Source organism: Streptomyces sp. bgisy027 (assembly GCF_057710365.1).
Window position 1 is genome coordinate 171816 of record NZ_JBYIVZ010000003.1, and the last position, 111731, is coordinate 283546.

General features: G+C 70.4%; 102 protein-coding genes, 2 tRNA genes, 1 pseudogene and 1 riboswitch (2 of these 106 cut by a window edge). Of the genes and pseudogenes, 42 read left to right on the top strand and 63 right to left on the bottom strand.

All coding sequences use genetic code 11. The features are described 5' to 3' along the window. A protein-coding gene (locus AC3ETA_RS04490; RefSeq protein WP_432191491.1) for a multifunctional oxoglutarate decarboxylase/oxoglutarate dehydrogenase thiamine pyrophosphate-binding subunit/dihydrolipoyllysine-residue succinyltransferase subunit crosses the window boundary here: on the top strand, nt 1–922 show its final stretch. The gene continues 2870 nt to the left of window position 1, outside the view; the window shows 922 of its 3792 coding nt (coding positions 2871–3792); its start codon lies off the left edge, out of view; its stop codon occupies nt 920–922. Between the two features lie 72 nt (nt 923–994). Here AC3ETA_RS04490 and AC3ETA_RS04495 read toward each other — a convergent pair whose 3' ends face one another. From AC3ETA_RS04495 to AC3ETA_RS04510, 4 genes are read right to left on the bottom strand one after another with little or no spacing between them, the layout of a single operon-like run. Further along, on the bottom strand, nt 995–5215 hold the full coding sequence (locus AC3ETA_RS04495) for an SAV_2336 N-terminal domain-related protein (protein WP_432191492.1): 4221 nt from the start codon (nt 5213–5215) through the stop codon (nt 995–997). Next, nucleotides 5215–6243 carry an AAA family ATPase gene (locus AC3ETA_RS04500; protein WP_432191493.1) on the bottom strand — a complete coding sequence of 343 codons (1029 nt, stop codon included), beginning with the start codon at nt 6241–6243 and terminating at the stop codon, nt 5215–5217. Before AC3ETA_RS04500 ends, AC3ETA_RS04495 begins: the two co-directional genes overlap by 1 nt. A gap of 20 nt (nt 6244–6263) precedes the next feature. Further along, on the bottom strand, nt 6264–8192 hold the full coding sequence (locus AC3ETA_RS04505; protein WP_432191494.1) for a VMAP-C domain-containing protein: 1929 nt from the start codon (nt 8190–8192) through the stop codon (nt 6264–6266). Next, nucleotides 8189–8548 carry a CU044_2847 family protein gene (locus AC3ETA_RS04510; protein WP_432191495.1) on the bottom strand — a complete coding sequence of 120 codons (360 nt, stop codon included), beginning with the start codon at nt 8546–8548 and terminating at the stop codon, nt 8189–8191. Before AC3ETA_RS04510 ends, AC3ETA_RS04505 begins: the two co-directional genes overlap by 4 nt. 190 nt (nt 8549–8738) lie before the next feature. On the opposite strand from AC3ETA_RS04510, the gene AC3ETA_RS04515 reads away from it, so the two are divergent. Next, a complete protein-coding gene (locus tag AC3ETA_RS04515; protein ID WP_003997970.1) occupies nt 8739–8921 on the top strand; it encodes a DUF6104 family protein in 183 nt (60 codons plus the stop codon). Between the two features lie 61 nt (nt 8922–8982). On the opposite strand, the gene AC3ETA_RS04520 is transcribed toward AC3ETA_RS04515, so the two are convergent. After that, entirely contained in the window at nt 8983–9828 is an 846-nt protein-coding gene (locus AC3ETA_RS04520; RefSeq protein WP_432191496.1) for a hypothetical protein, read from the bottom strand. A gap of 249 nt (nt 9829–10077) precedes the next feature. Here AC3ETA_RS04520 and AC3ETA_RS04525 point away from each other — a divergent pair, with 249 nt between their 5' ends. Together AC3ETA_RS04525 and AC3ETA_RS04530 are read left to right on the top strand one after the other, a co-directional pair. Next, the gene (locus AC3ETA_RS04525) at nt 10078–11055 is read left to right on the top strand and encodes a DUF4097 family beta strand repeat-containing protein (RefSeq protein WP_432191497.1); all 978 of its coding nucleotides are present in this window, start codon (nt 10078–10080) and stop codon (nt 11053–11055) included. Between the two features lies 1 nt (nt 11056). Then, a complete protein-coding gene (locus AC3ETA_RS04530; RefSeq protein WP_432191498.1) occupies nt 11057–12118 on the top strand; it encodes a PadR family transcriptional regulator in 1062 nt (353 codons plus the stop codon). A 190-nt stretch (nt 12119–12308) separates the two neighbouring features. Here the strand turns inward: AC3ETA_RS04530 and AC3ETA_RS04535 are convergent, their stop codons facing one another. The 4 genes from AC3ETA_RS04535 to AC3ETA_RS04550 all read right to left on the bottom strand — a co-directional run bounded on the left by AC3ETA_RS04535 (nt 12309) and on the right by AC3ETA_RS04550 (nt 15558). Further along, entirely contained in the window at nt 12309–12890 is a 582-nt protein-coding gene (locus AC3ETA_RS04535) for a Clp protease N-terminal domain-containing protein (RefSeq protein WP_432191499.1), read from the bottom strand. Beyond that, nucleotides 12890–13099, bottom strand: a complete 210-nt coding sequence (locus AC3ETA_RS04540; protein WP_030952466.1) for a helix-turn-helix domain-containing protein — start codon at nt 13097–13099, stop codon at nt 12890–12892. Before AC3ETA_RS04540 ends, AC3ETA_RS04535 begins: the two co-directional genes overlap by 1 nt. A 109-nt stretch (nt 13100–13208) precedes the next feature. Further along, the gene (locus tag AC3ETA_RS04545) at nt 13209–14171 is read right to left on the bottom strand and encodes a zinc-binding dehydrogenase (protein WP_432191500.1); all 963 of its coding nucleotides are present in this window, start codon (nt 14169–14171) and stop codon (nt 13209–13211) included. A 163-nt stretch (nt 14172–14334) separates the two neighbouring features. After that, nucleotides 14335–15558 (bottom strand): NAD(P)-dependent malic enzyme, encoded by a 1224-nt coding sequence (locus tag AC3ETA_RS04550; RefSeq protein WP_432191501.1) that lies wholly within the window; start codon nt 15556–15558, stop codon nt 14335–14337. 665 nt (nt 15559–16223) lie between these two features. Between AC3ETA_RS04550 and AC3ETA_RS04555 the strand changes: the two genes are divergently transcribed. From AC3ETA_RS04555 to AC3ETA_RS04565, 3 genes are read left to right on the top strand one after another with little or no spacing between them, the layout of a single operon-like run. Next, complete coding sequence (locus AC3ETA_RS04555) at nt 16224–17186, top strand: ABC transporter substrate-binding protein (RefSeq protein ID WP_432191502.1); 963 nt, start codon at nt 16224–16226, stop codon at nt 17184–17186. Between the two features lie 35 nt (nt 17187–17221). Beyond that, nucleotides 17222–18166 (top strand): amino acid ABC transporter permease, encoded by a 945-nt coding sequence (locus AC3ETA_RS04560; RefSeq protein WP_432191503.1) that lies wholly within the window; start codon nt 17222–17224, stop codon nt 18164–18166. Beyond that, the gene (locus AC3ETA_RS04565) at nt 18163–18924 is read left to right on the top strand and encodes an amino acid ABC transporter ATP-binding protein (protein WP_432191504.1); all 762 of its coding nucleotides are present in this window, start codon (nt 18163–18165) and stop codon (nt 18922–18924) included. Before AC3ETA_RS04560 ends, AC3ETA_RS04565 begins: the two co-directional genes overlap by 4 nt. Before the next feature lie 70 nt (nt 18925–18994). Here AC3ETA_RS04565 and AC3ETA_RS04570 read toward each other — a convergent pair whose 3' ends face one another. From AC3ETA_RS04570 to AC3ETA_RS04620, 11 genes are all read right to left on the bottom strand, one after another. Continuing rightward, nucleotides 18995–20194, bottom strand: a complete 1200-nt coding sequence (locus AC3ETA_RS04570; RefSeq protein ID WP_432191505.1) for an ABC transporter permease — start codon at nt 20192–20194, stop codon at nt 18995–18997. Nucleotides 20195–20229: 35 nt separating this feature from the next. Next, nucleotides 20230–20940 carry an ABC transporter ATP-binding protein gene (locus tag AC3ETA_RS04575; RefSeq protein ID WP_432191506.1) on the bottom strand — a complete coding sequence of 237 codons (711 nt, stop codon included), beginning with the start codon at nt 20938–20940 and terminating at the stop codon, nt 20230–20232. Further along, nucleotides 20937–22136 carry a peptidoglycan-binding protein gene (locus AC3ETA_RS04580; protein ID WP_432191507.1) on the bottom strand — a complete coding sequence of 400 codons (1200 nt, stop codon included), beginning with the start codon at nt 22134–22136 and terminating at the stop codon, nt 20937–20939. Before AC3ETA_RS04580 ends, AC3ETA_RS04575 begins: the two co-directional genes overlap by 4 nt. A gap of 104 nt (nt 22137–22240) precedes the next feature. Further along, entirely contained in the window at nt 22241–23155 is a 915-nt protein-coding gene (locus AC3ETA_RS04585) for a hypothetical protein (protein ID WP_432191508.1), read from the bottom strand. Between the two features lie 77 nt (nt 23156–23232). Beyond that, complete coding sequence (locus AC3ETA_RS04590) at nt 23233–23706, bottom strand: hypothetical protein (protein WP_432191509.1); 474 nt, start codon at nt 23704–23706, stop codon at nt 23233–23235. Between the two features lie 26 nt (nt 23707–23732). Beyond that, the gene (locus AC3ETA_RS04595) at nt 23733–24461 is read right to left on the bottom strand and encodes a hypothetical protein (protein ID WP_432191510.1); all 729 of its coding nucleotides are present in this window, start codon (nt 24459–24461) and stop codon (nt 23733–23735) included. An 18-nt stretch (nt 24462–24479) separates the two neighbouring features. After that, nucleotides 24480–24803, bottom strand: a complete 324-nt coding sequence (locus tag AC3ETA_RS04600) for a hypothetical protein (RefSeq protein WP_432191511.1) — start codon at nt 24801–24803, stop codon at nt 24480–24482. A gap of 29 nt (nt 24804–24832) precedes the next feature. After that, nucleotides 24833–27088, bottom strand: a complete 2256-nt coding sequence (locus AC3ETA_RS04605; RefSeq protein ID WP_432191512.1) for a glycoside hydrolase domain-containing protein — start codon at nt 27086–27088, stop codon at nt 24833–24835. Between the two features lie 507 nt (nt 27089–27595). Next, on the bottom strand, nt 27596–28306 hold the full coding sequence (locus AC3ETA_RS04610) for a hypothetical protein (RefSeq protein WP_432191513.1): 711 nt from the start codon (nt 28304–28306) through the stop codon (nt 27596–27598). Further along, complete coding sequence (locus AC3ETA_RS04615; RefSeq protein WP_432191514.1) at nt 28303–28791, bottom strand: SigE family RNA polymerase sigma factor; 489 nt, start codon at nt 28789–28791, stop codon at nt 28303–28305. Before AC3ETA_RS04615 ends, AC3ETA_RS04610 begins: the two co-directional genes overlap by 4 nt. Before the next feature lie 147 nt (nt 28792–28938). Further along, nucleotides 28939–29709, bottom strand: coding sequence for a class I SAM-dependent methyltransferase (locus AC3ETA_RS04620; RefSeq protein ID WP_432191515.1), 771 nt, complete (start codon nt 29707–29709; stop codon nt 28939–28941). Between the two features lie 99 nt (nt 29710–29808). On the opposite strand from AC3ETA_RS04620, the gene AC3ETA_RS04625 reads away from it, so the two are divergent. Next, entirely contained in the window at nt 29809–30438 is a 630-nt protein-coding gene (locus tag AC3ETA_RS04625) for a CGNR zinc finger domain-containing protein (protein WP_432191516.1), read from the top strand. On the opposite strand, the gene sodX is transcribed toward AC3ETA_RS04625, so the two are convergent. Further along, a complete protein-coding gene (gene sodX, locus AC3ETA_RS04630) occupies nt 30342–30776 on the bottom strand; it encodes a nickel-type superoxide dismutase maturation protease (RefSeq protein ID WP_432191607.1) in 435 nt (144 codons plus the stop codon). The two genes, AC3ETA_RS04625 and sodX, sit on opposite strands and share 97 nt — an antisense overlap. Nucleotides 30777–30921: 145 nt before the next feature. Here sodX and sodN point away from each other — a divergent pair, with 145 nt between their 5' ends. The 4 genes from sodN to AC3ETA_RS04650 all read left to right on the top strand — a co-directional run bounded on the left by sodN (nt 30922) and on the right by AC3ETA_RS04650 (nt 34757). Then, a complete protein-coding gene (gene sodN / locus AC3ETA_RS04635; protein ID WP_007491258.1) occupies nt 30922–31317 on the top strand; it encodes a superoxide dismutase, Ni in 396 nt (131 codons plus the stop codon). A gap of 379 nt (nt 31318–31696) precedes the next feature. Then, nucleotides 31697–31960 (top strand): hypothetical protein, encoded by a 264-nt coding sequence (locus tag AC3ETA_RS04640; protein WP_432191517.1) that lies wholly within the window; start codon nt 31697–31699, stop codon nt 31958–31960. Nucleotides 31961–32511: 551 nt separating this feature from the next. Next, on the top strand, nt 32512–34011 hold the full coding sequence (locus AC3ETA_RS04645; protein WP_432191518.1) for a glycosyltransferase family 39 protein: 1500 nt from the start codon (nt 32512–32514) through the stop codon (nt 34009–34011). Then, nucleotides 34008–34757: a VOC family protein gene (locus tag AC3ETA_RS04650; RefSeq protein ID WP_432191519.1), complete on the top strand. Its 750-nt coding sequence runs from the start codon at nt 34008–34010 to the stop codon at nt 34755–34757. The genes AC3ETA_RS04645 and AC3ETA_RS04650 overlap by 4 nt, the downstream gene beginning before the upstream one ends. A 25-nt stretch (nt 34758–34782) precedes the next feature. Here AC3ETA_RS04650 and AC3ETA_RS04655 read toward each other — a convergent pair whose 3' ends face one another. The 5 genes from AC3ETA_RS04655 to AC3ETA_RS04675 form a co-directional block, all read right to left on the bottom strand. Beyond that, nucleotides 34783–35115 carry a DUF952 domain-containing protein gene (locus AC3ETA_RS04655; RefSeq protein WP_432191520.1) on the bottom strand — a complete coding sequence of 111 codons (333 nt, stop codon included), beginning with the start codon at nt 35113–35115 and terminating at the stop codon, nt 34783–34785. A 9-nt stretch (nt 35116–35124) separates the two neighbouring features. Further along, nucleotides 35125–36351, bottom strand: coding sequence for an RNA polymerase sigma factor (locus AC3ETA_RS04660; RefSeq protein ID WP_432191521.1), 1227 nt, complete (start codon nt 36349–36351; stop codon nt 35125–35127). 22 nt (nt 36352–36373) lie between these two features. Further along, a complete protein-coding gene (locus tag AC3ETA_RS04665) occupies nt 36374–36790 on the bottom strand; it encodes a YciI family protein (protein ID WP_432191522.1) in 417 nt (138 codons plus the stop codon). Nucleotides 36791–36884: 94 nt separating this feature from the next. Beyond that, the gene (locus tag AC3ETA_RS04670) at nt 36885–37109 is read right to left on the bottom strand and encodes a hypothetical protein (RefSeq protein WP_432191523.1); all 225 of its coding nucleotides are present in this window, start codon (nt 37107–37109) and stop codon (nt 36885–36887) included. 26 nt (nt 37110–37135) lie between these two features. After that, the gene (locus AC3ETA_RS04675) at nt 37136–37720 is read right to left on the bottom strand and encodes a dihydrofolate reductase family protein (RefSeq protein ID WP_432191524.1); all 585 of its coding nucleotides are present in this window, start codon (nt 37718–37720) and stop codon (nt 37136–37138) included. Between the two features lie 125 nt (nt 37721–37845). Between AC3ETA_RS04675 and AC3ETA_RS04680 the strand changes: the two genes are divergently transcribed. After that, nucleotides 37846–38436 (top strand): TetR/AcrR family transcriptional regulator, encoded by a 591-nt coding sequence (locus AC3ETA_RS04680; protein WP_432191525.1) that lies wholly within the window; start codon nt 37846–37848, stop codon nt 38434–38436. A gap of 161 nt (nt 38437–38597) precedes the next feature. Here the strand turns inward: AC3ETA_RS04680 and AC3ETA_RS04685 are convergent, their stop codons facing one another. The 3 genes from AC3ETA_RS04685 to AC3ETA_RS04695 form a co-directional block, all read right to left on the bottom strand. Then, entirely contained in the window at nt 38598–39191 is a 594-nt protein-coding gene (locus AC3ETA_RS04685) for a GNAT family N-acetyltransferase (protein WP_432191526.1), read from the bottom strand. Nucleotides 39192–39551: 360 nt separating this feature from the next. After that, on the bottom strand, nt 39552–40691 hold the full coding sequence (locus tag AC3ETA_RS04690) for a family 2 encapsulin nanocompartment cargo protein polyprenyl transferase (protein WP_432191527.1): 1140 nt from the start codon (nt 40689–40691) through the stop codon (nt 39552–39554). 141 nt (nt 40692–40832) lie between these two features. Further along, nucleotides 40833–42239 (bottom strand): family 2B encapsulin nanocompartment shell protein, encoded by a 1407-nt coding sequence (locus tag AC3ETA_RS04695; protein WP_432191528.1) that lies wholly within the window; start codon nt 42237–42239, stop codon nt 40833–40835. A 294-nt stretch (nt 42240–42533) separates the two neighbouring features. Here AC3ETA_RS04695 and AC3ETA_RS04700 point away from each other — a divergent pair, with 294 nt between their 5' ends. Next, nucleotides 42534–43124 (top strand): N-acetylmuramoyl-L-alanine amidase, encoded by a 591-nt coding sequence (locus AC3ETA_RS04700; RefSeq protein WP_432191529.1) that lies wholly within the window; start codon nt 42534–42536, stop codon nt 43122–43124. Between the two features lie 86 nt (nt 43125–43210). Beyond that, nucleotides 43211–44125, top strand: coding sequence for a 1-aminocyclopropane-1-carboxylate deaminase/D-cysteine desulfhydrase (locus AC3ETA_RS04705; protein ID WP_432191530.1), 915 nt, complete (start codon nt 43211–43213; stop codon nt 44123–44125). Between the two features lie 7 nt (nt 44126–44132). Here AC3ETA_RS04705 and AC3ETA_RS04710 read toward each other — a convergent pair whose 3' ends face one another. Then, the gene (locus AC3ETA_RS04710) at nt 44133–45728 is read right to left on the bottom strand and encodes a Na+/H+ antiporter (RefSeq protein ID WP_432191531.1); all 1596 of its coding nucleotides are present in this window, start codon (nt 45726–45728) and stop codon (nt 44133–44135) included. Nucleotides 45729–45938: 210 nt separating this feature from the next. Here AC3ETA_RS04710 and AC3ETA_RS04715 point away from each other — a divergent pair, with 210 nt between their 5' ends. The 3 genes from AC3ETA_RS04715 (at nt 45939) to AC3ETA_RS04725 (ending at nt 48061) form a co-directional block, all read left to right on the top strand. Continuing rightward, the gene (locus AC3ETA_RS04715) at nt 45939–46199 is read left to right on the top strand and encodes a UBP-type zinc finger domain-containing protein (protein ID WP_381460732.1); all 261 of its coding nucleotides are present in this window, start codon (nt 45939–45941) and stop codon (nt 46197–46199) included. Between the two features lie 270 nt (nt 46200–46469). Continuing rightward, nucleotides 46470–46883: an ATP-binding protein gene (locus AC3ETA_RS04720; RefSeq protein WP_003992877.1), complete on the top strand. Its 414-nt coding sequence runs from the start codon at nt 46470–46472 to the stop codon at nt 46881–46883. 17 nt (nt 46884–46900) lie between these two features. Beyond that, a complete protein-coding gene (locus tag AC3ETA_RS04725; protein ID WP_432191532.1) occupies nt 46901–48061 on the top strand; it encodes an RNA polymerase sigma factor SigF in 1161 nt (386 codons plus the stop codon). Nucleotides 48062–48089: 28 nt separating this feature from the next. On the opposite strand, the gene AC3ETA_RS04730 is transcribed toward AC3ETA_RS04725, so the two are convergent. Beyond that, nucleotides 48090–48536, bottom strand: a complete 447-nt coding sequence (locus AC3ETA_RS04730; RefSeq protein WP_432191533.1) for a hypothetical protein — start codon at nt 48534–48536, stop codon at nt 48090–48092. Between the two features lie 156 nt (nt 48537–48692). Between AC3ETA_RS04730 and AC3ETA_RS04735 the strand changes: the two genes are divergently transcribed. Together AC3ETA_RS04735 and AC3ETA_RS04740 are read left to right on the top strand one after the other, a co-directional pair. Beyond that, nucleotides 48693–49661 (top strand): diacylglycerol/lipid kinase family protein, encoded by a 969-nt coding sequence (locus AC3ETA_RS04735; RefSeq protein WP_432191534.1) that lies wholly within the window; start codon nt 48693–48695, stop codon nt 49659–49661. Nucleotides 49662–49980: 319 nt separating this feature from the next. Next, complete coding sequence (locus tag AC3ETA_RS04740; protein WP_006142322.1) at nt 49981–50238, top strand: WhiB family transcriptional regulator; 258 nt, start codon at nt 49981–49983, stop codon at nt 50236–50238. Between the two features lie 181 nt (nt 50239–50419). Here the strand turns inward: AC3ETA_RS04740 and AC3ETA_RS04745 are convergent, their stop codons facing one another. The 3 genes and pseudogenes from AC3ETA_RS04745 to AC3ETA_RS04755 form a co-directional block, all read right to left on the bottom strand. Continuing rightward, on the bottom strand, nt 50420–51886 hold the full coding sequence (locus AC3ETA_RS04745) for a sensor histidine kinase (protein WP_432191608.1): 1467 nt from the start codon (nt 51884–51886) through the stop codon (nt 50420–50422). Between the two features lie 423 nt (nt 51887–52309). Beyond that, a pseudogene (locus AC3ETA_RS04750) lies at nt 52310–52528 on the bottom strand (TetR/AcrR family transcriptional regulator); the annotation flags it as partial. Nucleotides 52529–52910: 382 nt separating this feature from the next. Next, nucleotides 52911–53999 (bottom strand): SIS domain-containing protein, encoded by a 1089-nt coding sequence (locus AC3ETA_RS04755; RefSeq protein ID WP_432191535.1) that lies wholly within the window; start codon nt 53997–53999, stop codon nt 52911–52913. A gap of 335 nt (nt 54000–54334) precedes the next feature. Here AC3ETA_RS04755 and nagB point away from each other — a divergent pair, with 335 nt between their 5' ends. After that, nucleotides 54335–55120 carry a glucosamine-6-phosphate deaminase gene (nagB, locus tag AC3ETA_RS04760; RefSeq protein WP_432191536.1) on the top strand — a complete coding sequence of 262 codons (786 nt, stop codon included), beginning with the start codon at nt 54335–54337 and terminating at the stop codon, nt 55118–55120. Nucleotides 55121–55493: 373 nt separating this feature from the next. Here nagB and AC3ETA_RS04765 read toward each other — a convergent pair whose 3' ends face one another. The 4 genes from AC3ETA_RS04765 to AC3ETA_RS04780 all read right to left on the bottom strand — a co-directional run bounded on the left by AC3ETA_RS04765 (nt 55494) and on the right by AC3ETA_RS04780 (nt 60169). Then, nucleotides 55494–56978 (bottom strand): glycoside hydrolase family 3 protein, encoded by a 1485-nt coding sequence (locus tag AC3ETA_RS04765; protein WP_432191537.1) that lies wholly within the window; start codon nt 56976–56978, stop codon nt 55494–55496. Between the two features lie 9 nt (nt 56979–56987). Then, nucleotides 56988–57818 (bottom strand): carbohydrate ABC transporter permease, encoded by an 831-nt coding sequence (locus AC3ETA_RS04770; protein WP_432191538.1) that lies wholly within the window; start codon nt 57816–57818, stop codon nt 56988–56990. Beyond that, on the bottom strand, nt 57815–58813 hold the full coding sequence (locus tag AC3ETA_RS04775) for a carbohydrate ABC transporter permease (RefSeq protein WP_432191539.1): 999 nt from the start codon (nt 58811–58813) through the stop codon (nt 57815–57817). The genes AC3ETA_RS04770 and AC3ETA_RS04775 overlap by 4 nt, the downstream gene beginning before the upstream one ends. Nucleotides 58814–58891: 78 nt before the next feature. After that, on the bottom strand, nt 58892–60169 hold the full coding sequence (locus AC3ETA_RS04780) for an extracellular solute-binding protein (RefSeq protein ID WP_432191540.1): 1278 nt from the start codon (nt 60167–60169) through the stop codon (nt 58892–58894). Nucleotides 60170–60490: 321 nt separating this feature from the next. Between AC3ETA_RS04780 and AC3ETA_RS04785 the strand changes: the two genes are divergently transcribed. The 5 genes from AC3ETA_RS04785 to mctP all read left to right on the top strand — a co-directional run bounded on the left by AC3ETA_RS04785 (nt 60491) and on the right by mctP (nt 65682). Continuing rightward, nucleotides 60491–61255 carry a GntR family transcriptional regulator gene (locus AC3ETA_RS04785; RefSeq protein ID WP_031479454.1) on the top strand — a complete coding sequence of 255 codons (765 nt, stop codon included), beginning with the start codon at nt 60491–60493 and terminating at the stop codon, nt 61253–61255. 88 nt (nt 61256–61343) lie between these two features. After that, nucleotides 61344–63482, top strand: a complete 2139-nt coding sequence (locus AC3ETA_RS04790) for a carbon starvation CstA family protein (RefSeq protein WP_432191541.1) — start codon at nt 61344–61346, stop codon at nt 63480–63482. After that, nucleotides 63454–63651, top strand: a complete 198-nt coding sequence (locus AC3ETA_RS04795; RefSeq protein WP_432191542.1) for a CstA-like transporter-associated (seleno)protein — start codon at nt 63454–63456, stop codon at nt 63649–63651. Before AC3ETA_RS04790 ends, AC3ETA_RS04795 begins: the two co-directional genes overlap by 29 nt. A gap of 139 nt (nt 63652–63790) precedes the next feature. Continuing rightward, nucleotides 63791–64057, top strand: coding sequence for a DUF3311 domain-containing protein (locus AC3ETA_RS04800; RefSeq protein WP_432191543.1), 267 nt, complete (start codon nt 63791–63793; stop codon nt 64055–64057). Continuing rightward, nucleotides 64054–65682, top strand: coding sequence for a monocarboxylate uptake permease MctP (mctP, locus tag AC3ETA_RS04805; protein ID WP_432191544.1), 1629 nt, complete (start codon nt 64054–64056; stop codon nt 65680–65682). The genes AC3ETA_RS04800 and mctP overlap by 4 nt, the downstream gene beginning before the upstream one ends. Nucleotides 65683–65719: 37 nt before the next feature. On the opposite strand, the gene AC3ETA_RS04810 is transcribed toward mctP, so the two are convergent. After that, nucleotides 65720–69337 carry an NACHT domain-containing protein gene (locus AC3ETA_RS04810; RefSeq protein WP_432191545.1) on the bottom strand — a complete coding sequence of 1206 codons (3618 nt, stop codon included), beginning with the start codon at nt 69335–69337 and terminating at the stop codon, nt 65720–65722. A 156-nt stretch (nt 69338–69493) separates the two neighbouring features. Here AC3ETA_RS04810 and AC3ETA_RS04815 point away from each other — a divergent pair, with 156 nt between their 5' ends. The 3 genes from AC3ETA_RS04815 (at nt 69494) to AC3ETA_RS04825 (ending at nt 73763) form a co-directional block, all read left to right on the top strand. Beyond that, the gene (locus tag AC3ETA_RS04815; protein WP_432191546.1) at nt 69494–70000 is read left to right on the top strand and encodes a GNAT family N-acetyltransferase; all 507 of its coding nucleotides are present in this window, start codon (nt 69494–69496) and stop codon (nt 69998–70000) included. A gap of 52 nt (nt 70001–70052) precedes the next feature. Next, nucleotides 70053–70189: riboswitch (cobalamin riboswitch) on the top strand. A 125-nt stretch (nt 70190–70314) separates the two neighbouring features. Continuing rightward, nucleotides 70315–72750 (top strand): ribonucleoside-diphosphate reductase subunit alpha, encoded by a 2436-nt coding sequence (locus tag AC3ETA_RS04820; protein WP_432191547.1) that lies wholly within the window; start codon nt 70315–70317, stop codon nt 72748–72750. After that, the gene (locus AC3ETA_RS04825; RefSeq protein WP_432191548.1) at nt 72750–73763 is read left to right on the top strand and encodes a ribonucleotide-diphosphate reductase subunit beta; all 1014 of its coding nucleotides are present in this window, start codon (nt 72750–72752) and stop codon (nt 73761–73763) included. The genes AC3ETA_RS04820 and AC3ETA_RS04825 overlap by 1 nt, the downstream gene beginning before the upstream one ends. Here the strand turns inward: AC3ETA_RS04825 and AC3ETA_RS04830 are convergent. Further along, the gene (locus AC3ETA_RS04830) at nt 73676–73915 is read right to left on the bottom strand and encodes a hypothetical protein (RefSeq protein WP_432191549.1); all 240 of its coding nucleotides are present in this window, start codon (nt 73913–73915) and stop codon (nt 73676–73678) included. The two genes, AC3ETA_RS04825 and AC3ETA_RS04830, sit on opposite strands and share 88 nt — an antisense overlap. Nucleotides 73916–74007: 92 nt before the next feature. On the opposite strand from AC3ETA_RS04830, the gene AC3ETA_RS04835 reads away from it, so the two are divergent. Beyond that, nucleotides 74008–74973: a helix-turn-helix domain-containing protein gene (locus tag AC3ETA_RS04835; RefSeq protein WP_432191550.1), complete on the top strand. Its 966-nt coding sequence runs from the start codon at nt 74008–74010 to the stop codon at nt 74971–74973. Here the strand turns inward: AC3ETA_RS04835 and AC3ETA_RS04840 are convergent. The 12 genes from AC3ETA_RS04840 to AC3ETA_RS04895 all read right to left on the bottom strand — a co-directional run bounded on the left by AC3ETA_RS04840 (nt 74909) and on the right by AC3ETA_RS04895 (nt 86471). Beyond that, entirely contained in the window at nt 74909–76336 is a 1428-nt protein-coding gene (locus AC3ETA_RS04840; protein WP_432191551.1) for a bifunctional albaflavenone monooxygenase/terpene synthase, read from the bottom strand. The two genes, AC3ETA_RS04835 and AC3ETA_RS04840, sit on opposite strands and share 65 nt — an antisense overlap. Next, complete coding sequence (gene cyc1, locus AC3ETA_RS04845; RefSeq protein WP_432191552.1) at nt 76333–77418, bottom strand: epi-isozizaene synthase; 1086 nt, start codon at nt 77416–77418, stop codon at nt 76333–76335. Before cyc1 ends, AC3ETA_RS04840 begins: the two co-directional genes overlap by 4 nt. Nucleotides 77419–77716: 298 nt before the next feature. Then, the gene (gene def, locus AC3ETA_RS04850) at nt 77717–78367 is read right to left on the bottom strand and encodes a peptide deformylase (protein ID WP_432191553.1); all 651 of its coding nucleotides are present in this window, start codon (nt 78365–78367) and stop codon (nt 77717–77719) included. A gap of 143 nt (nt 78368–78510) precedes the next feature. After that, complete coding sequence (locus AC3ETA_RS04855; RefSeq protein WP_432191554.1) at nt 78511–79491, bottom strand: tetratricopeptide repeat protein; 981 nt, start codon at nt 79489–79491, stop codon at nt 78511–78513. A 109-nt stretch (nt 79492–79600) separates the two neighbouring features. Beyond that, nucleotides 79601–80842, bottom strand: coding sequence for an HD-GYP domain-containing protein (locus AC3ETA_RS04860; protein ID WP_432191555.1), 1242 nt, complete (start codon nt 80840–80842; stop codon nt 79601–79603). Further along, the gene (locus tag AC3ETA_RS04865) at nt 80839–82128 is read right to left on the bottom strand and encodes an HD-GYP domain-containing protein (protein WP_432191556.1); all 1290 of its coding nucleotides are present in this window, start codon (nt 82126–82128) and stop codon (nt 80839–80841) included. Before AC3ETA_RS04865 ends, AC3ETA_RS04860 begins: the two co-directional genes overlap by 4 nt. 108 nt (nt 82129–82236) lie before the next feature. Further along, a complete protein-coding gene (rsrA, locus tag AC3ETA_RS04870) occupies nt 82237–82539 on the bottom strand; it encodes a mycothiol system anti-sigma-R factor (protein ID WP_030961237.1) in 303 nt (100 codons plus the stop codon). Continuing rightward, nucleotides 82536–83231 carry an RNA polymerase sigma factor SigR gene (sigR, locus tag AC3ETA_RS04875; RefSeq protein WP_432191609.1) on the bottom strand — a complete coding sequence of 232 codons (696 nt, stop codon included), beginning with the start codon at nt 83229–83231 and terminating at the stop codon, nt 82536–82538. Before sigR ends, rsrA begins: the two co-directional genes overlap by 4 nt. A gap of 257 nt (nt 83232–83488) precedes the next feature. Then, nucleotides 83489–84118 carry an alpha/beta hydrolase family protein gene (locus tag AC3ETA_RS04880; RefSeq protein WP_432191610.1) on the bottom strand — a complete coding sequence of 210 codons (630 nt, stop codon included), beginning with the start codon at nt 84116–84118 and terminating at the stop codon, nt 83489–83491. A 19-nt stretch (nt 84119–84137) separates the two neighbouring features. After that, the gene (locus AC3ETA_RS04885) at nt 84138–84953 is read right to left on the bottom strand and encodes an SOS response-associated peptidase (protein WP_432191557.1); all 816 of its coding nucleotides are present in this window, start codon (nt 84951–84953) and stop codon (nt 84138–84140) included. Between the two features lie 74 nt (nt 84954–85027). After that, nucleotides 85028–85783, bottom strand: a complete 756-nt coding sequence (locus AC3ETA_RS04890; RefSeq protein WP_432191558.1) for a dienelactone hydrolase family protein — start codon at nt 85781–85783, stop codon at nt 85028–85030. A 46-nt stretch (nt 85784–85829) separates the two neighbouring features. Continuing rightward, a complete protein-coding gene (locus AC3ETA_RS04895; protein WP_432191559.1) occupies nt 85830–86471 on the bottom strand; it encodes a hypothetical protein in 642 nt (213 codons plus the stop codon). Nucleotides 86472–86709: 238 nt separating this feature from the next. Between AC3ETA_RS04895 and AC3ETA_RS04900 the strand changes: the two genes are divergently transcribed. The 5 genes from AC3ETA_RS04900 (at nt 86710) to AC3ETA_RS04920 (ending at nt 93498) form a co-directional block, all read left to right on the top strand. Beyond that, nucleotides 86710–89724 (top strand): helix-turn-helix transcriptional regulator, encoded by a 3015-nt coding sequence (locus AC3ETA_RS04900; RefSeq protein WP_432191560.1) that lies wholly within the window; start codon nt 86710–86712, stop codon nt 89722–89724. Between the two features lie 154 nt (nt 89725–89878). After that, nucleotides 89879–90601 (top strand): M50 family metallopeptidase, encoded by a 723-nt coding sequence (locus AC3ETA_RS04905; protein WP_432191561.1) that lies wholly within the window; start codon nt 89879–89881, stop codon nt 90599–90601. A gap of 110 nt (nt 90602–90711) precedes the next feature. Further along, on the top strand, nt 90712–92031 hold the full coding sequence (gene aroA, locus AC3ETA_RS04910) for a 3-phosphoshikimate 1-carboxyvinyltransferase (protein WP_107903017.1): 1320 nt from the start codon (nt 90712–90714) through the stop codon (nt 92029–92031). A gap of 10 nt (nt 92032–92041) precedes the next feature. Next, entirely contained in the window at nt 92042–93052 is a 1011-nt protein-coding gene (gene rsgA / locus AC3ETA_RS04915) for a ribosome small subunit-dependent GTPase A (protein WP_432191562.1), read from the top strand. 122 nt (nt 93053–93174) lie between these two features. Then, entirely contained in the window at nt 93175–93498 is a 324-nt protein-coding gene (locus AC3ETA_RS04920) for a DMT family transporter (RefSeq protein WP_030949867.1), read from the top strand. Between the two features lie 49 nt (nt 93499–93547). On the opposite strand, the gene AC3ETA_RS04925 is transcribed toward AC3ETA_RS04920, so the two are convergent. After that, the gene (locus AC3ETA_RS04925) at nt 93548–94159 is read right to left on the bottom strand and encodes a TetR/AcrR family transcriptional regulator (RefSeq protein ID WP_432191563.1); all 612 of its coding nucleotides are present in this window, start codon (nt 94157–94159) and stop codon (nt 93548–93550) included. Between the two features lie 396 nt (nt 94160–94555). Between AC3ETA_RS04925 and hisN the strand changes: the two genes are divergently transcribed. Continuing rightward, entirely contained in the window at nt 94556–95356 is an 801-nt protein-coding gene (gene hisN, locus AC3ETA_RS04930) for a histidinol-phosphatase (protein ID WP_432191564.1), read from the top strand. 93 nt (nt 95357–95449) lie between these two features. Here hisN and AC3ETA_RS04935 read toward each other — a convergent pair whose 3' ends face one another. After that, nucleotides 95450–96436, bottom strand: coding sequence for a hypothetical protein (locus tag AC3ETA_RS04935; protein WP_432191565.1), 987 nt, complete (start codon nt 96434–96436; stop codon nt 95450–95452). Nucleotides 96437–97014: 578 nt separating this feature from the next. On the opposite strand from AC3ETA_RS04935, the gene AC3ETA_RS04940 reads away from it, so the two are divergent. Beyond that, complete coding sequence (locus AC3ETA_RS04940) at nt 97015–97407, top strand: CBS domain-containing protein (protein ID WP_432191566.1); 393 nt, start codon at nt 97015–97017, stop codon at nt 97405–97407. Between the two features lie 70 nt (nt 97408–97477). Here AC3ETA_RS04940 and AC3ETA_RS04945 read toward each other — a convergent pair whose 3' ends face one another. Then, nucleotides 97478–98932 carry a catalase gene (locus AC3ETA_RS04945; RefSeq protein ID WP_432191567.1) on the bottom strand — a complete coding sequence of 485 codons (1455 nt, stop codon included), beginning with the start codon at nt 98930–98932 and terminating at the stop codon, nt 97478–97480. 151 nt (nt 98933–99083) lie between these two features. Between AC3ETA_RS04945 and AC3ETA_RS04950 the strand changes: the two genes are divergently transcribed. The 4 genes from AC3ETA_RS04950 to AC3ETA_RS04965 all read left to right on the top strand — a co-directional run bounded on the left by AC3ETA_RS04950 (nt 99084) and on the right by AC3ETA_RS04965 (nt 102445). After that, complete coding sequence (locus tag AC3ETA_RS04950; protein WP_432191568.1) at nt 99084–99500, top strand: Fur family transcriptional regulator; 417 nt, start codon at nt 99084–99086, stop codon at nt 99498–99500. A gap of 175 nt (nt 99501–99675) precedes the next feature. Then, nucleotides 99676–100443: an ABC transporter ATP-binding protein gene (locus AC3ETA_RS04955; protein WP_432191569.1), complete on the top strand. Its 768-nt coding sequence runs from the start codon at nt 99676–99678 to the stop codon at nt 100441–100443. Next, nucleotides 100440–101303 carry an ABC transporter permease gene (locus AC3ETA_RS04960; protein ID WP_432191570.1) on the top strand — a complete coding sequence of 288 codons (864 nt, stop codon included), beginning with the start codon at nt 100440–100442 and terminating at the stop codon, nt 101301–101303. The genes AC3ETA_RS04955 and AC3ETA_RS04960 overlap by 4 nt, the downstream gene beginning before the upstream one ends. Beyond that, on the top strand, nt 101300–102445 hold the full coding sequence (locus AC3ETA_RS04965) for an ABC transporter substrate-binding protein (RefSeq protein WP_432191571.1): 1146 nt from the start codon (nt 101300–101302) through the stop codon (nt 102443–102445). Before AC3ETA_RS04960 ends, AC3ETA_RS04965 begins: the two co-directional genes overlap by 4 nt. A 64-nt stretch (nt 102446–102509) precedes the next feature. On the opposite strand, the gene AC3ETA_RS04970 is transcribed toward AC3ETA_RS04965, so the two are convergent. The 4 genes from AC3ETA_RS04970 to AC3ETA_RS04985 form a co-directional block, all read right to left on the bottom strand. Next, nucleotides 102510–102583, bottom strand: a tRNA-Met gene (locus tag AC3ETA_RS04970). Between the two features lie 169 nt (nt 102584–102752). Next, the gene (locus AC3ETA_RS04975) at nt 102753–104693 is read right to left on the bottom strand and encodes a sel1 repeat family protein (protein ID WP_432191572.1); all 1941 of its coding nucleotides are present in this window, start codon (nt 104691–104693) and stop codon (nt 102753–102755) included. A gap of 227 nt (nt 104694–104920) precedes the next feature. Then, nucleotides 104921–104994 (bottom strand) — tRNA-Met (locus AC3ETA_RS04980). Nucleotides 104995–105052: 58 nt separating this feature from the next. Then, nucleotides 105053–108010 carry a UPF0182 family membrane protein gene (locus AC3ETA_RS04985; RefSeq protein ID WP_432191611.1) on the bottom strand — a complete coding sequence of 986 codons (2958 nt, stop codon included), beginning with the start codon at nt 108008–108010 and terminating at the stop codon, nt 105053–105055. 166 nt (nt 108011–108176) lie between these two features. Between AC3ETA_RS04985 and AC3ETA_RS04990 the strand changes: the two genes are divergently transcribed. Continuing rightward, nucleotides 108177–108719: a PPA1309 family protein gene (locus AC3ETA_RS04990; protein WP_381460846.1), complete on the top strand. Its 543-nt coding sequence runs from the start codon at nt 108177–108179 to the stop codon at nt 108717–108719. Nucleotides 108720–108793: 74 nt separating this feature from the next. Here the strand turns inward: AC3ETA_RS04990 and AC3ETA_RS04995 are convergent, their stop codons facing one another. From AC3ETA_RS04995 to AC3ETA_RS05010, 4 genes are all read right to left on the bottom strand, one after another. After that, a complete protein-coding gene (locus AC3ETA_RS04995) occupies nt 108794–109891 on the bottom strand; it encodes a YlbL family protein (RefSeq protein WP_432191573.1) in 1098 nt (365 codons plus the stop codon). Nucleotides 109892–109967: 76 nt separating this feature from the next. Continuing rightward, nucleotides 109968–110132 (bottom strand): hypothetical protein, encoded by a 165-nt coding sequence (locus AC3ETA_RS05000; RefSeq protein ID WP_432191574.1) that lies wholly within the window; start codon nt 110130–110132, stop codon nt 109968–109970. 140 nt (nt 110133–110272) lie between these two features. Continuing rightward, on the bottom strand, nt 110273–110734 hold the full coding sequence (locus AC3ETA_RS05005; RefSeq protein WP_432191575.1) for a molybdenum cofactor biosynthesis protein MoaE: 462 nt from the start codon (nt 110732–110734) through the stop codon (nt 110273–110275). 119 nt (nt 110735–110853) lie between these two features. After that, nucleotides 110854–111731, bottom strand: partial view of an SDR family oxidoreductase gene (locus AC3ETA_RS05010; protein WP_432191576.1) — the 3' portion only. Its footprint extends 244 nt past the window's final position; only the last 878 of its 1122 coding nucleotides appear in the window; its start codon lies beyond the right edge, outside the window; it ends in the stop codon at nt 110854–110856.

Sequence of the window (111731 nt, forward strand, 5' to 3'; positions counted from 1 at the left end):
CGAGACGGGCGACGAGCACACCCCGCTCCAGTACCTCGCCGAGGACCAGGCCCGCTACAACGTCTACAACTCCCTGCTCTCCGAGTACGCGGTCATGGGCTTCGAGTACGGCTACTCGCTGGCCCGCCCCGACGCGCTCGTGATGTGGGAGGCGCAGTTCGGCGACTTCGTCAACGGCGCGCAGACGGTGGTCGACGAGTACATCTCGGCGGCGGAGCAGAAGTGGGGCCAGACGTCCGGCGTCACCCTACTGCTCCCCCACGGGTACGAGGGCCAGGGCCCGGACCACTCCTCGGCCCGCGTCGAGCGCTTCCTCCAGCTGTGCGCCCAGAACAACATGACGGTCGCGATGCCGACCCTGCCGTCGAACTACTTCCACCTCCTGCGGTGGCAGGTGCACAACCCGCACCACAAGCCGCTGGTGGTCTTCACCCCGAAGTCGATGCTGCGCCTCAAGGCCGCCGCGTCGAAGACGGAGGAGTTCACGTCGGGTCAGTTCCGCCCCGTCATCGGCGACGCGTCGGCGGACCCGGCCGCGGTCCGCAAGGTCGTCTTCGTCGCGGGCAAGCTGTACTACGACCTGGAGGCCGAGCGGGTCAAGCGCGGCATCACGGACACGGCGATCATCCGCATCGAGCGCCTGTACCCACTGCCGGGTGCCGAGCTCCAGGCCGAGATCGCCAAGTACCCGAACGCCGAGAAGTACCTGTGGGCCCAGGAGGAGCCGGCGAACCAGGGTGCCTGGCCGTTCATCGCGCTCAACCTGATCGACCACCTGGACCTGGCGGTCGGCGCCGACGTCCCGCACGGCGAGCGCCTGCGGCGCATCTCCCGCCCGCACGGCTCGTCCCCGGCGGTCGGCTCGGCCAAGCGCCACCAGGCGGAGCAGGAGCAGCTGGTGCGCGAGGTGTTCGAGGCGTAAGCCACTGAGACACCGGTCGATCGACGAGTCGGCCCCATCACCTCGGCTGAGGCGATGGGGCCGATTCCGTTGCTACGGCGCATGCGGATACTGAGCCGGCGGAAGCAGGTCAGGTGGGTCGAAGAGCAGCCTGACGTGCTGCGCCCACGGGGCATTACCCCGCCGCAACTGCCGCACTTCTTCGAGGAGTTGGATCGGCTCAACGCTGTTCGACAACAACTCGGCCGCACCTCGGTAGAAGTCGGCACAGCGAGCGTGATCCCCCTCGGACGTCCAGAGCGCGAGGGGATATCCGGAGGCCACGACGGCGTCGAACACCCTGTTCTTCGGTAAGTCGTGCAGGCAGAAGTAGGGCACAGTTGTCACCGGCGCGTCCATGATGCTGTCGTAGAACAGCTCCGTGCGGTAACTCACGCCCTCGGTCAGTGCCAGCCCGTCGATGGTGCCTCGGCGGACGCCCTGCCATCTCCTGCGCCACGCACGATCGAATATCTCGTCGCGGCTCCCACTACGAACCGCGATCCCCCGCTCCAGACCGACAGCCCCCCGCGAGTCGGCTGTTCCCAGGAGCCACCGCTCCACGGGAAGATCGATCAGGTCGCTGGGCAGTGAATACAGCAGTGGTACCCGTCGTTCAGGGCTGTCCACGCGCCTGAATGCCGCTGCCAGAGGCTCGGCCACGGCTCGCCCCAGGGCCTCGGCGGAGACACCATGGTCGTCCTCGGCGAGCGGGATTGCATCGTGCCCCTGCAGCACCTTCACAGCCCATGCGTAGCGATGGTTCCAGGCCCTGCGTTCGACCTCCAGCAACACATACAACCCGTCGGAGTGCCGGCCGGGGCCGTGTCTCTCCCTCAGGACCGAGAGAATCTCTTCCCTCATGTGCGTTGCAAGCGTCTCGGCCGCCCGCTCCACCCACGAGCGCACCTCTGCGGTCGCCCCGCGATCCCCGATCTCGACACAGACCCTCGCCGCATACAGGGCCACCGCCCTGAGACCGCCCCCCTCTTCCACCACCAGCCCCACACCGTCACGCCAACAGAACGGAAGGGCCTGCGAATCCCGCCCGCCGGTGGATCCGGCGAGGAAGCGCACCTGCTCGGGTCCGTCGGGCAGGGGCAACTCCGCCAGAAGTCCGTACAGTTCGACTCGCCATTCTGGGGTGAAGTCGCTGTACAGCCAGGATCCCCTGAGGAGTTGCTCCTGTACGACGGTCCAGGATCCTTCCGGCCTCTGGAACCGGCGCCAGTGGTAGCGGTCATGGTCCGTGACGAGTTCGAGCCATGCCGGCCCGACACGGAGCGACGAGATGGGCACGACTTTGACCGGACCGCCCCCGCTCGGCGCGCGGACCACCCCGACGACACACCCGCGCTGAGGATCGATCACCGGACCACCCAGGACGCTGGGCGGGATCTGCCTGCCGCCCACTGCCAGGGTGGCCCCCTCCAGAGCCAGTACCTCGCGGCTCATGCCCAGGTCCGGTGTTTCGGGGGCCCCGTAGACGAACACCTCACTCGCGGGGACGGTCGACTGGTCCCCCAGCCACATGCATTCCGCGTCCCGGATCTCATGCTCTACCCGCACGACTGCCAGTTCGCGTCCTGTGCGGATCCACAGCACTTGGTGCCGCTCTCCATCAGCGGTGGTGACGACGGCGGATGCCTGGCCCGGCGAGGACGATTTCACGGTCTCGGCCGACGTCACGATCAGCGTCGGCGTGACCAGGAATCCGCTGCCGGTCATGGCGCTGCCGTCCTGCCTCACATCGTCGAGATGTACAAGGCTGCGGCGGACCAGGTCCCCGGTGAGACCATCGACCTCCTCGCTGCCGAGAGCGTCGACCCTCATGGAGACGGCCAGTGAGCTCCAGGCCTCGTTCCTCGACGTGATCAGAATGTGGAGGGAGTCCCGGGGAGGCACGATGGCTGCACTGCCCTCGGTGTCGTCCCAGTTGTCGAAGACGATCAGCCACGGGAGACCAGGGTTCTTCTGGCGAAGCGCGTTGAGCACGTGTTCGACCTGGGCGGCGGACAAGGTGTCGCCTTCGATCCACCACACGCGTTCATACGCGTTGCGGTGTCGATGCGCGAACTCCGCGGCTACCTGGGTCTTGCCGATACCTCGCTCGCCGAGCAGCACGCAGACCATCGGACCGGTGTCGCCGTAGACGTCCCTCAGCCGGTCCAGTAGCTCCTCCCTCCCGGTCACCCGGGGGTTGCGCAGGGGCACACCGTCCAGGAGCGACCGGTCGGGGAAGGCCGGGAGACCGCCGGTGCCGTACCAACGGGGAGGAAGGTCGAAGCCCAGGCGGACGAGGAACCGGATACGGGTCTCTCGCTCGGTCATGCCGCTCAGGTCCGTGGCCCGAAACAGCGCGGCCACGGGTGGCAGTACCGCGTCGCCCACCTTGAACGAGATGACCCTGTCGCCCGCCATGCCGACGAAGCGCTCCAGTTGTTCCGGCGTTTCGTGGACCTGCGAGGTGGCGTGCTGAAAGAGCAGCCAGTCGCTGAGCAGCAGCACCACCCGCCGGTCCGTCTGCAACGCGTCGTCCAGCAGCGCCCGCAGCGAGCCACCCCGCCACGGCATGGCCGCCCCCCGAAATCCGCACTCCCTCAGCACATGCACCAGCCACGCCGCCCACGCCTGGTCGAATTCGGCGTACACGAAGACGAACGACTCTCCTGGGCCCGGCCCCCGGGAGGCCGTCCGTGAGCGGCGGTATCGCCGCACCACCGCATCCGAGACCTCCGCGAACGGCCGTAGTTCGTCAGCGACTTCACCTGCTTCCCGGCCCTCCACGAACCCGGTGAGCCGTTGCAGCGCAAGAGCGGGAAAGTTCTGGGCCCGGCGCCCGAAGTGCCGTTCCACGTAGGCTCCGCAATGCTTGAGGACAAGCGCGGCCTCACCCATGGGCAGGGCCCGCAACAACTCCTCGCGCACGCCGGGCCGGAACTCGTACCACTCCTCTCGCGTCCCCTGCCGCAGCAGGCCGCCGAGCAGTACCTCCGCGAGGACGGACGGGCCGCTCTCGGGCAGCACGACCCGCTGGACCAGGTGCATCACCTCCAGGTACAGGGGGACGGCGGACAGTGCGCGGACCAGGCTCTGGGCGGCGGGGGAGGCGGACGCGCGGAACTCCGCGACGAGTTCACCGGCATCGAAGGGGTCCGGGCTCAGTGCCGAGTGCGGGAGCGACGGGGCGGCTGCGACCCATGCGGCCGCCGCTGGGAGGGACAGCCCGGTCCGCCCGGACATCAGCCGGGCCCAGGTGACGAAGCCGGCGCGGGTCGGGCCGAGCACGGGGACCGGCAGCGCACCAGGCGGCCGTTCGCCGTCTGCCGGGGTGAATTCCAGTCGGGCGCCCAGGCCTTCGCCCCGACGCAGGGTGCCGGGCAGGGCCGGAAGGTCGGTCTCGTGCCACATGCGCTGCGGTAGCGGCTGGACCAGCGCGACGGGCGCGGCGTGCGCCCAATCGTGCAGCAGGCGTTGCATCCTCGTGTCCTGCCAGAGTGGTCCAGCGCAGTCGCTGAGCAAGAGTGTCACCTGCCGCCCGGTGGGGTCCCGCAGCTGTTCCACGGGGACGAGCGCGCGGGCGGCACGGCCGGGGCCGGCCAGCAGCGTGTCGCCGGGGCCGGGGTGGACGTAGTGCACGCCGACCTCACGGAAGGCGCCGAGGCTCGCGCACAGGTGGTGGAGCTCATCGAGCGTCCGGTCCCAGACGGGGGTGGAGCTGGAGACGTCCATGAGCAGCTGAAGCCTGGCTTCCCGCCGAACCTCCGGACGCAGTACGGGTAACAACAGTCCTGTCTCCGCCGCCTGTTCAGCGGTGGCCTGCTCGTCGAAGTGGTTGTCGGGGGTACGAATGGGCGGCCGGTAGTGGCGCAGGGGTCGTAGGGCGCGCAGCAACGGCAGGGAGCCCGGAAGAGTGGCAGCCGCCGGGGCTCTCACGCGCAGAGGCAAGGTGTCGGCGGCGGGCCGCTGCAGTTCAGGCGTGTCTGCGTACAGGTGGGCAGGGAGAGGGGACGGGCCTTCCGGGGGCGTCGCGGGATCCGGTGGGGGCGCCGGTCCGGACGGTGTGGTGGTGGGCGGGCCAGGAGCGCGCGGGGCCGGGGCGGGGCCGTCAGCCGGCTCCCGCGCGGGCATGGCCTCAGCGTCACGCTCCGCGGGCGTGAGGTACCGCGCCAGCCACAACGACTCGGCCACCTCGCGCGGGGCCGGTTCGGCACCGAGCAAGCGCAGTCGCCGCAGCAGCTCGGCCAGGGGATCCGCAGCCTCCGGGGAGGTCATCAGCGGGCTCCGTGCTCGCCTTGGTCGAGTGGGCGCATCAGCAGTTCGGAGAGGCGCTGCCGGTCGGGTTCGTTCTCCCGGACCGCGTGCTGGGTCAGATAGACGGCGTTGAGCAATTGGTCGGCGGCGCGCAGGGCGCCCGGATGTGACTGGAGGAACTGGCGGACCAGGGCATCGTTGCGGGCGCTGTCGGCGGTGCCGAAGTGGGCACGCACCATCGCGGTCAGGCGTTCGGTGCCCCAATCGTCGTCCTTGGGGGACGGCAGGTCGAGGTGGAGGCAGCGCCGCAGCAGCGGGGCAGGGAAGTCGCGTTCGCCGTTGCTGGTCATCACCACGACCGGAAAGGCCCGGCAGCGGACCCGGCCGTAGGCGACGTGGGCACGCTGCCCGTCGTCGTTGAGCACCTCCACCTCGTCCTGGGAGCCGGCAAGGCGTTCCAGCTCGGAAATGCCGAACTCCCCCTCCTCCAGGACGTTCAGGAGGTCGTTCGGCAGGTCGATGTCGCTCTTGTCGAGTTCGTCGACAAGCAGGACGCGGGGGCGGTCGTAGGCCAGGAGCGCGGTGCCGAGCGGACCGAGCCGCAGGTAGCGGCCGATGTCTCCGGTGTGGTCCGGGCCACCCTGGCGGGCAAGTTGGGTGTCCTGGAGGCGGGCGATGGCATCGTAGGCGTAGAGGCCGTCACGCAGAGTCGTACGACTGACGATGGGCCAGTGCAGGACCCGACCGAGTCCGAGTTCGTGAGCAAGGGCGTGGGCAAGGGTGGATTTGCCGGAACCCGGGTCACCGGTGACCAGGAGGGGGCGACGCAGGTAGAGCGCGGCATTGATCAGTTCCAGTTCGTGCGGCCTCCAGACGGTGGCGGCGGCCTTGCCGAGCCTGCGCGCCGACTCGGTGCCCAGGTTCGGCGGGGCGGGCGCGAGACGGCCGCCGTCGAAGTCACGCCAGGGCGGGGGCGGCGGGAGGCGGTCGATCCCGTCATGGGGCTCGCCGGTTCCGCGATAGACGAACCAGTCGGTCGTGGTGGTCACTGTGGCCTCCGGGCGAGCGATCAGGGGGAGCGGAGTCGGCGGGTACGTTCGGGCAGCGGGCGGCGCGGGTCGTCATACATCAGGGCGAGTGGGTCCGCCCAGTTGGCCTCGCTCTCCTCCTCGCTGATGCGCTCACGCAGGAGCCGCAGTTCTTCGGGCAGGGCGGTGGCGCGGCCTGTGTCGCGCAGCAGCCGCTCGGCGTGCCGGTGCAGGTCGTGGCAGTACGGTGTGCAGCCGTAGGTGTGGTGGGCCTCGCGGCTCCACAGGGCAAGTCCATAGCCTTGGGTGATCACTTCGCGCAGGAAGGCGGCGCTGTCGGCGGCCGTGCGGCACAGGACGGGTACCACGCCGGAAGGCGCGTCGCGCAGGGCAGCCCGTTCTGGTCCGGTCCCGCTCAGCGGCAGGGCTTTGAGACTCTGCGCACCGTCCCCGTGCCAGCGACGCTGCCAGGCTTCCGCGTGCGGACCGCGCCGTGCACAGCGCAGCACGACCTGGCGGTGCACGCCGAAGAGCCGCTCGCCGGGCTGTGGTCTGCTGCTGCGGGCGCGCAACTGACAGCGCCAGAGGTGGACGTCGAGATCGAAGTGCTCGACGGGCAGGACCACTTCGAGCCTTGCCCGGCGCACGTCGGTATCGAGGAACTCGAACGCCTCCCGAAGCGGTTCACTCAGTACGTACGGCAGCACCTGCAGCGCATCCCCGTCATCCGTGGCGCTCTGTGGGCCCGGAGCCGGGTGCTCTGCGTCGTCCTGCCAGGTCCACACCCGCCAGTGGAAGCGGTCGCGGGGGTGGTGCATGTCGGGGCGTAGCTCAAGGAGTACCACCGGTCCGGTGCCGCCCGCCTCATCCGCTCCGCCGGTGGGAGCAGGGAGCACCGTGGGCTTGGCCAGGTCCAGGAGCGCCCGGTGGCTGCCAGGCAGTCGCTCGGCCCGCTGTTTCACCCAGCCGAGCAGGGCCGCAGCGGATGCCGGGCGCCGGGATTTGCACAGCAGGCCGACGAGCAGCAGGTAGTGCAGGAACGCGAGGTCGTCGCCCTCAGCCGCCTCGTACAGCCAGCCATGCCCGTCGCGCCAGTCCCGCGGCGGCACTGTCCCGGGCCACAGCGGGTTGCGTTCACGGAGGACCTTGCCCACCTGTGCGACCAGTTCGTCCGTGGATGCGGGCGGCGGCAGCTCGGCGAGCAGCGCGGAGGCGGTCGCGCTGTCACGTGCCGACCACCGCTCGTTCGCGCCGCACAGCTGCTCCTGAGCAGCCACCCAGGAGGTGCTGGACGAGGCCGCATGTTCCTCGTGCCACTGGTCGTGAGCGCGAATCAACGCCCGGTACGGGTCGGCGCCCAAGCTGTCCTCGTCCCCGACCGGTGCCGCTGCCTCGAAACGGCGCAGTGCGGTCGTGGCGACCGCGAGCCCGCCTGGCCGGTTCGTCCAGCGCGCCTTGATCAGCCCCGACACGACCCCCCGGTCGCGGTCCAGGACGGGGCCACCGGAAGTGCCGGGCGGGATGACGGGACCTCCGAGGGCGAGCCCGAAGGAACCGTGCAGTGCTTCGACCTCGCAATGACCGCTCCACTCCTGCGGTGCCGCTCCAGCGCGCGGGACGTAATGGCCGTACGCCGTCAGACTGTTGAGCGTGTCGATACGGTCGGTGAGCCGGACGCAGTACGAGGGTCGTGGCCCGTCGAACAGGCGTAACAGCATCAGGTCGTCCTCGGGGTCGGCTCCGGCATCCACCTGGTAAGCGGCCCTGGCCCGTGCCTCGCCGTGGGTACCGACGACCCTGAGTGACCCCGCCTGCTCAGCCGTACCGTGCGCGAGCAGGACGTGCGCGCAGGTCAGCACCCATTCAGGGGTGATGAAGAAGCCGCTGCCCCACTGAGCGCCGGAGTCGTCGTCGGGGCCTATCCAGACGGTGGCACGGGTGGCCAGGGTGTCCAGCTTCGACGTGCTCATGGAGTGGCTGGGTCTCCGCCCAGGTTCCATGTCAGAGTGATCTCGATCGCCGCCTTGGCCTCGCCGTCGGCCAGGATCGCCAGCGCCTTACCGGGCTTCACGGCCAGCTCGATCCCGAAGGTGGCACTCACCTCGTCCGGGGCGACGGCTTTCGCCGCGCCCAGGACCGCGGTACCGACACCGCGGACGAGTTCGTTCAGCTGCTCCACCCGGGTCGCGAGTCGGTCGAGGGCACCGACGTTCTTGTGCGGGAAGGGATCGTCGTCCGGCGGGAGCTCCTCCAGCTCCAGCACACTGACCCTGGCGAGCACCGTCTGACCGTCGGCAAGCTCGATCTTCTGAACGCCACGTTCCATGTCGTCTCTCCACCCCTACGGGCAACTCCCCCGTGCCCCCGGCAGGATGGCATTCTTGAGGTGCCCGGAAACATTCTGCTCCCCCGAACGCTTCTGGAGTGGGAAAACGGAGTGCTACGGCAGCCGACCCCAGCCGCATAACCTGGAGGTCCACGACCCGACGTCCCAGGACCTCTCCAGGAGAACACCCGTGTACTTCACCGACCGAGGCATCGAAGAACTCGAGAAGCGGCGCGGCGAGGAGGAGATCACCTTCGAGTGGCTCGCCGAGCAGCTGCGCACGTTCGTCGACCTGAACCCGGACTTCGAGGTGCCGGTGGAGCGGCTGGCGACGTGGCTGGCGCGGCTGGACGACGAGGACGACGACGTGTAGCGACGCGGTTCTCCGCTCGGGCGCCCCGATTCGGGGCGTCCTTTTGTTGTCGTGCGGTCCCTCAGTCCAGCGGCCGCACCAAGCTGTACGCCAGCCCCAGCGCGCCGTCGACCAGCAGTACCGCGCCCGCCGCGGCCCAGCCGGCGCTGCGGTGCCGTAGTGCCCAGACCGTCAGGGGCAGGCCCACCACGACCTGGGACAGGGCCAGGGGGCGGGATTTGGGACCGCCTGCCCAGGGGAGCCAGGGGCCGAGACGGCTGCCTTCCACGGCGTCGAGTTCCGCGCGCAAGGCGTCGCGCCAGCCCGACCACTCGATCAGGCGGATGTGCGGCTGCTCGCGGGCGGCGGCCTGGAGGGCGTCGGTGCCCTCGCCGGGGACGAGGCCGTCGGGCAGGGTGACGCCCGCGTGCGTGAGGACGCCGATCAGGCCACGCATGCGTGCCCGTGCGTCGGCCGCGGAGTCGGGGCGGGTCAGCCCGTCGAGGGACTGCACGTCCAGGACCGGGTCGAGACCGAGGCGGGCGGCGAAGGTGTGCATGGCCTCGTCCTCGCCTGCCGGGGTGCCGTTGGCGAGCCAGATGTAGCCGACGGGGCGGCGGAAGCCCGAGGCGAGGGTGTAGCCGGCGCGGTCGGCGTCCCACCACAGGGCGAGGACGGGCCAGGGCGCGCCGACGGCGAGGGCGGTGGCCCAGCCGGTGAGGACGCGGTCGACGGGCTCGTCGCCGTCCAGCCAGGGCCCGCCCTCGGGCACGAGCACGCTCCATTCGTCGCCTGCCGGGGTGAGCAGCATGTCCTCGCGCAGCAGCCGGGCGACCGGGGCGACGGACTCGGGCCCGGCGCGGCAGATCAGCAGGGCGCCGGGGGTGGGGCGGGCCTGGCCGGTGGACCGGGGCTGTTCCGTCGACATGACAACACGCTAGGCCGCTTTGTCCACCTCGCGTGATTTGTGATCACCAGAACGAGTGTCTTGACTTTCGACGTCCGCGATATATCGTGTTTCTTGGAAGACGCGATATGGCGCGTGTCGTGAATCGTTGTGTGGCGTAGATCGTCGTGTGGCGTGAACCGTCGTGTGCCGTGGTTCGCCGTCTCCGTCTTGTCTTCGTGTCAGATCCGGCCCGTGCGGCCGTGTCCGGTCGCCCAGGAGGTCCGCACCATGTCCGAGTGGTCCGTAGCAGAGCCCAGGAAGCTCACCTTCGACGAGCCGGTGAGCGAGCTCCACGTACGCATCGTCAACGGAACGGTGAACGTCGTGGGGACGGACGAAGGTTCCGCCCGTCTGGAGGTCTCCGAGATCGAGGGGCCGCCCCTGGTGGTGACCCAGCGGGACGGTGCCCTGACGGTGGCCTACGAGGACCTGCCCTGGAAGGGTTTCCTCAAGTGGCTCGACCGCAAGGGCTGGCGCCGCAGCGCGGTGGTCTCCCTGGCGGTGCCGGCCGACACCCGCGTCGAGGTGGGCGTGGTGGGCGCCGGAGCCGTGGTCTCCGGGATCCGCGGCCCGTCGGTCGTCAAGGGCGTCACCGGTGACACGACCCTCGTCGGCCTGTCCGGCCAGGTCCGCGCGGACACCGTCTCGGGGAACCTGGAGGCGCAGGCGGTCACCGGCGACCTCCGCTTCAACTCCGTCTCCGGCGACCTCACGGTCGTCGAGGGGTCCGGATCCGCCGTGAAGGCCGACTCGGTGAGCGGCTCCATGATCATCGACCTGGACCCGGGCGGCCCGACCGACGTCCGGCTGACCAGCGTCTCCGGCGAGATCGCCATCCGTCTGCCGGCCCCGGCGGACGCCGACGTCGAGGCCAACACCGCCAGCGGCACGATCTCCAACGCCTTCGAGGGCCTGCGGGTGCACGGCCAGTGGGGCGCCCACAAGATCACCGGCCGCCTGGGCGACGGCAGCGGCAAGCTCCGGGCGACGACGGTCTCCGGCTCGATCGCCCTGCTGCGCCGCCCGCCGCGCGAGGAGGAGCCATGGGAGGCCGAGGCCCGGGAGGACCCGGAAACCGCCGCGGACACGACGGCCGGCCCGGTGAACGGCACGCAGCACGGCTCGGGGGACAATTCCGTCTCCGGCGGGGGCGACGAGGAAACCGGCGCCCCGGCCGACGGCACGACCGACAAGAAGGTGCTCTGACATGCCTCCCGTCTTCGCCCACGGCCGCCTCCGTCTCTATCTGCTGAAGCTGCTGGACGAGGCCCCGCGCCACGGCTACGAGGTGATCCGCCTCCTTGAGGAGCGCTTCCAGGGGCTGTACGCACCGTCGGCCGGCACGGTCTACCCCCGGCTGGCCAAGCTGGAGGCCGAGGGGCTCGTCACCCACACCACCGAGGGCGGCCGCAAGGTGTACGCCATCACGGACGCGGGCCGCGCCGAGCTGGCCGACCGCAGCGGCGAGTTGGCCGACCTGGAGCTGGAGATCAGGGAGTCGGTCGCCGAACTGGCCGCCGAGATCCAGGCCGATGTCCGGGGTGCGGCGGGCGACCTGCGGCGCGAGGTGCGGGCGGCGGCCTCCGAGGCCCGAAGGGGGAACGGCGCCAAGGCGGAGACGCCCTTCGGTGACTTCTCCGACTTCACGGACAAGGAGGCGTGGCGCGCCGCCAAGGAGGAGATGCGCCGGGCCAAGCAGGAGTGGAAGGAGCAGGCCCGCCGCGCCAAGGACGAGAGCCGGCGTGCCCGCGACGAGGCCCAGCGCGCCCGGCGCCAGGCCAAGGAGGCGCAGGACCGCGCCCGGGCCCAGGCCCAGGAGGAGGTCCAGCGCATCGCCCGCCGGGTCCAGGAGCACGTGCAGGACCACTTCGCACGGGGCGACTGGCCGACGGGCGTACGGGAGGGCCTGACGGAACTGGCCAAGGAGTTCGGCGACTTCGGCAAGGACTACGGCAGGGAGTTCGGCAAGGAGTTCGGCTTCGGCCGGCAGGGCGGCCCGCAGGGCGCCCCCAAGTCGGCACAGCAGCGCCCCGAGTACTCCGAGACCCCCGAGGACTTCCCCGCCGACTACGAGCCCGCCTGGGCCCATGAGCCGCCCGGCGACGACCCGGCCCGCGACCTGGACCGCCTGCTCGACCGCTTCCGTGACGACATCCGTGACGCGGCACGGGACCACGGCGTGACCGGAGACCAACTCCGAGACGCCCGCCGCCACTTGTCGACGGCGGCGGCCCACATCGGAGCGTTGCTGCGCACGCCCAAGCCGTGACACCGACGCCGGGCGGCGCGACTGCGGGAGCCGGTGCGGGTGCGTGGGCCGGTGCGGGTGCGTAGGGGCTGGTCGAGCAGTTCCCCGCGCCCCTAAAGGAGGGCCCGCTGCACGCCCTCAAGGGGCGCGGTGAACTGCGCGACCAGCCACCCACAACCCGCACCCGCCCGCAAACCGCACCGCCCGTCACTCACCCGGCCTTGGCCTCTCCCCCGCCATAAAGCACCCGCGTCACCGTCTCGTACGTCACCCCGTGATCGGCGAGCACCTCGGCCGGCACCCCGGGGCGGCTCGTGAGGGCCAGGAGGATGTGTTCGTCGCCGATGTGCCGGTCCCGGCGGGACGTGGCCACCCGCAGGGCGCGTACCAGAACGTCCTTCGCGTCCCGGCCGAACGGCCGATGCCTCGACCGCGCCCCCTTGCCCGCCCCGGCCCCGGCCCTCGCCCGGTCCCCGGACATCGCCCCGACCCCGTGCACTTCCTCCACCCGGGCCACGATCTCCCCGACATCGATCCCCAGCCCGGCGAGCGCCTCGGCCTCGGCCTGCGACAAGCCGCCCCGCCGCCGGGCCTCGCCCAGTGCGTCCCGTACGGATTCCAGCCACCGGCCACCCCCGAGCGCGGCGAGCGCGAACGAGGCGCGGCCTCCCTCCTTGTCGAGCAGCGCGAGCAGCATGTGCTCGGCGTCGACGGCCGGCGCCCCGCCCCGCTCGGCCTGCTCCACCGCACCCGTCACCACGGCACGGGCATCCTTCGTGAACCGCTCGAACATCAACGCCTCCCGTACTTCTTGTGCACGGCCTGCCTGCTGACCCCGAGTTCCGCGGCGATCTCCTGCCACGACCACCCCTGGTTGCGCGCACTGCGCACCTGGACCGCCTCCAACTGCTCCAGCAGCCGGCGCAGCGCCGCGACGGCCCGCAGCCCGATCCGTGGATCGCGATCTCCCGCCCGCTCGGCGAGATCCGTTGCTTCGGTCATGGTGTCAATTTAGGTTGACACACCGGTCGACGTCAACCCTAGTTGACATACGGAACGGCGGGCCCGGGGCAGAACCCCGGACCCGCCGCAAGCGCCTCGGCGAGAGCCGTCAGTTGGTGAGTACGACCTTCCCGAACAGCTCGCCCGACTCCATCCGCTCGAAGCCCTCCCGGGCCCGGTCCATGGGCAGCTCCTCGTCGATCACGGGCCGCACACCGGTGGCCGCGCAGAAGGACAGCAGGTCCTCCAGCTCGTCCTTGGTCCCCATGGTGGAGCCGACGACCTTCAGCTCCAGGAAGAAGATCCGCGTCAGCTCGGCGTGCGAGGGCCGGTCACCACTGGTGGCACCGGAGATCACCAGAGTGCCGCCCGGCTTCAGCGACTTGACGGAGTGCGACCAGGTGGCGGCACCGACGGTCTCGATCACGGCGTCGACCCGCTGCGGCAGCCGGGCCCCCGACTCCACGGCCTCCACGGCACCCAGCTCCAGGGCCCGCTTGCGCTTGGCCTCGTCACGGCTGGTGGCGAAGACCCGCAGCCCAGCGGCCTTGCCGAGCACGATGGCGGCGGTGGCCACCCCGCCGCCTGCGCCCTGCACCAGCACGGAGTCCCCGGGCCGTACACCCGCGTTGGTGAACAGCATCCGGTACGCCGTCAGCCAGGCGGTCGGCAGACAGGCGGCCTCCGCGAAGGAGAGCTCCCTGGGCTTGGGCAGGATGTTCCAGGTCGGCACGGCGACCTGCTCGGCGAAGGTGCCCTGGTAGCGCTCGGTGAGGATGGAGCGGGGTTCCCTGGGGCCGACCCCGTGACCGCTCTGACCGATCACGGAGTGCAGGACGACCTCGTTGCCGTCCTCGTCGACGCCGGCGGCGTCGCAGCCGAGGATCATCGGCAGCCGGTCCTCCGGGAGGCCGACGCCCCGGAGCGACCAGAGGTCATGGTGGTTGAGGGAAGCGGCCTTGACGTTGACGGTGCTCCAGCCGGGCCGGGCCTCGGGAGCGGGACGCTCCCCCAACTCGAGGCCGCTCAGCGGCTGGTCGCGGTCGATTCGGGCAGCGTAGACGGCGAACATGGCGTCGACGATAGGTGGCGTTTGCAGCCGACGGAACGGGAGGGGGCTGTGACACACGCCCTCTTGCCAAGGATCGCTCACCCGAACGGACGCCTCGGCGGCAAGAGAATCGGCCCCGCCCGAACGGGCGGGGCCGATCAGAGCCTGCCGGCCGGAGCGCCGGTCAGCGCCGGGCGACGCCCTCGGCCCGGGCCGCAGCCGCGACCGCGGCGGTCACGGCCGGAGCGACCCGCTCGTCGAACGGCGACGGGATCACGTAGTCCGCGGCGAGGTCGTCCCCGACGACACCCGCCAGCGCCTCCGCGGCCGCGATCTTCATGCCCTCGGTGATCCGGGACGCCCGCACCTGGAGCGCGCCGGCGAAGATGCCCGGGAACGCCAGCACGTTGTTGATCTGGTTCGGGAAGTCGGACCGCCCGGTCGCCACGACGGCCGCGTACTTGTGCGCGACGTCGGGGTGGACCTCGGGGTTCGGGTTGGCCATGGCGAAGACGAAGGCACCCTTCGCCATCGAGGCGACGGCCTCCTCGGCGACCGTACCGCCGGAGACGCCGATGAAGACGTCCGCACCCTCCAGAGCCGCCTCGAGCGACCCGGTGATGCCGGCCTTGTTGGTGAAGGAGGCGACCTCGCGCTTGACCGGGGTGAGGTCCTCACGGTCCGCCGAGACGACGCCCTTGCGGTCCGCGACGGCCACGTCGCCGATGCCGGCCTCGATCAGCATCTTGGCGATGGCGACACCGGCCGCGCCGGCGCCCGAGATGACGGCGCGCAGGTCACCGATGGCCCGCCCGCTCAGCCGCGCGGCGTTGCGCAGCGCGGCCAGCGTCACGACGGCCGTGCCGTGCTGGTCGTCGTGGAAGACCGGGATGTCGACGCGCTCCTGGAGCTTGCGCTCGATCTCGAAGCACCGGGGTGCGGAGATGTCCTCCAGGTTGACGCCGCCGAAGGACGGGGCGAGGCGCGCCACCGTCTCGACGATCTCGTCGACGTCCGTGCAGTCGAGCGCGATCGGGACCGCGTCCACGCCGCCGAACTGCTTGAACAGAATCGCCTTGCCCTCCATCACGGGGAGGGAGGCTTCCGGACCGATGTCGCCCAGCCCGAGCACCGCGGTGCCGTCGGTGACCACGGCCACGACGGACGACTTCCACGTGTAGTCGTGGACGAGCTCCGGCTGCTCGGCGATGGCGGTGCACACCCGCGCGACGCCGGGCGTGTACGCCAGGGACAGGTCGTCCTTGTCGCGGACCGGCACGGTGGCCTGCACGGCCATCTTGCCGCCACGGTGCAGCGCGAACGCCGGATCGAAGGAATCGAGGGGCTCGACCCCGCCGTCCTGATCGGTATTGCTCCCGCTGCGAGGATTGACAATCTCCGCTGCCACTTTGTCTGACCCCTTAAGTGTTCATGGTTTGAGGGTGGGACCACTCCTGGTGAGAAGTGGGCGGGACCGCGCAAGGCCCTGCTCGTTGATACGTACGACGTACGACGTACGGACCAGTGCGCGACGGGCGCGCCGCACACGCGCCCTGAGCCCCGGATGAGGGGTGTAAAGAACCTTCTTACCGGACGGACGGCGCTGACGACGAGTCCAATACGTGCAAGATCACACGGCGGGAAGGGAAACACCCGCACCGACGGATACGAATCGGACAAGACCCGAGGACGACACCGGTGTGATTCGTGGCCAAATAAGCGGACAATCGACCTCAGAAACCATGAAAAGTGACCGTCGACCATGAAACCCACGCTCGACCGGTCCGCATCCCGAGATGCACCGAAGATCTTCCGGCCGGAAGGACAGATTCCCGCAGAAGGTGCGGTCAGGATGTACCGACCTGCGGCGGTTCGGGGGTAACCCGTTATCCGATTTTGACATGACGAGCGCCCTGAATGCCTCAGTCCGAATGGCAAGATGCCGTAATCACACGAGGTCGCGGCACTCGAAGGTGTGTGCTCTCGTCGACCTAGGAAACCAAGGCTCCTGCCGGTCCCAAGGCAGGCGCCGGCCCCATCGGCAACTCCACCCATCCGCCGGAGGAACCCACCATGACCGCAAGCACCACCCGTCGTACCACCGCAGCACGCTCCCGGCTCGCAGCGGTCGGCTCGATCGCGGTCGCAGGCGCACTGATTCTCACCGGTTGCGGTGACCAGACGAACGACAGCGGCTCCGAGAGCAACGACACCGGGGCGGCGAGCACCGCGCCGCTGGCCGACAAGCTGCCCCAGGCGATCCGCGACAAGGGCGTCATCAAGGTCGGCTCCGACATCGCCTACGCGCCGGTCGAGTTCAAGGACGACTCCGGCAAGACGGTCGGCATCGACCCCGACCTCGCCGCCGCCATGGGCAAGCAGCTCGGTGTGAAGTTCGAGTTCGAGAACGGCACCTTCGACAGCCTCATCACCGGTCTGCGCTCCAAGCGCTACGACATCGCCATGTCCGCGATGACCGACACCAAGGACCGCCAGGAGGGCATCGACTCGGACACCGGCAAGAAGGTCGGTGAGGGCGTCGACTTCGTCGACTACTTCACCGCCGGTGTCTCGATCTACACCCAGAAGGGCAAGAACACCGACATCAAGACCTGGTCGGACCTGTGCGGCAAGAAGATCGTCGTGCAGCGCGGCACGGTCTCCGAGGACCTGGCCAAGGCCGAGGCCAAGAAGTGCACCGGCGGCAAGACGATCGCCATCGAGCCCTTCGACAACGACCAGCAGGCCCAGACCCGCCTGCGCGCGGGCGGCGCGGACGCCGGCTCCTCCGACTTCCCGGTCGCGGCCTACGCCGTCAAGACCTCCGGCGGAGGCAACGACTTCCAGCTCGTGGGCGAGCAGGTCGAGGCGGCGCCGTACGGCATCGCGGTCGCCAAGAACAACACCCAGCTGCGGGACGCCCTGAAGGCCGCCCTCGACGCCGTCATCGCGAACGGCGAGTACGAGAAGGTCATCAAGAAGTGGGGCGTCGAGGACGGCTCCGTCACGGAAGCCACCATCAACGGCGGCAAGTGACCGCACCTGACAGCGGGCACTGAAAGGCAACACCTGTGACTGACATCGACAAGAAGGACGGGCCGGCGGACACCCCGCCGGCCGGTCCGGAGGCGATCAAGGCGATCCCGGTCCGGCACTACGGGCGGTACATCTCGGCCGTGGTGGCGCTCGCCCTGCTGGGCGGCGTCGTGTACGCGTTCTCCCAGGGCAAGATCAACTGGGGTGCGATCCCGGACTACTTCTTCGACGACCGTGTCCTGAACGGCGTGGGCAGGACGCTCCTGCTGACCGTCCTCGCCATGGCGATCGGCGTCGTCGGCGGCATCCTGCTCGCCGTGATGCGCCTGTCGAAGAACCCGGTGACGTCGTCGATCGCCTGGTTCTACATCTGGTTCTTCCGCGGCACCCCGGTCCTGGTCCAGCTCATCGTCTGGTTCAACCTGGGCCTGGTCTTCGAGTACATCAACCTCGGCCCGTTCTACAAGAACGAGTGGTCGGACTTCATGACCCCGTTCCTGACGGCGCTGCTGGGCCTCGGCCTCAACGAGGCCGCGTACATGGCGGAGATCTGCCGTGCCGGTCTGCTCGCGGTCGACGAGGGCCAGACCGAGGCCTCCCACGCGCTGGGCATGAGCCATGTGAAGACGCTGCGCCGGATCGTGATCCCGCAGGCGATGCGCGTGATCGTGCCGCCCACGGGCAACGAGGTCATCAACATGCTGAAGACGACCTCGCTGGTCTCGGTCGTCCAGTACCCCGAGCTGTTCCGCGCGGCCCAGGACATCGGCCAGACCTCCGGCGCCCCCGCCGAGATGCTGTTCCTGGCGGCGGCCTGGTACCTGCTGCTGACCTCGGTCTTCAGCGTCGGCCAGTACTACCTGGAGCGCTACTACGCCCGGGGGTCCAGCCGCTCGCTGCCGGCGACCCCGTTCCAGAAGATCAGGGCGAACCTGCTGTCCCTGTCCAACCGCTCGAAGCCGACAGGAGGCACCGCATGACCGCCATGGTCAAGGCCGAGGGCGTCCACAAGTCCTTCGGTCCCCTAGAGGTCCTCAAGGGCATCGACCTGGAGGTGAAGCAGGGCGAGGTGTTCTGCCTCATCGGCCCCTCCGGCTCCGGCAAGTCCACCTTCCTTCGGTGCATCAACCACCTGGAGAAGATCAACGCCGGGCGGCTGTACGTCGACGGCGAGCTGGTCGGCTACCGCCAGAAGGGCGACAAGCTGTACGAGCTCAAGGACAGCGAGGTCGCGGTGAAGCGCCGGGACATCGGCATGGTGTTCCAGCGGTTCAACCTGTTCCCGCACATGACGGCGCTGGAGAACGTCATCGAGGCGCCGATCCAGGTCAAGGGCGTGAACAAGGGCAAGGCCAGGGAGCGGGCGCGGGAGCTGCTGGACCGCGTCGGCCTCGCCGACAAGGCCGGGAGCTACCCCTCCCAGCTGTCCGGCGGCCAGCAGCAGCGGGTGGCGATCGCCCGTGCGCTGGCGATGGACCCGAAGCTGATGCTCTTCGACGAGCCGACCTCGGCTCTCGACCCGGAGCTGGTCGGCGACGTCCTCGACGTCATGCGCGACCTCGCCGAGTCCGGCATGACGATGGTCGTCGTCACCCACGAGATGGGCTTCGCCCGCGAGGTCGGCGACAGCCTGGTCTTCATGGACGGCGGCGTGGTCGTGGAGTCCGGCGACCCGCGCCAGGTCCTGACCAACCCGCAGCACGAGCGGACGCAGGCGTTCCTGTCCAAGGTGCTCTGACGGTAGGGCGGTGAAGGGGCGGTACGGATATCCGTACCGCCCCTTCACCTTGGCACTTCCGGCGGGCCGCTCAGCGGCGCAGGGCTTCGACGGGTGAGATCCGGGAGGCTCTCCAGGCCGGGTACAGGCCTGCCAGCAGGCCTGCGGCCAGGCCGAGCGCGGGGGCCAGGGCCAGGGTGGCGGGATCGACGACCGGCGTCCATTGCCTCGCCGCCGCGACCGAGACCACGACCACGGTGCCGATCGAGGTGCCCACCAGGCCACCGACGAGGCCGAGTGCCGTGGACTCGGTGAGGAACTGCAGGGTGATGTGGACCGAGCGGGCGCCCAGGGCGCGGCGCAGACCGATCTCTCCGGTCCGTTCCATCACGGCGACCAGGGTGGTGTTGGCGATCCCGACCGCTCCGACGATGAGACAGACCCCGGCGAGCAGAAGGAACAACTGGCTCAGGTCCGCACTGACCGCGCCACGAAGCGACCGAGGGTCCGCGGGGGGCGCCACCTTGAAGAATTCGGGGTGCTCCGGGCGCAGCGCGACCGCCGTCCCCTGGGCGATCTGACCGGCCGCGCCGAGTTGTGTGGCGATGAGCATCCGCGCTCCCTGGACATCGGGTGCGCCCCAGGTCCGTTCGGCGACCGAGCGCGGCACAGTGATGGACAGCAGCAGCTCCGGCTTCCGCTCGACGTCCTCAAGAATGCCGATCACGGTGAACGGCCTCCCTCCGATGAAGACGGCGGGGTGAGTGCGCAGCGTGGTGATGCCGAGGCGCCTCGCGGTCGCCTCGCCGAGCACGGCGACGGCCTGGTGATGACTTTCGTGAAAGCCGTCGAAGGCCCGCCCCTGGACGAATCGGGCGTCCGTCGCCGACCAGATGCCAGGGGAGGCGGCGATCACCTGGGTGCGGGCGTCGACGCCGTTGGCCGTGCCCACCGGGGCGGCTCGCACCGTCTCTTCGGGGCGGAGCCGGACGTCCCAGTAGACGCCCGCCGCGCGCACCCCGTTGAGCCGGGTGATCCTCGCCTCCGCGTCCTTCGGGAAGGCGACCTCGGGCACGGCGGGGTTGCGGGGGCTGATGTCGGTGACATTGACCTCGGTCGCGGTGAGAAGGTTGAACCGCGAGTCGATCTGGGACGCGGCCGTACCGGTGATGCCCAGGACCGAGATGAACGCTCCGACGCCGAGGACGGTGCCCAGGGCAGTGAGCACGGACCGGGCCGGTCGCTGGACGATTCCGGCCACGGCTTCGGAGAGCAGGTCGCGAACCGCCATTCGGGATCGGGCCGGAGCGGAGCGACGGGGCTTCGTCACGCGGCCCTCCGGTGGGACGCGGGGTCCGACAGGACACCGTCACGGATGGTGATGGTGCGCTGCCCGCGCTCGGCGACCTGAGCGTCATGAGTGATCACCACGATGGTCATTCCGTCGCGGTGCAGCGTATCCATCAGGTCGAGCAGGGACGCCGCGGTGGCGGTGTCGAGATTGCCGGTGGGTTCGTCGCAGAGGAGGAGCGAGGGCTCGGCCACCAGGGCGCGGGCCACCGCGACTCGCTGGCGTTCGCCGCCGGACATCTGGGTCGGCAAGGCTGCCGCCCGGTGTGCGAGCCCCACCCGTTCCAGCACGGCCGCGGCGCGCAGCCGCCGCTGCCGCCGAGGGACGTACTGGTAGAGCATGGCGAGTTCGACGTTCTCCTGCGCGCTGCGGTGGGCAAGGAGGTGGAAGGCCTGGAAGACGAACCCGATCTGCTCACCGCGCAGAGCGGCCAGGCGGGAGGCGCTCATGTCCTGCGTGTCGATGCCGTTCAACAGGTATCGGCCCGCGGTGGGCGTGTCCAGCAGCCCCGCGATGTTCAGCAGGGTGGACTTGCCCGATCCGGACGGCCCCACCACGGTGATGAACTCCCCGCTGTCGATGCGCAGATCGCAGGGGTGCAGGGCATGCACGGCCGGCGGCCCGGGGTAGGCCAGTCCGACGTCCCGGAACTCGATGACGGGAACGCTGTCGCCGGAACCGGTCACGGCCCGCCCACCGCTGTTCCCGGCTGTACTCCTACGACCACCTGGGCGCCGATCCCGAGCCGTCGCCCCTTCTGCGGAGTCACCTGGACGAAGCCGTCCCCGGACACGCCGACGGTGACGGGAATCCGATACTCCGCTCGCCCCCTGCGCTCTGTGACGCTCGTCAGGCCGTCGGCGCCGGTGGACAGAGCCGACGAGGGGACGGTGAGGACCTTGCCCTTCGACGAGGCCGCGACGACGGTCAACTGCACGTTCTCGCCGTTCAGTTCCGTCGGCAGGGGCTTCGTCGGCGCGACCTCGACCGTGTACTTCTCCGTCTCCGTATCCTGGCTGCCGTCCTGTGCGGGACTCCTGTCCTTGCCGACGGAAGTGACCTTCCCGGTGAACTGGCGCCCCATCGCCTCAGAGTAGATGCGCACTTCCTGGCCCGGACGGATCATTCCCTTCTCCTGCGGAGTCACGGACCCTTCGACGGTCAGCGCGCCGGCCGAGAGGGACAGCAGACTCGCTCCGGCCTCGTCACCGACCTTGGCACGCACCTCGTCGATGTAGGCGGGGAAGGACCGGACGAACACCACCTCCGAGAGGGGGAGAACGGGAACGGAGGAAGGTGGCTCGGCCTCTTTCAGTACCGGAGAAGAGGCTGTTCCGATCGGCTTGGATTCCTTGGTCTCGGGCGCGGCGACTTCGATCGTCGGCGCTTCGTACCCGATGGAGCGATAGAAGGAGATCACGGCGTTCCGGGTTCCGGGTCCGAAGACCCCCGCGGCGTCACCCCCGGTGGGGTGGCCGGACTCGCGCAACGCGGTCTGCAGCTGAGCCACGTCGTCCCCGCGCTTTCCCGGGGCGAGATCACGGTATGCGGGAACAGCGCCCTTGAGGACGAACAGCGGACGTCCGGATATCTCCAGCAGTACCTGCCCGGCGGCGATTTCGTGGCCCGCAGCCGCGTTGACCTTCGTCACCACTGATCGGCCGACGTCCTTGTCGGCTTGCGGACCGGCCGAGACGTCGGCGTGCTGAGACGCGGTGACGTGCCCGCGGGTGATCAGGGACTGGGAGATCACCCGATGCTCGACCGTTGCCGTGAGGATGTCCTGCGCCGGTGGCGCCGTGTCAGCGGCAACCTGCGCGGGGGACTTGACGACCAGGGCGGCTCCCGCGCCGGCTCCGGTGCACACCAGACAGGCGAGCACGAGAACGCCGAGGCCCCTTCGCCGCCGTGTGAGGCCGCGAGGGGCTCGGGAATCCGCCGACGGGACGGTCGCCTCGGCGTCCGCCGCTCGACGAGGCCGCCCCATCAGGATCTCGCCACCACATCAGCGGCCTTCTTCACAGCTTCGTCCAGGGATTCGCGTTCCTTGTTCAACTGCTCGGCCTGTGACTCGATCTTCTCGTGCTGGAGGGTGACCTCGGCATCGAACCAGATCCTTGCGACGTCGCTCTTGTCCCGGCAGGAGATGTCGGCGGTCGCCGTCCTGATTTCGAGCGGTGTGACGTCCCGCGAGCCGAACCGGGGGTCGTCGCTCGCGTCCAGCGGCCGCTCGTAGTCGAAGCCGCTCTTCTTCATGCAGGCCGACCATGCCTCGAAAGCTTCCAGGACGTCGGGGCTCTGCTGGGACCGGGCGAAGGTCTCGTTGCTGATCGTCTGGGCGACCGTGGTGTTCATGGCTCCGGCGGAGACCTTCCGGTCCGCCTCCCCGAGGCAACCGCCCTCGGGGACCGGCTTGCCGCCCACCTTCTTGGCACCGCCCTCCAGAACCCGGGTGTCCGGTCCGGTGCCCGATGTGTCGTCCACGGCACCGGCTTGGACGGCCTGGTCGTACGCGTCCTGCTCGTCGGCCGCCGGCTTGTAACCCCGCTCCTCGGCGAGCGCCATGTCGTGAATGCCGTAGCGCCAGTCGACCAGGGTCTTGGGGCCCAGACGCGGCAGGTCGGGTGCGGGCTGCCAGGAGAGGCCGAACCTCTTCATGCAGTCGCCGGCCAGGGTCTCCCGGGCCTGCGCGATCTGCTTTCTCTCGTTGTCCGAGGGCAGATAGCCCTCGATGGGAAGGACCCAGGTCGCGGGGTCGGCGGCGTCGAAGGGAAGGGTCGCGCTCGGGGTGGCGACCGTAGGATTCCCCGCCGTGTCGCCGGCCGCGCAACCGGTGGCTGACATGGCCGCCGCTGCGACCACGAGTGAGCCGAGGCCGATTCGCTTGATTCTTTTCAGCATTCCGTGTTCCTGCTGTCGGCAAGGGGGACGGCTGCCGCCGCTCCTCGCGGAGCGGCGGCAGTCACAGGGGCAGCAGCTCAGAGGGTCTGCCAGGCGAAGGAGGCGTTTTCGTTCTTCGTCACCGAGAGGTTGTTCTGTCCACGCGGGCTGGTCCAGTCCGCGGAACCCTTGTATCCGCTGTTGTAGTACGTCACCGCGTAGTAGGTCGTGTGCTTGTTCTTCACCGACGCGGCGTTGTTCTTGATGCCCTGGAGATTGCCGTTGCCGCCATGGCAGAACTTGAGCGGCTGGGTGCCGCCCTGAGGGGCGCCCCCGATGCGCTCATCGGCGAAATCCCAGACGCTGTAGCCGACGTTCCGGTAGGCACCGCCGTAGTTCGAGTTGTAGTAGATGGCGTACTTGAACGTCGATGCCGCCTGGGACTTGCCGCAGGCCTCGGGGCTCATCTGGTTCTCGTAGCCCGTGTTGCCCGAGTCGGCGTGCGCCGGGGCCGCCATGCCGATTCCCAGCGCAACGACTGCTGCCGCGAGGGCGGTGACTTTGCTTCTCATTCTGTTTCCCTTTCAGGAGTTGGTGTTCAGGACTGCTGTCGGGCCAGTTGCTCGGCTGCCTCGCGACGCTTTCGCCGGAACGGGTCGACGTCGGACCCGGCTCCCCTGCCGGGAGTCGCCGCCCACAGGCGGATCTTGTTCGCGACGCGGACCAGCCGCTCGTCACCGGGTGGGACGTCTACGTAGAACAGGGCCTCGTCCGGCTTCCTGTCGTCTCCTCCCCATCTGACGACGCCTTCGCAGTCGGCGAGAATGTCCCGGACGATGACGAGTTGATTCGGGAAGAACCCGCCCTGCAGGCCGGACGGATAGAAGCCGGGCCGGATGTGAACCGCGGTCCCCGATGCGAGGTTCGACTCCGCGAGTCCCTTGCGCACCGTGCCCGGATGGCGCCAGCCTTCGACGTCACCACGTCGGAGCTGGTCTATCTCGTAGTGGAAGCGCTGGACCACATGCACGAGGACGGTTTCCACCTCGCCCATGCGGACCTGAACGTCGTCGAGGGGGGTACCGAGGACCGGGCGGGTCCAGATCTCTCCTCCGTCGTCGGCGGAGTTCTCCATCTCCCAGCCGTTCAGGGACGGTCTGCCCGTCGAGACCGAGGCCGGGACCTCGTCCTTCGTGCCGGTCGGGGTGGTGGCGGCGTGGGCCGCGGGGGCTGACAGGGTGGTTCCGAGGAACGAGGCCAAGGCGGTACCGCCGACCACGGCGGAGGTGCGTGCGAGCAGAGCTCGGCGCGATATGTCAGCACTCACGTGCGTAACTCCAGTTGGCTACAGGGCCGCGGAGACGGCCTGGAAGAGGACGTACGGGACGAGAACGAGCACTGTGGCCTTCAGCCATGGGGCCGGCGCGCGGTCACGCTGCAGCGGCACGAGGACATCGGCCACGATCACCAGCAGCAGCACGAGCAACCCGGTCGCGGTGGCGGTCATCGTGGCCAGGCCGACCCGGTCGCAGTCGGCTCCGCAGACCGCGACGATCGTGCTGGACCGGCCGGCCACGGAGTCGTACCCGAACCAGGAGCGCTGTGCGAGCCACCACAGGCTGTACAGAGGCACCATGGCCGGGATCCCGATGAGCAGATTGATCGCCACCGGCGGCCAGGGAGACTGTCGGCCCTTCATCAAGCGTGCTCGCGCATCGGGGCGTAGTACTTCTCGAACACCCGGTACAGACCCATGCGCTTCTTCCCCTCCGTCACGGCGTCCTCCGTGGTGCCCTGATAGCGGATCAGAACCTTCTCGGTGTCCGCCTCGGAGGAGTCGATGCCGGGTCCGGCCACACCGATGAGAGACGCGTGGTACATGTGCACGAAGGGGACGGTCGCGGCCGTGAACGAGTTGTTCGTCCGCAGCTTGGTCCAGATCTGGAACAGGTCGGCGTCGTCACTCGCGTCACGGCGGGACGTCGCGGGCAGCAGCCCCTTGTCCACCGCCAGGTTCCTCGCGTTGATCGCGGTGGCACCGAAGATCTGCGCCAGACCGGTGGAGGAGTCCCGCATCGAGTCCGTGATCGCGTCCGGCCACCAGTCGGGCAGCTGGCCCGTGTGGTACTGGTACACGGCGGCATCGGAATACCGGTCGTCGACCTTGAGGATGTTGCTGACGTTGTAGTGGCGCATCTCCCACAGCACGGGGAGCTGGATCAGCGCCTTGCGCATCCTGTACCGGCGAGCCAGGTCGGTGAACACGTTGTCCCAGCTCAGGACGAAGTCGATGGCTTCGGTGGTGGTGAACTTGGTGTACCAGTTGGACTCGGGCACCCCGACCGACTCCAGGTACGCCCGGATGTCGGTGCGCAGTCCCTCCCAGAAGATGTTGTTGAACTCGACGTCGAGCCCGGAGCCCGTGGAGGGCGAGGGGTTGAAGGAGTTCTGGCCGGTGTCCCTGCCGGAGGCGATGTTGACGTCGATCTCGATCCTGCCGTCGCCGGAGCCGACCCACTTGGTGACGATCTGGTCGTAGGCCCAGTTGTTGGGCATGGAGTAGCCGAAGTTGCCTGAGAAGGCATAGGACATGTCGGAAACGAAGCTCGCGTCGGCGAGCTTGCGTTCCGACACGCGGGAGCACACGTTTCTCGGCCCGTAGATACCGACCTTGTAGTCGGCGCCCGAGGACTCGATACCGTCGTTGATGCCCTGGAAGTGCGGGATCACATGGCTGCTGACCTCGTCGTCGACGGCGTCGTAGTCGACGGCGAAGTAGATACGGCTGCCGGGCTTGAAGCCGTGCCGCTCCGCGTGCATGACGGCGTTGATGGCGTCGGCGGTTCCCTGTGCGGGACCGAACGAGTCCTTGCCACGCCCGTAGGTCTGGTAGATGGGGAAGCAGCTCAGTCCGTTGTCGGCGATCGTCTGCAGCTCACCGGGCTGGATCTCCTTCTCCTTCAGATCGCCGCTGGGAGTGGGGTCGGGGTTGTACAGGTAGCGGCCCACGTACTTGACACCCTCCGCCTTCAGGGCCGCCGCTCGCGCGGGGGTGATCTTGGTGACGCAGTCGCAGGCCTCGCCCTTGCGCGACTGGTCACCGTGCGAGACCAGCAGCGACGCCCAGGTGGAGAAGTCCCCGAGGCCGGTGACGGGAAGCTTCACGAAGGCCTGGAACTCGCGGACGGCACCGGAGAGACCCGCGGTGAAGGTCCCGGCGAAGGACACGCCGTACCGCTGGTTGAAGATCATGGCCGCGGTGAACAGCTGGACCCAGGTGCCGTTGGAGCCCACGGACAGCGTGTGGTTCTTCAGGCCGGCCTGGGTGCCGGGGCCGAAGTTGCCGTTGGCGGTGCCGTCCGCCATGCCGATCTCGTACTGGATGGCATAGACCATGGCCTTGGCGACGTCACGGGAGTGGTGGCCGTCGCAGGGGACGATGAAGAAGTCCTGGCGGTTGACGTACCGCCCGTTGAGCCACTGCTGGATCGACCGGACGGAGTCCAAGCCGTTCTGGACGGTGACGTAGGCGTCCATGTTCAGCAGGCCCTTGAAGACCTTCGGAGTGAGGTCGGCGCCGGGGTGGACCCCGTCGACACCCATGCGCTGCTTGAGCAGGGTGATGGACGACGCGACCCGATCGCTGAACTTGCCGTCGATTCCGCCGCCGTCGTAGCCCTTGCAGTACAGGGCCGCCTGCACGATGCGGATGAAGTCCGCGGACGGCGCGGTGGACGCGTTGATCTTCGGGTGCTTCGACTGAAGCGTCGACAGGGTGGTGGGGCCGAAGCTGTTCGATACGGGCGCGATGCCGAGCTCCCACTGGAGGGCTCGGGTGAGGGCGTACATGACCGGCCAGCCGGTCCTGCCGTTCTCCTCGACCGTCATGCCGATACGACTGCCGTACACCTTGTTGATGAACTTCTGCGCCTGCAGAACCATCTCGTCGGCCATGGAACGGCTTCTCCTTGAGTGCTCGCGAATCGACGGCGTCGGAATGCCGGTGGACAAAGCGCCTCGGTCACGCGAGACGCGCCTGACCCCAGGAGCGAGCAGAACGGCGGAGCGAAGCATGCGGGCACGTCGCGGCATGAGCGAGCAGCCGACATCGCGGCATGACGAATTCCCCTCCCCCGTAGCGACGCCGGCCCCCCGGTCGCTGGCTGATGTGCCCCCGTGGCGGATTGGTCACGATCCGCCGGACACGGCCGCAAACGTAGTCACAGGTCAGCGGCTGCTCAAGCGATTTCCACGGCTCCCGGGACGGTTGGCTCGAAACGCTCACTTGTTCGACAGCGAGACCAGGCGCGCAGAACGCGTGCTCAGTACGGGAGTTACCTGAGCGTTCCATGTGAAGCCGCGGGCCACGAAGAGGCGTATGACCACTGCGGATGGCTGGAAAACACCCATGGGGCAGGCGTTCTGACGGTACGACACCGAAAGGGCGGTCCTGCGCCCGGCCTACGGCAGCAGCTGCGGCGCCGTCACCAGCGCACGCAGCTGGTCCGCCGTCAGCGGCGGAGCGTCGAGCCGCGGGCCCAGCGCCCACCTGGCGTCGAACCCGTCAGCGGCCTTGATCATGACCGCGTAGCCCTTCGTGAACAGCCGCACGGCACGCCAGGGCCGGTCCCCGCGGCTCCCCCGCGCCGGCTCGGTGGACTCGCGCACGTCGCCGTTCGGCAGGGTCTCGGGGACGCAGGCCGCCGACGTCCCCGGGACGTCCGACGAGCACCCCTGCCCGACCGGCACCGGCCACTCCTCCCGCCGGCTCGACAGGACCTGGATGTTGAGATACCCGACGCCGCCGTCCCGGTGGACGGCGTAGAGCCCGTCGTAGGGACCCTCGCCCACGACGTCCCCGACCTCGCGGACCTCGCCGGTCCCGGGTGGCAGCAGCCTCGCCAGCCCCTCCGCCCTGGACGTGGGGGCGCCGAGCGCGGTCCCCGGCCCTTCCGGGCCGTCCCACGGCAGCACCCCGGTGCCGACCAGACTCACCAGGGCAACGGCCGCCGCGGTCCCGGCCACCGCCCTCCGCCGGCGCCACCGCACACGTGCGGCCCGCGCGAACACCGCGTCCGCACCGGGCCCCGACGGCATCGGAACGCCCTGGAGGGCCCGCCCCAGCAGCTCCGTCGCACGCGGTACGTCGCTCACGTCGTCGTGCCGGCTCATACGTGCTCCTCCCGTACCGCGGCCCGCAGCGCCGCGAGCCCCCTCGCCGTGTGGCTCTTGACCGTGCTCTCGCGCATGCCGAGCAGCTCGGCGGTGTCGGAGACGCTGAGGTCCTCCCAGTAGCGCAGTACCAGCACCGCCCGCTGCCTGGGCGCGAGCTGCGCGAGGGCGGCGCGGACCATGACGCCGGTGTCGCTGTCCACGGACCGCTCCGGGACGTCCGGCAGCTCGCCGTACGCCTGCTCGCGGCGCCAGAAGCGGCGGCGCCCGGCGATGAAGGTGTTCACCAGCGTCCGGCGTGCGTAGGCGTCGAGGTTGTCCAGGCGCGAGTGCCGGCGTGCGCCGAGGACGACCTTGACCAGCGTGGTCTGGACGAGGTCCTCCGCGTCGTCCGGGTTGCCGCACAGCAGATAGGCGCTGCGGAACAAGGCCGTCCGCCTGCCCTCGACGAAGGCATGCAGTGACGCTTCCGCGCCCCGCGTCATCGCGCCCCCTCTCCCGCCCCTCCGGCAGGGACCGTCTCACTCCTTCCAGTGCGGTGGGAGGCCTTTGAGGACGCAGTGGCGGCGGTACGAATTCCTCGTACCGCCTCCACCTCGCCGTACGGCCACGACGGCATGACCGACGGCGGTCTACTTCAGCGCGAGGACCAGCGCGTCCGAGGGCGAGCGCCACACCGCCCGGGCCTCCCCGAAGCCCTTCTCGCGCAGCACACGCGCATGCCATTCGGCGGACGGCGTGTCGCCCTCGGCGTGCTCGCCGTAGATCTCGAAGCGGCGGGCCGTGGGCTCGGCCAGCAGCGGGTCCCGCGCGGCGAGCTGCCACCACTCGGCCCAGTCGAGGACGCCCCGCGCCTTGGCCTGATCCATGCGGGCGTGGCGCTGGGCGCGCTCGGCGGCGTTGATCCGGGGCGTCGTGTCGTCGATCATGTGGTCCGCGTTCATGAAGACACCGCCGTCGCGGACCAGCCCCGCGACCCGAGCGTAGAGGGCCGCGAGGGGTTCACGGTGCAGCCAGTGCAGGGCCGTGGCGGTCAGGACGGCGTCGTAGGAGTCGTACGGCAGCCTCGCCGTCCAGTGCGGGTCCTTGAGGTCGGCGGTGACGAACGAGACCCGCTCGTCGCCGGCGAAGGTGCCCTCGGCGATGGCGAGCAGTGCCGGGTCGAGGTCGACGCCGGTGCTGGTGGCCTCGGGGAACCGCGCGAGCAGCCGGGCCGTGATGCTTCCCGTGCCGCAGGCGAGATCGAGCACGCGCGGGGCGGGTCCGACGAGGGCCTCGATCAGGTCGAGCATGATCCGGAAGCGTTCCTCGCGGTCGGGCATGTACCACTCCTGCTGGCGGTCCCAGCTCTCCTGCCAGGCGGACCAGTCGGCGGCCTGGGTGGTGGTGTCCGTGTCCGTCATCGAGCCCCTCCGTCGCGCACATCACGTAATACCCTGGACGCACGATCAGCTGTTACCCGACCGTACCCCGACGATAGAACGCCTCCGTAAGGACTACAAGTGGAACTGGCCTATTACTCGGACTACGCCGTACGACTCGTCAACAGCGAGGACCCGGCCCGGGGCAAGGACTCACTGACCTCGGTCGAGGCCGTCCGCGACCTGTTCGGCGTCAGCCAGGAGGCGGCCCGCCGGGCCACCGACGCCGACGTCACCCGCTTCCGCTCGGTCCGCGCCCGGCTGCGGTCGGTCTTCGAGGCCGCGGACCAGGGCGACGAGGCACTGGCGGTGAACCTGCTGAACTCGCTGCTGCTGGAGTTCCCGGTGAGCCCGCAGATCTCCGGGCACGACTTCCGCGACGACGACGGCCGTCCGCTGTGGCACATGCACCTGGCGGACCACCCGTCGAACGCGACCGCGGGCTACGCGGCCATCGCCGCGATGGGCCTGGCCTTCCACCTGACGGAGTACGGCGTGGACCGCCTCGGCCTGTGCGAGGCCGCGCCCTGCCGCAACGCCTACCTCGACACCTCCACCAACCGCTCCCGGCGGTACTGCTCGGACCGCTGTGCGACCCGCGCCAACGTGGCCGCCTACCGCGCCCGCAAACGCCTGGCGGCGGACCGGTCGGCGAACAGCGGCCGCACGGCCGACAGCGCCCAGCGGGCCAGCGCGAACGGGGAGCGCTGATCCGGCTTGCGCGGCCGGTAGCGCAGGCGGACCTTGCCCAGGATCAGCTCGTCGGGCACCACGCCGTAGTCGGTGCTGTCGCCCCCGGCGTACGTGTTGTCCCCGAGCACCCACCAGCCGCCCTCACGGCGCTCCGCGGCCCGCTTGACGACGAGCAGGTCCTGCTGGAACGGGTGCCGCAGCACGATGACGTCCCCCGGCCGGATCCGCCCCCGGTGCCACACCACGAGCAGGTCGCCGTGATACAGCGTGGGCACCATCGACGGCCCGGTCACCTCGGCCCACCCGAAGGGCCGGTCCGCCCGCCCGCGCTCGGTCTCCTGCGACAACTCCGGCATCCCCGGCACCTCCCCGGTAGAGTCCTCCACCAGTCTCAGTCTCACCCCGGACTTTTGTCCTAAGCCCATGGGGGCACTCGCGAAAACCCGCCTTGCAGGGAGTAATGTCCAACCTGAGAAGACGATCACGAGGAAGGAATGCTCCATGCTTTCCCGCCTGTTTGCCCCCAAGGTCAAGGTCAGCGCGCACTGCGACCTGCCCTGCGGCGTGTACGACCCGGCCCAGGCCCGCATCGAGGCGGAGTCGGTGAAGGCCGTGCAGGAAAAGATGGCCGCCAACGACGACCCGCACTTCCAGGCGCGTGCCACCGTCATCAAGGAGCAGCGCGCCGAGCTCGCCAAGCACCACGTCTCGGTGCTGTGGAGCGACTACTTCAAGCCCCCGCACTTCGAGAAGTACCCCGAGCTGCACCAGCTCGTCAACGACGCCCTGAAGGCGCTCTCCGCCGCCAAGGGGTCCACCGACCCGGCGACCGGCCAGAAGGCGCTGGACTACATCGCCCAGATCGACAAGATCTTCTGGGAGACCAAGAAGGCCTGACCCAGGGCTTCCTGGCCTCCCCAAGGGGCCCGACCGGCACGCCGGTCGGGCCCCTGCCTCGTGCGCGGACGCGGGCGGCGAGGGCGGGGTGGCGCGGAGGCTCGACGAACCGCCCGAGCAGCCGGCCCACCCGGCGGAAACTCGGTGTTCTGCTCGCGCTCGCCATCGGCGCGGACGTCCTGTCGCGCGGGACCCCGGCCCGGCTCGGGGACCGGTTCGCGCCGCGCACGGTCGTGCTGTGCTGCTTCGCGGGGTCGGCGCTGGGCATCGCGCCGCTCGGCGTCGGTCTCGGTGTGCGCGAGCCGCTGCTCATGCCGATGATCCGCTCCCTGGTGCAGACGTCTTCGGTGGCCGGTGCCGTCCGCGTCGCAGCACGGCGATGTCGTTCTCCTCGTACGCCTCGTTCGCCGGGCCGATCGCGGCGGGTGGCCTGATCGGACCGCTCGGCCATGCGGCGGTGCTGGGCACGGCATGCGCCGTCGTGGCCGTGCCCGCGCTCATGGTCGTCCTCCTGCCCGCGCCGGCCGACGAGCACCGGACGGGGCGGCAGCCGCAGCGCGGCCTCGGCGCGCGGGCGTCCGGGAGCCTGGACGCTCCCGCTCCATCCGCCGCGTCCCGCCGGAGTGGCGGCCGGCGATGCTGACCACGGTCGTCGGCCTTCGCCGTGGGCCTGTTCGTGGGCAGCGCCGCTCTGGTCGGGCTCAGCGACCGGCCGTTCGGCCGCCGCCGCACGGCACTGGCCGGCTTCGCGGTCCTCGGCGCGGGCTTCGTGGGGGACGGGGCTGGTGGCGACGGGGGTGGGCCTGTCCGCGGAAGTTCCCGCACGCCTTCGGCGGCGAACCGCACCAGACGGCTACAGCCAGAACCTGACCCAAGAACCGTCGATTCATCAGCGAAACGGACCTTTACGACGGCCGGCCGCGCTCAAGGTTCCTTGCGTCGGCGGTGATTGTCTTCACGTGCCGAGCGGTGGCCGGAGATCGCCGCGGTCCCGTAGGTTCTGGCATGTCCACCCCTGGTACCGACCTGTGACCGGGTGGCGTACGGGGGAAGCTGAGCAGCACTCGGATCCCGTCCCGGCCTGCGGCCGTGGCGGTTTTCGGCGTGCTCCGCGAGAGCGGGCGAGTGGGATCACCTCACCCGGCGGCCGGCCCCCGCCGGACTGCACGTCGATCCCTTGGAGAGAACGCCCGCTTGAACTCGGCCTCGATACGCGCGAATTCCCGCCTGCTCGGCAAGGCTCCCCTCCGGCTGGTCCCGTTCCTGTGGACCCTCGCCCTCGGTCTGTGGGGCCTGTCGCGGCAGCACAGCGTGTGGCGTGACGAGGCCGCCACCTGGCAGGTCGCGCGGCGGTCCACCGGGGACATCTGGCAGATGCTCGCGCAGGTCGACGTGGTGCACGGCCTGTACTACCTGCTGATGCACGCCGTCTTCGAGTGCTTCGGCCCCGGCACCACCGCGCTGCGGCTGCCCTCCGTCCTGGCCATGGCCCTCGCGGCGGTCTGCGTGGCCGAGATCGGCCGCCGGCTGGCCGGGATCCGGGCGGGCCTCGCGGCCGGGCTGACGCTCGGACTGCTGCCCGCCGTGCAGTTCCATCTCCAGGAAGGACGCCCGTACGCGCTGGTCGCGGCGGGCGCCGGGATCTCGACGCTGCTGCTGGTGACCGTCCTCCAGGGACGCGGCCGGGCCGTGCACTGGATCGCGTACGCCGGGACGGTCGCGGTGTGCGGGCTGCTGAACTGGCTGTCGCTGCTGATCCTGCCCGCGCACCTGGCGACGCTGGTGTGGACGCGGGCCCGGCGGCGGACGTGGACGGGCTGGGCGGTCGCGTCGGTCCTGGCCGTCGGCGCGGTGCTGCCGCTGATCCTGTTCAGCCGGCGCCAGTCCGAACAGGTCTCCTGGATCCCCCCGTTGACCTGGCACATGCTGATCGGCCCGGCGGTCCTGCTGGCGATCGGCGGTCTCGGGGCCCTGCTGGACCGGCCGCACACCGGGCGGCTGTCGGTCGCGGCCGTCGGGCTGCCGCTGCTGGCGGTGCCGCAGCTCGGCCTGCTCGGGCTCTCCCTGGTCCGGCCGCTGTTCCTGGACCGCTACATCCTGTTCAGCATGCTGGGCCTGGCCCTGCTGATCGGCACCGCACTGGGCACCGCGACCCGGGCGGCCGGACCCCGCCATCCGCGCGCGTCCGCATGGCTCGTCCCGGTCGTGGTCGCCGTCGCGTTCGTGGCGCTGCTGCCGCAGTCGCTGGCCAAGCGCTCCCCGGACAGCCGGGTGGACGACGTCCTGGCCGTCGCGACGGAGGTACGGCGGCTGAAGGAGACCGGGGACGCGGTGGTCTTCGTGCCGGCGGCCCGGCGCGACACCGCCCTGGTCTCCCCCGACGCCTTCGCCGGCCTGCGGGACGTGGCGCTCGTGCGCGGCCCGGTGGCGTCGGGAACGCTGAAGGGCGAGGAGGCGGATCCCGCGCGCATCCGGGCCGCGATGCCGGCCCAGCGGCGGATCCTCCTGGTCACCGACGTGCCCGAGGTGGCACGGGCGGTGACGGGCGAGCGCGACAAGGCGAAGACCGCCGTACTGAAGAGGCACTTCACAGTCGTCGCGGACGTGCAGGTCCGGGGCCGGCGGGTGACGGTGTACGAGCGGATCGGGCCGCCGGAGAACACCGGGGCCGCCGGTTCTACGATCGCCCCATGAGCATCCGCTGGACCTACGCGTTCATCGACCGCCCCGCCGCGGCCCTCGGCCGGGCCCAGGCGTTCTGGACCGCGGTGACGGACACCGAGCTGTCCGAGCTCCGTGGCGATCAGGGCGAGTTCGCGACCCTGCTGCCCGGCGGCGGGGCGGACCCCTGTCTGAAGGTGCAGGGCGTCGACTCGCAGCCGGGCGGCGCGCATCTCGACCTGGCCGTGGACGACGTACCGGGTTTCGTGAAGTCGGCGCTCGCACAGGGCGCCGGCCTCGTCGCCGACCACGGGGACTGGGCCGTACTGCGGTCCCCCGGCGGGCAGTTGTGCTGCGCGGTGCCCTGGTACGGGGAGTCGGTACGGCCGCCCGTGGTGCAGGGCACCCGGCTCGACCAGCTCTGTCTGGACGTGCCACCGTCCGCCTACGGAACCGAAGTCACCTTCTGGAGCGGCCTGTTGCCCGACTGGGCGTCGACACCCGGCTCCCGACCCGAGTTCCACGTGCTGCGGCCACCGACCGGACTTCCGGTCCGTATCCTGCTCCAGCGCCTCGACGAGGACCGCACGGCATCCGCCCACCTGGACCTGGCCTGCACGGACATCCCGACGACCCGTATCCGGCACGAGGAACTGGGCGCGACCTCCGTCACCGAGGGGCCGCACTGGACGGTGATGCGCGACCCGACGGGCGGCACGTACTGCCTGACGGGCCGGGACCCGGAGACGGGCGGGCTGCCCCGCGCCGGCGTGTCCTGACGGGGCCGAGCGGCTGCCCGCTCCGTCACTTCCAGGCTTCCACGTCCACCACCGCCGCGACCGGAATCGGCCCGTACACGTGCGGGAACTCCTCGCCGCCGGGCTTCGGCGCCTCGTATCGCAGCGGTGCGTCCAGCCGGGCGGGGTCCACGACCAGCACCACCAGCTCGTCGGGGCCGTCGTAGGAGCCGTACAGGAAGGCGGCGACGGAGGGGAGTTGGGTGCGGGTGGAGCAGTGGATGAAGCCCTCGTCCTGGAGCGTGCGACCGCGGGTCGACATCTCGTACGTGCCGCGCTCGCGGGCCGCCTCCCACAGGGAGCGTTCGGTGATGTGGAGGATGTGGGTGTCTTCGGGCATGGCGTGAGGCTACGGCCTCAGCCGTGCCGCCCGCGCGTGCAGATAGCGCTGTTCGGGCAGGCTCAGCGTCTTGGCGGCCGCGGCCTCGTAGGCGACGCGTGCCTCCTCATGGGCGCCGGCCCGCTCCAGCAGATGCCCGCGGACCGCGTCCAGGCGGTGCCCGGCACCCAGTTCGTCCTCCAGCGAGGCCAGTTCGGCCAGCCCGGCACGCGGTCCACGGGCCATGGCGACGGCGACCGCGCGGTTGAGGCGCTCGACGGGCCCGGGGACGATGCGCACCAGGACGTCGTAGAGACCGAGGATCTCCTCCCAGTCGGTCTCCTGCGCGGACGGGGCTTCGTCGTGCACGGCGGCGATGGCGGCTCGCAGCTGGTACGGCCCGGCGGGCCCCCGCGTCAGGGCCCGGGTGACCAGGGCGACGCCCTCGTCGACGGCGGCCTTGTCCCAGCGGTCGCGGTCCTGTTCGTCGAGGGGGACGAGTTCGCCGCACCGGCCGGTGCGCGCCTCGCGGCGGGCGTCGGTGAGCAGCATCAGGGCGAGCAGACCGGCCACCTCGCCGTGGCCGGGGAGGAGCCGGTGGACCTCGCGCGTCAGCCGGATCGCCTCGCCGGCGAGTTCACGCCGCGTCAGGCTCGTGCCCGAGGTGGCCGTATAGCCCTCGTTGAAGATCAGGTACAGGGTCTGGAGGACCGCGGGCAGCCGGTTCTCCCAGTTGTCGGGGCGCCCGAAGCGCACCCCGCGGACCTTCTGCTTGGCCCGGCTGATGCGCTGGGCCATCGTCGCCTCGGGGACCAGATACGCGCGGGCGATCTCGGCCGTGGTCAGACCGCCGACCGCGCGGAGGGTGAGGGCGATCTGCGCGGGCGGGGTCAGGTCCGGATGGCAGCTGAGGAAGAGCAGGGTCAGGGTGTCGTCCTCGCGGGGCGCGCGGTCCGCTCCGGGCGGCGGGGCCGTGAAGGCGTCCCGCGGGGAGAGCGCCGCGGCCTTCTCCTCCCGGGCCCGGCGCGCCTCCTCGGCACGCAGGGCGTCGGTCAGCCGACGGGAGCCGACCCTGATCAGCCAGCCGCGCGGGTTGTCCGGGACACCGGTGCTCGGCCACTGCTCGGCCGCCGCGAGCAGCGCTTCCTGTACGGCGTCCTCGGCGAAGTCGAAGTGGCCGTAGCGGCGCACCAGCGCGCCGAGGACCTGCGGCGCGTGCCGGCGCAGCAGGTCCTCGGTCTCGGGTGTGGCGCTCATGCCCTCGGGTGGGTGGCGCGGCTCAGCCGACGTCCCCGGAGCCTTCGCCGATGGGCCGGATCACCACGGGGTACAGCGGTGCTCCGGCGGGCTGAGGGCACTGGAGAACTCGCTCGGCGATCTCCGTGACCCGTTCCAGGCTCGCGCAGTCGAGCACCCAGTAGCCGGCCAGCAGTTCCTTGGTCTCGCTGTACGGCCCGTCGGTGATCACGGCCTTGCCGTCGTCGCCCAGGGCGACGTGGCGGGTCTTCGCGGGCTCGGTCAGCCCCTGTGCGTCGATCATCTCGCCGGACTCGGCGAGCTCGTCGTTGAGGGCCCCCATGAAGGAGAACATCGCCTGGACGTCCTCCTGGGTCCAGGCGACGGAACCCGCGGACCCCTTGCCCTGCATCGCCTCGTAGTCCGCCTGCGTGCCCTGCACCATGACCAGGTACTTCATCGGTCCGCTCCTTCGCTTGCGTCGGCTCGGGCCACCCTCGGGGGCGGCTCTCACAGGGGACGTCGGAGCCGGGCCGGGATTCTCGACATGCGGTTCAGGAATTTTTCGCGGCGGCTGTCCCGGGCTGCTCGGGCTTCTCTTCGGGCCCGTGCCGCCCCTCGTGCTCGGCGGCGCCTTCCTCGGCATAGGTGGCGCAATCGGGATTCCGGCACGGGCCCGCCACCCAGGTGGGGACCCAGGCGCCCAGCGTCTTGTGGCGCTTGACGACCGTGTCGACGGGCTGTCCGCAGTCGGGACAGACGTGCTCTTGGCTGCCCATGTCCTCAGAGTAGGGCGGGAGAGGGCTCAGCGCTTCCTGCTGTACGTACGAACCACGGCGCCGTTCCCGAACGCGCGCACCTCCTCGTGGACGAACTCCGTGACGGCGAAGTCCGAGCCGAACATCGGCATGCCGCTGCCGTACACGACGGGGTAGGTCTTGATGACGAGTTCGTCGATCTCGTCGAACAGCACGCCGGCGAGCTGCGAGCCGCCGCACAGGTAGATGCCCGACTCGCCGTCCTCCGCCTTCAGCTCGCGGACCTTGCCGACCACGTCGTCCGCGACGATCTCGACCTGCGGGTCCGGCGACTCGGTCAGGGTGCGCGAGGCGACGTACTGGCGCAGATGCGCGTAGGGGCTGGTGACGCCCTCCTTGAGGGCCAGGTCATAGCTGCCGCGGCCCTGGATGACGGTGTCGAACCGCCGGTTGGGCAGGTCGTCGAAGCCGAGGGCGCGCCGGCCGGGGGTCGACACGGTCTCCGGGTGGTCCGCCTTGAGGAACTCCAGGAACTCCTCGTCGACGAAGCGGTACATCGATGTCGCGTCGCCGCTCGGGTCGCCGATGAAGCCGTCGATCGAGCAGGCGATGAAGTAGGTGAGCTTTCGCAAGCCGGTCTCTTTTCGTAGGGTGACACACAACCACTTCGGTTGTAGTGCTTCAGTTGTAGTACTTCGTTTGTAGTGGTTGCAAGGGCATTTCTTGAAACGGCTGGAAGTGGGAGAGGGGATTGCGAATGGCGGGCAATCCGGAACGCCGGGCCGCCCTCGTCGACGCGGGCGTCGAGGTGCTCGCTCGTCAGGGCGCGCGCGGGCTGACGTTCCGCGCGGTGGACGCCGAGGCGGGGGTGCCGGTCGGCACCGCCTCCAACTACTTCACCGGGCGCGACGAACTGCTCCGGCAGATCGACGCCCGGCTGCATGTGCGGCTCGCGCCCGACCCGGAGGTGATCGCCGGGCTGCTGGCCCGGCCGAAGGACCGCTCCCTGGTCACCACCTTCATGCACGACCTGATGGCCCGCGCGACCCGCGACCGCACGGGATATCTGGCCATGCTGGAGATGCGCCTGGAGGCCTCCCGCCACCCCGAGCTGCGCTCCGCCTTCACCAAGTCCGTGCGCGGCGACCTCGACGAGGCCATCGAGTTCCATCGCGGCGCCGGGCTGCCCGGCGGCGACGAGGTCGTCACCGTCCTGTACCTCGCGATGCTCGGACTGCTCCTTGAGCATCTGACCCTGCCGGACGTGCTGGAGGGCGTACTGCCCGGAGTGGGCGTGCCGGACGGGCTGGTGGAGCGGATCGCGGAGACGATCGTGCCCGAGAAGTAGCCGCGGCGGGCGCGGCGGGGACGCCGGTGGTGGCCGGTCAGCCCCACGGGCTCACCGGTGGTGGCCGCTCAGCCCCACAGGCTCACCGGTGGTGGCCGGTCAGCCCCACGGGCTCACCGGTGGTGGCCGCTCAGCCCCACGGCCTCACCGGTGGTGGCGGCTCAGCCGCGCGGCTCGCGCCACATCGGCCACATCTGCGGGCCGTCCGGGAGATCGAGGGGGCTGCCCTTGAGCGCGAAGCCGAGCCGCTCGTACAGGTGCCGGCTGCGCGCGCTGCTCGCCTCCAGGTAGGCGGCCACGCCCTCCTGGTCGCAGCGGTCGAGGACGGACGTGATGAGCGCGGTGCCGAGCCCCTCACCCTGCCGCTCGGGCGCGGTGCCGATCATCCACAGGTACTCGTGGGCCTCGCCCTCCGGGTGGATGGCGGCCGTCAGCCGGCCTATCTGCTCGACGCGCTCGTTGGCCGGGTCGACGGCCTCGCGCAGCCGGACCGGCCCTTCGTCGTCCTGCCCGTGCGCCTCGGCCGGCACGGACATCCACAGCGCGCACGCCGTGCCGTCCTCGGTGACGTCTATCCGGCCGTGGGCGAGCACGATGTCGGTGAAGGCCGCCATCAGTCTCGGGTGCGTGGTGCGGCGGTGCTCGTCGCCCGGGAACACCCAGCCGCTGACCGGGTCGTCCTGGAAGGCCGCGTCCAGCAGCCGCACGACCAGCTCCCGGTCCTCCTCGCCCGCCGACCGGATCGCGACGCCCATGATGTGTACCCGCCCCTTCGTCTCAACCGGCCTTGATCGTAGGGCGAACCGTCGGAACACGGCGTCCGGCGCCGCATTTTGACGAGATCCGGCCGTCCCGGCGAGATCCGGCCGCGCGCACCGGATCCCTCCGGAACGCAAGAACGGGCCCCGCACACCGTGGGGATGTGCGGGACCCGCCGGTCCGGAGCCGCCGGACGGCCGTACGGGGTCAGGAACCGTACGGCCCCGGGGCTCCGGAGTCGCTGCGACCGCCGGCTTCCGCGCCCTTGACGGGCACGGTCGTCCGACCGCCGCGGTGTCACGGGACGGCCGCCGCCCACCGTCTCGCACGATACGGCCGGGCGGCCGCCGCGGTCCTCAGTTGCTGCGTCGTGTCACGAACTCGGCGAGGGCCAGCAGCCCTCCCGCGTCCTCCGGGTCCGGCACCGCGCGGGCCAGCTCCTGCATGGCCCGGGCCATCCGGTCGGCGGCCTGGGCCTGCGCCCAGTCGCGGCCACCGGCCCGCTCCACGGCGAGCGCCGTGCGATGCAGGTCCTCCTTGTCGTACGGCAGCTCGTACAGCTCGGCGAGCTCCGCCGCGGCCGGACCGCCGGAGGTCAGCGCGGCGACCACCGGCAGGGATTTCTTGCGGGCGGCGAGATCCGCACCGGCCGGCTTGCCGGTGTGGCTCGGGTCGCCCCATATACCGATCACGTCGTCGATGAGCTGGAAGGCGAGCCCGGCCTCCCGGCCGAACGCGTCCAGCGCCGCCACGTCCTCCGGTGCCGCGCCCGCGTACAGCCCGCCGACGGCACAGGCGCACCCCAGCAGCGCACCGGTCTTGGCCTCGGCCATGGCGAGCACCTCCTCGAGGCCCACGTCGGCCGGCCCGCGCCGCTCCAGCGCCGTGTCCGCGTGCTGTCCGGCGCACAGCTCGACGACACAGTCCGCGAGCCGGGCCGCCGCGGCGGCGGACGCCGGGTGCGGGTCCTCGGCGAGCAGCCGCAGGGCCAGCGCCTGGAGGGCGTCCCCGGCGAGGATCGCGTCGGCCTGGCCGAACACGGCCCAGGCGGTGGGCCGGTGCCTGCGGGTGGCGTCCTGGTCCATCACGTCGTCGTGCAGCAGCGTGAAGTTGTGCACCAGCTCCACCGCGACCGCCACCGGTACGGCCGCCGCCCGCGCCCCCGGTCCGCCGAGCGTGGCGGCCGCCGTGAGGACGAGGGCGGGACGGATCGCCTTTCCCGCGTTGCCCGCCGCGGGGGTGCCGTCCGGGTGCATCCAGCCGAAGTGGTAGAGCGCGATCCGGCGCATGGACGGTGGCAACGACTCGATGGCTGAGCGCAGTTCGGGGTCGACCGCACCCCGCGCACGCTCCAGGATCACCGCCGCCTCGGGCCCGTCGAGCGGCCCCGGTGTGCCGTCCCCCTCGGTCGCGATGGGCCCCCGCCTTTCGAGCGTATCGGTGGACGGCCGCGCCCCGGCGGGGCGTTGCTGCGTCTCCGTCATGAACTCACCCATGGCATCGCCTCGGAGAGTCGGCGGACAGTGGCACTTCCGCTACGGCTGGGCGCCTACCCCGAGGGTCTACCCACGCGGGGGACAGGGGACACGGCGCCGCTCCGACGAGTGTTCGGGCGGGGCGGCGCCGGGCGGGAATCGTCACCGCCAGCGCCCGATCTCGACGTTCTCCAGCACCCCGAGGGCATCCGGCACCAGGACCGCGGCCGAGTAGTACGCCGTGACCAGGTACTTGATGATGGCCTGTTCGTTGATGCCCATGAAGCGGCACGACAGGCTCGGCTCGATCTCGTCCGGGATGCCGGACTGCTGGAGGCCGATGACGCCCTGCTCCGACTCGCCCGTACGCATGGCGATGATCGAGGTCGTACGGGCGTCGGTGACCGGGATCTTGTTGCACGGGAAGATCGGCACACCGCGCCAGGTGGGAATGCGGTTGCCGGCCATCTCGATGGTCTCGGGCACCAGTCCGCGCTTGTTGAGCTCACGCCCGAAAGCGGAGATCGCGCGCGGGTGGGCGAGGAACAGCTTGGTGCCGCGGCGCCGGCACAGCAGCTCGTCCATGTCGTCGGGGCTGGGCACACCGTCGTGCGGCTGGAGCCGCTGGTCGTACTCGCAGTTGTTGAGCAGGCCGAACTCGCGGTTGTTGACGAGCTCGTGCTCCTGGCGCTCCTTCAGTGCCTCCACGGTCAGCCGGAGCTGCTGCTCGGTCTGGTTCATCGGCTGGTTGTAGAGGTCGGCCACCCGCGAGTGGATGCGCAGCACGGTCTGGGCGACGCTCAGTTCGTACTCACGGGGCCTGGCCTCGTAGTCGACGAAGGTGTGCGGGATGTCGGGCTCGCCGCTGTGGCCGGCCGCGAGGTCGATCTCCCGCTCGCCGTACTTGTTGGTGCGCTGCTCCGGGATCGCCCGGAGCTGTTCGAGGTGCTCGCGCAGCGATTCGGCGCGCTCCGCGACCCGTTCGACGTCCTGACGGGGCAGCACCAGCACCGTGCAGGCGGTGACCGCGCGGACGGTGTACTCCCAGATGGCGTCGGCGTCGAGCAGGGCCTGATCGCCGAGGTAGGCGCCGTCGGCGAGGACTCCGAGGGACTCGTCCTCCCCGTAGGGGCCGGTGCCGAGCTTCTCCACCCTGCCGTGCGCGAGCAGGAGCACCTCGTCGGCCTGGCTGCCGAACGAGGCGATCACGGAACCCGCCGTGAACTCCCGCTGCTGGCAGCGCTGGGCGAGCTCGGAGAGCACCTCCTCGTCCTCGTACGACCGCAGCGCCGGCAGCTCGCACAGCTCGGCCGGGATGACATCGACGCGATCACCGGTCTTGACGAAAGTGACGCGGCCGTCACCGACGGCGTAGGTCAGACGCCGGTTCACCCGGTACGTACCGCCCTGGACGTTCACCCAGGGCAGCATGCGCAGCAGCCAGCGGGAACTGATCTCCTGCATCTGCGGCGCGGACTTGGTGGTGGTGGCCAGGTTCCGCGCGGCCGCCGTGCCGAGACTCTGCTGCGGCTTGCCCTGCTCAGTGCGGACCTCTTCGCCTACCGACATAAGGAATTGCCCTCCCGGTCATGCGCCGACGCCGATCTGACGCCACGCATCGCCATGTGCGGCACCGAGCCTTTCATCACGGAGCGTGCCGGTGCTATTACCCGAAAGAGCGGGAATGGATCACCGGCCACTGGGCAAACAGAGGGACCTTGTCCACTGATGGTCCCTTCTGCAACTGTCCAGAACCGCTCGTACACCGTGCGATACGAGGAGTCCCGTCTGCCCGTTCTCGGTACAGCACGGGTACGAGGCGGCCGCGCTCGGCGGCCGGCGCACGGCACGAAGGGAGCGGCCATGGCCACACCCATGTCCGCGAGCAGGTTCCTGGAGAGACTTCGTACAGAGGGCGCGACCGTCGTCGAGGTCGGCGACTGGGAGCACCACAACCGCAATCACGTGGGCCCGTGGGGTCCCGTCCACGGCGTGATGATCCACCACACGGTGACCAGGGGCAGCGCACAGACGGTCGAGCTCTGCCGCAACGGCTACGAGGGGCTGCCCGGCCCCCTCTGCCACGGCGTCGTCACCAAGGACGGCAGGGTCCACCTGGTCGGCTACGGCCGCGCCAACCACGCCGGCCTCGGCGACGACGACGTGCTGCGCGCGGTCATCGCGGAGACGGCCCTGCCGCCCGACAACGAGGCCGACACCGACGGCAACCGCCACTTCTACGGCTTCGAGTGCGAGACCCTGGGCGACGGGAACGATCCCTGGCCGGCGGTCCAGCTGGAGGCGATCGAACGCGTCTCGGCGGCCGTCTGCCGCCATCACGGCTGGACGGAGCGGTCGGTGATCGGCCATCTGGAATGGCAGCCCGGGAAGGTGGATCCGCGAGGGTTCACGATGGCCTCGATGCGCACGCGGATCGGCGAGCGCCTGAGGTAGGGCACCGTCGGCGTGCGAAGGGAGCGGGGCGATCACGCCGTGTACCCGCAGCAGGGCACGGGCGGCGTGCGCGCGACAATGAGCAGGTGCCCGGCCCCGACACCACGCCCGACCTCACCACCCTCCGCCCCCGGCTCCCCTCTCCCTTGCAGGAGTCGCAGGACGAGCGCTTCACCCGCCGCGGTCTGCGTCTGCTGCTCAAGCGGGACGACCTGATCCACCCGGAGCTGATCGGCAACAAGTGGCGCAAGCTCGCGCCGAACCTCGAAGCCGCCGCCGGTCGCACCGTCCTCACCTTCGGCGGCGCCTACTCCAACCACCTGCGCGCCACCGCCGCCGCGGGCCGCCTCCTCGGTCTGCCCACGGTCGGGGTGGTGCGCGGCCAGGAGCTGGCCGACCGCCCCCTCAACCCGTCACTGGCCCGGTGCGCGGCCGATGGCATGCGGCTGCACTTCGTCGACAGATCGACCTACCGCCACAAGTCCGAGCCGAGCACGCTGGCCGCCGTCCTGCACGCGGCCGGCGCCCAGGACGCGTACGTCGTCCCGGAGGGCGGCAGCAACACCCTCGCCGTACGAGGGTGCCGGGCGCTCGGCGAGGAGCTGCGCGGGCAGGCCGACGTGGTCGCGGTCGCCTGCGGCACCGGCGGGACACTCGCCGGCCTGGCCGCGGGCCTCGACCCCGGTCAGCGTGCCCTGGGCGTGCCCGTCCTCAAGGGCGGCTTCCTGGCGGACGACGTACGGCGCTTGCAGGCCGAGGCGTTCGGCGGGCCCCGGGGTGACTGGCGGCTGGACGACCGCTTCCACTTCGGTGGGTACGCACGTACGGCTCCCGAGCTGGACGCCTTCGCACAGGACTTCGAACAGCGGCATTCGGTACCCGTCGAGGGTCTCTATGTCGCCAAGTTGCTGTATGGACTTGTCGCGCTCGCCGAGGAGGGCGCCTACCCGCGCGGGACGGCGATCGCGGCGGTCGTCACCGGATCACCGTTCCCCGCGTGAGCGGCCCTCACTCCGCCTCCCGGTAGGCCGCCGCCTCCTCCAGGTCCAGCCTGCGCAGCAGCGTGCGCAGCATCTCGTCGTCGATGTAGCGGCCGTCGCGCAGCTTCACGAAGACCGCGCGTTCGGCGCCGATCACGTCGCGGGACAGTCTGCGGTAGGTGTCGTCGACGGACTCGCCGGTGATGGGGTTGGCCTGGCCGAGGCGTTCCCATACGGAGTTGCGGCGGCGTTCCAGGACGGCTCGCAGCCGGTCGGCCAGAGGCTCGGGCAGGGCGTTTCGCTCGTCGGAGAGGAGTTCCTCCAGACGCTGTTCGGCGATACGGGACGCCTGGGCCTGGGCGTTCGCCTCGGCGAGGGTCTCGGCCTGCGCGTCGCGCCCGGGCAGCTTCAGCACGCGGATCAGCGGCGGCAGCGTCATGCCCTGGACGACCAGGGTGCCGATGACGGTCGTGAAGGTCAGGAACAGGATGAGGTTGCGCTCGGGGAACTCCTCGCCGCCGTGCACGGTGAGCGGGATCGAGAAGGCGATCGCCAGCGAGACGACCCCTCGCATGCCGGCCCAGGAGATGATGAACGCGCCCTTCCACGTCGGGTTCTGCTCGCGCTCCCGGATCCGCCCCGACAGCATGCGCGGCAGGAAGGTCGCCGGATACACCCACAGGAACCGCGAGGCGACGACCGCCAGGAAGACGGCGATGGCGTACCAGGCGGCGCGGCTGCCCTCGTACTCGCCGAGGTCCTTGAGGACCACCGGCAGCTGCAGTCCGATCAACGCGAACACCGCCGACTCCAGCACGAAGGCGACCATCTTCCACACCGCGTCCTCCTGGAGCCGCGTGGCGAAGTCGACCTCCCACGCGCGGTGCCCCAGATAGAGCGCGACGACCACTACGGCCAGGACCCCGGAGGCGTGCACCTGCTCGGCCGCGGCGTACGCGACGAACGGGATCAGCAGCGAGAGCGTGTTCTGCAGCAGCGCCTCCTTCACATGGGTGCGCAGCCAGTGGATCGGCACCATCAGCACGAGCCCCACACCGATGCCGCCGAACGCCGCGAGCAGGAACTCCCCGATGCCGCCGGCCCAGGTGGCGCCCTCTCCGACGGCCGCCGCGAGGGCCACCCGGTAGGCGGTGATCGCGGTGGCGTCGTTCACCAGGGACTCGCCCTGGAGGATCGTCGTGATCCGGGACGGCAGCCCCACCCGGCGGGCGACGGCCGTCGCGGCGACCGCGTCCGGCGGCGCCACCACCGCGCCCAGCACCAGCGCGGCGGTCAGCGGCAGCTCCGGGACGACGAGATAGACGACCCAGCCGACGGCGAAGGTCGCGAAGAGCACGTATCCGACCGACAGCAGCATCACGGGCCGCAGCTGCGCCCGCAGATCGAGATACGAGCTGTCCGTCGCCGCGCTGTGCAGCAGCGGCGGCAGCACCAGCGGCAGCACGATGTGCGGGTCGAGGGTGTACTCGGGCACCCCCGGTACGTACGACACGGCGAGCCCGGCTGCGACCAGCAGCAGCGGCGCCGGCACCGGCGAGCGCCGGGCGGCCGCGGCCACGGCGGCGCTCCCCGCCACCAGCAACAGCAGCGGCATCACATCCATACGACTCGCCCACCCTCACCCGCACCGTCGGCGGCGCCGCCGCGCCGCCGCCCACCACTCGACACGGCACGACACCCGCGTCCGCGCGCGGCCCTGCCGACGCGCCCGTCCATGGTCCCTGCCCGCCCTCGCTCGTCGTCGCCGCCCGCCCGCCCGCCCGCCCTCGATTTTCCGCGCGGGTGTGTGCGTGGCCGTCGTAACCTGGCAATCATGAAACAGTGCACGCACGCCGACGCGCTGCCGCACCCGGAACCAGGTCCGCTCGGCGAGACCTGTCCCGAGTGCCTGGCGGAGGGCCGGCACCCGGTGCAGCTGCGGCTGTGCCTCACCTGCGGTCACGTCGGCTGCTGCGACTCCTCGCCGGGCAGGCACGCCACGGAGCACCACAAGGAGTCCGGGCACCCGATCATGCGGACGTTCGAGCCCGGCGAGGAATGGCGCTGGTGCTTTGTCGACCACGTACTGGTGTGACACCGACGTACGCTGGACGACTGGGGATCCGGACGGTTCGACCCTGTGACGTCTGGGTACGTCAAACCGGCGCGCGCTCTTCCCAATTGGGCCCGCAGACCCCCTAGCCACGGAGCGTGTCCGTGTGTTTACTATGAGTGACAGCAAGGGGTTGGGGTCCTGGGGACAGGAAAGTTCAGAGCGCGATAGCGTCACCGCTGAACCACACATCGCGTTACCCCGGGGGGCGACCCTCGGCCCCGAAAAGCTTGTACCACCTTGGAGGTGAGGGTGTCCCAGATCGCAGGCGAGCCCGCGACCCAGGACTTCGTGGAAGTCCGGCTGCCGGCCGCGGGTGCCTACCTGTCGGTGCTGCGTACGGCGACCGCCGGCCTCGCCGCCCGTTTGGACTTCACCCTCGACGAGATCGAGGACCTGCGCATCGCGGTGGACGAGGCCTGCGCGATCCTGCTCCAGCAGGCCGTGCCCGGCTCCGTGCTCAGCTGTGTCTTCCGGCTCGTCGACGACTCACTCGAAGTCACCGTCTCGGCCCCGACCACGGACGGCCACGCCCCCTCCAGGGACACCTTCGCCTGGACCGTGCTGTCGGCCCTCGCGGGCAAGGTCTCCTCCGCCGTGGACAAGGACAAAACCGTTTCGATCAGCCTCTACAAACAGCGCGGCGCGGGACCCGGGCCGGCGTGAGGAACGGGGACGGGCCGGTGCGGGACGAAGAGCGCGGCACACGGGAGCTGCCGGACACTCCCCCCAGCTCGGGCGGGACCGGGAGTGCGGGAGCGGGCCCTGACGGCCCGAGCGTCTCCCGGCGCATGGCGGACGGCATCGACGGCATCCCCGAGCAGGCCCGGCCGCACCCGGAGGACGACTCCGTGGTGACCGGCCTCCAGGGCGGCCCGGGGGACGACGGTGCTGTGCAGGGCGCGCCTCTGGGCGGGCGAATCGGGGTCTCCCCAGCCCCCGGGGGTCCTCCCGCTCGACCGAAGTCGAGAGTGAGGACGGAGGCGAGGGCTCGGGAGAGGGCGACGGGCGGGACGATGAGCGAGCACGAGCGAGACGCCGACCACGAGGCGACGGCCGCGCACAGCGCGCAGGCCACGCAGCACGACCCACAGGACCGCAGCGGGGCTCGCGCCCTGTTCGTCGAGCTGCGCAAGCTGCAGGACGGCAGCCCGGAGTACGCGGAGCTGCGCAACCGGCTGGTCCGTATGCACCTGCCGCTGGTCGAGCATCTCGCACGCCGCTTCCGCAACCGCGGTGAGCCGCTGGACGACCTGACCCAGGTCGCCACCATCGGTCTGATCAAGTCGGTCGACCGCTTCGACCCGGACCGCGGCGTCGAGTTCTCCACCTACGCGACCCCGACGGTCGTCGGTGAGATCAAGCGCCACTTCCGTGACAAGGGCTGGGCGGTGCGCGTCCCGCGGCGCCTGCAGGAGCTGCGGCTCGCGCTCACCACGGCCACCGCCGAGCTGTCCCAGCAGCACGGCCGCTCCCCGACCGTGCACGAGCTCGCCGAGAAGCTGGCGATCTCGGAGGAGGAGGTCCTGGAGGGCCTGGAGTCCGCGAACGCGTACTCCACGCTGTCCCTGGACGTCCCCGACACCGACGACGAGTCCCCGGCGGTCGCGGACACCCTGGGCGCGGAGGACGAGGCGCTGGAAGGCGTCGAGTACCGCGAGTCCCTCAAGCCGCTGCTGGAAGACCTGCCGCCGCGCGAGAAGCGGATCCTGCTGCTGCGCTTCTTCGGCAACATGACCCAGTCGCAGATCGCGCAGGAGGTCGGCATCTCCCAGATGCACGTCTCCCGCCTGCTGGCCCGCACCCTGGCCCAGCTGCGGGAGAAGCTGCTGGTGGAGGAGTAAGCGGCCGCCGAGGAGCGGCGGCCGTCGGCTACTTCTGATCCGGCGCGTTGCCGGGCCCGCGGATCCCGAGGGCCTCGGTCGTCGCCGGATTGACCAGGAACACGAGCGTGGCGATCGCGATCGCGGCGATCGCGATGCCCGCCGGGATGGCGATGCTGTCGGCCTGCAACAGGCTGTAGGCCACCGGCAGCGCCAGGATCTGCGTGATGATGGACGGCCCCCGGCTCCAGCTGCGCAGGGCGAACAGCCCCCGCGCGGCGAGCAGCGGCAGCAGCGCCAGCGCGACCAGGGTCACGCCGAGGGTGACCGCCTGCTGCCGGTCGTCCGGATCACCGGTCAGCCCCAGCACGAGTACCCAGACTCCCCCGACGGTGAGGCCCACGCCTTCCAGCGCGGTCAGCACGGCCGCGTACGTCAGCCGCCGCGGACGCGGGCCGGCGGTTTCGGGGGTGGTGGGGTTCTGCTCCTTGGTCACCCCTGAAGGGTAGCCGTCCCTGTTACGGCCGCCTCGGCCAAGGCTCCCCCACGCCCGGGCCGTCGCGATCACCCGTGTCGAGGCTCACGCTCCGTCTCTTACTTGATCCCTACCTCGGCCTGTGCCCGGTACCCCCCAGTAGGTACGCTGCAACCCATGCGTGCACTTCTCGTGGTCAATCCGGCAGCAACCACCACAAGCGCACGTACGCGCGATGTCCTGATCCATGCGCTCGCCAGCGAGATGAAGCTGGAGGCGGTCACCACCGAGTACCGCGGCCACGCCCGCGACCTCGGCCGGCAGGCGGCGGAGAGCGGCGAGATCGACCTGGTGGTCGCCCTCGGCGGCGACGGCACCGTGAACGAGGTCGTGAACGGACTGCTGCACAACGGCCCCGACCCGGAGGGCCTCCCCGGCCTCGCCGTGGTCCCCGGCGGCTCCACCAACGTCTTCGCCCGCGCACTCGGCCTGCCCAACGACGCCGTGGAGGCGACCGGGGCCCTGCTCGACGCGCTGCGCGAGGGCAGCGAACGTACGGTCGGCATGGGTATCGCGGCGGGCACCCCGGGCACCGAGGACGAGGGCGTCCCGGCCAGATGGTTCACCTTCTGCGCGGGGCTCGGCTTCGACGCGGGCGTGGTCGGCCGGGTCGAGCAGCAGCGCGAGCGCGGAAAGAAGTCCACGCACGCCCTTTATCTGCGCCAGGTGGTACGGCAGTTCCTTCAGGAACCCAACCGCCGGCACGGCACGATCACACTGGAGCGGCCGGGCGAGGACCCGGTGACCGATTTGGTGCTGTCCATAGTCTGCAACACCGCTCCGTGGACGTATCTGGGCAATCGTCCGGTGTACGCGGCACCTAAGGCTTCGTTCGATACGGGCCTCGACGTACTCGGTCTCAGCCGGATGTCCACGGTCGCGGTTGCCCGGTATGCAACCCAGTTGCTCACTTCGTCCCCCGAGCGGGGAGCCCATGGGAAGCATGCGGTCACGCTTCACGACCTGGACCAGTTCACCTTGCATTCGAAGGTGCCATTGCCCCTCCAGATGGACGGCGACCACCTCGGGCTGCGTACGAGCGTGACGTTCACAGGCGTACGCCGTGCACTGCGTGTGATTGTGTGAGCGGAACGGGCTAAAGTCCTTTCACTCGAACGTTTAGGCCAGGATCCACCCCATGGAAGTACGGCTGTGACCTAGTCGACACCGAGGAATCAAAAAAAACTTTCCGGAAGGGGTTGTATCCGTCGCTGAGGTTTGCGAGTCTCTACGTGGCGATCGGGACGGCCCGCAAGACCGGCCTCCACTGATCACCGGAACCCCTCTTCACATCACAGGACCTCGCCAGGGAACCTGGCGGTCGGCCCTTCACTTGTTGAGGGATTCGTGAAAGCGTTCACATTCACAAGCAATCAGCACGTAATACCAAGGAGAGGTAGCAGCCATGGACTGGCGTCACAACGCCGTTTGCCGCGAGGAAGACCCCGAGCTCTTCTTCCCCATCGGCAACACCGGTCCTGCGCTGCTGCAGATCGAGGAAGCCAAGGCCGTCTGCCGCCGCTGCCCCGTTATGGATCAGTGTCTGCAGTGGGCGCTCGAGTCCGGTCAGGACTCCGGCGTCTGGGGTGGTCTCAGCGAGGACGAGCGCCGCGCCATGAAGCGCCGCGCCGCCCGCAACCGGGCCCGTCAGGCCTCCGCCTGACACACCCGCCCCGCTAAAACAGCCTGAGCTTGGCGGCGCGTACAGCGAGTACGCATCTCCCGCCCCCGAGCCGCAGCGCGCAGTACCCCCGATGCGCAGCGAATGCTGGCAACGAGCATGTTGAGCCCCAGCCCCCGAACGGGCTGGGGCTCTTTGCTGTGCGCACACTCCGGGCCCGGCCCTACTTCTGCGCCCGCACCGGGATGTCGAGGATCACCCTGGTCCCCCGCTCCGGCGCCGGGACCATGTCGAACGTGCCGCCCAACTCGCCCTCGACCAGGGTCCGTACGATCTGCAGGCCGAGGTTGCCCGCGGTGTGCGGATCGAACCCCTCGGGCAGGCCCACGCCGTCGTCCTGGACCGTGACCAGGAGGCGGACCTGCTTCGTCGTACCGCCGCGGACCGCCGCGACCTCGACCGTGCCGGTCTCGCCCTCACGGAAGCCGTGCTCCAGGGCGTTCTGCAGGACCTCGGTCAGGACCATCGACAGCGGGGTGGCGACCTCGGCGTCCAGGATGCCGAACCGGCCGGTGCGCCGGCCGTTGACCTTGCCGGGCGAGATCTCGGCGACCATCGCCAGCACCCGGTCGGCGATCTCGTCGAACTCCACGCGCTCGTCGAGGTTCTGGGAGAGCGTCTCGTGCACGATCGCGATCGAACCGACGCGCCGGACCGCCTCCTCCAGCGCCTCGCGGCCGCGTTCGGACTCGATGCGCCGGGCCTGGAGGCGGAGCAGGGCTGCCACCGTCTGGAGGTTGTTCTTCACCCGGTGGTGGATCTCCCGGATGGTCGCGTCCTTGGTGATCAACTCCTGCTCGCGGCGGCGCAGTTCGGTGACGTCCCGGAGCAGGACCAGGGAACCGATGCGGGTGCCCTTGGGCTTGAGCGGGATCGCCCGGAACTGGATGACTCCGTCGTTGGCCTCGATCTCGAACTCGCGGGGCGCCCATCCGCTGGCGACCTTGGCGAGCGCCTCGTCCACCGGTCCATGGGTCGGGGCGAGTTCGGCGGTGGTCATGCCCAGGTGCTGGCCGACGAGGTCGGAGGCCAGGCCGAGGCGGTGGTAGGCGGACAGCGCGTTCGGCGAGGCGTACTGGACGAGGCCGTCGGCGTCGAGGCGGATCAGGCCGTCGCCGACGCGCGGCGAGGCGTCCATGTCGACCTGCTGATTGGCGAACGGGAACGATCCGGCCGCGATCATCTGCGCGAGGTCCGAGGCGCTCTGGAGGTAGGTGAGCTCAAGCCGGCTCGGGGTGCGCACGGTCAGCAGGTTGGTGTTGCGTGCGATGACCCCCAGGACGCGCCCGTCCCGTCGTACCGGGATCGACTCGACGCGGACCGGCACCTCCTCGCGCCACTCCGGGTCGCCCTCCCGCACGATCCGGCCCTCGTCGAGCGCGGCGTCCAGCATCGGGCGCCGGCCGCGCGGGACGAGGTGGCCGACCATGTCGTCCTGGTACGAGGTCGGGCCGGTGTTGGGCCGCATCTGCGCCACGGAGACATAGCGGGTGCCGTCACTGGTGGGAACCCACAGCACGAGGTCGGCGAAGGAGAGGTCGGAGAGCAACTGCCACTCCGAGACCAGCAGGTGGAGCCACTCGAGGTCGGAGTCGTCGAGGGCCGTGTGCTGGCGTACGAGTTCGTTCATGGAGGGCACGGGGCCGAGCGTACCTGGCGGTACGGACATCGCCGGAAACCAGCCGGCGGGGAGAGGATCAGGCCCTGAGAACACCCGCGGGCCGCGGCGCCTGAGAGGGACCCTCAACCCTCCCGGCACCGCAGCCCGGAGCAATATCGGCCGTGGGGTGTGCGGTCCCGGTCGGCCGAGGATGAGGACCCGGGGCAGTCAGGGCAGAGAGCTCCGGTTCCTCGGTCCGCCTTCCTGTGCGGGGAAGACGGAAGTCGGTGCGTTCTCGTAGCCACGCACTCCTTCGCATTGTGGACTAGACCACTCTGGTGTGTCCATGCGTTGGAGCGTGTTTGCTGTTGGCGTCTTCCTCGCGGGTTCCTGACCAGTTGGAGAACTAGTAGGACGCCCTCGCATACATCACGCAGCCTAACCCGTGTGGGTTCATGTGCGGGGCCAGATGGCCATGGCAATTTCCACGAGTGCCTCCAGTTCCTCCCGGCTCGCCCCGTCGCGCGCCTGTTGTGACATGCCCTGGACCATCGCGCCGGTGCGCCGGGCCAGTGCGCCGGCGTCGGTGCCTGCGGGGAGGGCTCCTGCGGCGATGTCCTCTGCGATACGGCCCTCGAAGGCGGCGATGGTGGCGTTGCGGCGGTCGCGCAGGAGACGGACGAGGATGAGTGTCACGGCAGCCACGGACGCCGCCGTCGCGCCGATCGCCGCCACCCGCACGGCCGGGGCACGGTCACGCCCCTGACCCGCTCACTCGCGGCCGAGCCGGCGCCGCGCGGCATCACGGCCGACTCCGTCGGGCCCGGCTTCATCGATACGGACCTGACGAGCGGGGCGCTCGCCGACCCCGGGATACGCGCGCACGCCGTCCGACGTCGCGGACGTGGTGGTGTTCCCGGCGTGACCCGACTCCCGCTGGGTCACGGGGCAGCACGTCGACGCGACGGGGGGCGCTGCCGAGTCCGCACCAGGGGTGGAGACGGCCGGGCCCTCCCGCCTGTACCGCCGAGAGGCGGGGCGGGACGCGCCGCCGTCAGCGCGTCTCCGTCACCTTCGCAAGGGCCCGCGGGGCGTCCGGGTCCTGGCCCCGGGCGATGGTGACCTCGTGGGCCAGGAGCTGGAGCGGGAGGATCTCCAGGATCGGCTGGAGCTCCTCGGCGATGTCCTCGGTGGGCAGGACGAAGCCGGCCGAGGCCTGTTCGACCTGCTGACGGGGGCCGATGACGACCAGGTCGGCGCCGCGGCCGCGGAGCCGGTCGAGGACGGGCCGGAGGGCCTCGCCGCCCTTGCCGTCGGGGACGACCGCGATGACCGGGGAGACGTTGTCGACCATGGCGAGCGGACCGTGCAGGAGGTCGGCGCCGGAGTAGGACAGCGCCGGGATGTAGCTGGTCTCCATCAGCTTGAGGGCGGCTTCCTTGGCCGTGGGGTAGCCGTAGCCTCGGGAGGTGATCACCATGCGCTCGGCGAAGCGGTAGCGGGCGGCGAGGGTGCGGACCTCGTCCTGACGGGCGAGCAGCTGCTCGGCGATGTCCGGGAGTGCCTCGGCGGCGGTGCCGTCGCCGTCGCGCAGACCCTCGACGAGGAGATAGAGGGCGAGGAGGGAGGCCGTATAGGTCTTGGTCGCGGGGAGGGCCCGTTCCGGTCCGGCCATGATGTCGAGGTGGTACTCGGAGACGCCGGCGAGCGGGGAGTCGGGGTTGTTGGTCACCGCGAGGGTGATCGCGCCGGCCTGGCGGGCGGCCCGCGTCGAGGCGACCAGGTCCGGGGAGCCGCCGGACTGGCTGACCGTGACGACGAGGACGTCGGTGAGATCGGGGCGGGCGCCGTAGGCCGTGATCGTCGACATCGAGGCCAGACCGCAGGGCAGGCCGAGGCGGATCTCCAGGAGGTACTTGGCGTAGAGCGCGGCGTTGTCGGAGGTGCCGCGGGCGGTGAGCAGGACGAAGCGCGGCGAGCGGGCGGCGATCTCGCGCGCGACCTGATGGATGGCGGGGGCGCCCTGGGACAGGATCCGGCGCAGCACGGCGGGCTGTTCGGCCATCTCGCGGGCCATGATCCGGCCGGGGAGCTCGTTGTGCGGGGCCTGGGGGTCGGGCGGGTACGGGGTCGTGGTGGTCATGGGCCCTTCCTGCTCTCGCGCTCGTCGGGCCGGCTTGTCGCCTGTCGCCTGTCGGCCGTGGCCGGTGCCCAGTGTGGCGGCGACCGGGGGCTCGGGCTGTGCCGCGGCCTGCCGCTCGGACGGACAGGCCGGTGGGACTGTTCGGACGGACACTCTCCATTCCACTCCCCCACAGGGCATGACGCCTGCCCGACGGGCTCACGAAATGTCCGCATCGAAATGTCCGCGGGGCTTGCGTTCACCTGGGCCTCGCGGGGTCCGCTCTGTTAGATTGGTCTAAACCACATGCCCTTCGGGGTGCCCATCGAGACCCTCTTCAGATCGGCAGGCCCAGCGTGGAAGTTGTCATCGTTCCGGACGCCAAGGCGGGTGGCGAGCTGATAGCCGAGGCCATGGCGCAGCTCCTCGGGCGCAAGCCCGACGCCGTGCTCGGCGTGGCCACCGGGTCGACGCCGCTGCCCATCTACACGGCGCTGGCGGCCAAGGTGCACTCCGGTGCCGTGGATGTATCGCGGGCGCGGATCGCGCAGCTCGACGAATACGTAGGGCTGCCCGCCGAGCACCCCGAGTCCTACCGGTCGGTGCTGCGGCGCGAGGTGCTGGAGCCGCTCGGGATCGGGATGGACGCGTTCATGGGGCCGGACGGTACGGCCGAGGACGTGCAGGGCGCGTGCGAGGCGTACGACGCGGCGCTGGCCGCAGCCGGGGGCGTGGACCTCCAGCTGCTGGGGATCGGGACCGACGGGCACATCGGGTTCAACGAGCCCTGTTCGTCGCTGGCTTCGCGGACGCGGATCAAGACGCTGACCGAGCAGACGCGGATCGACAACGCGCGGTTCTTCGACGGGGACATCGAGCAGGTGCCGCATCACGTCATCACCCAGGGCATCGGCACGATCCTGGAGGCGCGGCACCTGGTGCTGCTGGCGACCGGCGAGGGCAAGGCGGACGCCGTGGCGGCGACCGTCGAGGGGCCGGTCGCGGCCGTATGCCCGGCCTCGGCGCTGCAACTGCACCCGCACGCCACCGTCGTGGTCGACGAGGCCGCCGCGTCGAAGCTGAAGCTGGCCGACTACTTCCGGCACACCTACGTCAACAAGCCGGATTGGCAGGGGATCTGAGAGGGCCTCGGCTCGGCGGCTGAGGCACGCGAGCCGAGGCGGTCCGGATGCGCCGACGGGCGCCCTCGGCGGCGATCCCGCCCAGGGCGCCCATTCCGTATGGGCCCGCTCTGCGTGAGTCCGCTCTGCGTGAGCCCGCTCTGCGTGAGCCCGCTCTGCGTGAGCCCGCTCTGCGTGAGCCCACTCCGTATGGGCCCGCTCTGCGTGAGTCCACTCCGTATGGGCCCGCTCTGCGTGAGCCCGCACGGGCCCGCTCCGCACGGGCCCGCCCTGTGTGAGCCCACCCTGTGTGCATCCGCACAGGGCCGCCCGCACCGAGCCGCCCGCCTGGGCCCGCTTCAGAGCGGTGCCCTGCGGACGGCCCGTCCCGGTCTCACTCCCCCGCGATGACCTCCGCCGCCGCGCGCCCGCACACCCTGGCCGCTCCGTAGGTGGCGATGTGCAGGGCGCCTCGCGCGGGTGCCTGGGGGACGCCCATCTCGACGATGACCGTGTCGGGGCGGGAGGCGAGGAGGGTGTCCAGGGCGGCCGCCATCCAGGGGTGGCGGTGTTCGTCGCGGACCACGGCCACGACCCGGCGGTCGCCGGCCGCTTCGAGGGCGGCCCGGGCCGCGTCCTCGCCCGTGTAGCTGCCCGTCTCCGTGCCGGGGAGGAGGCGGGCCAGTTCGGCCGCCACTCCCCACGGGGTCTCGTCGCCGACCGCGATGTTCGCGACGGGGGTGAACGCGGCGACGAAAGGCGCCCCGGTGAGCGGGGTGAAGGGCGACGCGGCCGTCAGCCGCAGGGCTCGGCGGGCCGCGACGAGGCCGACTTCCTCCCGCCCGGTGCCATCGGCCTCCGGTGCCACCCTCGCCGTCCAGCGGGCCAGCTCGCGGACGCGTTCCGCCGCCTCCGCCAGCCGGGTCTCGGGGAGTTCGCCGGCGCGGACCGCGGCGACGAGCGCGTCCCGCAGGCGCCGTACCGTCTCGTCGTCCGAGAGCCCGCCGCCCACGCAGATCGCGTCGGCGCCGGCCGCGATGGCGAGGACGCTGCCGCGTTCGATGCCGTAGGTGGCGGCGATGGCCTGCATCTCCATGCCGTCGGTGACGATCAGGCCGGTGTAGCCGAGTTCGCCGCGCAGGAGGTCGGTCAGGACCGTGCGGGACAGGGTCGCCGGGCGGTCCGGGTCCAGGGCGGGGACGAGGATGTGCGCGCTCATCACCGCCCGCGAGCCGGCGGCGATCGCCGCGCGGAACGGGGCGAGTTCGCGCTCGGCGAGCACCGAGGCGTCGGCGTCGATGCGGGGCATGGCGTGGTGCGAGTCGACCGCCGTGTCGCCGTGGCCCGGGAAGTGCTTGGTGCAGGCCGCGACGCCGGCCGACTGGAGGCCGGTGACGTAGGCGGCGGTGTGGCGGGCGACCAGGGCGGTGTCGGCGCCGAAGGAGCGCACGCCGATCACCGGGTTCGCCGGGTTGGAGTTCACGTCCGCGGACGGGGCCCAGTTGAGGTTCACCCCGCAGGCGGCGAGGCGGCGCCCGAGCTCGGCGGCCACCTCACGGGTCAGCTCCACGTCGTCCACCGCGCCGAGGGCGTGGTTGCCGGGGAAGCTGGAGCCGGTCCTGACCTCCAGTCGCGTCACGTCACCCCCTTCCTCGTCGATCGCGACCAGGACGTCGTCACGCTCGACCCGCAGCTGGGCGGTCAGCGCGGCCACTTGCTCGGGCGAGGCGATGTTGCGGCCGAACAGGCCGACGGAAGCGAGGCCCTCGCCGAGCCGGCGCAGCAGCCAGTCGGGGGCGGTGGTGCCGGTGAAGCCGGGCTGCAGGACGGTCAGGGCATCGCGCGTCAGAGTGTCGGTGCCGCTGGCGAATGTCGTCATCGGGTGGCGTTATCCCTTCACGGCGCCGGCCGTCAGGCCGCTGACAGCCCTGCGTTGCAGGAAGACGAAGAGAATCAGGATCGGGATGGCGAAGAGGGTCGAGGCGGCCATCGTGGCACCCCAGTCGTTGCCGAATACGGTCTGGAAGCTGGTCAGCCACAGCGGCAGCGTCTGGGCCTCGGCGTCCTTGTTCAGCACCAGGACCAGGGCGAACTCGTTCCAGGCGGTGATGAAGCCGAACATCGACGTGGCCATCAGGCCGGGCGCGAGCAGCGGCAGGATCACCCGGCGGAAGGCCTGCATGCGGGTGCAGCCGTCGACCATGGCCGACTCCTCCAGTTCCGCGGGCACGGCTGCGACGAAGCCGCGCAGCGTGAGGACCGTGAACGGCAGGATCATCATCGTGTAGAAGGCCGTCAGCGGCACGAGGCTGTTGAGCATCGACGCGTCCCGGACGATCATGTACATCGCGATGATCATGACTTCCCAGGGTGCCATCTGGGCGAGCATGAAGCCGATGATGAAGCCGCGGCGGCCCCGGAACCGCATCCGCGCCAGGGCGAAGGACCCGGCCAGCGCGATGATCAGCGAGAACACCACGGCCAGGACGGTGACGGTCAGCGAGTTGGTGACGAACGTCCAGAAGTGGTCGGCGCCGGTCGCCGTCCTGAAATGGTCGAGGGTGATGTCGGTCGGGAACCAGACCGGGTCCTCGGAGATGATGTCGCCGGTCGGCTTGAAGGCCGTGGCGATCATCCAGTACACGGGGAAGACGAAGCCGATGCACAGGACGACGGCCGTGGCGTTGGGCCAGACGCGGCCGAAGAGCGAACGCTTCACAGCCCGGCCTCCTCTTGTTCCTTTTCTTGCTTGAGCACGATGCGCAGGTAGTAGGCGGTGAGGCCGATCATGATCAGGATGGTCAGGAAGGCGATGGCGGCACCCATGCCGTAGTGCTGGTTGCCGACGCCCTCGACGTAGGCGTAGACGGGCAGGATCTCGGTCAGGCGGTCGGGGCCGCCCTGGTTGAAGGTGTAGACCTGCACGAACGCCTTGAAGATCCAGATGATCTCCAGGAACGTGGTCGCATAGAGGAAGGGCCGCAGGAACGGCAGGGTGACCGTCGTGAAGCTCTTCCAGGCGCCGGCGCCGTCGAGGGCGGCGGCCTCGTAGAGCTCGGCCGGGATGGTCGTCGTGGCGGCGTAGAGATTGATCGCGACGAACGGGATGGACATCCAGACGATGAGCACGGTGACGACGAAGAACGTCGACATCTGGTCGCTGGTCCAGCTGTAGTCGGCCATGGAGTGCCAGCCGAGCTTGTCCAGCACCCAGTTGACCACGCCGAAGCGCTGGGCGAAGAGCCACTGGTAGACGGTGGTGGCGGCGACCACGGGCATCGCCCAGGCCAGCACCAGGCCCATCATCAGGGTGAACCGCATGCGCTTGCCGAGCCGGGCGAGCAGCAGGCCGACGAGCCCGCCGAGGAACATGGTCAGGGCGACGTTGACCGCCGTGAACAGGATCGAGCGGAGGGTGACCCGCCAGAACTCCTCGCCGGTGAGGACCTCGGTGTAGTTGTCGATGCCGTTCCACTCGGTGACGTGCTGGATCAGCTGCCCCATGTTGAGGTTCTGGAACGACAGCAGCAGGTCCTTCAGCAGCGGCCAGCCGAGCAGCAGCACGGAGGCCGCGCAGGCGGGCAGGAGCAGAAGGTAGGGGGCGAGCGCTCCGATGCGGGACGCTCTCGGGTTCGGCCTTCCGGATCCCCCGCCGCCCGCCGACTTGTGGACATCCGCCGGGCCGGAGGGCGGCCGTTCGGTCTGCACGGTCATGCTCGCGTTCTCTTCCTCCTAGACCTGCCGATACGCGGGGGAGGAGGCCGCTGTGCGCGGCCCCCTCCCCCGGTGCGCCTACTGCTGCTGGGACAGACGCTTGTTGAACTCGTTCTCGACCTGCTTGGCCGCCTCGGCCGGCGACTTACCGTTCAGCACGGCGGTCATGTACGTCTTGACCGGGTTGGGCGCGTTCTCCACGGCCGCCCACTCCGGGATCAGCGGCGTGGTGCCGCCACCGGCGGCGGCCGGCGCGGCGGCCTCGGCGACGACGTTGCCCTTCAGGTTGGACTGGAGGGCCTCCTTGTTCGGGATGACGCCGTTGAGCTTGGCCAGCTCGCCCTCGTACTTGTCGGACAGGGCGATCTTCAGGAACTCCTTGGCGAGCTCCTGCTTCTTGCTGCCCGCGGCGACCGCGAGGTTGGAGCCACCGAGGAAGACGCCCTCGGGCTTGTCGGCCGTGGCACCCGGGATGGTGAAGTAGCCGATCTCCTTCTCGATCTTCGGGTTGGCCTCGACGGCGATGCCGGCTTCCCAGCCCATGCCGATGAAGGCACCGACGTTGCCCTTGCCGAAGACCTCGCCCTGCTGCGGGGTGGCCTCGTCCTTGTCCTTGGGCGCCTTGGACAGCGCCTGGAACTTCTTGTACGTCTCCATGGCGGCGGCGACCTTCGGGTCGTCGAGGTTGGAGACGTACTTGCCGTCCTGCTCCTTCACCAGCTGGACGCCCTCGCCGATGGTGAGGCCGACGAAGTGGTACCAGTTCTGGCCGGGCAGGTAGATGGGCTCGGCGTCGGTCTTCTCGCCGATCTGCTTGAGGTCGGCGTAGAACTCGTCGCGGGTCTTGGGTGTGTCCTTGATGCCCGCGTCGGCCCACACCTTCTTGTTGTAGAGGACGACACGGTTGGCGAAGTACCAGGGCGCCGCGTACTGCTTGCCGTCGAAGATGGAGGACTCGTTCAGGGACGCGGTCCAGTCGCCGCCGATCTCGTTCTTGAGGTCGGCGAGGTCGGCGAGGCCGCCGGTCTTGGCGTAGGCCGGGGTCTGAGTGTTACCGATCTCGAAGACATCCGGCGGGTTCTCCTCGGACAGGGCGGTGGTCAGCTTCTGCTGGATGCCGTTCCACTGCTGGACCTCGAACTTGACCTTCGCCTTGGTCTTCTTCTCGAAGGCCGTCTGGACGTCCTTCTGCCACTGGTCGGGGGAGGATCCGTCCATCACCCACACCGTGAGCGTCTCGCCCGCGTACCCGTCGGCGCCGGCCTTGTCGCCGCCGTCACCGCTGTCGCCCCCGCACGCCGCCAGGGAGATCATCATGCCCGCGACACCTATCGCGGAAATCAGCTTGCGCTTCACGCCACCCTCCTCAGGGATGCCACAAACCCCCCTGCCTCCCCGCACGAGCGTTGGGCCGGGACCTGGACCAATGGTGTAGACCAGTACGGGGAGCTTGGACCAGACCAGAAAGCGTGTCAAGGGGCACGGAAAGGGGCCTGACCAGCCGTTATGCGACCTACATATGAAGGAACCTTTAAGTAAGAAGGCAGCGAAAAGGCCGATGCCGGAGTACTCTCGTCCGCTAGACCACTTGGCACTGTGGACTAGACCAAAAGAGACGGCGACGGTATATAGAAGGGATCACGATGTGACCCGCATCCGGAGCCGGGAAGGCGAAGCATGAGCACCGACGTCAGCAGTGCGGAGAACGAGAACGGCGCCACCGTCCGTACCGCCCGCGTGCCCAAGTACTACCGCCTGAAGAAGCACCTCCTGGACATGACGGAGACCCAGGCGCCGGGTACTCCCGTCCCGCCCGAGCGCACCCTGGCCGCCGAGTTCGACACCTCGCGCACGACCGTCCGCCAGGCCCTCCAGGAGCTGGTCGTCGAGGGGCGCCTCGAGCGCATCCAGGGCAAGGGCACCTTCGTCGCCAAGCCGAAGGTCTCCCAGGCGCTCCAGCTCACCTCCTACACGGAGGACATGCGCGCCCAGGGCCTGGAGCCGACCTCCCAGCTGCTGGACATCGGCTACATCACCGCCGACGACCGGCTCGCCGACCTGCTCGACATCACGGCCGGCGGCCGGGTGCTGCGCATCGAGCGGCTGCGCATGGCCAACGGCGAGCCGATGGCCATCGAGACGACCCACCTCAGCGCCAAGCGCTTCCCGGCGCTGCGCCGCAGCCTGGTGAAGTACACCTCCCTCTACACCGCGCTCGCCGAGGTCTACGACGTCCACCTCGCCGAGGCCGAGGAGACCATCGAGACCTCGCTGGCCACCCCGCGCGAGGCCGGCCTGCTCGGCACGGACGTGGGCCTGCCGATGCTGATGCTCTCCCGCCACTCCCTGGACCGGGAGGGGCAGCCGGTGGAGTGGGTGCGCTCGGTGTACCGGGGTGACCGGTACAAGTTCGTGGCACGGCTCAAGCGGCCTCAGGACTGAGTCACTTGGGGTAGTGCACGCGGTGTAGCGCATCCCCCTTTCCTGTTCTAGGTTCCTCCCGTCGCCGCATGGACGGGAGGACCACCCGGTGCGTACCGCGAACCCCCGAACCGTCGTCATCTGGACCCTGGTCGCACTGATCGGTGCGTCGGGGTGGACCGTGCTCGCGCTGTCCCGGGGCGAGGAGGTCTCGGCGGCCTGGATGGTCGCGGCCGCCCTCGGCTCGTACGCCATCGCCTATCGCTTCTACGCCAAGTTCATCGCGTACAAGGTCCTGAAGGTCGACCGGACCAGGGCCACCCCGGCCGAACGCCTCAACAACGGCATCGACTTCCACCCCACCGACCGCCGGGTCCTGCTCGGCCACCACTTCGCGGCGATAGCGGGCGCGGGACCTCTGGTCGGGCCCGTGCTGGCCGCGCAGATGGGCTATCTGCCGGGCACGATCTGGATCATCGCGGGCGTCATCTTCGCGGGCGCGGTCCAGGACATGGTGGTGCTGTTCTTCTCCACCCGCCGCGACGGACGCTCGCTGGGGCAGATGGCGCGCGAGGAGATCGGCCCGTTCGGCGGCGCCGCCGCGCTGGTCGCCACGTTCGTCATCATGATCATCCTGCTCGGCGTGCTGGCCCTGGTCATCGTCAACGCCCTCGCGCAGTCCCCCTGGGGCACCTTCTCCATCGCGATGACGATCCCGATCGCCCTGCTGATGGGCTTCTACCTGCGGGTACTGCGCCCCGGCCGGGTCACCGAGGTCTCCGTCATCGGCGTCGCGCTGCTGCTGCTCGCCCTGGTCGCGGGCCGCTGGGTCGCCGAGTCGTCCTGGGCCGGCACCTTCACCCTCGCCCCCTCCACGCTGGTCGTCTGGATGGTGGCGTACGGCTTCGTCGCCTCGATCCTGCCGGTGTGGATGCTGCTCGCGCCGCGCGACTACCTGTCCACCTTCATGAAGATCGGCACGATCTTCCTGCTCGCCCTCGGGGTGATCGTCGCCCTGCCGACGCTGAAGATGGACCCGGTCACGGACTTCGCCTCCCGCGGCGACGGCCCGGTCTTCGCGGGTTCGCTGTTCCCGTTCGTCTTCATCACCATCGCCTGCGGCGCCCTGTCCGGCTTTCACGCGCTCATCTCCTCCGGCACGACGCCGAAGATGATCCAGAAGGAGACGCAGGTCAGGATGATCGGCTACGGCTCCATGCTGATGGAGTCGTCGGTCGCCGTGATGGCACTGGTCGCGGCGAGCATCATCGACCCGGGTCTGTACTTCGCGATGAACGCGCCCGCCGGGGTCATCGGCGACACCGTGCAGAACGCCTCGCAGGTCGTGGGCAGTTGGGGCTACCAGATCTCACCCGAGGCTCTCGCGCGGGCGGCGGAGAACGTCGAGGAGGCGTCCCTGCTCTCCCGGACCGGCGGCGCGCCCACCCTCGCCATCGGGGTCTCGGAGATCTTCTCGCAGGTCACCGGCGGCGGCCTGCGCGCCTTCTGGTACCACTTCGCGATCATGTTCGAGGCGCTGTTCATCCTGACCGCGCTGGACGCCGGCACCCGGGTGGGCCGGTTCATGCTCCAGGACATGCTGGGCAACGTCTACCGGCCCTTCAAGAACGTCAGCTGGAAGCCGGGACTGGCCATCACCAGCGCCGTCGTGTGCGCTCTGTGGGGCTACTTCCTGTGGGTGGGTGTCCACGAGCCCCTCGGCGGCATCAACCAGCTCTTCCCGATCTTCGGCATCTCCAACCAGCTGCTCGCGGCCGTCGCGCTCGCCGTCTGCACGACCTTGCTGGTGAAGTCCGGGCGCCTGAAGTGGGCCTGGATCACCGGGGTTCCACTGGCCTGGGACGCGACGGTGACGCTGACCGCCAGCTGGCAGAAGGTGTTCTCCAGCGACCCGAAGGTCGGCTTCTTCAAGCAGCGCCAGGTCTTCCAGGACGCGATCGACCGCGGCGAGGTACTGCCGCCCGCCAAGTCCATGGACGACATGCACACCGTGGTCACCAACTCCACCGTGGACGGCGTCCTCGCGGCGGCCCTCGCGATCCTGATCGTCGTCGTGATCGCCGACGCCACCCGCGTCTGCGTCCGGCACGTCCGCCGCCCGGCCCTGTCCACGCTCAGCGAGGCGCCGTACGTCGAGTCGAAGATCATCGCTCCGGCGGGGCTGTTCCCGACCAAGGAGGAGAAGGAGGAGGAGCGCGATGCGGTCGCTTCGGCGCGTACTCGGTAGCGTCCGCTGGTATCTGCGGGAGCTGACCGACGAGTCGGCGTACGAGCGTTATGTCGCCCATGTGCGGCAGGGGCATCCGGACGCCCGGGTGCCCTCCCGGCGCGACTTCGAGCGGATGCGGACGGACCGTCAGGAGACCGACCCGCGGCGAGGGTTCCGCTGCTGCTGAGCGCACCGCCGCGCGACGGTTGCCGTGCACACCAATTCTCCACATCCGATATCCGGACAAGGTCTTCCGCTGTCGTTGCACCGTCACCTACATTGCCCGGGCGTTTCTCAGGTGATCAGTGAGGGGACGGAGCCGTCAGATGTCAGATGCCCCAGAAGTGAACAGAGAGCCGGTGGTGACGCCTGTACGGGTGGTCATCGCGCTCTGTCTCGTCACGCCGTTCGTGGCGATGCTGTGGGTCGGTTCGTATGCGAAGACCGACCCCGCGTTCGCCGGCATCCCGTTCTTCTACTGGTACCAGATGCTGTGGGTGCTGCTCTCCGCGCTGCTGACGATGGTGGCGTACAAGCTGTGGCAGCGTGACCAGCGCGCCCGTGCCTCGCGGAAGGGCGGTGCGGCGGAATGAACGACGGCGTGAACGGCGTCGCACTCGGCGTCTTCATCTTCTTCTTCCTGGCCGTCACGGTCATGGGTTTCCTGGCCGCGCGCTGGCGCAAGGCCGAGAACGAGCACAGCCTCGACGAATGGGGCCTGGGCGGCCGGTCGTTCGGCACCTGGGTGACCTGGTTCCTGCTCGGCGGCGACCTGTACACGGCGTACACCTTCGTGGCGGTCCCGGCGGCGATCTACGCGGCCGGCGCGGCGGGCTTCTTCGCGGTGCCGTACACGATCCTCGTCTACCCGCTGATCTTCACCTTCCTGCCCCGGCTGTGGTCGGTGTCCCACAAGCACGGCTATGTGACGACCTCGGACTTCGTGCGCGGACGCTTCGGCTCCAAGGGGCTGTCGCTGGCGGTCGCGGTGACCGGCATCCTGGCGACGATGCCGTACATCGCGCTGCAGCTCGTCGGCATCCAGGCCGTCCTCGACGTGATGGGTGTCGGCGGCGGCGAGAACACGAACTGGTTCATCAAGGACCTGCCGCTGCTCATCGCCTTCGGTGTGCTGGCCGCGTACACCTACTCGTCCGGTCTGCGCGCCCCCGCGCTGATCGCCTTCGTGAAGGACACGCTGATCTACATCGTCATCGCGGTGGCGATCATCTACATCCCGATCAAGCTGGGCGGCTTCGACGAGATCTTCGCCAAGGCGAGCGAGGCCTACAGCCAGACCAACCCGGCCACGGGCGCGCCGCGCGGTGCGCTGGTCCCGGCCGAGGCCGGACAGTGGACGTACGCCACGCTGGCGCTGGGCTCCGCGCTCGCGCTGTTCATGTACCCGCACTCGATCACCGCGACGCTGTCCTCGCGCAGCCGTGAGGTGATCCGCCGCAACACCACGATCCTGCCGCTGTACTCCCTGATGCTGGGCCTGCTGGCGCTGCTGGGCTTCATGGCGATCGCGGCCGGCGTCAAGGTGCAGAACGGCCAGCTGGCGATCCCGCAGCTGTTCGAGAACATGTTCCCCGACTGGTTCGCGGGCGTGGCCTTCGCGGCGATCGGCATCGGCGCGCTGGTGCCGGCGGCGATCATGTCGATCGCGGCGGCGAACCTGTTCACCCGCAACATCTACAAGGACTTCCTCAAGCCGGACGCCACACCCGCACAGGAGACCAAGGTCTCCAAGATCGTGTCGCTCCTGGTGAAGGTGGGCGCCCTGGTCTTCGTGCTGACGATGGACAAGACGGTCGCCATCAACTTCCAGCTGCTGGGCGGCATCTGGATCCTGCAGACCTTCCCGGCCCTGGTCGGCGGCCTGTTCACGCGCTGGTTCCACCGCTGGGCCCTGCTGGCCGGCTGGGCGGTCGGCATGATCTACGGCACGTTCGCCGCGTACGGCGTCGCCTCCCCGACCCAGAAGCACTTCGGCGGCTCGGCGAAGGAGATCCCGGGCATCGGCGAGATCGGCTACATCGGTCTCACGGCGTTCGTGCTCAACGTGGTGGTCACGGTCGTGCTCACCTTCGCGCTGAGGGCGGCGAAGGCCCCGGACGGCGTCGACGAGACGAAGCCGGAGGACTACACGGCCGACGCCGGCGACCCCGGAGTCCAGGTCGAACTGCCCCCGGCGACGGCGGGCACCAGCCACTGACGCGGGACTCACCCGCACGACGGCCGGGCGTACCGCACTAGTTGCGGGTACGCCCGGCCATCTGCTGCCAGAAACCGTCGAGTTCGCGGACCCGCATGCTGACCCAGCCCGGTGTCTTCCGGCGCAGCAGTCTGGGCAGATGGCGGCGCATCCGCCCCGGCAGCAGGGCCTGCTGCTGACGGCAGAACGGCTCCCGGATCTCCCCGCGCGGCACACAGCCCCGGGGCGGGTAGGGGCAGAGCTGGAACTTGCAGTCCGGCAGGCAGGTCGCGCCGGGTGTGGGCGGGTCCGCCATGCCGGCCCGCAGGCCGGGGCGCAGCGGGCCGCGGTCGCCGCTGATGCACGGCGGGAGCGATGTCCCCGGCTGCTCCGCGCGGCTCATCCGCTCCTCGACCTCGTCCGGATGCCCGTCCCGTTCGATGAGGTTCAGCATCACCAGAACGTCGGCGACCAGGCGCTGGGCCCGCGCGTCCAGGGTGCTCCAGCCCACCGAGGGCGGGATCCAGAGGTTGTGCCTGCGGTACGACTCGGGATTGCCGGTGCGGGCGCCGATGTTGTCGGCGACGCCCTTCTCGTCGATCCAGAGGAACCGCTCGGGCTGCCCGGTCTCCAGCGCGAGGGCCACCAGGTCGCCCGCCTCGGCGACGAACGGATGCAGGGACTGCCGGGGCGGGGCGCCGTTCGCCCCGGGATGCCCGGGTGGCCGGTTCACGGTGCCGGCCATCGACAGCCAGCGCTCCACGGTCTGCACGGCGGTCGCCCCGCCCAGCGTCCGGGGCGGCTCGCGTCCGCCGTCGTACCCGTCCCTGCCCGGCGTCGGGTGCGCCTGCTGCTCATGGACGCCCACGATGTCCGGGAGCTCCCACAGGCACAGCGCCTGGATGAGCATGACCTGCGCGTACCAGCACCGGGACTGCTGGAGCACGGTCTCCGCCTGCCGGATCAGGTCGTCGCGACCGCCCTGGTCGGCCTGTGGATGCCGGATCCTGCGGTTGGCCGCGTACTTGAAGCCCTGCGCCAGCGCGGCCTCCAGTGCGAGCGGCAGATCGGGGGTGCCGCCGGTGGCCTTGGGGTCCAGGTGGCCCAGCCACTTGGTGAGGCGCTCGCGGGCCTCGTCGCGGTGCGCCTCGTCGACGGAGCCCAGGAGCATGGGGATCATCCAGGCACGCATCACGAACTCCCGGAACAGAACGACCCGTTTCCTGCGGTACTCCAGGTTGAGCGTGCGCCGGTCCTGCTGGAGCCGGGCGATGCGCTCCGTCCTGGCCCGGGAGGGCACGCCCGCCGCACGTGCCCGGGCCATGCGCTCGGCCCACTGTTCGTACTCCCGCCGTTTCCAGGCCCGCAGCTTGCCGAGCCGGTCGTTGTACTCCTCCACCGGGTCGGTGCTGAGGCCGATCCGGCCGCGGATCACGGCGAACGCCGGGTTGCCGCCGGTGCCGAACTCCTGGGCGGCGGCCAGGCGTATCGAGTAGGCGGGCTCCTTCACGCCTGTCTGGACGAGCTGCTCGTACAGGGGTGTGGTGTCGATCCGGTCGGAGACGCTGCGCAGGGCGGCCCCGACCTGCCTGAGCAGCCTCAGCTTCGCGTCGTCGAGGCTGCGCCGGTCGCCCTTGAAACCGGCCCAGGTCCTGCGCACCTCCTCCAGGATGTGGCCGAGCAGCCTCGGTGCCTCCTCCACGCTCTCGATCTCCACGGCGGCCGCGTAGTGGTCGAGCGCCTTCGGGTCGTCCGTGCGGCGTTCCGCGGCCTTGCAGAGCCGGTGGGCCAGGGTGTGCCCGCGCATACGTGAGCGGCGGAGCCGTTCCCCGATCTCCTTCGTCACCTCGGCCCGGACGCCTTCCCGGCGGGCCTTGACCCCGGCCGCCCGGCGGCGCGACAACAGCACCAGGGCCATGAGCAGTTCACGGCTGGGTCCGGGCGGCTGGAGCACGTGCTCGACGAGCTCGCCGGCGCCCCGCTCGCCCAGCCGCCGCAGCACGCGGTAGCCGAAGTAGGCCTGGATGATGCTGTGCGGGAAACGGACCCTGCGCTCGAAGCCCTCCACCAGGCCGAGCTTGTCGGCGTTGCGTGCGATCCGGGCGAGGGCCGCGCGGCACTGGTCCATGTTGCCCCCGCGCAACCGCCTCCTCTCCTGCGGGCTGATCCGCCGGCACAGCACGTCCCAGATCTGCTGCCGGTGCCATTCGGAGAAGACGTTCCCGCGCCTGCCGTACCGGTCGAAGGCGCGTCCGCCGGCCCGCAGGTGCTCGGCACGGGCCTGCGCGCGCCGCATCGGACCGGGGTGGACGTCCGAGTCGAGCAGTTCCCCGAGGCCGACCTCCAGTTTGTCCTGGAGCAGTCCCACGCAGGCCAGGGCGGAGACCACCTCGACGGCGTCGCGGCGGTCGCGCTGGCTCAGGGCGACGTCCCGGCGCAGCCGACCCTGGCACAGCGCCTCGTCCCAGGTCTCCAGCAGCCACAGCCGCAGCGTGCCGCGGTCACGGCTGCGGGTGTTCATGTGCTGCGGGTCGTTGTCCGGCCGGTCGTGTTCCAGGGCGCCGTGACGGTGCAGTTCACGGGCGATCTGGAGGTAGACGGGCGACTCGGTCACCTCCGCCGTCTCCACGATCCAGTCGACGCGGCGCTCGTCCGTCTCCGGCACGCGCGCCTGGACGAACCGCAGGGCCTCCTCCTCGCTGAGCGGTTCCAGCTCCACGATCGCGGCCGGGGTGCTCTCCAGCGGGCTGTGCGGCCGGGAGGCGATGACGAGGGGCAGCTTCTCCTCGTAGGCACGTTCGATGGCCCGCCGGATGATGTTGTCCCGGTTCTGCTGGAGGCCGTCGCCGAGGAGCGCCTCCTCCAGCCCGTCGGCGATGACGACCGGCTTGTCGTCGGCGAGCAGTTGCTGCCAGACCCGCTCGGTCTTGGTGCGCGCGAGGATGCCCCGGGGTGCCTCGTCGATGAAGCGCTCCTTGGCCATGCGTTCGAAGTTCAGGTCACTGCCGCCGTTCGCGTCCCGCAGCCGGATCGGCACGGGTACGGCGTTCTGCTCCGCGAGCAGTTCGGTGAGCCGTACCAGGACGGCGGTCTTGCCCACACCGACGCCGCCGACCAGCAGATAGGGCCGGCGCGTGTCGCGCTCGCGCAGCCGCTCGGCGATGACCTGGGCGATCTCCTCCCGGCCCACGATCTCGGCGGTGTCCGGGCCGGCCGTGAGGACCAGTCGGTGGGGGTCGTCGCGTGCCTTGGCGAGATAGCGCCGCTTGGTCCACCGGTACCACCAGAACAGGAAGAGCGCGGCGGCGAGCGACGCGGCGAGCACCGGGCCCACGAAGCGCATGACCGTCTCGAAGCCGTCGTTGCCCTGCCGCCACTTCTCGAAGGGTGTCGTGCGGCCCCGGATCACGATGTACAGGCCCTCCACCACCCAGGCGACCACGGCGAGCACCGCCACCGTCCAGACGGCCCGGGTGGCGTTGGTGTAGGTGAACCACCGGCGCCACTTCTTGGGGCGGGTGCTTCCACCGCGGGCCTCCAGGCGCGTGGTCAGCCTGTGCCGGTGGCCCACGAACCCCTGCCTGACCCGGTTGGCCGCCCGCCTCGGAGCCAGCGTCGCCATCGGCGCGTTGCGCGGCCGCTTCTTGCCGGGCGGGCTGCCGACGACCCTCGTCATCGTTCGTCTCCTTCCGAGAACGGCTCTCGAAACGGAGCGACCGCGGGGCGCCGACACCTATCTCCATGGAAGCACTCCCGGAACTCCCCGCAACCCGGCGGCCCTCGGCACAAAACCCCGGGCCCGTCCGCCCGGCCGTCCGGCAGACTCGGGCCCATGGACATCGCGATCCGGCCGGCGGAACCCGGTGAGTTCGACGCGCTCGGCGAGATCACCGCCCGGGCCTATCTCCACGACGGGCTCCTCGACTTCGGCGAGAGTGACGCGTACCTCGGCGAACTCAGGGACGTGGCCAAGCGCGCGACCGCCGCCGAGGTACTCGTGGCCGTCGCGGACGGCCGGCTGCTGGGCGGGGTGACCTTCGTGCCGAGCGGCGGCCCCATGGCCGACATCGCGCTCCCCGGCGAGGCCGAGATCCGGATGCTCGCCGTCGACCGCGCGGGCCGTGGACGCGGCGCCGGCGAGGCCCTCGTCCGCGCCTGCGTCGACCGCGCCCGGGCCACGGAGGGCTGCGTACGGATCGTCCTGTCGACCCAGCGCACCATGCACGGCGCCCATCGCATCTACGAACGGCTGGGTTTTGTTCGCACACCCGAGCGGGACTGGAATCCGCTCCCGCAGCTCGACGACATCACTCTTCTCACCTATGAGTTGACGCTCTGAAACCAGCGCGACACAACATCTGGGGGTGGCGTGGCGGGCGAGCACAAGATGTATGCTCATGCTCGCTGTCGCCGCAGGGGAATCCGGTGCGAATCCGGAACTGTCCCGCAACGGTGTACTTGTGCACGTCTGTTCCCTCAGTCGTGCACAGGAGTCAGTCCGAGGACCTGCCGACAGCGCGCCCGGCCGACCGGCCGGTGCGCCCTGACGTCCGGGCCTCGTGGAATGGGCCGGTGGACGCGACGCCGTGTGCGCTCGTGTGCTGCCCCCTGCCCTCCGCAAGGCCCCCGTGCCGAGCGAGGGAGAGCCCCCACGTGACCATCGCGCCAGCAGACCCGGCCTCAGTCGTCCCATCGGTCCCGACCGACGCGGACGCCCCCGGAACCGCCCTGCCGTCTCCCGCCGCCGCCCTCGACGGAGACCCTGCGGGCCGGCCCTCCGATCTGCTGCGGCTCCTGACCGAGCTGACCGCCGACCTCCCCGACGCCGACCCCGGCCGGGTCGCCGCCGCCGCGCTGCGCGGCCGGTCCGCCCGGGCCGACGAGGCGGAGCTGCGCGAGCTGGCCACCGAGGCGGCGGCCGGGCTCATCTCCGAGGACCCCGCCTACAGCAGGCTCGCCGCCCGGCTGCTGACCATCTCCATCGCCGCCGAGGCCGCCTCGCAGGGTGTGACGTCCTTCACCGAGTCGGTCGCGGTCGGCCACCGCGAGGGCCTCATCGCCGACCGCACCGCCGAGTTCGCGCGCCTGCACGCGGCCCGCCTGGACGCTCTGGTGGACACGGCCGCCGACGACCGCTTCGGCTACTTCGGCCTGCGCACCCTGCACAGCAGGTACCTCCTGCGGCACCCCATCACCCGCAAGGTGATCGAGACGCCCCAGCACTTCATGCTGCGCGTCGCCGCCGGTCTCGCCGAGGACGACACCCCCCGCTCCGTCGACGAAGTCGCCGCGCTCTACGGCCTGATGAGCAGGCTCGACTATCTGCCGTCCTCCCCCACGCTCTTCAACTCCGGCACCCGCCACCCCCAGATGTCGTCCTGCTACCTCCTGGACTCCCCCAACGACGAGCTCGACTCCATCTACGACCGCTACCACCAGGTCGCCCGCCTCTCGAAGCACGCCGGCGGCATCGGCCTGTCGTACTCCCGCATCCGCTCCCGGGGTTCGCTGATCCGCGGCACCAACGGGCACTCCAACGGCATCGTCCCGTTCCTGAAGACGCTGGACGCCTCGGTCGCCGCCGTGAACCAGGGCGGCCGGCGCAAGGGCGCGGCCGCGGTCTACCTGGAGACCTGGCACTCCGACATCGAGGAGTTCCTGGAGCTGCGGGACAACACCGGTGAGGACGCCCGCCGTACGCACAACCTGAACCTCGCGCACTGGATCCCGGACGAGTTCATGCGCCGGGTCAACGCCGACGGCCAGTGGTCCCTGTTCTCCCCCGCCGACGTGCCCGAGCTCGTCGACCTGTGGGGCGAGGAGTTCGACGCGGCCTACCGCAAGGCCGAGGAGCAAGGGCTCGCGCGCAGGACCATCCCGGCCCGCGACCTTTACGGCCGCATGATGCGCACCCTCGCGCAGACCGGCAACGGCTGGATGACCTTCAAGGACGCCGCCAACCGCACCGCCAACCAGACCGCCCTGCCGGGCCATGTCGTGCACTCCTCCAACCTCTGCACGGAGATCCTGGAGGTCACCGACGACGGCGAGACGGCGGTCTGCAACCTGGGGTCGGTCAACCTCGGCGCCTTCGTGAGCGGCGGGGAGATCGACTGGGAGCGCCTGGACGAGACGGTCCGCACCGCCGTCACCTTCCTCGACCGCGTCGTCGACATCAACTTCTACCCGACCGAGCAGGCGGGGCGCTCGAACGCCAAGTGGCGGCCGGTGGGCCTGGGCGCGATGGGCCTCCAGGACGTCTTCTTCAAGCTGCGGCTGCCGTTCGACTCGGCCGAGGCGAGACAGCTCTCCACGCGCATCGCCGAGCGGATCATGCTCGCCGCGTACGAGGCGTCCGCCGACCTCGCCGAGCGCAGCGGCCCGCTGCCGGCCTGGGAGAAGACCCGTACCGCCCGGGGCGTGCTGCACCCCGACCACTACGGCGTCGAGCTCACCTGGCCGGAGCGCTGGGCGGCGCTGCGCGAGCGGATCACCACGACGGGCCTGCGCAACAGCCTGCTGCTCGCCATCGCGCCGACCGCCACCATCGCCTCCATCGCCGGTGTCTACGAGTGCATCGAGCCCCAGGTGTCCAACCTGTTCAAGCGCGAGACGCTCTCCGGTGAGTTCCTCCAGGTCAACTCCTACCTGGTCGACGAGCTGAAGGCGCTGGGTGTCTGGGACGCCCGCACCCGCGAGGCGCTGCGCGAGGCCAACGGCTCGGTGCAGGACTTCGCCTGGATCCCGGCGGACGTACGGGCGCTGTACCGCACGGCGTGGGAGATCCCGCAGCGCGGCCTGATCGACATGGCGGCGGCCCGCACCCCGTTCCTCGACCAGTCGCAGTCCCTGAACCTGTTCCTGGAGACGCCGACCATCGGCAAGCTCTCCTCGATGTACGCGTACGCCTGGAAGTCGGGCCTGAAGACGACGTACTACCTGCGCTCGCGCCCGGCGACCCGCATCGCCCGCGCCGCCCAGGGCCAGGCCGCCCAGTCCGAGAAGACCGTCCCCGTCCAGCAGGTCGCCGAGCCCGACGCCGTCGCCTGCTCCCTTGAGAACCCCGAGTCCTGCGAGGCCTGCCAGTAATGAGTACCCGTAACACCCATCTCCTCGACCCGGGCTTCGAACTGACCCTGCGTCCCATGCGCTACCCGGACTTCTACGAGCGCTACCGGGACGCCATCAAGAACACCTGGACCGTGGAGGAGGTCGACCTCCACTCGGACGTCGCCGACCTCGCCAAGCTGACGCCCGCCGAGCAGCACCTCATCGGCCGGCTGGTCGCCTTCTTCGCGACCGGCGACTCGATCGTGGCGAACAACCTGGTGCTGACGCTGTACAAGCACATCAACTCCCCGGAGGCGCGCCTGTACCTGTCGCGCCAGCTGTTCGAGGAGGCCGTGCACGTCCAGTTCTATCTGACGCTGCTCGACACCTATCTGCCCGACCCGCAGGACAGGGCGGCGGCCTTCGACGCCGTCGAGAACATCCCCTCGATCCGCGAGAAGGCCGGGTTCTGCTTCAAGTGGATCAACGAGGTCGAGAAGCTGGACCGCCTGGAGACCAAGGCCGACCGGCGCCGCTTCCTGCTGAACCTGATCTGCTTCGCCGCGTGCATCGAGGGCCTGTTCTTCTACGGCGCCTTCGCGTACGTCTACTGGTTCCGCAGCCGGGGTCTGCTGCACGGTCTGGCCACCGGCACCAACTGGGTGTTCCGTGACGAGACCATGCACATGTCCTTCGCGTTCGACGTGGTCGACACCGTCCGCAAGGAGGAGCCGGAGCTCTTCGACGACGAGCTCCAGCAGCAGGTCACCGACATGCTGAGGGAGGCCGTCGAGGCCGAGCTGCAGTTCGCGCGCGACCTGTGCGGTGACGGCCTCCCGGGCATGAACACCGACTCGATGCGGCAGTACCTGGAGTGTGTCGCCGATCAGCGTCTGACGCGGCTCGGCTTCGCTCCGGTGTACGGCTCCGAGAACCCCTTCTCCTTCATGGAGCTGCAGGGTGTTCAGGAGCTCACCAACTTCTTCGAGCGGCGTCCGTCGGCGTACCAGGTCGCGGTGGAGGGCACCGTCGACCTGGACGAGGACTTCTGAGCCTCGGCCCTGTCGCGCTCCTGGGCCTCCCTGATCTGACGGTCGATGCGCCGGTCGCGCGCCGCGCCGATCAGTGACGGGAGGGCCAGGAGGACGAACATCCCGAGGACGACGACCAGGGCGAGCAGTGTCTGTGCCTGTTCCGTATTCATGACACCACTGTCGTGCCGGACACTCCTTACGAACAGTGGCAGGACTGCCTCACACCATCGATTTACTGCCACCGGCGAGGCACAATGGCAGCATGCTGAAGAACGTCGCCGCCGTCCTCCTCGACGGTGTTCACCCCTTTGAACTGGGCGTCGTCTGCGAGGTGTTCGGCATCGACCGCAGCGACGAAGGGCTGCCCACGTACGACTTCGCCGTCGTCTCGGCGGAGGGGCCGACGCTGGGCACCCATGTCGGCGGACTCACCGTCTGCACGCCGTACGGTCTGGAGCGGCTGGAGGAGGCCGACCTGATCGCGCTGCCGGCCGGCCGCGACTACGTCGTGCGCGACTATCCGCCCGAGCTGCTGGACTGCCTGGTCAGGGCGGTCGAGCGGGGTGCGCGGGTGCTCAGCGTGTGCTCCGGCGTCTTCGTGCTGGGCGCGGCCGGGCTGCTCGACGGGCGGCGGTGCAGTGCGCACTGGAAGCACGCCCGGGAGCTGTCCCGACAGCACCCGGGGGCGATCGTCGAGCCCGATGTGCTGTACGTCGACGAGGGGCCGGTGGTCACCAGCGCCGGCACCGCCGCCGGCATCGACGCCTGTCTGCACATCGTGCGCCAGGAGCAGGGGCCGGAGGTCGCCAACAAGATCGCCCGGCGCATGGTGGTGCCGCCGCACCGGGACGGCGGGCAGGCCCAGTACATCGAGCGCCCGCTGCCGCGCTCCCAGTGCGACACGGTCGGCGAGGTGCTGACCTGGATGGAGCGCCACCTCGACGAGGACGTCACGGTCGAGCAGCTCGCCGAACGCGCGCTCATGTCCCCGCGCACCTTCGCCCGCCGCTTCCAGCAGGAGACGGGGACGACTCCCTACCGCTGGATCCTGCGCCAACGCGTGCTGCTGGCACAGGAGTTGCTGGAGGCGACGGACGAGACGGTGGACGCGATCGCGGGCCGGACGGGCTTCGGCACCGCGGCCGCGCTGCGCCATCAGTTCGTCACGGCGCTGGGGACGACACCCCAGGCGTACCGGCGGACGTTCCGGGGGCCGAGCGCCGCGTAGGCCGCAGCAGCAGGGTGTGCGGGTGCAGGGTGATCCCCACCCGGGTCGCGTCGTCGGATCCGGGTGCCTGCTCGAAGCGGTACTCGGTCGCCAGGGCCGACGTGATCAGCGTCAGCATCGCCATGGAGAAGTGATCGCTCGGGCACTTGCGGTTGCCGACGCCGAACGGACTCATGGCGTATTTCGGCACCTCCTTGGCGCGTTCCGGAAGCCAGCGGTCGGGGTCGAAGTCGAGGTGGCGCGCGTACGACTCCGGGTCGCGCTGGACGGCGTAGGGGCTGTAGACGATGTCGGCTCCGGCCGGAATGCGATAGCCACCGAGTGACGTATCGGTCACCGCCCGTCGCGTGAGAATCCAGATCGCCGGGCGCAAACGCATCGCCTCCACCACGACATTGTTGGTGTGCCGCAGGCTGCGGACGTCCTCGAATGCCACGGGCCGCCCGCCGGTGACGGATTCGACCTCCGCGCGCACCTTGTCGGCGTGTTCCGGATGTTCCGCGAGCACCTGGAGCAGCCACAAGATCGTGGAGGCCACGGTTTCGGCGCCCGCGGTGAATATCGCGACGACCTGATCGTGGATCTCCTGCTCCCCGATGGGGTCGCCATTCTCGTCCTGCGCCTCCAGCAATGCCGTCAGCAAATCGTCCGGCTTTTGACCGGATGCCCGGCGTTCGGCGACGACCTCGTCGACCAGGAGATGGAAATCGGCCAGGGCGCGGTTGAATGTGCGGTTGGCTGGGAGAGGCAGCCTGTAAAGCGGCCCGAGCGGGATCACCATCCGTTGGTACATACCGCGGAAGAGGGAGTCGAGGGCGGCGCACAGCCGGTCCGCCCGCTCGTCCATGTACGCGCCGCGCAGCAGACACCGGGCGACGATCCGCACAGCGATCCGGAACGACTCGGCGGTGCAGTCGATGGTCTCGCCGGACTGCCAGCGCCCGGTCAGCGCGTGCGCCTCCTCGGCCATGATCGGCCCGTACCCGGGGATCGCGTCGAGCCGGAACGCGGGCTGGATGGTGCGCCGCTGACGCCGGTGCCGTGGCCCGTTGGCGGTGGCCACGCCCTCCTTGCCGAGCAGGCTCTCCAGGGACTCCCACAGCGGCCCGGCTATCTCGAAGTCGGTGCTCAGCGCCAGCGCGCCGGTGAGTTCCGGCGTGGTGACGGCGTACACCGTCTTCGGTCCGAGCTTGATCCGCACGACGTCGCCGTGCTCGCGCAGCGTCGTCATGAAGGCCAGCGGGTCGCGCACCATCCGCCAGCCGTGACCGAGAAGCGGAACTCCCCCGCCCGCGAGGGGCGGTTCACGCAGTTCCGAAGCCGCACGGGGCTGGGCCTCGGGACGTACTGACTCGACGGTCATTTCTCACCTGCCGCTTCGTTGTTGACGTACGGGGGCGTGGACCGGTCGTCCCAGCTGTCGACCCGGTAACGGCCGGACTCGTGGTGGAACCAGTAGACGGAACTGAACCAGTTGCGCATATTGCCGACGCAGGCGCGCACGGCGGCGGCGAGTTGTGTTCCCCACAAGGTGCCGTCGGCGAGCAGGTCCGCGAATTGCAGGGCCTCTCTCTCGGCCACCAGGAAATCGGAGACGCAGTCCTCGACCCGTCGCCTGACTTCCGTCAGCGTTTCTTCGAGTGTCAGCCCCTTGTGGGTGATGAGACTGATTCCGAGATTGTGCACCTCGTCGCCCGCTATTTCCTTCGGGAATGAACACAGATCGTTGTACCAGGCGGCGAATTCCTGACTCAGCAGGGCCGCCCGTCGAAATGCGGGATGCTGTCGCACGGAGTCCGGCAGTTCCATTCCTGCGCTCGGCTCCAGCAGATCGGTCCAGATCGCGTGGGCGAATGTGAGACGGCGCAGTTCGAGGTATTCCTCGACGGTGGGTATCTTCCCTTCGATGCGGTTGTGGAATTCCTGGTCGTACGCCTCGATCACGGCGTGGAAGTGCTGGGCGAACCGGATGTTCCAGGTGTCGGGCAGGAACGTGTACAGCCGCGTCACACTGTCCGCGAACCCCGCGACCAGCGGGTCCGCGTGGTGCAGATGGCCCTCCGGGGAGTCGAGCGCCACGTGCAGGAGGTCCCTGAGCCGCCGCCAGGCGGCGGGGCGCTGGTGGACGATGTCGCGGTCGTGCCGGTCGTCCCAGACGAAGAACCACGCGCTGTAGTCCGCAATCGCCTGGAGCACCTCGTCGGGGGCGCCAATGTAGTACCCCGCCATCAGGTCCGTGTAGCAAAGGCCGTCGGCATATTCTTCGACCTTGTCGGCCGGCATCAGACGTTTTTCCAGCAGCCAGGCGCGGGTCTTCTCCTGGAGCTGGGGCCAATACGGATGCAGTTGCCTGGGAAAGGCCGCTTCGATCATCGGGAGAGAGAGCGACGGTGGAACCGGGACCGCCGTCGGTGTCGCTGTGGTGCTGTCCGAGAAAGCATGCACGAACAAACTCCTCTCAGCCGCCAGTTGTGCAGTCGTGCACGCCCCTCCCGTTGTGCCGGGCGTGCGCCGTCGCGTATCCCCGCACTTCCATTCAGCACCATAACTGACCGTTTTGGGAACGCATTTGCTTCTTTCACTACCCCCTGGTGCCGAGATTCTCCCTCTTTGTGACTGGATCTGGATCACTACTTGCGTGTATGGGTTCGAACATGCGACGGACATGCGAACGGCGCCTGGTCAGGAGGGGGAACCTGACCAGGCGCCGTGCGTAAGTGACTTGTGGGGCCGAAGGGCCGTCTCAGTCGTTGGCGACCACGGGGTAGCGGGGCTCGTTCTCGGCCATCTGCCGCAACGCGTCCTTGCGCTCGCGCTTGGAGAGCCGGTCGATGTAGAGATAGCCGTACAGATGGTCCGTCTCGTGCTGCAAACACCGAGCGAAGTAGCCCGTGCCGCGCACCTTGATCGGGCTGCCCTTCTCGTCCTGCCCGGTCAGCTCGGCGTAGTCGGGCCGGGCGAGCGGCGCGTACGCGGTCGGCACGGACAGGCAGCCCTCGTTGCTGTCGTCCAGCCGGCGCCGGTCCGCGGGCAGCTCGACGAGCTTCGGGTTGCACACCACGCCGACGTGCCGCTTGCCCTCGTCGTCCATGCAGTCGTAGACGAAGACCTTCAGGTCGACGCCGATCTGGTTGGCGGCCAGGCCCACGCCTTCGGCGGTGCGCTGCGAGGTGAACATGTCCGCCACCAGCTGGTCCAGCTCGGCGCCGAACTCGGTGACGTCCTTGCACTCCTTGTGCAGAACCGGGTTTCCCACCACGGTGATCGGCCGCGAGGTGCCGCGCTCACGCCAGGCGTTCTCGCGCTCCTCCGTGTCCTCGGTGTCGACGACGAACCCCTCGTCGTCCACGGGGAGCACGCCCGCGTGCTGCTGCTCGGTGTCCTGCTGGGCCATGACCGACGTATGCCTTCCTCAGAAAAACAGGGGGTGTGGTGCGAATACAGGGTACGGGGGACGCGCCCCGGCAGGGGCGCGGGGAACTGCGCGACCAGCCCCGGACAGCCCGCGGCCTGCGGGCGGCCTCGCCCCGACGGCGACTAGCAGACTTCTTCCAGGTCCCGCCAATCCCTGGAATCCGGGCTGTCGGCAACCCACCCGTCCAGCAACCCCCGAACCAGCGCGGCCGGCGCGGCCACCCCGCACTCCCGCTCCGGCACCCACAGCTGCCCGTCGGTCCGGTGCCCCAGCGGCCCGGGATGCCCCGGCTCGCTGTGGTCGTGCGGATCCAGATGCTCCCCGTCGCCCTCGTCCGACGGCATGCGCGACTCGGAGCACATCCGGCACAGCAGCCGCACGGACGACGACCAGTCCTCCGCCGCGAACCCGGCGTCCGCGGCGAGCTGCTCCAGCGCGTCCCGGTCGGCCTCGGTGGCGGCCTCCAGCAGGACCACCCAGGTGGGCACGGGTGACGGCGCCCACAGCTCGATCTCGTCGAAGACCGGGAAGGCGTGCCCGGACGCCGTGGTCCGCTCGCCGTGCGGCACCCCGTCGTGCAGCACGACCTCGCCCCAGCGCCGCCCGGAGGACGGCAGCGGAATCGACAGCACCTCGATCCGGGCGGGGTCGAGGCGCCGCCCCCACACGACCTCGGCCTCCCCCTCCGGGGACAGCCGTACGGCCGCGCTGCCGAGGTCCATGCCGACCGGCTCACCGGACTCGGTCGCCCCACCGGGCACCCGCAGCCCGTACGCCTGCCAGGCACGCCGGGCCAGCGGCCAGTCCTGGAGCGCGGTGGCCGCGATGCCGACGTTCCACCAGTCGGGCGCCCCGGTCTCCCGCTCCAGCAGCGCCACGGCACGCAGTCCGGCCGCCCGGGCCTGTTCCCAGTCGTGCCGGAACTTGTGCAGCAGCGCGAGGTTGAACCAGGACTCCGAAAGCCAGGGCTCCAGATCGGCGGCACGTGTGAGCAGCGCGCCCGCGTCCTCGTACCGGCCGTCGCCGATGAGCGTGAACGCCCGGTCGGTGGCCTGCCGCCAGGAGGCGGAGGGCCGGTGCCGTCCCTTGCCGAAGATCCTCACGATTCCCGCCTGCCAGTTCCGTGGAGTGGGCTGGCTAGTGCTCGCCCCCGGACACACTCTCATTCGCATCCAACCACGTACGGCTGGAAGGGCGCTCATTACCCATGGGTTACCCAGCGCCAGGCCCTGTCAGACAGTCTCTGGACAGGACCGCCGCCAGGGAACCCACCACCTCCGGCGAGTAGTCCCCGGCGCTGCCCAGCCGCAGCTCCTCCAGGGCCTTCAGCGGCCCGTCGGGCCCGGCGTCCCGCGACTTCTCCTCATAGGCGTTGACCGCCCGCACGATCCGTGCGGCGACCGGCTGCTCCTGACCGGGGTCGGCGAGCCGCTCCACGACCGTCGCGACCTGCGGACTCACCCCGGTCTGCCGTACGACCGCCCCGCCGAGCAGGGCGATCCTGCGCTGCTCCTCGACGGGCAGTACGGCGGTGGCGCCGGCCGGCACCGGGTCGACCAGGCTGAGCTGCCCGATGTCGTGCATCAGGGCCGCGTACTCCAGCACGGTGAGCTCGGCCTCCGACAGGCCCAGTTCCCGCCCGACCTTCCGGCTGAGCGCGGCCACCCGCCGGGCGTGTCCCGCCGGGGTGTATCCGGCGATCTCGGTGGCCCGGGCGAGGGAGGCGATGGTCTGCCGGTAGGTGGCCCGCACGTCGGCGTACCGGCGGACGGACATCTGGGTGAGCAGCAGGGGCAGCGAGAAGACGGGCAGCGCCCACAGCCCGACCACGGCGACCGCCGGCGCCATCACCGCGCCCGTCGCGCAGACGGCCGACCCGACCCCGAGGGTCGTCCGCAGCTCGTCCCTCAGCAGCGGCCCGAACGGCCACCGGGTGCGCGCGTGCGCCAGCGCGGCCGCGAGCACGGCGTCGCACAGAGTGGTGAGGGTGAGGATGGCGAGCAGGAGCAGCGCGTAGGAGGTGCCCCAGTCGTGGAACGTGCCCTGGTTGAAAAGGGGTTGGAAGCAGGCGGCGGCGAATCCGACGGTGAGCATGCGCCGGGCGAGGTGGTCGAGCACGGGACGGCCGCGCGCGATGTGCGGGACGCTGCCGAGCAGCGAGGCGGCCAGGACGACACCGACGACCTGGGCGACCCCGTGCTGGGTGGGCTCGCCGCCGCTCTCCCCCAGCAGGGCGTACGACAGCGCGGCGGCGGCGCCGAGGGGCGCGGCCTCCCTGCCTTCGGCGCCGGTCCAGCGGGTGAGCTCACCGAGAGTGACGAGAGCCCCGAAGGCGAGGGCGGTCCCGCGGTCGACGAGGCCGCTTGCGAGCATGCCGAGCAGACAGCCCGTGGCGAGGAGAGCGGCGCCGGTGTGGACGGCGGTGAGCAGGGCCGGCGGCCGCGGGCCGCTCATCGGGGCGCTCCGGGCGCGCCCGCGTTCTGCGGGCGCGGCGCGGGCACGGCGGTCTCGTCGGCGGTCACGGCGGGGTGCCAGCCGTGCTGGTCGACTGCGCGGACGAGGGCGCCGACCATCCGGGGGTCGAACTGGGAGCCCGCGCACTTCTCCAGCTCGCGCAGGGCGACGGGTACCGGCCGGGCGCGTGAGTAGGACCGGGTCGACGTCATCGCGTCGAAGGCGTCCGCGACCGCCACCACCCGCGCCGACTCCGGGATCTGACTCCCGCTCAGCCCGTAGGGGTACCCGGTGCCGTCCAGCCGTTCGTGGTGATGCAGCACGGCGGCCCGTGCCTCGCCGAGGAAGGAGATCCCGCGGACCATCTCGTGTCCGTACTCGGGGTGCAGCTCGATGATCCGCCGCTCCTCGGGCGTCAGCGGCCCGTTCTTGCGGAGCAGCCGGGTGGGCACGCCCAGCTTGCCGACGTCGTGCAGGATCCCGGCGAAGCGGAGCACCTCCACGCGCTCGTCGGCGAGGCCCAGCTCACGGGCGATCATCATGGTGGCCCGGCCGACCCGCTCGCTGTGGCCCCGGGTGTAGCCGTCCTTGATGTCGACGGCCTGGACGAGTGCCCTGATGGTGGCCTGGTGGGCCGCGTGTTCGCGGTGGTACTGGGCGAACGCCCACCACGACACGCACATCGGCAGCAGCACGAGCAGCGCGGACAGGGGGCCGTAGGGACTGCGCCACAGCACGGCCATCATCAGCCCGGCGAGACCGTGCACGGCGATCGGCGCGAGGGATCTGAGGAACAGCTCGCGCCAGGTCCGGCGCAGCGGCCGGCGCTCGGCGAGCGCGAGGATCCCGCCGTCCAGCGCGGTCAGCACCACGCAGAACGCCAGGACCGCTGCTCCGGCGTCCACAAGCGCATGCGGGAAGTCGGCCGCTTCCACGGCGTCCTGCTCGCCCAGCAGCCGGTACACCCACGCCGCCGACCACACCGCGAGCGCCGACTGGGACGCACGCCACACCCGCCGCAGCGGCTGCGGCCGGCCGCCGGCCGGGGCGATCAGCGCGCCCGGCACCGCGACCAGCGCGGCGGCGGACGGTGCCAGCAGGAAGACGCCGGAGAGGAGCACCGGGTAGAACGAGCCGGACAGCCGCTCGCCCCCGGCGTAGAGCGCGGCCAGCAGGGCCACGGCCCACCAGGGGGTGTGCGTCGACGACAGCCCGTGCATGCAGCACAGGGCGCCGAGAGCGACAGTGCCGATGAAGACACGGGCCCGTAAGGGTGTCGACTCCATACGCCCCTCCCCCGGCCGCGCGCCTCAGGCAGGGAGCCTAAGGCGGCGAGGGGGAGGTTCGCGGTCTTACGACCGGGGGATTAGCACGTTCGAGTGACGGGCCCGCGTTCAGGATTCCTGTGGCGCTGCCGTGACGTCGTGCTCGGGCACGGCCTGTCCGGAACGGATCAGGTCGAGCCGCCCGAGGACCTTGGCGCGCAGGTCGGTGGGCACGTCGTCATGTCCGCAGCACCGCTTGACCAGCTTCTTCACGGCCTCTTCGAGCCCGTACTTCTCCAGGCACGGCGAGCACTCCTGGAAGTGCTGCTTGAACTTGTCGCGGTCGACGTCCGGCATCTCGCTGTCGAGGAACTCGTAGAGATGATCGAGTACCTCAGAGCAGTCCGTCTCGTGCGGCTCTCCGCAGCTCATGAGCCCGAGCCTTTCGCTTCGTTCGACTCTCCGGCGCCGGCCGGGACCAGCCCGCGCTCGCGGGCGTAGTCCTCGAGCATGCCGCGCAGTTGACGGCGGCCCCGGTGCAGCCGGGACATCACCGTACCGATGGGTGTCCCCATGATGTCCGCGATCTCCTTGTACGCAAAGCCCTCGACGTCGGCCAGATACACGGCGATACGGAATTCCTCGGGGATGGCCTGAAGTGCTTCCTTCACGTCCGAGTCCGGCAGATGGTCGAGCGCCTGCGACTCCGCGGAGCGAAGGCCCGTCGACATGTGCGACTCGGCACGCGCGAGCTGCCAGTCCTCGATCTCCTCGGCCGCGGAGCGCTGGGGTTCGCGCTGCTTCTTGCGGTACGAGTTGATGAAGGTGTTGGTGAGGATCCGGTACAGCCACGCCTTGAGGTTGGTGCCCTCACGGAACTGGTGGAAGGACGCGTACGCCTTGGCGTACGTCTCCTGCACCAGGTCCTCCGCGTCGGCCGGGTTGCGCGTCATGCGCAGCGCCGCCGAATACATCTGGTCGAGGAATTCGAGCGCGTCCCGCTCGAAGCGCGCGCTGCGCTCGGCGGTCGACTCCGCGGGCGTGTCCACGCCCGTGCCCAGGCCCTCGGGCTGCTCCGCCTGGCCGTTGTCGGTCCCTGCGTCGGTACCGGGAACCGGACCCACCTCCTCAAGATTGCGGGCAGGGCCGAGACCGGTCCCACCTGAATCGGAGGATAGACGACCTGCCGTACCCGCCGCCCCTCGAATAGGAGCGGTCTTGGCCGCGTGCAGCACCGTCCAGTCCAGGTCGGCGCGGCTGCTGCGGCTCTGGCAACGGGTCGAACCCATGCGGCGGACTTCCTCTCCTACGACGTCGGCGCTGGTGCGTCAGCACCCGTGTCCGCCACAACCAAGGCGGGGCCCGCAACATTCCCGAAGCTTTACCCCAGTGACCCCGCCCACTTCAGAGCCGCGTCCGTGACGATCGCCACGGCCTCGTCCTGGCCGAGGGGCGCCCGCTTGGCCACGGCGAACCCGTGATCGCCGTACGGCACCTCGACCAGCTCGTAGTCACCGGCGGGGAATTCCGCGGGGGTGCCGAAGGGGTCGTTGCCGCCCTGGACGACGAGGGTGGGTACCCCCGCGCCGAGCAGTTCCTCGGCGCGGGACTTCTCGGGCTTGCCGGGCGGGTGCAGGGGGAAGCTGAGGGCGAGCACGGCGTGCGCCCCGAGTTCGACGGCCGTACGGCAGGCGACGCGGGCGCCCGCGCTGCGACCGCCGGAGATCACGGGCAGCCCCGGTGCGGCGAGCGCGGGCCACACGCCCCGCCAGCCGACGTCCAGCGTCTTCGGCGCGGGCGCCACCTTCTTGCCGGCCACCCGCCAGGGCTGCTCGACGAGGGCGACGGTCACACCGTGGGCGGGCAGGACCCCGGCGAGCGCCACGAGGTCGCGCGCCCCGATGCCGCCGCCGGCGCCATGACTGGCGGCCAGCACCAGCCGTGCCTTCTTCGCTCGGTGCCAGGTGATGCGGGCGTCCCCCGCATCCGTACCGATGATCTCGGTCGTCACATCAGACTCGGTCGTCACGTCAGAAAAGCGTGCCCTCTTCGGGCCCGTCCAGCTCCTTCAGCAGCTCCGGGCCGTTGTTGCGGACGTTGCTGACCAGCGTGGAGACGGGGTAGGCGCGCATCAGTCCGACGGGGGGCGGGGCGAGCAGCGTGCGCAGCTCCTCGGGGTCCTTGCGGGTGGGGTCAAGCCAGGCGTCCCACCGGTCCGGCGTCAGCATCAGCGGCATACGGGGATGGATCTCGGCGAGCGTGTGCGGGCCCTCCTCGGGCGCGACGGCCAGCGGGGTCGTCTCGGCCTCCGTGGTGATGACCGAGCAGGTGACCCACCAGGCCTGCGGGTGCTCGTCGGGCAGTGTGGAGTCCCGCCAGAACTCGTACAGCCCGGCCATCGCGAACACCGAGCCGTCGGCGGGCAGCACGAAGTACGGCTGCTTGCGGGGCCTTTTCCGCTTCCCCTCGACCTCCAGGTCCCGCTCCTGCTTGCCGGTGACCCACTCGTAGTAGCCGTCGGCGGGGACGACGCAGCGCCGGGAGGTGAACGCGCGCCGGTAGGACGGCTTCTCGTGCACCGTCTCCGCGCGTGCGTTGATCATCTTGAAGGCGCTCTCGGGGGTCTTGGACCAGCTGGGCACCAGTCCCCACTTCAGCTTGCGCAGCTGCCGGACCGGCCGCGGGTCGTCCGCGTCCTTCAGGGGACGGTCGAGGACGACGTGGACCTCCTTGGTCGGAGCCACGTTGTAGTCCGCGTCGAGGGTCTCCTCGGGCTCCCACTTCTCGATCCCGAAGATTCCCGCGAGATCCTCGGGCCCACGACTGGCCGCATACCGTCCGCACATCTGCAATCACCCCTCCGAGCTGACGTCCAAGAGTGGCAGACCCCTCCCGCACGGGCCACGGCGCTCCGCGTCGATCAGCCCTTCCGGCCTTCCGCTGTGAGGTGCGTGGCGAAGAAGGCGTCGATGCGCCGCCAGGCGTCGGCGGCGGACTCCGGGTGCGGCCCGATTCCGGCGACCCGCATCAGCGGACGCAGGGCACGCGGTCCGACCTCGGAGTCGTTGAGGAAGGAGTGCCCGGCCTCCGGGTACTCCTCGACGTCGTGGACGATGCCGAGCCGGTCGAGCGCCGCCTCCAGTCCTCGGGCCACCCCGAGAAGCGTACGGTCGCGGGCTCCGTAGCTCGCGACCACGGGGCACGCGCCGTCGAGCGCCGCGTCGAGATCCTTCGGCGGACGGCCGTAGTTGACGGAGGCGGCGTCGAACTGGCCGTCGCTCAGGGCGAGGAGGGCGAAGGAGCCGCCCATGCAGAAGCCGATGATGCCGATCCGCCCGGTGCAGTCGGGGTCCTGGGCGAGGCGGGTGCGGGCCGCGTCGATGTCACGGAAGGCACGGCCGTGTCCGGACAGGGCGGCCCGGAAGGTCGGCACCAGGCAGCGCACGGCCCCTCCGTCGGTGAACAGGTCCGGCATCAGGGCGAGGTACCCGGCGCTCGCCAGCCGCTCCGCCTGACGGTGCATCACATCATTGACGCCGAGCGCCTCGTGGACCACGACGACGCCGGGCCAGGGGCCCGTCCCGGCGGGCCGGGTGAGATGGCCGGTGAGCCGGCGGGAGCCGCCGCGGGCGGCGTCGAGCCCGGTGAGGTCGACGGTGGTGGTCGTGACGGGCATGCGGTCCTCCGGAGGAGGGGCGAGGGCGGGACGGCCGGGGTGCAGCCTACGGCGCGATGAAGGGCCGGACGTTCCTGCGGAAGTCCTTGGGCCGCACTTCGTTGTAGTACTTGTCCTCGTCCTCGCCCTGTGAGGTGAGCATGTACACCGGGCACGCATCGGACCTGGCCTCCCCCGTGTGCCTGTACAGCTCCTCGCCGGTGCGCGCCTCGACGACCCTGAGGCGGTACGAGGTGTTGTACGTGCGCACCTTGAACGGCTTGCCGTCGTCGCCCTCCATGTCGCACACCTTGCCGGTCGCGGTCACCTTGGTGCGCTCGACGCAGACGACCAGCTCGGCCCCGGCCGGCTTGTCCGAGTAGCCGAGGAACCAGCCCTTGGGGTAGTCGCCGGCGGACGGCTCGGACTGCGACCAGTCGTCACCGGACCTGTTCATGAGCATCGCCGGGTGCACGGTCTTCTTCTCGCGGTCGTAGGCGGGCAGCCCCGAGAAGCCGAGCCCCTCCGTGCACACCCGCTCCAGGTCCGCGGCGAACGCCGGTACGTCCGGGCCGTCCGCCGCCGGGCCCGTCGGCGCCGATCCGCCGGTATCCCCTCCGGTACCGGCGATGAGCGACGAGCACCCGCACAGCGCCACGACCAGAAGCCCGGCGGTGATCCATCTGACGCCACGCGGCGTTGACGACATGTCGGCATCCCCCGATCGAAGAAGGAACAGCAGGCAGGGCATGTCCCCCGTGTCATGCCCTGTCCCCCGTGCCCTGCTGGAGGAAAGCGTGCCGCCCGCCGGCCACCGCGGACATCGGGGAAGAGCCCCCATGTAGTTGTGCGGCCGCTGTGACTTGTGGGTACTACGCTGTACGGGCTCGAAGGAGTATTCGACGGGGGCCGGCGGGGACATCCCGAAAAGGGCGCAGGGGGCCTGAGTGTCGTCGTTGTCGTCACCGGCACTGGTCGGCAGAGAACCGGAGCGGCACCTTCTGACCGCGGCGGTCGCATCGGCGGGCGAGGGGCGGGGCTCCTCGGTGTTCGTGCTGGGCGAGCCGGGCATCGGCAAGTCACGTCTCGTCGAGGACACCGCGGCCGCCGCCGTACGCTCCGGATTCCGGGTGCTGCGCGGGCGGGCCGCGTCCGCCGGGCGCGCGGTGCCGCTGCGTCCGCTGGCGGAGGCCGTGTTCTGCGCACTGCGCGGCGAAGGGGCACCTGCGGACGGGGACCTGGGCCCCTACGAACCGCTGCTGTCACGGCTGTGCGGGCTGGCGCCGCAGGACGGCGCGCCGCTGGTGGGCTACGCCGAGGCGGTACTGCGGCTCCTGGGAGCCCTCGGGCGCTCCGGCGGCTGTGTCCTGGTGCTGGAGGACCTGCACGACGCGGACGCCGACACGCTCACCATCGTCGACTACCTCACGGACAACCTGCCCGGCCGGCGGGCCGTCCTGCTGGCCACCCTGCGCGGTGGGCCCGGTCCCGCCCTCGACCTCGCCGAGGCCGCCGCGTCCCGCCGTACGGCCCGCACCCTGCGCCTCGCCGGCCTCGGCCCCGCGCACACCGCGGAACTGGCGGCGCGCTGTCTGGGTCACGACGACGCGGGCAAGGTGCCGGCAGCCGTACTGGACCGGCTGCACGCCGTCTCCGAAGGCGTCCCCTTCGTCGTGGAGGAGCTGCTGACCGCCATGGTCGACAGCGGCAGCCTCGTCCGGGGGCGGGGCGAGGGCTGGACGGTGACCGGTTCGCTGGACGCCGGTGTGCCCGCGACGGTCGCCGCCGCCGTTCTCCAGCGCGTGGACCACCTGGAGCCGCCGGGCGTCGCGCTTCTGGAAGCGGCGGCCGTGCTCGGCAGGCGCTTCCCCGTGGACATCGCCGCCCGCGTCGCCGGGATCGACCGGACGACGGCGCTCCGCCAGCTGCGGCACGCGGCACACGCCCATCTGGTCACCGACGGCAGCGCCGCGGAGGAACCCGGCTGGCACTCCTTCCGGCACGCCCTGACCGCCGACGCCATCACCCACCGGCTGCTGCCGGCGGAGCGCGCGGCGCTCTGCCTCGCCGCCGCCGACGCGATCGAGTCCGCCGACGCGAGGGGGCTTCGGGGCGCCGGACGTACTATCCTGCGGGCCGGGGAGCCCGACGGCCTGATCGGCGGTGGCCCGGGCGACGACCTGTACCGCCTGGCCGCGGAGCTGTGCGTCGCCGGCGGGCAGCCGGCGCGGGCGGCCGTACTGCTCACCCGAAGCGGCCGCCAGGCGGCCCTGCGGGGCGCTCTGCTGACCGCGGTGGAACTCCTCGACCGGGGCCTGGAGCTCACCGCCGACGCGCCGGACGCCCCGCCCGAGGCCGTGGCCGGACTGCTGGAGGAGCTGCTGGGGACGCTGGTCCTCACGGGCGACGTCCGGCGCGTCCCAGAACTGGGCGAGCGGCTGGACCGTGTGCTGACCGGGTGGGGCGCGCCGCCCGCCCGCCGCGCCGCGGGTTTCCTGATCCGGGCCAGGGCCGCGGCCACCGCGCAGCAGTGGGAGGAGGGCCTGACCTCCGTGAAGCGGGCACGGGAGCTGCTCGGAGCCGAGCCGGACGCGGCGTCCCGCGCCGCTCTGGACTCGGTCGCCGCGCACCTGGTGCTCAACTCGCAGCGCCCGGACCGGCTGGAGAGCGCCAGGGAGCTGGCCGAAGGAGCCGTGGCGACCGCCGGGACGGTCGGACTGCCGGAGGTGAGCTGCAAGGCGCTGAACATGCTGGGGTACTGTCTGCGCCCCCTGGACCTGGCCGAGACGGAGAAGGTGTTCGAACGCCTGGTGGCCACGGCCGACGCTCATGCGCTGCCCGTCTGGCGGATCCGCGGCCTGCTGGAACTCGGCGTACTGGACCGGATCCGGATCACCGGGACCGATCGGCTGCTGGCCGCGCGGAGGGCGGCCGAGGAGACCGGTGCCGTGCTCATGACGGCCTGGGCCGACATGCATCTGGCGCAGGCCCATGTGCTGCGCGACGAGCAGGACCAGGCCCTGGCGGCCGCCCGGCGGCTGCGGACGACGGCCCACAGGCTGCGGCTGGGCGAGGTGCAGCTGATCGGCGTCGCAGTGGACGCCATCATCGCCGCCTCCCGCGGTGAGCGGGAGAGACTCCAGGCCGCGCTGCACGCCATGGAGAGCGCCCTGGCCGGACGGAGCGCCGGAGCGCTCTGGGGCTATGCGGACACCTCCGTGTGGGGCTGGGCGCAGGGCATCTGCTCCCTGCTGCGGGAGGAACCCGACCGTGCGCTGACCGAGTTCACCGAGGCGGACCGGGCCATGCACGCGCTGCCCAGTACCCGCGGGGTCACCGGTTTCCTGGGCCCGTACCTGCTCCTGCGCACCGTGCGGGGCGCGGCCGGCTGGGCGGAGCTGGACGGGGCCGTCGCGGACCGGCTCAGCCAGGTCCACTGGGACCGGCCCTTCGCGGGGTGGTCCCGGGCCGTGCTGCTGGGCCGCGAAGGGCGCGCCCAAGAGGCCGCCAAGGCGGCCGGGGAAGCGCTGGCCGGCACCGACGCCATCCCCCTGGCCCGTCACCTGTGTCTGCGCCTGGGCGCCTCCGCCGCGCTCGCCGACGGCTGGGGCAGCCCTGTGGAGTGGCTGTGCGCCGCCGAGCGGTTCTTCCACGACCGGGGCACGACACGGGTGGCGGCCGCCTGCCGCGCCCTGCTGCGGGAAGCCGGCTCTCCCGTTCCCCGCCGCCGCCGGGGCCACGACACGATTCCGCAGGAACTGCGGCGGGCGGGGGTGACCGCGCGGGAGTACGAGGTGCTGCGCCTGCTCGGCCGGGGACTCGGCAACCAGGAGATCGCCGAGCACCTCTTCCTCTCGCCACGGACCGTCGAGAAACACCTCGCGAGCCTGAGGAACCGCACGGAGCAAAGCGGCCGGGCCGCTCTGATCGCCCTGGCACGCCGGTACGCCGACGGGCAGTGACCCGGCGCTCCTCGGACCATTCCCGACTCCGACGCCGTGACCTGCGCGTTTGGCGCCGGGAACGATCGCTGCCGGGCCGGCGTCTCAGCTGACGCCCACACACGCGTGCCACACTGCCAGATTCCGTCCGACCCCAAGGGAGCCAAAGCCTTACATGGACAGCACCGCATCCGCCTCGCTCGCCTCCCTCTGGGACGAGGTCTCCGGTACCCAGCCCGACCCGGATCTGTGGGTGGTGATCGCCACACTGGTCGCCGCGCTCGTCGTGGTCGTCCCGCACGGCCTGTGGCGCCTCTCGCGCAACGCCATCACCATCGCCCACGAGGGCGGCCACGGCCTGGTCGCGCTGCTGACCGGCCGGACGCTGACCGGCATACGCCTGCACTCCGACACCAGCGGCCTCACGGTCAGCCGCGGCAAGCCGCACGGCATCGGCATGATTCTCACCGCGGCGGCGGGCTACACGGCTCCCCCGCTGCTGGGCCTGGGCGGCGCCGCGCTGCTGGCCGCCGGCCGGATCACCCTGCTGCTGTGGCTGGCGACGGCCCTGCTGGTGGCGATGCTGGTGATGATCCGCAACGCGTACGGCGCCCTGACGGTGTTCCTCACGGGCGGCACGTTCGTGGTGGTCTCGTGGCTCGCGGGACCCCAGGTCCAGGCGGCGTTCGCGTACACCGTGGTCTGGTTCCTCCTCGTGGGCGGAGTGAGGCCCGCCTTCGAACTGCAGGCGAAGAGGTCGCGGGGCGGCGCGGGCGACTCGGACGCGGACCAGCTGTCCCGGCTGACGCATGTGCCGGCGGGGTTGTGGCTGTTCCTGTTCCACGCGGTGTCGCTGTGCTCGCTGATAGGAGGGGGAAGGTGGTTGCTGGAGCTGTGACCCGCTGCGCAGGAGCACCGCCCGCACGGGCGCGGGAAGGGGCCGGGGAACTGCACGACCAGCCCCGACGGTGCCGCACCCGAACCACACGCTCCTTATAAAGTGAACCCATGGCCCAAAACCCCGCCGCACACACCGCCCTCTGGCCCGCCCCCCACGCGAGCGGACCCGTCGACGCGACGGTCCACGTGCCGGGGTCCAAGTCGGTCACCAACCGCGCCCTCGTCCTCGCCGCCCTGGCGAGCGAGCCCGGCTGGCTGCGCCGCCCCCTCCGCTCCCGCGACACCCTGCTGATGGCCGGCGCCCTGCGCACCATGGGCGTGGGCATCGAGGAGGGCGTCGGCCCCGAGGGCACCGGCGAGGCCTGGCGGGTGCTCCCCGCGGGCCTGCGCGGCCCGGCCACGGTCGACGTCGGCAACGCCGGCACGGTCATGCGCTTCCTGCCGCCGGTCGCCGCGCTGGCCGACGGCCCCGTCCGCTTCGACGGCGACCCCAGGTCGTACGAGCGTCCCCTGCACGGGGTGATCGACGCCCTGCGCGCCCTCGGCGCCCGGATCGACGACGACGGCCGGGGCGCGCTGCCGCTCACCGTCCACGGCGGGGGTGCGCTGGAGGGCGGCACGGTGGAGATCGACGCCTCGTCCTCGTCCCAGTTCGTGTCGGCCCTGCTGCTGTCGGGCCCGCGTTTCAACCAGGGCGTCGAGGTCCGGCACATCGGCTCCTCGCTGCCCTCCATGCCGCACATCCGTATGACCGTCGACATGCTGCGGGCCGTCGGCGCCCAGGTCGACACCCCGGAGTCGGGCGGCGAGCCGAACGTCTGGCGGGTCACGCCGGGCGCCCTGCTCGGCCGCGACCTGACCATCGAGCCGGACCTGTCCAACGCCCAGCCGTTCCTGGCCGCGGCGCTGGTGACCGGCGGCAAGGTCCTGGTCCCGGACTGGCCCGCCCGCACCACGCAGCCCGGTGACCGGCTGCGCGAGATCTTCACCGAGATGGGCGGTTCCTGCGAACTCACCGAGTACGGGCTCGTGTTCACCGGTTCGGGTGCGATTCACGGCATCGACGTGGACCTGAGCGAGGTCGGCGAACTCACGCCGGGCATCGCGGCCGTGGCGGCCCTCGCGGACTCCCCCTCCACCCTGCGCGGTGTCGCGCACCTGCGGCTGCACGAGACGGACCGCCTGGCCGCGCTCACCAAGGAGATCAACGAACTCGGCGGTGACGTGACCGAGACCGCAGACGGCCTGCACATCAGTCCGCGCCGGCTGCACGGCGGCGTCTTCCACACCTACGAGGACCACCGCATGGCGACCGCCGGCGCGATCATCGGCCTCGCGGTCGAGGGTGTACGGATCGAGAACGTGGCGACGACGGCGAAGACCCTGCCGGACTTCCCCGAGCTGTGGACCGGGATGCTCGGGGCGTAGGGACACCGCCATGCGCCGCTACGGCAAGCACACCGACGAGGACGACATCCGCACCCGCCCCGGCCGCCGGAACACCCGGCCCCGGACGAACATCCGCCCCAAGCACGAGGACGCCGCCGAGGGCATGGTCCTCACCGTCGACCGGGGCCGGCTCACCTGCCTCGTCGACGACCGGGTCGTCATGGCGATGAAGGCCCGCGAACTCGGCCGCAAGGCCGCGGTCGTCGGGGACCGGGTGGCCCTCGTCGGCGATCTGTCCGGCAAGAAGGACACCCTCGCGCGCATCGTGCGGATCGAGGAGCGCGAGTCGGTGCTGCGCCGCACCGCCGACGACGACGATCCGTTCGAGCGGGTGGTGGTCGCCAACGCCGACCAACTCGCCATCGTCACCGCCCTCGCCGACCCCGAGCCGCGGCCCCGGCTGATCGACCGCTGTCTGGTCGCGGCGTTCGACGGAGGGCTCGAACCGCTGCTGGTGCTGACCAAGTCGGACCTGGCGCCGCCGGACGAAATCCTGGAGCTGTACGGGGCGTTGGACATCCCCTACGTCGTCACCAGCCGCGCGGAACTGGAGACCGGGGACGCCGCGGACCGGGTGCGCGAGCAACTGGACGGCCGTGTCACGGCGTTCGTCGGGCACTCGGGCGTGGGCAAGACGACCCTGGTGAACGCGCTGGTGCCACAGGACCGCCGGCGCTCCACGGGGCATGTGAACGCGGTGACGGGACGCGGCCGGCACACGACGACGTCGGCGCTGGCACTTCCGTTGCCGAAGATGGAGGGCTGGGTGATCGACACCCCCGGGGTGCGGTCGTTCGGCCTGGCGCACATCGATCCCTCGCGCGTGATCCACGCGTTCCCCGACCTGGAATCGGGAACCGAGGGCTGTCCGCGTGCGTGCAGTCATGACGAGCCGGACTGCGCGCTGGACGACTGGGTCGCACAGGGTCACGCCGATCCTGCGCGGCTCTACTCGCTGCGACGGTTGCTGGCCACGCGCGAACGCAAGGAAGGCGACTGAGGAAGGCGGTTGACCTTCGCGTTGTTTGTCTTGCTGTGAGTCCGGTAAGGGCATAATCGCACCGAGCCGGATCCAAGCCTGACGAAGCGGTCACAGTACGTGGGGATACGGGAGGACAGCACATGGCGTGGCTGCTGGTCATCGTGGCGGGGCTGCTCGAAACCGGCTTCGCCGTCTGTCTGAAACTGTCGCACGGGTTCACGCGGCTCTGGCCGACCGTCGCCTTCTGCATCTTCGCCCTCGGCAGCTTCGGGTTGCTGACGATCTCGCTGCGGAAGCTGGACGTGGGGCCGGCGTACGCGGTGTGGACGGGGATCGGCGCGGCGGGCACGGCGATCTACGGGATGATCTTCCTCGGCGACCTGGTGTCGACGTTGAAGATCCTGTCGATCACGCTGGTGATCGTGGGCGTCATCGGCCTCCAGCTGTCCGGATCGGCGCACTGAGACCCGTACGTCCCGCCGGGACGCACTGAGACCCGTACGTCCCGCCGGGTCAGCCCGGCAACTGCCGGTGCAGCGCGCTGCGTACGAGGTCGGCGACGCCTCCTTCGCCGGGCGGGGCGGCGACGCAGGACAGCGCCAGCCGCACGACGAGTTCGCAGGAGCGGGCGAGTTCGGCGGTGTCGGGCTTGGCCGTGCCGGGCCCGGCCAGGACGACCACGGCACGGTCGCGCACGATGGCCACGAAGTCACCGGGTGACGGCAGGGGGCCGTCGGCGCGGCGCTGTGCCGGGACCGCCGAGGAGGACGGGACGGCGGACAGGGTCGGTGAGGGCAGGCGTTCGTTCCAGCAGCCGGTGAGCATGGCCCGTACCAGGGCGTTGTCGCGGGCGAGGCCGGCGGTCCACTCCGCGGCGGCGGTGAGGCGGTCGCGGGCGTCGCTGGGGGTGGCGAGGGCGCGGTCGACGCCGGCGAGGTAGCCGTCGGCCTCCCTGCGCACGAGGGCACGCGCGAGCCCTTCCTTGCTGCCGAACTCGTTGTACAGCGTCTGCCGGGACACTCCGGCCGCCCCGGCGACGTCCACCATCCGCACGGCGGACCACGGCCGGCGCGCCAGCGCCGTGTAAGCGGCGTCCAGCAGGGATTCCCGCGCTGCAGGCATCATCGCCTCCCGGAGACGAGCGGCTCTGCGCCCAGATTTGACGCGTGCAGGGTCACTGTCAAGGGTTCGCGAAGGCGTGCGGGGGCGCCATGCGGCCGGGGCGCGCGGGCGTTCGAGGCCCGGGCGGGCGCTCCGCGGGCGGTCGCGGGCCGCGGGCGGTCGCGGGCCGCGGGCAGTCGCGGGCGCTCCGCGGGCCGCAGGCGGTCGCGGGCCGCGGGCAGTCGCGGGCGCTCCGCGGGCCGCGGGCGGTCGCGGGCCGCGCACCGCGCACCGCGCACCGCGCACCGCGCACCGCGCACCGATCGTATGCACGTCGGCACCCCGCCAACCGTGGGCAACCCGCCCATGGGTCCCTTGCCTAGTAGCCCCAGCCCGACCACGGCAGATAGCGTTCGTCCCATGCCGGACTACCTCGACGATCTCCGCCTCGCCCACGTCCTCGCGGACGCCGCCGACGCCACCACCATGGACCGATTCAAGGCCCTCGACCTCAAGGTCGAGACAAAGCCGGACATGACGCCCGTGAGCGAGGCGGACAAGGGCGCCGAGGAGCTGATCCGGGGCCAGCTGCAGCGGGCCCGCCCGAGAGACGCGATCCTCGGCGAGGAGTACGGCGTCGAGGGCACCGGGCCCCGCCGCTGGGTCATCGATCCGATCGACGGCACCAAGAACTACGTACGCGGCGTCCCCGTCTGGGCCACCCTCATCTCACTCATGGAGGCCGTCGAGGGCGGGTTCCAGCCGGTCGTCGGCCTGGTGTCGGCTCCCGCGCTCGGCCGGCGCTGGTGGGCCGCCAAGGGCCACGGCGCCTTCGCCGGCCGCAGCCTGTCGTCGGCGTCCCGGCTGCGGGTCTCCCAGGTCTCCAGGCTGGCGGACGCCTCGTTCGCGTACTCCTCGCTCGGCGGCTGGGAGGAGCGGGGCAGGCTGAACGGTTTCCTCGATCTCACGCGCGAGGTGTGGCGCACGCGCGCGTACGGCGACTTCTGGCCGTACATGATGGTCGCCGAGGGTTCGGTGGACATCTGCGCCGAGCCCGAGCTGTCCCTGTGGGACATGGCCGCCAACGCGATCATCGTGACGGAGGCGGGCGGCTCCTTCACGGGCCTCGACGGCCGCCCCGGCCCGCACAGCGGCAACGCGGCCGCCTCGAACGGCCTGCTGCACGACGAACTCCTGGGGTACCTCAACGAGCGCTACTGACAGCGCTTGAGGCTTGACCTGCACATTCCCTCATACTCGTGCCGGTTCATCCGGCACGGGCAGTCGGCCCCCAGAGCATGCTCGACCCCGGAATCAATTTCGGCGCCGTAGTCGCTGCTTCGGCGCCATGCGTCGGCGCCAGCGGGTAGGAGGCGGTACCTGTGAGCTGGGCTCGGGGCTCGGGGCAGGCTCACCAAAACCTCGCTCTGATCCTCGTACGTTTTCCAGTACGCGGTTCCCCTGCTCATCAATCATGCGGGTCAGCGCCTCCTGAGCGACACCAAAGGCAACGGCCCAAGCGATGATCTGCGCGCTGTTATCCAGCGCTGAAAGCCCTGGTATGAATTCGCCATGGATCACGATGAGGCCGATCAGAGCGGACAACGCACCGATGGGGATTCGCAAGAACAGCAACCCGAGCGGCACCATGTACGGGCCTGCCGTACCCCGAATATGCCGGACTGATGCGGCACCTGCCAAAGTGGCCGAGCACATTCCGACCAATGCCACAAGCAGAACGTCGGCGCCACCCGCCACGTCATCCACTTCCAGCATCCCGTCATCTTCTACGGGCTTCCCAACGGGGCATACATGAATTGTTTCTCCAGACTTATAGGGATTGACAGGATCGAAGCACAACTTGTCCGCCACCGCAGTGGGGTTCACATACCCTGACCAGACGAACAAAGTGACGATCAACGATGTGACAAAAAATGAGACAAGAATAATGTCGCGAAAGTTTCGAGCCCTGGCTATCTCCGCTTCCTGTACATGGTTGGCTGCATGCAGGACACTGATCGCCAATTCTCTGAATCCGGTGTCCAGGGTATTTTCATTTTCGCGCAGATGCTCTTCGAGAAGCTTCAATCGCGGGTCTTCGTCTCCCAGATGATGCAGGCCGTGAGAAAGTACGACTGCTCCTCGCCAAGCCAACTCCTCGTCAGGCGTCAACTGCAGAAGCAGCAACTCTGCCTCATGAATGTTCGCCAAGGCTCGATCCACCGCTGATCCTGACCACCAGGCAATCAGGTTTGCATCCTCCTCCACCGCATCTCGCGCCGCCCCCAGGATCACATTCACCTTGTCTATGAGCTTCCGATCAGGGGACGGCGAGCCCACCCGTGCGGCATACCTGTCAACCTGCGCCTGCAACTCGGCAATGTGAGCGGCTCTTCGCTGCCGCCAAGCGCCCCTCTTGCCTCGTGCAGCGACATCCGACCGACCACGCTCGGCGCGAACAGCAGCACCCTCCGAGTCAATTGGTTCGACTACGGCTGCCACGCGCCCCCAGGGGAGCCTCATGCCACAAGTAGAAAGGCGGGCCTTCCGGTCCGCAAGCCGTAATATCGTTGATTCTTGCATAATGAGCACGACGTCCATTGAATATGGAACTTCAAGGATCGCCGACCAGACCCGGGCCTTCGAGTGCATTGCGGTGTCAGGGGCGGCAGCCCCATGACCGCTTGCGCCCAGCCGCGCGACGGGGCGTCGACCGACCACCGCCCGAAGATGACCCGGTATGACTATTGACGAGCGGCACTGCTGAGCGCCCCCTTGTTGACCCCCTCTTTACCTGTCACTCTGAGAGTCCCCCCACTTGTGAATTTGTGAATCCATGAACAATCGGTGCGGGGGCACTTCAGGAGGTGGCTCCATCCATGCTCGTACGTGACGCCATGAGCACCGTGGTCCTCACCATCGGCCCCACCCACACCCTTCGCCAGGCAGCCGCACTCATGTCCACCCGCCGGGTCGGCGCGGCCGTGGTCCACGACCCGGACGCGGGCGGCATCGGCATCCTCACCGAACGCGACATCCTGAACTCCGTCGGCCTCGGCCAGAGCCCGGACTCCGAACGCGCCCATGACCACACCACCACCGACGTCGTGTTCGCCGCCCCGGCGTGGACCCTGGAGGAGGCGGCCCGCGCCATGGCGCACGGCGGCTTCCGGCATCTGATCGTCCTGGACCGCGGCGAGCCCGTCGGCATCGTCTCGGTCCGCGACATCATCCGCTGCTGGGCACCCGTACGACAGCACGTGCCGGCCTGAGCACACACGACGGGCCGGGTCCCCGAAGGAACCCGGCCCGTCCGCCACGGCAGGCGATCCAGTGCTGGTGTCAGCCGCGCAGGGCCTGGACCGCGGCCTCCAGCCGCTTGCCGAAGTCGTCGTCCGCCCGGCGGAAGTTGCCGATCGCCCGCTCGACGATGTCCTGGCGCGAGACCGGCACCATGGCACCCGCCAGGTTGGCGATCAGCCGCTCCTTCTCGTCCTCCGACATCAGGCGGTACAGGTCGCCCGCCTGCACGAAGTCGTCGTCCTGCGCGTGGGCCGGGGCCTCGTGGTTGCCGGGGCCGGCCGTGAAGCCGGTGAACGGCCGCCACAGCGGGCGGTCCGTCTGGGCCGGGCCGCCGAAGCTGTTCGGCTCGTAGTTCTTCGCACCGCCATGACGGCCGTCGTACAGGAAGCCGTCACGGGAGTTGGTGCGCGCCTCGGTGGCGTGCGGGCGGTTCACCGGCAGGTGGTCGGCGTTGATGCCGACGCGGTAGCGGTGGGCGTCGCCGTAGGCGAACAGACGGCCCTGGAGCATCTTGTCCGGGGACGGGCCGATGCCGGGCACGAAGTGCGCCGGGGAGAAGATCGACTGCTCGACCTCGGCGAAGACGTTCTCCGGGTTGCGGTTGAGCTCCAGCCTGCCGATCTCGATGGGCGGGTAGTCCTCGTGCGGCCACACCTTGGTGAGGTCGAACGGGTTGAAGCGGTACGTCGCCGCGTCCGCCGCCGGCATGATCTGCACCTGCACGGTCCAGCTCGGGAACTGACCGCGCTCGATCGCCTGACGCAGGTCGCGCTGGTGGGAGTCGGGGTCCGCACCGGCGAGCCGGTCGGCCTCCTCCTGGGTGAGGTTCCTGATGCCCTGGTCGGTCTTGAAGTGGTACTTGACCCAGAAGACCTCGCCGGCCTCGTTGTTCCACTGGTAGGTGTGCGAGCCGTAGCCGTTCATGTGGCGGTACGACGCCGGGATGCCGCGGTCGCCGAACAGCCAGGTCACCTGGTGCGTCGACTCGGGGCTCAGGCTCCAGAAGTCCCAGACGTTGTCCGGCTCGGTCGAGCCCGTGTACGGATCGCGCTTCTGGGTGTGGATGAAGTCCGGGAACTTGATGGCGTCCTTGATGAAGAACACCGGGGTGTTGTTGCCGACGAGGTCGTAGTTGCCCTCCTCGGTGTAGAACTTCAGCGCCCAGCCGCGCGGGTCACGGACGGCGTCCGCCGCGCCGAGGTTGCCGGCCACCGTCGAGAAGCGCAGGAACGTCTCCGTCTGCTTGCCGACCTCGGAGAGGAACGCGGCGCGCGTGTACCGGCTGACATCGGCGGTCACCGTGAAGGTGCCGTAGGCGCCGGCGCCGCGCGCGTGCACCACCCGCTCCGGGATGCGCTCCCGGTTGAAGTGGGCGAGCTTCTCCAGCAGGAGCTGGTCCTGGACGAGGACCGGGCCGCCGATGCCCGCGGTCTCGCTGTTCTGGTTGTCGGCGACCGGAGCACCGGCCTCCGTCGTGAGCGGTCCCTGGGTCACGTGCGCCTCCTGCGTCGTTTCGAGCAACTCCGGCCACTCCTGTCCAATGGCCAAAGACGAGCTCGATCCTAACCTGGACTTTGTCCAAGTCAAGCTGAGCTCTAAAGTCACACCCGTTCGGAACCTGGTCCTCCTCTGTTAAGGTGTCTGCATGAGTGACCTTCTGGAACGGCTGCGCGGACGCGGATGGCGGATGACCGCGCAGCGGCGCGTCGTGGCCGAGGTTCTCGCCGGCGACCACGTCCACCTGACGGCGGACGAGGTGCACGCGCGGGCCGTCGCCAAGCTGCCCGAGATCTCCCGGGCGACCGTCTACAACACGCTGGGCGAGCTGGTCACCCTCGGTGAGGTGCTCGAGGTCGCCACCGACAAGCGCGCCAAGCGGTACGACCCGAACGCCCACCGGCCCCACCACCACCTGGTCTGCGCCCAGTGCGGCTCCATCCGGGACGTCCACCCCACGGGCAACCCGATGGCCGACCTGCCCGACTCCGAGCGCTTCGGCTTCACGGTCTCGGACGTCGAGGTGACGTACCGCGGCATCTGCCCGAACTGCTCGAAGGCCTAGGCGGCCACCTTCTCCGAGCCCCGGCACCGATGAGTGCCGGGGCTTCGTGCTGCCCGGGGTGAGGTGCGGGCGGGGCGGGATGCGGTGGGGTGCGGGCGGGGTTCCAGAATCTGACGGACCGTCATATGGTCAACGGCACCCACACGTCCGTACCGCACTCCGCAAGGAGACAGAAGTGGGAGAGCCGTACCCCAAACTCAGCGCGAACGACCTGACCCGCACCTTCGGCCGAACCCCCCGCACGGTCGAGGCCCTCGGCCCCCTCGATCTGACCGTCGCCCACGGCGAGTTCGTCTGTGCCGTCGGCCCCTCCGGCTGCGGCAAGTCGACCCTGCTGCGCATCGCCGCGGGCCTGCTCCGCCCCAGCACGGGCACCCTGGAGATCCGTGCCACGAGCCCACGACCGGCAGCCATGATCTTCCAGGACTACGGCATCTACGACTGGAAGTCCGTCCGCGCCAACGTCCGCTTCGGCCTGGACATCCAGCGCGTCCCGCGCCGCGAGGCGAACGCCCGCGCCGACGACTGGCTGGCCCGCATGGGCCTGTCCGACTTCGCGGACGCCTACCCTGCGGTCCTCTCCGGCGGGATGCGCCAGCGCGTGGCGATCGCCCGCGCCCTGGCCGTGGAACCCGAGATCCTGCTGATGGACGAGCCCTTCGCCGCGCTCGACGCCCAGCTGCGCACGATCCTCCAGGACGAACTCCTGGACATCACCCAGTCCTTGCGGACGACCACGCTCTTCATCACCCACAGCCTGGAGGAGGCCATCGTCCTCGGCGACCGCGTCCTGGTCATGTCCGCCCGGCCGGGCCGGATCATCGCCGAGCACCGCCCGCCCTTCCCGCGCCCGCGCACCGGCGATATCCGCGCCACACCCGAGTTCACCGCTCTGAAGAGCGAACTGTGGGACCTGCTGCGGAAGGAGGCCGTGCCGGCATGACGACGCTCACGAAGCCGCCCGCCGAGTCGGTCCTGGTCCGCCGCCCGGGCCCACGCGAACTCCGTCCCACCCGCACCCACCGCCGCCGGCGCGCACTGGAGCTGTCGCTGGCGCTCGCCGTGCCCGTCGTCCTGCTCCTGCTGTGGCAACTGGCCGCGGTCCAGGCCTGGATCGACGACCGTGTCTACCCGGCCCCGTCCACGATCCTCGCCGACGGCTGGGACCGGGCCGCCGCCGGCGAACTGTGGCCGGACGTGTGGGCCACCCTGAAGCGGGTCCTCGCCGGATACGCGGTCGGCACTGCGGCGGGCTACGTCCTGGGCCTGCTCATGGGCTCCCTGTCCCTGGTACGCGCGGCGCTGGAGCCGCTGCTGGACGCCCTGTACGTCGTACCGAAGCTGGCCCTGCTGCCGGTCTTCCTGAACATGTTCGGCCTGGGCGAGGGCCCGCAGGTGGCCCTGGTGGCGGCGACGGTGTTCTTCTTCGTGTGGATCTCGACCATGTCGGCGGTGATGTCCGTCCCGTCCGGCCACCGCGACGCGGGCCAGGTCTTCGGCGCCTCGCGACGGCAGATGTTCCGCCATGTCCTACTGCCCGCGTCTCTCCCCTCCGTGCTGGTGGGCGCACGCATCGCCGCGGGCGTGGCGGTGCTGGTCATCGTCGCCTCGGAGCAGATCGCCGCGACGAACGGCCTGGGCCATCTGATCTTCGACTCGCGCGCGCTCTTCCAGAACGACGTCATGTTCGTCGGCATCGTCTGCGTCGCGATCCTGGGAGTCCTGTTCTCCGAACTGATCCGCTTCGCCGGCCGCCTGCTCACCCCCTGGGCACCGAGGGACCGAGGAAGGGGCCAGTCATGAGAGGAAGGCCACATGTGTACGGCGTCCTCCTCGCCGCGGGGGCCCTGCTGGCGTCGGCGGCGTGCTCGTCGCCGTACGAGTCGGACTCCTCGTCGAAGGCGGCCGCCGGCGACCGCACGATCCGGCCGGTCGAGGGCTGCGGCGCGAAGGCATGGACGGACCCCGAGGACCTCTCCCCCACCCGCACGCCGGCCCGCTGTCTGCCCGGCACGCCTTCCCCGCAGCCGCTGTCCGAGGCCCGCAAGCTGACGATCGCCACGGGGACGCTGAGCGCGGAGTACGTGGCTCCGCTGCAAGTGGCTCTCGACAAGGGGGAGTTCAAGAAGGAGGGCCTCGACGTCACGCTGAAGGTCCTGCCGACCCCGGACGCGCTGCCCCTCCTGGCGAAGGGCGACATCGACGCGCTGTGGGCGGCCCCGGAGGCGGCCGTCATGAACGGCGTCAAGGGCGGCTTCGACATCAAGTGGGTCGCCGGGAACTTCTCACCGGCGCCGAAGTCGAAGAGCGGTCTGTGGGTGCGCCTGAAGGAGGGCGAGAGCGCGAGCCGGGTGGCGATGGCCGGCCGCAGGATGGGCACGATGATCGGCAAGGGCTCGGTGATCGCGTACCCCATGGAGAAGGCGCTGGAGAAGCACGGCGGCGGCCTCGCCGACATCCAGTACCAGCAACTCGGCTCGGCCGACGTCCTCACGGCCCTCCAGAACGGCGGCGTGGACTCCGCGTGGCTCCTGGACCCGGTCTGGCGCAAGGTGGACGGCGAGCAGGGGTACGCCTTCCTCGGCGGCCAGCCGCGGGGCGAGCCCCTGGGCGGCATGCTCTACGGCCCCGCGCTCCTCCAGGACGACGTGGACGCCGGGGTGGCCCTCCTGAGGGCGTACATCCGCACGCTGAACTCGTACTTCGCCTCGGACTACAAGCAGGATGCGAGCTTCGTCACATACCTCGCGAAACTCCTCAAGGCGGAGGAGTCGATCCTCGACTCCACCCCGTCCCTGGTCATGGACTGGGAGATCCGCTCCGGCACGACGACCCGCCTCCAGTCGGCCTACGAGGCCCAGGGCGTGGCCGAGGGATCGTCTCTGCCGGAGTCCCGAACGGTGAACCGAGCCCTGTACGAGGAGGCGGTGGGCCGCCAGCCCTGACGCACTTGGCCCGCAAAAACACCCAGGGCCGGGATCCCTATGGATCCCGGCCCTGGGCCTTCAGTAGCGGGGACAGGATTTGAACCTGCGACCTCTGGGTTATGAGCCCAGCGAGCTACCGAGCTGCTCCACCCCGCGTCGGTGAACGCAACATTACGTCAAGACCGCGAGCAGAGGCAAATCGCTTCCGCTGAGCCCGTCCGGCGTTTGGGGAAGGGGCCCGTTCAGGGCCGAAGCGGGGGTCTGGGGGCGCAGTCCCCAGAGACGTCGGCCGAGCGCCACGCACCCGCACGCCCCTCAGCCCCGCTCACGCCGACAGTTCCTCCCGCAGAGCGTCCCGCAACCGCGCCGCCCGCTCGGCGACCTCGGCCGGCCCCAGACTCACCGCCCGGTCGGCCCACCGCTGCCCCTCCGCAAGCTCACCACGACGCGCGTAGACCAGGGCGAGCCGCAAAGCCGACCGCCCGTGCCCGGCGTCAGCCGCCCGCGTCCACCACACCGCGGCCTCGGGCTCACTGCCCTCCCTGGCCAGCAGCAGCCCCAGGTTGAACGCACCGTTGCGCGACCCGGCCTCGGCGGCCACCCGGTACCACCGAGCCGCCTCCACGACATCCCCCCGGGCCGCGGCCAGCATCCCGACCCGGACCTGCGCCCGCCGATGCCCCTGCGAGGCAGCCCGCTCGTACCACTCCTCGCACTCGGCCTTCTCCCGCACCGGCTCGCCCAGCTCATGCGCGGGCTCCGGCGGCCGCCGGGCATCCAGCACGGTCGCCAGCCGATACGCCCCCTCCGCACTGCCGCCCCCGGCCGCGCACCGCAGATGCCGCTCCGCGGCCGGCTCGTCCCCGTCCCGCAGCCGCGCGATCCCGACCTGGAGCGCCGCCTCGGTGTGCCCGGCGGCAGCCGCCCGCTCGTACCACCGCAGCGCGGCCCGCTCCTCGCCCCGCCCGGCGTACAGGATCCCCAGGTTGAACGCGGCGTCCACGCTCCCCGCCTCCGCGGCCTTGGAGAACCACGGCTCGGCACCCGTCGCGTCCCCGACCTGGAGCAGCAGGATCGCCAGGGCGTTCGCCGCCTCGCGATGCCCGGCGTAGGCCGCCCGCCGGTACCACTGCTCGGCCTGCGCGGTACGCGTCTGCTCGGCGCAGAGCAGCCCGAGGTTGTACGCGCCGTTGACGTCACCGGCGTCCATCGCGGCGCGGTACCACCGCTCGGCGGTCTGCGTCTCCCCGCGCTCGGCGTGCAGCGCACCCAGCGCGTTCGCCGCGTTGCCGTCGCCGTCCTGCGCGGCCCGCAGCCACCACACGGCGGCGCTCTCGGTGTCCCCCGCGTCCCGCAGCAGGAACCCGAGCGCGCAGGCGGCGCGCGCCTCACCGTCCTTGGCGGACGTCAGGTACCAGCGCCCTGCCTCCTTGAGCTCTCCGCGCTTCTCCAGGATCGCCCCGAGGTGCAGCGCGGCCCTGCGGTGCCCGCGCGCGGCGGCCTGCCGGTACCACTGCTCGGCCTCGTCCAGCACGGCCCCGTCCGGCTCGACACCGTTGTCGGCGCCGTCCTCATCCGTCCGCGTCACCTGCCGGTCGAGCGCGCGCGCCAGCCGGTACGCCGCCTCCCGGTGCCCGCGCTCCGCCGCGACCCGCATCCACTGCTCGGCCCGGTCGTCGCTGCGGTGCTCCAGGAGATCGGCGAGGGCGTACGCGCCGAGCGTGTGCCCCTGCTCGGCGGACTGCCGCAGCCAGTACTCGGCGGCGGGCTCGTCGCCCCGCTCACGGTGATGGCGCCCCAGCGCGTGCGCCGCGGCGGCCGACCCGGCGACGGCGGCGATCCGCCACCAGCCGGCGGCCTCGTCGGGGTAGCCGCGCTGATGCAGCAGCACTCCCAGGTTGTTCGCGGCCGCCCGGTCCCCCGCCGCGGTCGCGGCCCGCAGATGCGGCTCGGCTCCGTCGAGATCGCCGCGCCGCAGCAGCATGGCCCCGAGTACGCTCATCGCCTCGACGTCACCGGTCTCCGCGGCGAGCAGCCGGCGCGCCTCCTCGGCGGCCTCCCCCGTCTCGTCCTGGTCCGCCGGCCGGTCGACGGCGAAGTCGGCCTCCGGTCGTGCGAGTTCGGCCGGCGGCCGCGAGACATCGTCCTTCGGACGCGAGGCATCGTACTCAGGCTGCACCATTTCGCCCGCCGACTGCACAAAGTCGGCAGGCTGCACAAACCGCCCTGTCTCCAACAGAGTTGCCTTGTCCCCCATAACGTCCATCGTCGCACCACCTGCAACCCGGGTACACCTGGTATACCGCAGCCCGTGAGGTCACTTCAGCGTTTTGTCGACATGCCCACAGAGAGACAAGTCAAACACAGTTCACCCAACTCCCCACGGCGGCACGAGCGTCCCGGCCCCCGGCACATGCGTTCGCACACCACGAAGGCCCGGATCCTTGGAGGATCCGGGCCTTCGCTGTCGTACGAAATGTTCGCCGACTTCAGTAGCGGGGACAGGATTTGAACCTGCGACCTCTGGGTTATGAGCCCAGCGAGCTACCGAGCTGCTCCACCCCGCGCCGTTGTGAAGCAACCGTATCACGGCGCAGGGTGGGCTGTTCGATCAACCTGGCGTCCCTAGGTGCCGGTGGGACTGCCGCTCGGTTTGGGACTTGAGCTCGGGCTCGCGCTCTCGCCGCCGCCGCCCGCGCCGCCGCCGGTCTTGTCCGGCTGCGACTGTGCGTCCTCGGCCCGCCTGAGCGCGTCCTCCAGATCCTTCTGCGCCTTGCCGTACGCCTCCCAGTCGCCCTTCTTCAAGGCGTCCTGGCCGGCCTCGAAGGCCTTCTGGGCGTCGTCGAGCGCTTCTTGGACCGTCGGGTTGCTGGACGTCGGCGGAGGTGTCGTACCGCCGACGTCCTCCTCGCCCTCGTCCGGCGGCTGGGGGGTCGCGCCCTCCGCTCCGAAGACCTTGCTCAGGGCCGCGTCGAGCGTGTCTTCGAAGGCGGTGGTGCCGCCGTAGGACACCAACACCTTCCGCAGCAGCGGGTACTTGAGTCCACCGCCGCGTACGTAGACCGGTTCCACATAGAGCAGTCCGCCGTCCAGTGGCACCGCGAGCAGGTTGCCGTACTCGACCTCGGAGTCGCCGCCTCTGAGCAGCCTGATGGTCTCGGCGATGTCCTGTTCGGAGTTGAACTGGCTCTGGACCTGACTGGGCCCGTTGACCGTGGTGTTGGTCGGCAGTTTCAAGATTCTGATCTTGCCGTAGTCAGCGGTGCCGGCCTCGGCGTCGACGGCCATGAACGCACTGAGGTTGTCACGGCCGTTCGGTGTGAACGTCGTCGTCAACGAGAACGCCTGCGCCGCCTGGTCCGGCATCTTCATGCTCAGGTAGTACGGCGGTGTCGCGCTGCCCGACTTGTTGGTCGGGTCGTCCGGCACCTGCCAGACCTCGCTGCCGCTGAGGAACGTCGTGGCGTCCTTCACGTGGTAGCGGGTGAGCAGCTCGCGCTGGACCTTGAACAGGTCCTGCGGGTAGCGCAGATGATCCATCAGGTCCTTGGAGATCTTGCTCTTGGGCTCCACGGTGTCCGGGAAGGCCTTCATCCAGGTCTTCAGGACCGGGTCCTTGGTGTCCCACTGGTAGAGCTCGACCTCGCCGGTGTAGGCGTCGACGGTCGCCTTCACCGAGTTGCGGATGTAGTTGACCTGGTTCTGCTGGGCCACCACCGCGCGGTTGTTGTTGGTGGCGGTCAGCGAGTCGGCCGTGGTGTCACCGAGGGTCGTACGGGACGAGTACGGGTAGCCGTTCGTCGTCGTGTACGCGTCGACGATCCACTGGATGCGGTTGTTCACCACCGCCGGGTAGGCGTCTCCGTCGATGGTCAGCCACGGGGCGACCGCCTCGACGCGCTCCTTGGGCGTGCGGTTGTACAGGATGCGCGAACCGTCGCCGATCGCACCCGAGTACAGGATCTGCGGCTCACCGAACGCCACCGCGTACGCGGCCCGGTTGACCGGGTTGGAGAGGCTGACGCCGCTGTCGCCCTTGTAGCTGTAGGTCTTCTCACCACTGTCGTCGGAGTAGTCGATCTCCTTCTGGGGACCGCCGACGATGGAGTACATCGTGGTCTTCTCGCCGTAGTAGACCCGCTGCTCGTACGTCCCGAGGTCACCCTTGGACGGCAGATCCGACTCGGTGAACTCCGGCCTGCCCTGCGAGTTCGCGCTGGTGCCCTTGGCGGCGACCACGCCGTACCCGTGGGTGTAGCGGAAGTGGTCGTTGATCCAGTTCCGCTTCGGGATGCCGTTGAGGTTGATCTCACGCAGACCGATGACGGTGTCCTGGTCCTTGCCGTCCTTGGCGTACCGGTCGACGTCCAGGTTGGTCGGGAACGCGTAGTAGTTCCTGATCTGCTGGAGCTGCTGGAACGTGGGCGAGACGATGTTCGGGTCCAGGATGCGGATGCTCGCCGTGGCGTCGACGTCGTCGCGCAGCTTGGTCCTGTCCTCGGTCTTGCTCGTGCCGGGGTACTCGGTGACCTGGGTGCCGTCGATGCCGTACGCGTCGCGCGTCGCCTTGAGGTTCTTCTCGACGTACGGCGCTTCCTTGGCCTGCTCGTTGGGCTGGACCTGGAACTTCTGCACGATCGCCGGGTACAGACCGCCGATGAGGATCGCGGAGAGCACCATCAGGCCGAAGCCGATCACGGGCAGCTGCCAGGTGCGCCGCCACAGGGTGGCGAAGAACAGCAGCGCGCAGATCACGGCGATGCAGAACAGGATCGTCTTGGCCGGCAGGTAGGCGTTGGCGTCGACGTACCTGAGGCCGGTCCAGTTGTCGGTCGCCTTGAAGTCGCTGGACTTCACCGCGAGTCCGTACCGGTCGAGCCAGTACGCGACGGCCTTCAGGGCGACGAAGATGCCGATGAGGACCGACAGGTGACCGGTCGCGGCGGCCGTGGCACGCGCGCCCGGGCTGGTGATCCGCAGCCCGCCGTACAGGTAGTGGGTGAGCGCGGCGGCGATCACCGAGAGGATCGCGGCGGCGAAGCCGAAGCCGAGCAGGAACCGGTACCAGGGCAGGTCGAAGGCGTAGAAGCCGACGTCCAGGTGGAACTGCGGGTCCTTCTCACCGAAGGGGACGCCGTTGACCCACATCAGCCACGTCCGCCACTGGCTGGAGGCGGAGGCGCCGGCGATCAGGCCGACCAGGGCGGTGATCGCCAGCAGCAGCCACTTCTTGTACGGCGCGATGCCCATGCGGTAGCGGTCGAGGCTCTGCTGCTCCATCGACATGGCGCTCAGCGGCGGGCGCAGCCGGTGCGCGAGCCAGATGTTGAAGCCGACCGCGAGGGCCATCAACAGACCGAAGACGAAGAAGAGTCCGATCTTCGTCCACAGCGTGGTGGTGAACACCGAGGAGTAGTTCACCGACCGGTACCAGAGCCAGTCCGTCCAGAAGCCCGCGAACATGGTGAAGGCCATGCCGAGGACGGCGAGCACGCCCAGCGTCATGAGCAGGGTCCGGACACGCCGGGACGGGCGGCCCACTCTGATCCGTGGCCCGGTCGGGCCTCCGCCGCGGTCCGGCATCTGGAAAGCCAAGGTTCGCACCCCGAAGTTCGCTCTAGGTCTGGGTCAGGCCCGCGTCTTCGTGGACCCTCCGTGGCCCCCCGTGATCGTGGGCCCACATCTATGCAACTTACTCACCGTTTACTCGGTTCCCGATTCCGGCCAGGAACGAGAGAGGATTGTGACCATGTCCAACACTCCCATGGCTGCCAACCCGCTCACCCGGGCCGTCCTCGAGATCGACGAGTACGCCTCCGGCCTCGGCTGGGACCAGCCCGCCCGCCTTTTCGCCCTCGTCGACACCGCACGGCTGCGAGTCCAGGAACCCGGCCTCGCCGCCCAGCTCGGCCTGGGGGACGAGGAGGAGTCCTCCGGCCTGACCCCGATCGAGCAGGACGAAATGCCAACGGGCAAGCAGCTCGACGAGTTCCTCGGCACGATCGCCTGGCCCGACGCGGTGGCCGGCTGCGCGCTCACGGTGGAGCGTCTGATGCTGCCGCCGTCCGCCGAGGCGCAGGTTCCGCAGGGCCTGAGCGACGCCAAGCTCACGAAGTGGGTGGCGGACCACCCGGACCGTCAGGAGGTGCGCATGACGGTCGCGGTCCTGCGCGACGGCACCCGCGAGTCCGCCCTGCGCCTGCGCGAGAAGGACACCCCGACCGAGGTCCTCACCGGTCCGGACCTGGTCCCCGGCCTGGCGGACGCGCTGAAGGCGACCTTCGAGGACTGAGGTCCTCCGGTACGACGACGGGGGCGCCCCTCACCACTGAGGGGCGCCCCCGTCGTCGTACCGATGCCGGTCGCTCAGCTCTTCGTCGTGCACTTCGGCAGGTCGGCGGTGTCGCCGGAGCGGATGTCCTTCAGGGCGCCGAGGGCGTCGTCGATGGTGCCGACCTTGACGAGGGTGAGCCCGCCCGGGACGTCCCTGGAGGCGGTCGCGCAGTTGTCGGCGGGCGTCAGGAAGTACCGGGCGCCCTTCTCGCGCGCGGCGATGGTCTTCATCTCGATGCCGCCGATGGGGCCGACCTTGCCGGCGTCGTCGATGGTGCCGGTGCCGGCCACGAACTTGCCGCCGGTGAGGCTGCCCGGGGTGAGCTTGTCGTAGAGGCCGAGGGAGAACATCAGGCCCGCGCTGGGGCCGCCGACGTCGGCGAGCTTGATGTCGATGCTGAACGGGAAGGTGTGGTCGGTCCCGGCGGAGATCCCGACGATGGCGCGCTTGTCGCCGCTGTCGGTGGACTCGGCGGTCCTGATGGTGACCTTCTCGGTCTTCGTCGGCGTCCGGCGCTCCTTCTCCGCGGCGGCCTGCTCCTTGGCCGGCACGATCGTGAAGACGACGTCCTGTCCGGGCTCGTGCTTGGTCACCAGCTCGGCGACGTCCCCGGGCTCCTTGACCGTCGTTCCGTCGACGGCCTTGATCACGTCACCGGCGTGCAGCTTGCCCTCGGCCGGGGTTCCCTTGACGACGGTCGAGACGATCACCCAGCTCTGCACCGGGATGTCCAGCGCCTTCAGGGCGGCGACCTTGGCGCTCTCCTGGGACTGGCTGAACTCCTCGGCGTTCTCCTGGGTGGACTGCTCCTCGGTCTTGCCGTCCGGGTAGAGGGTGTCGTGCGGCACGACCTTGTTGTCGTGCGCGAGCCAGCCGTAGACCGCCTCGACCAGGTTCATCTTGTAGTCGGCGCTGGTGACCCGGACAGTGGTCATGTTGAGGTGACCGCTCGTCGGGTAGGTCTTGCGCCCGGAGATCTGAAGCACCGGCTCACCGTCGTGATCGCCGAGGGTGTTGACGGTCGGCCCCGGGGACATTTCCGCGTACGGCACGGGAATGAACACTCCCGCGCACAGGAGCGCGATCAGCATCAGAGTGGAGGCGAGCATCGTCGCGGTGCGGCGTGGCATGCCAAGACAGTACGTGACAGCCCTGTCAGAGCCCCGTCAGGGCCGCGAACCCGCCCCCTGGATCATGCGCCGGCGATCATGCGCGGGGCGAGGACTTCTCCATGGCCGCGCGGAAGCGGGCGTAGCCGTCCAGCTCGGGGCCGTCGCCCCGCGCCTTGCGGGTCCGGTTGGCCCAACTGCCCCACAGGCCGGCGGTGACCGCAGCCACGAGCGGAATCAGCAACCAGGCGAGTGCCGCCATGCCGTCCTCCCATCCCCAATGAGTGACCGCAACTGACTGATCAGCAGATTAACCACTGGCACTGACAACGCTCACGCCAGGGGTGCGGTTACGCAAGCCGAGTGGGGTGGACGGGGCCGGCGGGTGCTCGGGAGGGGCCCTCAGCAGGCGCCGACCCACTCCTCCGTGCCGTCCGAGAACTTCTGGTGCTTCCAGATCGGCACCTCGTGCTTGAGATCGTCGATCAGCTTGCGGCACGCCTCGAAGGCCTCGCCGCGATGGGGGCAGGAGACGGCGACGACGACCGCGAGGTCCCCGACCCCGAGGTCGCCCACTCTGTGGACCGCGGCGAGCGCCCTTACCGGGTACTCGGCGACGACCTTCTCGGCGATCCGCCGCATCTCGGCCTCGGCGCTGGGATGGCACGAGTACCCGAGCTCGTCGACGTCGGCACCCCCGTCGTGGTTGCGCACGGTGCCCACGAACAGCGCGGTCCCACCGGCGGCGGCGTCCCCGACGGCACGGAAGACCTCGTCCAGGGACAGGGCCGTCTCACGAATGGCGATGAGCTTGACGGGATCCTGAGCGCCCTGCTCACCGGGGTGATCGTTGGTAGGTGCCATGGCCCCATCGTGCCTCACGCGCGTGAGGGCGGGGAATAGCGCTTTCGCCCGGCACACGCGCGTGCGGCTTTGGAGCCTCCTACAGCTCGGCCCGCTCCAGGCCGCCGAGCGTGCCGCGCTCAGATCCGCCGCCGGGCCTTCCGCGCCCGCCGTACGACCGCCGCCGCGCCCAGCAGGGCCACCGTCGCACCCGCCGCGCCGGCCGCGGTGGCGTCCTTGCGGCCGAGCCGCCGCCCGGCGACCGTGTGCCTGCCGGAGACCTCTTCGAGCAGCTCCGCGAGAACTTCCTCGTTGGTCCACTGCGGCCGCCACCCGGCGTCGTGGAGCCGGCTGCCGCTGACCACCCACGGGTACATCGTGTAGGCCAGGTCCCCGGCCGGGGACGGCGTCAGCCCGATGCGGTGCAGGCGGGCCGCCGCTCCGAGCGCGACCGCGGAGGGCAGCTCCATACGGCGGATCCCGCTGAGCTCCTCGACCTCCTCCTGCTCCAGCCAGCCGTCGCATCCGACGGCGAGTTCCCCTTCGACCTTCTCCAGGACGGCGTACTCCAGCGCGCTGCACAGGTCCTCGACGTGGCAGAACTGCCAGGCCGGCCGGGAACCGGCGACGACGAGCAGCCGGGGCGACTCGAAGTACCTGGTCAGCGCCGTGTCGGTGCCGCCCACCAGCACGGCGGGGCGCACGACGGTGACATTGAGGCCCGGGTGGGCCCTGGGCGCCCGGCGCGCGAGACGCTCGATCTCCAGGAGGTCCCCGACGCCGGTGGCCTCGGCCGTGGCCCGCAGCTCGGCGTCCTCGGACAGCGGCAGCTCGTTGTCGTCGAGCGCGCCGTAGACCATCGCCGAGGTGCACAGCACCACCCGGTGGATGCCGGCCGCCGCGGCGGCCGTCAGGACGGTCTGCGTCCCCCGAACGTTGTACGCCGTCCGCGCGGCCGCATCCGTCTCCAGATCAAGGTCGAGCGCCAGGTGCACGACCACGTCGGCGCCCCGCAGCT

Excerpts from the sequence above, each read along its gene's own strand:
- AC3ETA_RS04495 (WP_432191492.1), bottom strand. The coding sequence starts at position 5,215 with ATGACCTCCCCGGAGGCTGCGGATCCCCTGGCCGAGCTGCTGCGGCGA.
- AC3ETA_RS04505 (WP_432191494.1), bottom strand. The coding sequence starts at position 8,192 with ATGAGCACGTCGAAGCTGGACACCCTGGCCACCCGTGCCACCGTCTGG.
- AC3ETA_RS04510 (WP_432191495.1), bottom strand. The coding sequence starts at position 8,548 with ATGGAACGTGGCGTTCAGAAGATCGAGCTTGCCGACGGTCAGACGGTG.
- AC3ETA_RS04520 (WP_432191496.1), bottom strand. The coding sequence starts at position 9,828 with ATGTCGACGGAACAGCCCCGGTCCACCGGCCAGGCCCGCCCCACCCCC.
- AC3ETA_RS04525 (WP_432191497.1), top strand. The coding sequence starts at position 10,078 with ATGTCCGAGTGGTCCGTAGCAGAGCCCAGGAAGCTCACCTTCGACGAG.
- AC3ETA_RS04530 (WP_432191498.1), top strand. The coding sequence starts at position 11,057 with ATGCCTCCCGTCTTCGCCCACGGCCGCCTCCGTCTCTATCTGCTGAAG.
- AC3ETA_RS04535 (WP_432191499.1), bottom strand. The coding sequence starts at position 12,890 with ATGTTCGAGCGGTTCACGAAGGATGCCCGTGCCGTGGTGACGGGTGCG.
- AC3ETA_RS04540 (WP_030952466.1), bottom strand. The coding sequence starts at position 13,099 with ATGACCGAAGCAACGGATCTCGCCGAGCGGGCGGGAGATCGCGATCCA.
- AC3ETA_RS04545 (WP_432191500.1), bottom strand. The coding sequence starts at position 14,171 with ATGTTCGCCGTCTACGCTGCCCGAATCGACCGCGACCAGCCGCTGAGC.
- AC3ETA_RS04555 (WP_432191502.1), top strand. The coding sequence starts at position 16,224 with ATGACCGCAAGCACCACCCGTCGTACCACCGCAGCACGCTCCCGGCTC.
- AC3ETA_RS04565 (WP_432191504.1), top strand. The coding sequence starts at position 18,163 with ATGACCGCCATGGTCAAGGCCGAGGGCGTCCACAAGTCCTTCGGTCCC.
- AC3ETA_RS04570 (WP_432191505.1), bottom strand. The coding sequence starts at position 20,194 with ATGGCGGTTCGCGACCTGCTCTCCGAAGCCGTGGCCGGAATCGTCCAG.
- AC3ETA_RS04585 (WP_432191508.1), bottom strand. The coding sequence starts at position 23,155 with ATGCTGAAAAGAATCAAGCGAATCGGCCTCGGCTCACTCGTGGTCGCA.
- AC3ETA_RS04590 (WP_432191509.1), bottom strand. The coding sequence starts at position 23,706 with ATGAGAAGCAAAGTCACCGCCCTCGCGGCAGCAGTCGTTGCGCTGGGA.
- AC3ETA_RS04605 (WP_432191512.1), bottom strand. The coding sequence starts at position 27,088 with ATGGCCGACGAGATGGTTCTGCAGGCGCAGAAGTTCATCAACAAGGTG.
- AC3ETA_RS04610 (WP_432191513.1), bottom strand. The coding sequence starts at position 28,306 with ATGAGCCGGCACGACGACGTGAGCGACGTACCGCGTGCGACGGAGCTG.
- AC3ETA_RS04615 (WP_432191514.1), bottom strand. The coding sequence starts at position 28,791 with ATGACGCGGGGCGCGGAAGCGTCACTGCATGCCTTCGTCGAGGGCAGG.
- AC3ETA_RS04620 (WP_432191515.1), bottom strand. The coding sequence starts at position 29,709 with ATGACGGACACGGACACCACCACCCAGGCCGCCGACTGGTCCGCCTGG.
- sodX (WP_432191607.1), bottom strand. The coding sequence starts at position 30,776 with ATGCCGGAGTTGTCGCAGGAGACCGAGCGCGGGCGGGCGGACCGGCCC.
- sodN (WP_007491258.1), top strand. The coding sequence starts at position 30,922 with ATGCTTTCCCGCCTGTTTGCCCCCAAGGTCAAGGTCAGCGCGCACTGC.
- AC3ETA_RS04640 (WP_432191517.1), top strand. The coding sequence starts at position 31,697 with ATGTCGTTCTCCTCGTACGCCTCGTTCGCCGGGCCGATCGCGGCGGGT.
- AC3ETA_RS04650 (WP_432191519.1), top strand. The coding sequence starts at position 34,008 with ATGAGCATCCGCTGGACCTACGCGTTCATCGACCGCCCCGCCGCGGCC.
- AC3ETA_RS04655 (WP_432191520.1), bottom strand. The coding sequence starts at position 35,115 with ATGCCCGAAGACACCCACATCCTCCACATCACCGAACGCTCCCTGTGG.
- AC3ETA_RS04660 (WP_432191521.1), bottom strand. The coding sequence starts at position 36,351 with ATGAGCGCCACACCCGAGACCGAGGACCTGCTGCGCCGGCACGCGCCG.
- AC3ETA_RS04665 (WP_432191522.1), bottom strand. The coding sequence starts at position 36,790 with ATGAAGTACCTGGTCATGGTGCAGGGCACGCAGGCGGACTACGAGGCG.
- AC3ETA_RS04670 (WP_432191523.1), bottom strand. The coding sequence starts at position 37,109 with ATGGGCAGCCAAGAGCACGTCTGTCCCGACTGCGGACAGCCCGTCGAC.
- AC3ETA_RS04680 (WP_432191525.1), top strand. The coding sequence starts at position 37,846 with ATGGCGGGCAATCCGGAACGCCGGGCCGCCCTCGTCGACGCGGGCGTC.
- AC3ETA_RS04685 (WP_432191526.1), bottom strand. The coding sequence starts at position 39,191 with ATGGGCGTCGCGATCCGGTCGGCGGGCGAGGAGGACCGGGAGCTGGTC.
- AC3ETA_RS04690 (WP_432191527.1), bottom strand. The coding sequence starts at position 40,691 with ATGGGTGAGTTCATGACGGAGACGCAGCAACGCCCCGCCGGGGCGCGG.
- AC3ETA_RS04695 (WP_432191528.1), bottom strand. The coding sequence starts at position 42,239 with ATGTCGGTAGGCGAAGAGGTCCGCACTGAGCAGGGCAAGCCGCAGCAG.
- AC3ETA_RS04700 (WP_432191529.1), top strand. The coding sequence starts at position 42,534 with ATGGCCACACCCATGTCCGCGAGCAGGTTCCTGGAGAGACTTCGTACA.
- AC3ETA_RS04710 (WP_432191531.1), bottom strand. The coding sequence starts at position 45,728 with ATGGATGTGATGCCGCTGCTGTTGCTGGTGGCGGGGAGCGCCGCCGTG.
- AC3ETA_RS04715 (WP_381460732.1), top strand. The coding sequence starts at position 45,939 with ATGAAACAGTGCACGCACGCCGACGCGCTGCCGCACCCGGAACCAGGT.
- AC3ETA_RS04735 (WP_432191534.1), top strand. The coding sequence starts at position 48,693 with ATGCGTGCACTTCTCGTGGTCAATCCGGCAGCAACCACCACAAGCGCA.
- AC3ETA_RS04740 (WP_006142322.1), top strand. The coding sequence starts at position 49,981 with ATGGACTGGCGTCACAACGCCGTTTGCCGCGAGGAAGACCCCGAGCTC.
- AC3ETA_RS04745 (WP_432191608.1), bottom strand. The coding sequence starts at position 51,886 with ATGAACGAACTCGTACGCCAGCACACGGCCCTCGACGACTCCGACCTC.
- AC3ETA_RS04755 (WP_432191535.1), bottom strand. The coding sequence starts at position 53,999 with ATGACCACCACGACCCCGTACCCGCCCGACCCCCAGGCCCCGCACAAC.
- AC3ETA_RS04765 (WP_432191537.1), bottom strand. The coding sequence starts at position 56,978 with ATGACGACATTCGCCAGCGGCACCGACACTCTGACGCGCGATGCCCTG.
- AC3ETA_RS04775 (WP_432191539.1), bottom strand. The coding sequence starts at position 58,813 with ATGACCGTGCAGACCGAACGGCCGCCCTCCGGCCCGGCGGATGTCCAC.
- AC3ETA_RS04785 (WP_031479454.1), top strand. The coding sequence starts at position 60,491 with ATGAGCACCGACGTCAGCAGTGCGGAGAACGAGAACGGCGCCACCGTC.
- AC3ETA_RS04795 (WP_432191542.1), top strand. The coding sequence starts at position 63,454 with ATGCGGTCGCTTCGGCGCGTACTCGGTAGCGTCCGCTGGTATCTGCGG.
- AC3ETA_RS04800 (WP_432191543.1), top strand. The coding sequence starts at position 63,791 with ATGTCAGATGCCCCAGAAGTGAACAGAGAGCCGGTGGTGACGCCTGTA.
- mctP (WP_432191544.1), top strand. The coding sequence starts at position 64,054 with ATGAACGACGGCGTGAACGGCGTCGCACTCGGCGTCTTCATCTTCTTC.
- AC3ETA_RS04810 (WP_432191545.1), bottom strand. The coding sequence starts at position 69,337 with ATGACGAGGGTCGTCGGCAGCCCGCCCGGCAAGAAGCGGCCGCGCAAC.
- AC3ETA_RS04815 (WP_432191546.1), top strand. The coding sequence starts at position 69,494 with ATGGACATCGCGATCCGGCCGGCGGAACCCGGTGAGTTCGACGCGCTC.
- AC3ETA_RS04825 (WP_432191548.1), top strand. The coding sequence starts at position 72,750 with ATGAGTACCCGTAACACCCATCTCCTCGACCCGGGCTTCGAACTGACC.
- AC3ETA_RS04830 (WP_432191549.1), bottom strand. The coding sequence starts at position 73,915 with ATGAATACGGAACAGGCACAGACACTGCTCGCCCTGGTCGTCGTCCTC.
- AC3ETA_RS04835 (WP_432191550.1), top strand. The coding sequence starts at position 74,008 with ATGCTGAAGAACGTCGCCGCCGTCCTCCTCGACGGTGTTCACCCCTTT.
- AC3ETA_RS04840 (WP_432191551.1), bottom strand. The coding sequence starts at position 76,336 with ATGACCGTCGAGTCAGTACGTCCCGAGGCCCAGCCCCGTGCGGCTTCG.
- def (WP_432191553.1), bottom strand. The coding sequence starts at position 78,367 with ATGGCCCAGCAGGACACCGAGCAGCAGCACGCGGGCGTGCTCCCCGTG.
- AC3ETA_RS04860 (WP_432191555.1), bottom strand. The coding sequence starts at position 80,842 with ATGAGCGGCCCGCGGCCGCCGGCCCTGCTCACCGCCGTCCACACCGGC.
- AC3ETA_RS04865 (WP_432191556.1), bottom strand. The coding sequence starts at position 82,128 with ATGGAGTCGACACCCTTACGGGCCCGTGTCTTCATCGGCACTGTCGCT.
- rsrA (WP_030961237.1), bottom strand. The coding sequence starts at position 82,539 with ATGAGCTGCGGAGAGCCGCACGAGACGGACTGCTCTGAGGTACTCGAT.
- AC3ETA_RS04885 (WP_432191557.1), bottom strand. The coding sequence starts at position 84,953 with ATGTGCGGACGGTATGCGGCCAGTCGTGGGCCCGAGGATCTCGCGGGA.
- AC3ETA_RS04890 (WP_432191558.1), bottom strand. The coding sequence starts at position 85,783 with ATGCCCGTCACGACCACCACCGTCGACCTCACCGGGCTCGACGCCGCC.
- AC3ETA_RS04895 (WP_432191559.1), bottom strand. The coding sequence starts at position 86,471 with ATGTCGTCAACGCCGCGTGGCGTCAGATGGATCACCGCCGGGCTTCTG.
- AC3ETA_RS04905 (WP_432191561.1), top strand. The coding sequence starts at position 89,879 with ATGGACAGCACCGCATCCGCCTCGCTCGCCTCCCTCTGGGACGAGGTC.
- aroA (WP_107903017.1), top strand. The coding sequence starts at position 90,712 with ATGGCCCAAAACCCCGCCGCACACACCGCCCTCTGGCCCGCCCCCCAC.
- rsgA (WP_432191562.1), top strand. The coding sequence starts at position 92,042 with ATGCGCCGCTACGGCAAGCACACCGACGAGGACGACATCCGCACCCGC.
- AC3ETA_RS04920 (WP_030949867.1), top strand. The coding sequence starts at position 93,175 with ATGGCGTGGCTGCTGGTCATCGTGGCGGGGCTGCTCGAAACCGGCTTC.
- AC3ETA_RS04925 (WP_432191563.1), bottom strand. The coding sequence starts at position 94,159 with ATGATGCCTGCAGCGCGGGAATCCCTGCTGGACGCCGCTTACACGGCG.
- hisN (WP_432191564.1), top strand. The coding sequence starts at position 94,556 with ATGCCGGACTACCTCGACGATCTCCGCCTCGCCCACGTCCTCGCGGAC.
- AC3ETA_RS04940 (WP_432191566.1), top strand. The coding sequence starts at position 97,015 with ATGCTCGTACGTGACGCCATGAGCACCGTGGTCCTCACCATCGGCCCC.
- AC3ETA_RS04950 (WP_432191568.1), top strand. The coding sequence starts at position 99,084 with ATGAGTGACCTTCTGGAACGGCTGCGCGGACGCGGATGGCGGATGACC.
- AC3ETA_RS04960 (WP_432191570.1), top strand. The coding sequence starts at position 100,440 with ATGACGACGCTCACGAAGCCGCCCGCCGAGTCGGTCCTGGTCCGCCGC.
- AC3ETA_RS04965 (WP_432191571.1), top strand. The coding sequence starts at position 101,300 with ATGAGAGGAAGGCCACATGTGTACGGCGTCCTCCTCGCCGCGGGGGCC.
- AC3ETA_RS04975 (WP_432191572.1), bottom strand. The coding sequence starts at position 104,693 with ATGGACGTTATGGGGGACAAGGCAACTCTGTTGGAGACAGGGCGGTTT.
- AC3ETA_RS04985 (WP_432191611.1), bottom strand. The coding sequence starts at position 108,010 with ATGCCGGACCGCGGCGGAGGCCCGACCGGGCCACGGATCAGAGTGGGC.
- AC3ETA_RS04990 (WP_381460846.1), top strand. The coding sequence starts at position 108,177 with ATGTCCAACACTCCCATGGCTGCCAACCCGCTCACCCGGGCCGTCCTC.
- AC3ETA_RS04995 (WP_432191573.1), bottom strand. The coding sequence starts at position 109,891 with ATGCCACGCCGCACCGCGACGATGCTCGCCTCCACTCTGATGCTGATC.
- AC3ETA_RS05000 (WP_432191574.1), bottom strand. The coding sequence starts at position 110,132 with ATGGCGGCACTCGCCTGGTTGCTGATTCCGCTCGTGGCTGCGGTCACC.
- AC3ETA_RS05005 (WP_432191575.1), bottom strand. The coding sequence starts at position 110,734 with ATGGCACCTACCAACGATCACCCCGGTGAGCAGGGCGCTCAGGATCCC.